The organism is Nocardia sp. NPDC055321 (genome assembly GCF_053645575.1).
This window is the reverse complement of the sequence record NZ_JBSHMS010000018.1, coordinates 68,809-184,151: the sequence shown is the minus strand read 5'-3', so window position 1 is coordinate 184,151 and position 115,343 is coordinate 68,809. Positions and strand designations below refer to the sequence as shown.

The window sequence follows — 115,343 nt, the reverse complement described above, 5'->3', positions numbered from 1 at the left end:
AACACCACCATCGGCGTCGTCGCCACCGACGCCGCGCTCGATCCGGCCGGCTGCCGCCGCCTGGCCGCAACCGCGCACGACGGGCTCGCCCGCGCCATCCGCCCCGCGCACTCGCCCCTGGACGGCGACACCCTGTTCGCCCTCGCCACCGGTACCGCGTCCCCGTCCGCCCCGGCCTTCCCGCTGCCGCCCGCGTTCCCGGCCGACCTGCTCATGCTCGACGAATTGTGCACGGCCGCAGCGGTATGCGTGGAACGCGCGATCGTGGACGCCATCCTCTCGGCCACGACCGTCGCCGGAATCCCGTCCTACGCGGACCTGTTCGGCGGCTGACCCGGTCCCGGCCGGCCGCCGCCCGATACGCCGGCCCCGCGCGCGGGGGTGTCATCGGGCACGCCGGGAATAGGTTGCCTAGGCTGACAGGTTGACCGCCTTCGAGCGGTGAGCCCATCGCACAGGCACGAACCGGCGGGAGGATTCGACGGTGCTGGTGATCAGAGCCGACCTCGTGGACGCGATGGTCGCGCACGCGCGCGCCGACCACCCCGACGAGGCGTGCGGCGTGATCGCCGGGCCGGAGGGCTCGGACCGCGCCGAACGCTTCATCCCCATGGTCAACGCCGAGCGCTCGCCGACCTTCTACCGCTTCGACTCCGGTGAACAGCTGCGCGTGTGGCGCGCGATGGACGACGCCGACGAGGAGCCCGTGGTCGTCTACCACTCGCACACCGCGACCGAGGCGTACCCGAGCCGGACCGACATCTCCTACGCGTCCGAGCCCAACGCGCACTACGTGCTGATCTCCACCCGCGATCCCGAGGTGCACGAACTGCGCAGCTACCGCATCGTGGACGGGGTGGTCACCGAGGAACCGGTGCACCTGATCCTGCCCCCGGACTGAGCCGCGGGCCCGGAAGAACCCCACCCCACCACACTCTCCCGCGACGAAGGAGCCCAACCCATGTCGGTCACCGTGTCCATCCCGACCATCATGCGCACCCTCACCGGGGGCGAGAAGCGAGTCCAGGCGCAGGGCGCGACCCTGGCCGCGCTCATCGACGATCTCGAGGCCAACCACACCGGTCTCAAGGAGCGCCTGCTCAAGGACGGCAAGCTCAACCGCTACGTGAACATCTACGTCGACGACGAGGACGTGCGCTTCGCGGGCGGGCTGGACGCCGAGATCACCGACGGCGGCACCGTCACCATCCTGCCCGCCGTCGCCGGGGGCGCGCCGGACACCGCGACCGGCGGCCGGTAGTCCGGTGGCCCGCTACGAGTCGCTCATCGCGACCCTCGGCAACACGCCCCTGGTCGGGCTGCGGACCCTGTCCCCGCGCTGGGACGGCGACGACCATGTGCGCCTGTGGGCCAAACTCGAGGACCGCAATCCCACCGGATCCATCAAGGACCGGCCCGCCCTGCGCATGATCGAGCAGGCCGAACGCGACGGGCTGCTCACGCCCGGCTGCACCATTCTCGAGCCGACCAGCGGCAACACCGGGATCTCGCTGGCCATGGCGGCCAAGCTCAAGGGCTACCGGCTGGTGTGCGTCATGCCGGAGAACACCTCGGTCGAGCGCAGGCAGCTGCTCACCATGTACGGCGCGGAGATCATCGACTCACCGGCGGCGGGCGGCTCCAATCAGGCTGTGGCGCTGGCCAAACAGATCGCCGCCGAGCATCCGGACTGGGTCATGCTCTACCAGTACGGCAATCCGGCCAACGCGCTCGCGCACTACGAGACCACCGGCCCGGAGATCCTGGCCGATCTGCCCGAGATCACGCACTTCGTCGCGGGCCTCGGCACCACCGGCACGCTCATGGGCACCGGCCGCTTCCTGCGCGAGCACGTGCCCGGGATCGACATCGTCGCCGCCGAACCGCGCTACGGCGAACTGGTCTACGGGCTGCGCAACATCGACGAGGGCTTCATCCCCGAGCTCTACGACGAATCCGTGCTGACCTCCCGTTTCTCGGTCGGCCCGTACGACGCCGTGCGCCGCACCCGCGAACTGGTCCTGCAGGAGGGCATTTTCGCGGGCATCTCCACCGGCGCGATCCTGCACGCCGCGCTCGGGGTGGCGAACAAGGCCGTCAAGGCGGGTGCACGCGCCGACATCGCGTTCGTGGTGGCCGACGCCGGCTGGAAGTACCTGTCGACCGGCGCGTACGACGGCACACTCGACGAAGCCGAGGAGCGGCTGGACGGCCAGCTCTGGGCCTGACGCCCGCGCCCGGCGGGCCGTACCCGGGGCGTCACCCCTCGATAGCGCGTTGCCCGGCGTGCCCGGCGGTACGCTCGGGGCAGAGTGCGGCCTAGGAGGTCTGGCTATGAGTGGCGGCGTCGGAGCGTCTTTCGATCCGGATCGGATCGGGCGACTGCGGGGACAACTGACCGATCCGCGCTCGGCGACGGGCGGCGGCGGGGCACTGAAACTGTTGTGGCAGCGGGCCATTGCGATAATCCTGGCGTTCACCGCGCTGCTCTACGCCGTGGAAGGCGTCGATTCGGTAACCGGACATAAGCTGGATCTGGAAGCCGGGGTCGAGCCGCGGCGGGTCGGCGGCCTCGACGGGATCTTGTTCGGCCCTGTGCTGCATGCCAATTGGGAACACCTGATGGGTAACACGCTGCCCGTCCTGGTCCTCGGCCTGCTGACGTTGCTGACCGGGATCGCGCGCGGACTGGCCGCCACCGCGATCATCTGGGTGATCGGCGAAACCGGCACCTGGCTGACCGGCGCCACCGGGTCGGTGCATGTCGGGGCCTCGGTCCTGGTGTTCGGCTGGCTCACCTATCTGATCTCCCGGGGACTGTTCGCACGGAATGTGGCGCAGATCGCTATTGGCGTCCTCGTGGGGTTGCTGTATGGGTCGATTCTGTGGGGTGTGCTGCCGGGACAGGACGGAATCTCTTGGCAAGGACATCTTTTCGGGGCGGTGGGTGGTCTGGTTGCGGGGTGGGTACTCTCTGGGGATGAACGTCGTCATCGTCGAGGGGCTAACGCCGGCCGTCTCGCGTCGTAGGGGTGACGGTGGCACCGGTCGGCGATTTGGGGGATCCCTCCTTGAGTGAGACAGCAGCGTGGCAGCATGGGGGAATGCGCCTCACCGTGATCGGGTGCTCGGGCAGCGTGTCCGGCCCGGATTCCCCGGCTTCGGGATACCTGCTCACCGGCCCGGATATGACACCCACCGTCATCGATTTCGGCCCCGGCGTCCTGGGCGCGCTGCAGCGCTACCTCGACCCGGGCGAAGTGGATATCTTCCTCACCCACCTGCACGCCGACCACTGCCTGGATCTGCCGGGCCTGCTGGTCTGGCGCCGGTACCACCCGAATCCGCCCACGGGTAAGGCCATCGTCTACGGCCCCTCCGACACCTCCCTGCGGATCGGCAACGCCTCCGCCGAGATCGGCGGCCAGACCGACGACTGGTCCGACGTCATCGACATGCGCACCTGGGTCGCGAACGAACCGATCACCTTCGGCCCCGGGCATGTCATCGAGGCCCGCCGCATGTTCCATCCGCCGGAGTCCTACGGTCTGCGGATCAAGACCGCCGCGGGCAAGACCTTCGTCTACACCGGCGACACCGCCATCTGCGACGACGTCTTCGAACTCGCCCGCGGCGCCGACGTCCTGCTGGCCGAGGCCTCCTGGACCCACGACCCCGCGAATCGCCCCCCGGGCATTCACCTTTCGGGTCACGAGGCGGGGCTGGTCGCCGCCGAGGCCGGCGTCGGCGAACTCCTGCTCACCCACATCCCGCCGTGGACCTCCCGCGAGGACGTCATCGCCGAGGCCAAGGCGGTGTTCAAGGGTCCCGTGCACGCGGTGTCCCCGGGAGAGACCTTCGACATCTGATTTCGTGCGTGTCGGGGTAACTCCCGGGGTACGCCCACAACGGGCGACGCACTCGACCGCACTACGCGTGCGAAACTGCCAACGGCTCCCAGGCCGTGCGCTGAATATCCGGGGAGGCGGAACAGCTTGCGGTATCGGCCCGGCTAGGGTGAGGCTGTGTCGAAACGAGCCGATGGTAGGGCGGATGACGAACTCCGCGACGTGAAGATCACCCGGGGATTCACCACGCATCCGGCGGGTTCGGTGCTGGTGGAGTTCGGCGGGACCCGGGTCATGTGCACCGCGAGTGTCACCGAGGGCGTGCCCGGGTGGCGTCGCGATTCCGGAATGGGCTGGCTGACCGCGGAATACGCGATGTTGCCCGCTGCTACCCACACCCGTTCCGGGCGTGAGTCGGTGAAGGGCAGGGTGGGTGGCCGCACCCAGGAGATCTCCCGGCTCATCGGCCGGTCGCTGCGCGCGTGCATCGACCTGTCCACCATCGGTGAGAACACCATCGCCGTGGACTGCGACGTGCTGCAGGCCGACGGCGGCACCCGCACCGCCGCCATCACCGGCGCGTACGTGGCGCTCTCGGACGCCATCACCTACCTGGCCGCGGCCGGGCAGCTCACCGATCCGCAGCCGATCTCCTGCGCGATCGCCGCGGTGAGCGTCGGCGTGGTCGACGGCCGGGTGCGCCTGGACCTGCCGTACGAGGAGGATTCGCGCGCCGAGGTCGACATGAACGTGGTCGCCACCGACACCGGCACCCTGGTCGAGATCCAGGGCACCGGCGAGGGCGCCACCTTCCCGCGCTCCACCCTGGACCGGCTGCTGGATTCCGCGCTGGCCGGGTGTGAGCAGCTGTTCCAGGTGCAGAAGCAAGCCCTCGCGCTCCCGTATCCGGGGGTGCTGCCCGAGCCGTCCGAGACGGGGAAGAAGAAGTCCTGATGACGCGCCGCGTGCTGGTCGCCAGCCGTAATGCCAAGAAGCTCAACGAATTGCGCCGCATTCTCGACGACGCCGGGATCGCGGGCCTGGAGATCGTCGGTCTGAACGACGTCCCCGAATACGAGGAGGCGCCGGAAACCGGGGCGACCTTCGAGGAGAACTCCCTGGCCAAGGCCCGCGACGGGTTCGCGGCGACCGGATTGGCCTGTGTCGCGGACGATTCCGGTATCGCGGTGGACGCCCTGAACGGCATGCCCGGTGTGCTGTCGGCCCGCTGGTCCGGCACGCACGGCGACGACGCGGCCAACAACGCGCTGCTGCTCGCCCAGATCGGCGACGTCCCCGACGAGCGGCGGACCGCGCATTTCGTCTCCACCTGCGCCCTGGTCGCGGACGGCGTGGAAACGGTGGTGCGCGGCGAATGGCCCGGTGTCATCGCGCGAAAGCCGGTGGGCGACGGCGGGTTCGGCTACGACCCGCTCTTCGTGCCCGAGGGTGGCACGGTCTCCGCCGCCCAGCTCTCCCCGGCGGAGAAGGACGCGGTGTCCCATCGCGGGCGCGCGCTGAAGCAGTTGCTTCCCGCGCTGAAGGCTTTGGCCGGCAACTGAATTCGGCTCCCTGACATACAGACAGAGCGCTCCCGGCCGGATCGGCCGGGAGCGCTCTGTCGATGTACGGGGAAGCGGGCGGCCGCTCGCGCCGGACGGGCCGTCAGAGCCCGAAGGTCCGGCGGACTTCCAGGGTGCGCTTGTGCTCGAACCAGAACGACAGGAACGGGACGGTGCCGGCCAGGCAGGTCAGGGCCGTGGTGACCGGCTCCCAGCGCGCCTTGATGCCGAGGTCGACGGTGAAGACCAGGTAGATCATGTAGAACACGCCGTGCGCCTGGGCGATGTAGAAGAACCACTCCGGCGCGGTGTTCTTGTCCTCGAGCAGCAGGTACTTGTAGACCATCTCGCCGGACAGCACCAGCAGCCACAGACCGGTGATCCAGGCCAGGATCCGGTAGCGCAGCAGGGCGCCGCGGATCTTCTCGGTCGGGGCGGCGCCGGCCGGCCGGGCGGGGGTCGTAGCGTCCGTGTTCACGGCGGATTCGTCGCGGGTGGTCACCCGGCGCTCCTCTCGGTGTTGTTGCCCAGTCCCGCGTCCTGAATCCGCTGATCCATGTCGCCGGCGTGCAATTCGGCCAGGTACCTGTTGTATTCGGTGGTCTGCTCGTCGGCGTCGACGGCGGCCTTCGGCCGCTCGGGCAGCAGCCCGGCGGGGATCTCGCGCGGTGCGGCCGGCTTGACCCGCTGCGGGCGCGGTGCGCTGTCGGCGTCCGGCGCCGCGGCGGCGTCCGGCGCGGCCTCCCGGTCGACCTCGTCGCGCGCGGCCTTCTCCAGCCGGACGAAACGCACGTAGGCGAAGATGACGAACCCCGCGAACAGCGGCCACTGCAGCGCGTAGCCCAGATTCTGGCCGGTGCCGCTGCCGGATTCGTACCGCGTCCACTGCCAGTAGCCCAGCGCGAGGCAGGCCGCGAATGCCACGATCACGAAGACGACCAGGGCCGGGCGGCGGTGGGGAGCGGCGGACACCCCACCAAGGTACCTGGCTACTACGGCTCCCGTAGTAGGTGGGCTGTCCCGCTAGAACTTGTACGTGACGCCCGTGAGGCGTTCGGACTCCTCCCAGAGGCGGCGCCAGAGTTCGCGGTTCTGGGACAGCTTGCTGGAGGAGGCGGCCTCCACCGGGCCCTGGGCGCCGCGCAGGCGGTTGGGGCCCCAGTAGACCGTGGGATCGGCGTCGGGTTCCGTCGCCGCGAACAGCGAGGAGTGCGCGGCGCGGGCGGGGGAGTGGCCGATGATCCGCACGAACGGCTTGGAGATCTTGTCCAGCGGGGTTTCGGTGCGGGCGAACAGGTCGGTCGCCGAGACGCCGGGGTGAACGCCGTAGGAGCGCTTGGCGGATCCGGCCTCGCCCAGGCGGCGCTGGAGCTCGCGGGCGAACATGAGGTTCGACAGCTTGGACTGGGCGTAGGCCAGATTGCGCTGGTAGCGGCGGTTCTCGTAGTTGAGGTCGTCGATCCAGAGCTTGGGGGTCTGGCGGTGCGCGATGGAGGCCAGCGTGACCACCCGGTCGCGCATCCGGTCCAGCAGCAGCCCGGTCAGCGCGTAGTGGCCGAGATGATTGACGCCCCACTGGGTTTCGAAGCCGTCGGCGGTGCGCCGGAACGGGATGTTCATCAGACCGGCGTTGTTGATGAGCACGTCGAATTCGCCCGTGCCGGCGGCGAATTCGCGCACCGAGGCCAGGTCGGCGAGATCCAGCGCGGCGACCCGCACGTCACCCTCGATGCCGTCGGCCACCTCCTGGGCCTTGGCGGTATTGCGGCAGGCCATGATGACCGTCGCGCCCTTGCTCGCGAGGACCTTGGTGGTCTGCTCACCGATGCCGCCGTTGGCGCCGGTGATCACGAAGGTGCGTCCGGACTGATCCGAGATGTGGCTTGGCTTCCATGCCATGGCTGTTGACCTCACAGGTTCGGCGTTCGATGTGCACCGTCGCACTCGCTGCCCCGACCTTACTCCAGAGTAAGTTCGGGCGGTAGTCCGCCTACTCAGACAGCGGGCACATCAACCGAGCATGCCCTCGAGCGCCCGCGTGCGGGCCGGTTGGCGCAACTTCTGCATGGCCTTGGCCTCGATCTGGCGCACCCGCTCGCGGGACACGCCGAAGATCCGGCCGACCTCTTCCAGTGTCCGCGGCTCGGCGTCACCGTCGAGACCATAGCGCAGTGCGATCACCTGCGCCTCACGTTCGGGCAGCCCGGCCAGTACCCGGCGCAGTTGCCCGCCCAGCGCGCCGTCGGTGACCGCCACCGCGGGGTCCGGGCCCGGATCGGCGAGCAGTGAACCCAGGTCGGCGTTGTCGTCCTCGCCGATCGGGGTGTGCAGCGAAATCGGTTCGCGCGCATGGCCGAGCAGTTCGCGGACCTGGGTGACCGGCAGCTCCAGCTCGGCGGCCAGCTCCTCGGCGGTGACCGCGCGGCCCAGCCGCTGGGACAGTGCGCGCTCGGTGCGCAGGACCCGGTTCAGTACCTCGACCACGTGCGAGGGCAGGCGCACGGCCCGGCCGCGTTCGCCCAGCGCGCGGCCGATGGACTGTTTGATCCACCAGGTGGCGTAGGTCGAGAGCTTGAGCCCGCGCCGGTGCTCGAACTTGTCGATGGCGTGCATGAGCCCGAGCGTCCCCTCCTGCACCAGATCCAGCATGGACATGCCGGTGGCGGGCGGGTACCGCTTGGCGATCGAGACCACCAGGCGCAGGTTGGCGCGCACCATGTGGTCCTTCGCCTGCTGCCCGCCGGTGATCGCGCGCAACAGCTCCCGCCGCTCGGCCGCGCTGAATTCCATTCCCGCGCACTCGGCTTCGGCCAGGCGCTGCCGGGCGAGCACCCCGGCCTCGATGCGCTCGCCCAGGGCGTACTCGTCCGCGGCGGTGAGCAGCGGCGTGCCGCCGATCCGGCGCAGGTAGTCCCTGATCGAGTCCTCGCTGAGGGTCATGCGGCCGGTGTCCGGGCTGCCGGCGGTGGTGCGGGCGGCGGTGGTGACGGTCATGTGCGCTCCCTCGGTCTCGTCGCCGTCTCCGGCGACGAAGACAAAGATAGGTCGAACACAAAAATATGTCAACCATGAATTTATGACGAGATAAGTTATGCTCGATCCATGAGCCGACAGACCGCCGATCCCGCCGCTCGCCCGGACGGGTTGCGCGCCCGGAAGAAGCAGCAGACCAGGGAGAACATCTCCGCCACGGCCACCGCGCTCTTCCTCGAGCGCGGGTACGACGCCGTCACGATCGCGGACATCGCCGCCGCCGCCGACGTCGCCAAGATGACGGTCACCAACTACTTCCCCCGCAAGGAGGACCTGGTTCTGGATCTGGCCGAGGAGTACGTCGGCGGGCTCGCGGCCGTCGTTCGTGACCGGGAGCCGGGCGCGTCGGCGCTGCACGCGCTGCGGCGGGCGTACGAGACGGCGGCGCGCGACCGGAATCCCGTCGTCGGCTTCTCCGGGCCCGAATTCGCCCGTCTGCTGGTGAGCAGTCCCGCGTTGCTGGCCCGGTTACGGGAGTTCCACGAGGAGCGCGAGAATCGGCTCGCGGTCGTGCTGACCGACGAAACCGGCTCCGGCGCAGACGATTTCACCCCGCGCGCCGCGGCGGCGCTGCTCGGATCGGTGCATCGCGCGCTCTTCGAGGAGACCCTGCGCCGTTCGGTCGCGGGCGAATCGAACGATGTCATCGCCGCCGCGCTGCTGCGCTACATCGCGACCGCGTTCGACACCCTGGAACCGGCGCTGGGGCGGTACGCGGTGCGACTCGGCTGACCGGCTCGGGCGGATCCGTGTGCGGCGGCCGCGCGCGGGTTCGGGACCGCGCGCACGATGCAACCGATCGGTCTCGTTTGCCGTGTCGTTGCCCTATCGGGGCTGGTGAGCGCAACATACTGGGCCGATGACCGGTGCCAGCGCAGCCGCAACCCTCCCGTCACCACCTCAGCCGCTGAGCAAGGCCCGTATCGACATCATCTTCGGGACCGTGGTGCTGGGCATGCTCATGGCGGCGCTGGACTCCACCATCGTCGCCACCGCGTTGCCGACCATCGTCGCCGACCTCGGCGGGGCCGGGCACATGGCCTGGGTGGTGACCGCGTACCTGGTGGCCGAGGCTATCGCCACCGCGCTGGCCGGCAAGTTCGGCGACCTGTTCGGCCGCAAACTCGTCTTCCAGGCCAGCGGCGCCATCTTCATCATCGGCTCGATCATCGCGGGCATGTCCGGCGACATGACACTGCTCATCGTGGCCCGGGCCATCCAGGGTCTGGGCGCGGGCGGGCTCATGGTCACCTCGATGGCCCTGATCGCCGACGTGATCCCGCTGCGCGAGCGCGGCAAATACCAGGGCGGCCTCGGCGCGGTCTTCGGCATCACCACGGTCATCGGCCCGACGCTGGGCGGGCTGTTCACCGACCATCTGAGCTGGCGCTGGTGCTTCTACGTGAACGTGCCGCTGGCGATCATCATGATCCTGGTCGCGGCCCGCACGATCCCAGTGGTCAAGAACGCGGTCAAGCCGCTGGTCGACTACCTGGGCATCGCGCTCATCGCGGTCGCGGTCACCTGCCTCATCCTCGGATTGGAATGGGGCGGACAGGAATACGCGTGGGGCTCGCCGGTGATCCTGGGATTGTTCGCGGCCTCGGCCATCCTCACGGTGCTGTTCGTGCGGGTGGAACTGCGGGCCGCGGAACCCATGCTCCCCATGCATCTGTTCCGCAGCAACGTCTTCACCGTCTGCTCCATCCTGAGCTTCATCGTCGGCTTCGCCATGCTCGGCGCGATGACCTACCTGCCGGCGTTCCTGCAGTACGTCATGGGCGTCTCGGCCACCGTGTCGGGCGTGCGCACGCTGCCGCTGGTGGTCGGGTTGTTCTTCACCTCGATCCTGTCCGGCACGGTGGTCGGCAGGACCGGGCGCTACCGGTATTTCCCGATCGCCGGGACCGCCGTCATGGCCGTGGGCCTGTTCCTGATGTCGACCATGGACGCGAACACCTCGGTCTGGCTGCAGTCGCTGTACATGCTGATCCTCGGTCTGGGCATCGGCCTGGCCATGCAGGTGCTCACCATCGCGGTGCAGAACAGCGTGCCGTACGCCGATCTCGGCACCGCGACCTCGGGGGTGACCTTCTTCCGGACCATCGGCAGCGCCTTCGGCACCACCGTGTTCGGCACCCTGTACTCCAACCAGATCGGCCCGAATCTCGGTGCGGCGGTTGCCGAGTCGAAGGTGCCGCCGGAGGTCGCGCAGAATCCGGAGGCGCTGCGGCAGCTGCCGCGCGATCAGGCGCTGCCGATCATCGACGCCTACGCCACCTCCATCGACTACGTCTTCCGGTGGGTCGTGCCCGTCGCGGTGCTCGGCTTCCTGGTGGCCTGGCTGCTCAAGGAGGTGCCGCTGCGCGACAGCGCGCGCGGTGAGGCCGGGGACGTGGGCGAGGGCTTCGCGGTGCCCGACTCCGGCGACCGCGCGGTGCAGTTGGAGCGCGCGGTGGCGCAGGTGCTGCGCAAACTTCGCGACAACGCCGTCCCGGATCCGGGCATCCTGGCCGCCGCGGGCAGTTCGCTCAGCCGGGACGAGGCGTGGGCGCTGGGCCAGGTGCGGATCTATCAGAAGCTGCGCGGCGCGGCGACCGTCGGCGACATCGCCCGCACGCACTGGGTGCCCGCCGAACTCGTGGAGCCGGTGTACGCCAAGGCCGAACGCGAGGGTCTGCTGCGGCGGGACGGGAACGACCTCGAACTCACCGACCGCGGGCTGCGCGAGGTGGACCGGGTGCGCGCGGCCTGGAAGCGGTGGCTCGAAACCCAGTTGGAGGACTGGGATCTCACCGATCCGAAGGACCGCGCGCTGCTCGATCAGGCGCTGGAGAACATCGCCGGCAAGCTGCTCGACGAGGCGGACCGCCCGGACGCGCTGCCCGCCCGCCGCTGAGACAGCGGCTCGCGGAACGCCGGGCGGACAGCCCATCTCGGGCGTTCCGAGCGGCCGGGATGGTCCCCGGCCCGCTCGGAACGCATCGGATCGCCGGGGCGGCTAGACGCCGAGGCGCTCGGGCCGCACCGGGGCATCCCAGTCGATCCGGAAGCGCTGCTCGGCCCCGAACACCTTCTCCGGGTTCATCATCCGGAACATCACCGGCATCAGCGCGGACATCATCCGGCGCGCGACCGGACCGGCGGCCTTGGTGCTGTTGGTGCGCGCCACCCGGGCCGCGACCGCTTCCACCCGGGGCCGGCGCAGGGCCTCGTAGGCGGCGAAAGCCGCTGCCGGATCACCGATGTCGCGCAGGCAGCGCGCCAGCTCGATACCGCTCTCGATAGCCAGCGACGCACCCTGTCCGGAACTGTTGGACGGTGCGTGCACCGCGTCGCCGGTGAGGACCATCCGCCCGCGCCACCAGTTCGGCACCCGCGGCATGATGTACAGCCCGCCGACCACCTCGAGGTCCTCCGGCCGGGTCCGGCGTACCAGTTCCGCGCCCGGGTTGTCCTGGGCGTAGGTCTCGCGCAGGATCTCCAGCCACCGCTCGGCCGGGATCGCTCGCGCCTCGGTGAGCGAGAGCTTGCGCTCGTGCGGCAGGTTCGCGCCCCACATCACCCGCCCGTCCGGCATGGAGCCGTACAGGTAGTAGGCCCGCCGCCCGAAGGCGAAAGTCATACTCTCCGGCGGCAATTCGAGGTCGCAGGTGGTGTACGCGCCGAAGCCGAGCATGCGCAGGTAGGTCGGTCCGGGGGCCTGCGGGTCGACCAGCGTCCGCGTGGCCGAATGAATGCCGTCGGCGCCGATCAGCACGTCGGCGGTGGCGGTGGAGCCGTCGGCGAACCGCGCGGTGACGCCGTCGGCGCGCTCGTCCACCCCGATCAGCCGCCGCCCGTACTCGATCACGACGCCCTGGGCGACGGCGTGCTCGTGCAGGACCCGGTGCAGGTCCGGCCGGTCGACCAGGCGCAGCGGTTCCACCCCGTCGAGCCGGGGCAGGTCGACGTGTTTGGCGCCGATGGCGGCGGCCTGGGCGCTGAACGGCGCGGCCACGGCGCGAATCGCGTCGCCGACGCCGATGACGTCGAGGGCCGCCAGGCCGTTCGGCGCCAGCGCCAGGTTGGAGCCGATGCTGTGGGCGGGGCCGGGATAGGCCTCGTACACCCGGGTGTCGATGCCCGCGCGGTGCAGGGCGGCCGCGGTCACCGGACCGGAGATGCCGCCGCCGATGACCATGGCGGAGCGCACGCGGGCAGAGTTGATGAGGGACATGGGTTTTCTCCCTGGGTATCGAAGAAGATCGTTTACCCGAATCCCCGCGCGCGCGGCGAAGCCAGTTATCCTGTAGTTGCCAAACTCGGAGCCGAGTTCGCCTGCACGAACGAGGTTCGGGACTGTGCACATCCGGGTCTCGGCGGTCGTGTTGCAGCACGCTCGCCGGGGCCCGGTCTATCGAGAATTCGTATCCGGCGGCTGCGCCCCGGGCGTTCCTCCCTCCACCTCGATGACGACCTCGGCCGGGGTTGCCCCGGCTCGATGCCACTCGCGCCACGTCCCGATCTCCGGGAAGGTGCCATCGGCGAGGGCGTCGCGCGTCGTGCGCGCCCAGTGCGCCTCGGCCTCCAGCATGGCCAGTTCGTACTCGTCCTCGATGAGGAACAGGCGCGGCAAAGTGCCTTCCAGCGTGGACAATTGGGCGCGCTGCTCGGCGATCGTGCGCTCCAGCGCGGTGATTCGCGTTCCGAGCAACTCCACGACATCGTCCGGGGGCAGCGCCGCGAGCACCGACAGGCCCGCCATGAAGGGCCGCTGTTCGGGCATGGGGGTGGAGATGAGTTCCCGTGCCCAGTCGGCGAGTTCGGCGCGACCGGCGCCGGTGATGCGGTAGATGGTGCGCTCGGGGCGCGCGCCGTCGCGCTCGCTGCCCGCGATCTCCAGGAAGCCGTGCTTGGTGAGGTTGTCCACCACGGTGTAGAGCGAGCCCCATTTGACGCCCATGTCGCGGTCCTTGCCCCACGCCCGCAATCGGGCAGCGATCTCGTAGCGGTGCATGTCCCCGGTGGCGAGCACCGAGAGTACGGCCAGGGCCATGAGATTGCCGACCTTGCGTTTGCGGGCCATCCGCGCGCCTCCTTACTCGTCTACGAATATACGTCTACGAGTATTCGGGAGCAAGGGGTGGACCGACGGCCCGGCGGCATGTGCGCCGGGCTCGGGGGCGATGCTGCTCAATCCCGGGCGAACCGCGCCCGCAGCAGGTCGGCGGTGGGCCGGTCGGCGGGCAGGAACGCCTCCAGGTGCAACTCGGCCAGGGTGATGTCGGTCGCGGTGGCGAACGAGGTCAGGGTGGTGATCAGCCGCAGTTCGGCGTCGTCGTGCCGCAGCCGTAGCGGCACGGCGAATCCGAGATGGTTCGGGCCGGGATCGGCCGGCGGCAGATAGCCGGTCAGTTCGGCGATGAGCGCGTCCAGCTCCGGATCCGGACTGTGCGCGGCGCGATTGCGCAGGCTGTCGACGATGTGCCTGCCCCATTCGGGCAGATTCAGCACCCGGGGCGCGAGACCCGCCGGATGCAGGGCCAGGCGCAGGACGTTCACCGGCGCGGTCAGCAGGTCGGGCGCGCAGCCCGCGGTCAGCAGCTCGAACGCGGCATTGGCGGCCACCAGCACCCCGTACGGGCGGGTGACGACCGCCGGGTAGGGCAGGTGCCCGTGCAGGATGGTCTCGACGGCCTCCCGTATCGCGCCGAGTTCCGGTGCGTCCAAAGCGGATTCGGGGAAGGCCGGGGCATAGCCGGCGGCCAGCAACAGGGTGTTGCGCTCGCGCAGGGTCAGGCCGAGCGATTCCGCCAGGCGCACCACCATGGTCCGCCCCGGATGCGAGCGGCCCTGCTCCAGGAAGCTCAGGTACCGCTGACTGGTCTCGGCCCGGATCGCGAGGTCGAGCTGGCTGATCCGGCGCAGCGACCGCCACCGGCGTAGTTGCTGTGCGAAGGGGCTCGCCGCCACCGCCATGATCGTCATCCCTCCACTGTGTGCGCGGTCGCGCCGCGCCGCGATTCCCCGGAGGGAATGACGGCTGCTGCCCCCGGATCATTCCCTCCGGGGAATCGCGGCGGCGCCCGGGCGCCGCACACACTCGGTGCCATGAGCAACGAACTCGATCAACGCACTCCCGATGTCGGCACTTCCCTTGCGGCGGAGGTGCTTCCGGCAACCGACTCGAACGAGGCCCGGGCCTACCGGGCGGAACCGCTGCGCGGCCTGGACGGCCTCGTGCTCGGCACCCGGCCGGTGCCGCGTCCCGGCCCGGGGCAGGTCGTGGTCCGGGTCCGCGCCACCTCGCTCAATCGCCGCGATCTCATGCTGCTCGAGGGTTCCTATCCGGTTCCGCTGACCCCGGGCATCGTGCCGCTGGTCGACGGCGTCGGCGAGGTGGTCGCCGTGGGCGCGGGGGTGCGCCGGGCCGCGCTCGGGGATCGCGTCTCGGGTACCTACTTCGTCGCCTGGAACGACGGCCCGCAGACACTCGCCCTCGCCTATCAGCAGTACGGCGCCAACAACGCGGGCTGGCTGGCGGATTACATTGTGCTCGAAGAGGATTCGGTCGTGCACGTGCCCGCGCATCTGACCGATGTGGAGGCCGCCGCCATGACCTGTGCCGGTCTGGTCGCCTGGTCGGCGCTGACCAAGCCGGTGCCGGTGGGGCCGGGGGAGACGGTGCTGACCGTCGGCACCGGACCGGTGGGGCTGTTCGCCGTCCAGTTCGCGAAACTGCTGGGCGCGCGGGTCATTTCGATCACGTCCTCCGGTGCCAAGGCGGCTCGGCTGCGTGCGCTCGGTGCCGACGAGGTCGTCGATCGTTCCGTCACCCCGGCCTGGGAGCAGGTGGTCCTGGACCACACGGGTGGCGACGGGGTGGAGCACGTGGTGGACGCGGTCGGTCTGCTCACCCTGCCGAAATCCCTTGCGGCAGCGGCCTACAACGCGCAGGTGACCCTGATCGGCGCGTTTCCCGCGCCGCCGGGCACCGAACCGGCCGACCCGCTCGGCGGCAAGTTCCTGTCGGTGCGCCGCATCGCCGTGGGCAGCCGCGCCGACCACGAGGCCATGAACGCGGCCGTCGCCGCGCACCGCCTGCGCCCGGTCGTCGACCGCGTCTTCCCGTTCGACGAGGCGATCGACGCGTACCGCTACTTCGCCGGCCAGGACCCGTTCGGCAAGGTGGTCATCACCGTCGACTGACCGGGGCACGATCATCGGCGAACTTTCGGCAATGCTGCTCAATAGATATTGAGCTGGAATATTTCGTGCCCGTCGAGCGCATTCAGGTTTTCGGCAAACCTGTGTACGGTGCGGAGAAGTACGAGCTTTTCGGATCGGCGGCAGCGCTGCTCGAACGAAGGAGTTCCGCGGTGGCACCGAGCACCATGCAGGAGAAACCCCCTGCGAGACCGAACAACGACGGCACCCCCGGCGTCACCGAGCCGGGGGAGATGTCGGTGCGGGCGGTGATCGTCATGGGCGCGCTCGCCATCGGCATCGCCTGTCTGCTGGTCGGCGGCGGCCTGCGCGCCGGGCTCGGGGGTTCTCCCGGCGGGGCCGAATCGTCCACGACCACCCCCGGATCCAAGTCCTCGACCACCCAGCCGGTCGATTCCGTGCCACCGCCCGCTCCCGCGCCCGAGCCCCCGCCTCCGCCGCCGCCCGCGCCGGAGCCGCCCCCGCCGGTGGAAGCGCCGCCGCCCGCTCCCGAACCCGAACAGCAGTACATTCCGCCCGCCCCGGCCGAGGCCCCGCCGCCCGAGCCCGCGCCGCCGCCGGAACCCCCGCCCCCGCCGCCGCCCCCGGTGGTTCCGGACATCCTCGCCCCGATCCTGCCGTTCCTGCTGCCCCCGCCACCGCCCCCGCCGCCCGCCCCGTAGGAGGTAGACCGCCATGCTCGGTAGCGTTCACGAATCGACGCCGGCCGACGAGGGCGACATCGATCCCCGGGCACTGGGCACGGTGGCCCTGGCCTCCGGCCTGATGGTGCTGGCGATCGGCGCGGGCGTGCTGCTCACCCGCTCCGGCGACACCGGCGCGGCCGAGTCGACCCCGACGGTCGCCCCGCCCCGGAACACCGCCCCCGCGTTGGTGATTCGGGTGCCCCAGGCCCCCGTCGCCGGGGTGCCGACGATGGTCGGGGTCCCGCCCGTCGCCGGCATCCCGCCGGTGGATGGTGTGCCACCCGTTGCCGGCGTACCGCCGGTGGCCGGTGTACCGCCCATCGAAGCGGTGCCGCCGGTCGACGGCGTGCCGCCGATCCCCGCCCCGCCGCCCCTGGACGGCGTGCCGCTCCCACCCATGGGAGAGGCCGCCGAGGCCGGCGTGCTGCCACCCCTCGACGAGCCCACGCCCGTGGAACCCGCTACGCCGCACCCGGTGGATCCGCCGATCCTGTTGCCGCTGCCCTGATTTCGGCGCAGCCCGCCGGCTGCGTCTAGATCCCCGAGACGTCGGCGATCTGTCCGATGCCGTACGTCACGGCCATGGCCAGCGCGCCGCCGACCACCACGCGCAGCACCGCACGCCGCGGATCGCTGCGACCCAGGCGGGCGCTCACCGTCCCGGTGACGGCCAGGGCGACGAGAACCGCCACGAAGGTCACCGGGATCCGGTACGACACCGGCGGGAGCAGGATCGCGAGGAGGGGGAGCAGCGCGCCGAGGGTGAAGGCCACCGCGGAGGACAGCGCCGCGTGCCACGGGTTGGTGAGTTCGGTCGGATCCAAACCCAATTCGGCTTCGGCGTGCGCGCGGAAGGCGTCGTGCTCGGTGAGCTCGGCGGCCACCCGGCGCGCGGTCTCGGGGGACAGGCCCTTGCCCTGGTAGATCTGCGCCAGTTCGGCGAGTTCGTAGTCCGGTGATTCGGCGAGTTCGCGCCGCTCCTTCGAGAGCAGCGCGCGTTCACTGTCGCGCTGGGTGCTCACCGAGACGTACTCACCGGCCGCCATCGAGATCGCGCCCGCGCTGAGTCCGGCGATGCCCGCGGTGAGAATCGCGGAGGTTCCGGTGTTCGCCGCGGCGACGCCCACCACCAGCCCGGCGGTGGAGACGATGCCGTCGTTGGCCCCGAGCACCCCGGCCCGCAGCCAGTTCAGCCGGGTGGCCAGCCCCTCGGTCGAATGGGGCTCGTGCGGATGAACCTGCCCGTCCGAATCGGTCGTATCGGTCACGCGAAAAGCCTAGGCGTCCGGCCGGGCCGATCGACGCGACGGCACGCCGCCATGATGTTGCCCACAGTGACGCGCCCGGTGCCGGGCACCGGGCGCACCCGGCGTTCGCACAGGTGGGCCGGGGTGTCGCCGGGCCCCGGCGATCGGCGACGCGCCAGGGCTCCTCACCAGCACGATTGCCGGGCGATGTCCGAATTTGGATAGGATCCTCTCGACTTCCCGTCGACGTCCCGCCGACCATCGGAGCCGATTTGCTGCCAGTCCTGCTCGCACTCGCGTTCGCCGCCTTGGCTGCGCCGTGGTGCGTCCGGGTCTTCGGTCGCGACGCCTTCTTCGGTCTGGCCCTCGTCCCCGCCGCGGGTTTGGGCTGGGTCATCGCGAATTGGGGCTCCACGCAACAGGTTCGGATCGAGTGGGCGCCCGAGATCGGCATGAACATCGATCTCCGCTTCGATTCGCTCGCCGCGATCATGGCCAGTCTGGTGCTCGGCGTGGGCGCGCTGATCCTGGCCTACTGCGCCAGATACTTCGAGAACGACGAACCCCGTCTGGGGGTGTTCGCGGGTCTGCTCACCGCCTTCGCGTGCGTCATGTTCGGCCTGGTGACCAGCGACAACATGCTGCTGCTCTTCACCTTCTGGGAACTGACGACGGTGCTGTCGTTCCTGCTGGTCGGGCACTACGCCGACCGCCCGGACAGCCGGCGCGCCGCCATCCAGGCGCTGCTGGTGACGGGTGCGGGCGGGCTGGCGATGCTGGTCGGCATCGTCATCCTGGGCGAGGCCTACGGCAGCTACCTGCTCTCGGATCTGCTCGCCGCGCCCGAGATGCCCACCGGCACCGCGGTCGATGCCGCGGTCGTGCTGGTGCTGGTGGGCGCGCTGAGCAAGTCCGCGCTGATCCCGCTGCACTTCTGGCTGCCCGGCGCCATGGCCGCGCCGACCCCCGTGAGCGCCTACCTGCACGCCGCCGCCATGGTGAAGGCCGGTGTCTACCTGGTGGCCCGGCTGGCCCCGGTCTTCTCCGAGTCACCGCTGTGGCATCCGCTGGTGCTCGGGCTGGGCGTGACGACCATGGTGCTGGCCGGAATTCGAGCACTCCAGGTCACCGACCTGAAACTGGTGCTCGCCTTCGGCACGGTCAGCCAACTCGGATTCCTGGTGCTGCTGGTCGGCATCGGCACCCCCGGCGCGGCGCTGGCCGGTATGACGCTGGTGGTGGCGCATTCGCTGTTCAAGGCGTGCCTGTTCATGGTGGTCGGCATCATCGATCACAGCGCGGGCACCCGGGACCTGCGGCGACTGACCGGCATCGGCCGCCGCGAACCGGCGCTGCTCGGCGTGGCGGCCCTGGCCGCGCTGAGCATGGCCGGTATCCCGGTCCTGCTCGGATTCGTCGGCAAGGAAGCCGCGCTCGGCGCGATCCTGGACGCCGGGAATCTCACCGATGTCAGCCGAATCCTGTTGTGCGCCGGTGTGGTAGCGGGCTCGACCCTGACCGTCGCCTACAGCGCGCGCTTCGTCTGGGGCGCCTTCGCCGACAAGCCGAGCGCCGCGGACGTCGAGTTCGCCGACTGGCACCGCCCGGGCGCGCTCTTCCTCGCCCCGGCCGCCGTGACCGCGGTCGCAGGTCTGCTCGGCGGCCTCGTGGCGCCCTGGATCGACGGGCTCATCCGGCCCTACGCGGAGACCCTGTCCGGTCACGAGCCCGAGCACCTCGCCCTCTGGCACGGCTTCACCGTGCCGCTCGCGCTCACCGCGGGCATCATCGCCGCCGGTGTCGCGGTGTTCGTCTACTTCGGCCGCGGCGGTGAGTCCACCCGCTCGCTGCTCGGCAACGCCGACCGCGTCTACGACGCCACCCTGCGCGGCATGGACCGGCTCTCGCTGCGTATGACCGGATCGGTGCAGCGCGGTTCGCTGCCGCTGAGCCAGGCCACCATCCTCGGCACCATGGTGGTGCTGCCCGCGGTGATCCTGGCGACCGGCACGCGCACGGGAGTCGAACTGCGCCTGTGGGATTCGCCGCTGCAACCGGCCATCGGCGCGATCATGGCGGCCATGGCGATCAGCGCGACGATGCTGCGCAACAGGCTCGCCAGCGTGCTCGTCGTCGGCGTCACCGGCTACGGCTCGGGCGTGCTGTTCGCCCTGCACGGCGCACCCGACCTCGCGCTCACCCAGGGCCTGGTGGAAACCCTCACCCTGGTGGTCTTCGTCCTGGTGCTGCGGGCGTTCCCCGCCGAGATCGAGGACAGCCGCACCGCGAGTTTCAAGGTGCGCCGGGCGCTGCTCGCGGCGGGCGTGGGCGCCACCGTCGCGGTGCTGGCGGGTTTCGCCATCGCGGCGCGCACGGCCGAGCCGATCTGGCATCTGATCCCGGCCGCCGCCTACGAGGGCGGCGGCGGCAAGAACGCGGTCAACGTGCTGCTGGTCGACATTCGCGCGTGGGACACCCTCGGCGAGGTCTCGGTGCTGATCGTGGCCGCGACCGGCGTGGCCTCCCTGGTCTTCCGCAATCGCCGCTACGGCGCCGCCCCCCGCGCCGCGGACTCGCCCGACTACAACCCGGATCTGCCGAGCTGGCTGCCCGCCGGCCGGCTCGTGGCCCGCGAGAAGCGGTCCATGGTCCTGCAGCTCACCACCCGCCTGGTGTTCCCGACCATCATGGTGCTGTCGGTCTACTTCTTCTTCGCCGGGCACAACGCGCCCGGCGGCGGCTTCGCGGGCGGACTCATCGCCGGCTTGGCGCTGACCCTGCGGTATCTGGCCGGCGGCCGCTACGAGCTGGGAGAGGCCCTGCCGGTGGACGCCGGGCATCTGCTCGGCGCGGGCCTGACCCTCGCGGCGGGCACCGCCACCACCTCGCTGCTGCTGGGCGCGCCGCCGCTGTCCTCGGCGATCATCGAGTTCACCCTGCCGGTGTTCGGGCAGATCAAATTGGTGACCGCGCTGTTCTTCGATCTCGGCGTCTATCTGATCGTCGTCGGTCTGGTGCTCGATGTACTGCGCAGCCTGGGCGCGCGTCTGGACATCGAGCTCGGCGACACGACCGACGACGACACCGAGACGGCGCAGGAAGGTGCCCGAGCATGAGCGGTCGAATCCGATGAGCGCCAACCTGACCCTGCTGATCCTGATCGGCGTACTGACCGCCTGCGGGGTCTACCTCATCCTGGAACGCGCCATCTCCAAGATGCTGCTGGGCATGATCCTGGTCGGCAACGCGGTGAACCTGCTGCTGCTGGCGGTCGGCGGGCCGGACGGCGCTCCGCCCATCCGCGGCTACACCGATGCCACCGACACCGAGATGGCCGATCCGCTGGCCCAGGCCATGGTGCTCACCTCGATCGTCATCACCATGGGCCTGGCGGCGTTCGTGCTCGCGCTGTCCTATCGCGCGTACATGCTCACCACGACCGATGACGTCCAGGTCGACGAGGCCGACGCCGAGGTCGCCGCCCGGCGCGAGGGAGAGGACCCGGAAGATTGACCGTGTCACCGGACCTCATCCGCGTGCTGGCGCCGCTCCCGGTGCTGGTGCCGCTGCTCGCCGCGGCCGCCACCCTGGTCTTCGGCCGCATGCCCAATCTGCAACGCGCCGTGATGCTCTCGGCCCTGACCGCCCAGGTCGTCATCAGCGCGCTGCTGCTGATGCTCGCCGATCAGCACGGCACCGTCGCCCTGCAGGTCGGCGGCTGGGACTTCCCGATCGGCATCACGCTCGTGGTGGATCGACTATCGGCGGCCATGCTGCTGGTCTCGGCGATCGTGCTGCTGTCGGTCTCGCTGTACGGCTCCGGCCAGCGCCTGCGCGACAGCGGTGACGATCAGCCCACCTCGATCTACCGGCCCACGTATCTCATTCTGACGGCGGGCATCTCGGGCGCCTTCCTGGCCGGCGACCTGTTCAACCTGTACGTCGGCTTCGAGATTCTGCTGGCCGCCTCCTACGTGCTGCTCACCGTGGGCGCGACCACCGAGCGCATTCGCGCGGGCGTCACCTACGTGCTCGTGTCCATGCTGTCCTCGCTGATCTTCCTGATCGGCATCGCGCTCATCTACGCGACGGTCGGCACGCTGAACATGGCGCAGATCGCCGAGCGCACGGGCGTGGTGCCCGAGGGCATTCGCACCGCGGCCTTCGCGGTGCTGCTGGTGGCCTTCGGCGTCAAGGCCGCGATCTTCCCGCTGTCGAACTGGCTGCCGGACTCCTACCCGACCGCGCCCGCGCCGGTGACCGCCGTGTTCGCCGGGCTCCTCACGAAGGTCGGCGTCTACGCGATCATCCGCACCTACACGCTGTGGTTCCCCGACGGCGGGCTGAACGCGCTGCTCATGGTGAGCGGTCTGCTCACCATGCTCGTCGGCATCCTGGGCGCCATCGCGCAGAACGACATTCGCCGCGTGCTGTCCTTCACGCTGGTCAGCCATATCGGCTACATGGTCTTCGGTATCGGGCTGACCTCGCAGGCCGGTCTGGCCGGCGCGGTCTACTACGTCGCGCACCACATTCTGGTGCAGACGGCCCTGTTCCTGGTGGCCGGCCTGATCGAGCGGCAGGGCGGTTCCACCTCGCTGCGCCGGCTCGGCGGACTGGCCGCGGCGAGCCCGGTGCTGGCCGTGCTGTTCCTGATCCCGGCGCTCAATCTCGGTGGCATTCCGCCCTTCTCGGGCTTCATCGGCAAGGTCGCGCTGCTGCGCGCGGGTGTGCTGGACGGCAGCGTGCTGGCCTGGGTGCTGGTCGGCGGTTCGGTGGTCACCAGCCTGCTCACGCTCTACGTGGTCGCGCGCATGTGGTCGAAGGCGTTCTGGCGCCCGCGATCCCAGGCCCCGGAGGGTCATCTCGCGGCGGCCGGGACACCCACGCTCATCGAGGACAGCACCGACGTCAGCTGGGACGACCGCGTGGACCCCGGCCGGATTCCGGCGCTGATGGTGTTGTCGACCGGTGCGCTGGTCGCGGTGAGCCTGAGCCTGACGATCTTCGCCGGCCCGATCCTCGGCATCGCCGATCGCGCCGCCTCCGATCTGCACGATCCCGCGGTCTACATCACGGCGGTGCTGGGAGGTGACGCCGATGCGGATCGATAGTTCGAGCGTCATCCGGATCGGCCTGATCGGCTGGCTCGCGGTGGTCTACACGGCGCTGTGGGGCGATCTGACCGTCGCCAATCTCCTTGCGGGACTGGTGATCGGCTTCGTGATCGTCTACGGGCTGCCGCTGCCGCGACTGCCGGTCTCGGGACGGCTGCGCCTGCTGCCGCTGATCGAATTGATCGCCGTCAGTACGTATTACGCGCTGCTGTCCAGCGTGCAGGTGGCCTGGTACGCGATCCGGCCTTCGCCGCCACCGGTTTCCGGCGTGCTGCGGATCGGCCTGACCACCGACTCGGACCTGGTGCTGGTGCTGTGGGCCGATGTCATGAACCTGATTCCCGGCACGATGGTGCTGGAACTGGATCGTAAGGCGTGCGTCGCCGAGGTCCATGTCCTGGACGTCAGTCCGGCGACGGTGCGCAGCTTCTACACCCAGGCGCTGCGGGTCGAACAGATGCTCATCGCCTCGTTCGAGCGCCCGATTCCCCGACCGGTGAGGAAGTGATCCGATGGCACCCGTAGTCGCTGTCATTGCCGCGGTGTTACTCGTCGCCGCGGCCGTCATCACCAGCTACCGCATTCTGGCGGGTCCCTCGACCCTGGACCGGGTGCTGGGCATCGACTCGCTCATGGCCATCGCGTCCTGCGGGCTGGCGACCTACGCGGCGTTCAGCCGCAACACCACCGTGGTGCCCGCGATCGTCGCCCTGTCCCTGGTCGGCTTCCTCGGTTCGGCGGCGGTCACGCGTTTCCGGGTGCGTGACGACCGATGACGACCCTGCTGACCTGGCTCTCGGCGATCCTGATCCTGTCGGGTTCGGTGCTCGCGCTGACCGCGGCGATCGGCATCGTCCGCTTTCCCGACTCCCTCATGCGCATGCACGCGGCCAGTAAGCCGCAGGTCGTGGGTCTGGTGCTGGTGCTGTCCGGCACCGCGATCGAGATTCGCGACAATCGCGACATGTGGATGATCATCCTGGTCATCCCCTTCACCATGCTCACCGCGCCGGTGATCGGCCATCTGCTCGGCCGAACGGCGTACCGCGAGAACACGAATCGCGGCGAGTTGCGGCCGGTCGACAGGTCCGGCGAGTAGGTCTCACGCGTTCGGGCGGTCGACGCGTTCCCTCTGTGAACCGCGCGGGTTCGGTGTGAACCGCGCGCTGCCCGCGCCCGATCGGGCGGCCCGATTCTGGATAGCTGCCAGTTCACTACTTTCGCGGTTTGGTATGGCCGGACGCCCCGAAGCGGGTGCGCGGGGAGTTCGCCCCGCGGGCGTTCCGCACCCCGTTCATAGCCATTCCGGTCTGATAACACGTTGCAGAATCCCAGGTCACATCACGGAAATGTCCACTGAGCGGGAATGTAGCCAGGGGTACTGGTCGGTAACTTAGAGGTCTGCATCACACCTCGAGCCGATTTGTTGTAACCGGGCGTAACCATTAGCTTTGATGGCAGGCAGTGTTGCCGATCACGGAGAAGAAGATTTGAACCTCGTCACCCGGCGTCGGCTCCGACGTCTCGCCGCAGCAGTCCCGCACCGTTCCGCGGGGTCTTCGAGAACTTCGGTCCGAGGATGACCCGGACCCTGCCGGGCGAGCGCGTACGCAAGACCTCCGCCGCTCGCATCGTGCGCGACAACTTCTCCGGAACCGCGGTCGCGTCGCTGCGCACCTTCGGCCGGGCCGCGGGCATCGCCCAGGAAGCGGTGACCGGCACCTTCAGCGATATCGCGCGCGGGAAGTTCCAGTGGAAGGAAGCCATCCTGCAGGCGTGGCGGCTGGTCACGGTCACCGCGATTCCGGCCATCCTGATGGCGATCCCGTTCGGCGTGATCGTCTCGGTACAGGTGGGCAACCTCATCCACACCCTGGGCGCGGACTCGCTGCTCGGCGCGACCGGCGGCCTCGGGGTCATCAAGCAGGGCGCGCCCCTGGCCACCGGCTTCCTGCTGGGCGGCGCGGGCGCGGCGGCCCTGGCCGCGGATCTCGGGGCGCGGACCATCCGCGAGGAGATCGACGCGCTGAACACCATGGGCATCAGCCCGATTCATCGCCTGGTCATCCCGCGCATGGTGGCCATGCTGGTGGTCGCGCCGCTGCTGAACGTGCTCATCATCTTCGTCGGCGTGCTGGCCGGGTACGTGGTCGCCATCGGCGGGCAGAACGTGACCCCGGGTAGCTACTGGGCCACCTTCGGCTCCTTCACCACCACCGCCGACGTATGGATCTCGCTGTTCAAGGCCGTCATCTTCGGCTTCATCGTGGTGATCATCGCCTGCCAGCGCGGGCTCGAGGCCAAGGGCGGCCCGCGCGGGGTCGCCGACGCGGTGAACGCCGCCGTCGTGCTCTCGGTGGTCTCCATCGTGACCGTGAACCTGGTCGCCACGCAGATCACCGCCATGTTCCTGCCCACGAGGCTGGCCTGATGTCCGCGACCTACGTCCCGAAGGGACTGCACTGGGCCGCGCGCTTCTACCACCGCCGGGGACTGCTGCTGCGCCGCGTCGAGGGCCTGGGCTTCGTGCTCGCCTTCGTCTGGCAGGTGCTTTCGTCGATTCCGTTGACGCTGAAGCGGTATCGCGACGAGACCATGCGGGCCATCACCAACATGACCTGGGGCCGCGGCTCGATCATCGTCGGCGGCGGGACCGTGCCGATGATGATCGTGCTCGGCATGGTCATGGGCGCCTCGGTGGCCGTGGAATCCTTCGCGACCCTGGACATGCTCGGCATGGGCCCGGTGACCGGCCTGGTCTCGGCCTACGCCACCACGCGCGAACTCGCGCCCATCGCCGCCGCCATCGGGTTCGCCGCGCAGGCGGGCTGCCGCATGACCGCCGAGATCGGCTCGATGCGCATCTCCGAGGAGATCGACGCGATCGAATCGCTGGGCCTGCGCTCGGTGCCGTTCGTGGTGACCACCCGCGTGCTGGCGGGCGCGGTCGCCATCGTGCCGACCTTCCTCATCGCGCTCATCCTGTCGTACCTGTCCTGCCGCGGGCTCATCACGCTCGTGCACGGGTCGTCGGCGGGCGTGTACGACCATTACTTCTTCCAGTTCGTCTCCGGCTTCGATGTGATCGCGGCGGTGGTGAAGGTGGCCATCTTCGCCGTCGTCGTGATCCTGATCCACTGCTACTACGGGTTCTTCGCCACCGGCGGTCCCGAGGGTGTGGGCATCGCCTCGGGTAAAGCGGTGCGCGCGAGTTCGGTGGCGATCATCGCCCTGGACATGGTGCTCTCGCTCGCGCTGTGGGGATTCAACTCGGCCATCACGTTCACGGGGTAGGGGATGCCGAACTACGGAATGCCCGGCGTCGCCGTGGATCGCAAGCGATCCATGGCCGTCGGAGCCATCGCGGTGGCGCTGGTGCTCGCGGTCGCCGCGAGCTGGGCGCTGTACCGCGCACAGAAAGCCGAAGTGGGCCTTGCGGTCACGTTGCGCACCGAGCAGATCGGCGACGGCGTGCTCGTGGGCACCGAGGTGCGCTCGAACGGCGTGCTCGTCGGCGAGGTCACCGACATCACCCCGGACCGGCACGGCACCCAGCGCATCGAACTGCGCCTGGACGACGCCAAGCTGTTCGGGCTCGACGACAGCCTGCGGGTGGACTACGCGCCCGCGAACCTGTTCGGCATCAGCGAGATCGACCTGCGGCGCGGTCCCGGCGGCGCTCCGCTGCGCGCGGGTGCGCTCATCGATCTGACCGGCGCCAAGGCGAGCGACGTCTACGACGCCACCATGGGCTCGATCCTGCGCAGTGCCTCGCGGGTCGGCGATTCGGTGCTGACCCCGCAGATGGCCTCGGTCATCGCGCAGGCCGCGGCCGACACCGAGGCGCTCATGCCGCTGGCGCAGGCGCTCATCACCGCGACCCGCACGGTCGCGGACAACCAGACGATGCCGCTGTCACGGCTGGTGGGTGAGCTGGGCCCGGCCTTCGACGGCGGCGGCCGGTTCGCCGGCGCGACCGTCCAGGCGGTGGACATGATCCTGAGCATGCAGCGCCTGGAGAGCAATCGGGCGGAGTACGACGCGGGCCTGGCGATCGTCACCCAGCAGCTGCTGCCCACGCTGGCGGGCACGCTCGGCACCGCGGGCACCGAATTGTCCGGTCTCACCGACATGCTCGCGCCGGTGCTGACCATGCTGGCCCAGATGCTGCCGCGCCCACAGCAATCCGCGGCCGAGCTGCGCACGCTGCTGCAGCGGTTGCACGCGGCGATGCCCGACGACGGGCAGGGGCCGGTGCTGAATCTCGAGGTCGATCTGCACGGCGTGCCCGCCGTCGCGGTGCCGCTGCTGGGAGGTGTGCGATGACGGTCAAGGGTGCGGCCTGGCGGCTGGGCCTGTTCGCCGCGGTGATCGGGGTGGTGCTCAGCCTGGTGCTCACGGCCATCTCCCGGCCGGTCTCGGGGGAGACCGAGAACCACGAGGCCCTGTTCACCGACGCCAACGGCCTCAAGGTCGGCGACGACGTGCGCATGTACGGCGTGCAGGTCGGCAAGATCAAGGAGATCGAACTCGCGGGCGCGCAGGCGCTGGTGCGGCTCTCGGTCAAGACCGACGCCCCGATCTACGACAACAGCAAGCTGGCCATTCGCTACCAGAACCTCACGGGGCAGCGGTACATCGATCTGCAGCAGCAGCCGGCGCCCGGGACCCGCCTGGCCGCGGACTCCCGGATCGGCACCGATCGCACCGTGCCGTCCTTCGACGTGACCAGCCTGTTCAACGGCCTGAAGCCGGTGCTGGCCACCATTTCCCCGGAGTCCATCAATCAGTTCAGCGCCAGCATGGTCGCGCTGATCGAGGGCGACGGCAGCGGCATCGGCCCGGCCATGGACGCCATCGGCAAGCTCGCCGCCCACGTGGAGAACCGGCAGCAGGTCATCGGGACGCTGATCCGCAACATGTCCGATCTGGACGATCGGCTCAGCGGCCGCATCCACTACCTGGTGCCGCTGCTGGCGCGGCTCAGCGACATCTTCGAAGCGCTGCAGGCCAACATCGGCGGGCTCGCGCAGTTCGCCATGACCGCGCCGTCGGTCCTGGGCCCCATCGACAGTCTGCTGCGCACGCTCGGCATCAGCAGCGGAAACGACGTGGACGCGCTGATCCGGCAGATCTTCCCCGACGCCCGCGAGGCGGTCGAGGTGTTCGGCAGGCTGCCCGCGGTGCTGACGGCGGCCGACGCCGCGGCCCCCGCGAACGCCACCGGCTGGAAGCCGGTGTGCGCCAAGGGCAATGCCGAACTGCCGGAGCTGGTGCAGGTGCTGATCTCGGGACAGCGGGTGGCGATATGCAACGGATGAGTCTCGAGCGCCTGCGCGCGGCGCTGCGGCGCGGGGACATGGTCATCGACGACGGCACCCGCAAGCGGCGCGAACTGCGCCGCGGCGTGATCGGCGCGGTCCTGCTGGTCGCGGCGCTGGTCGCGGTCGGTGTGCTGTTCGTGGTGCCGTTCGGCAAACAGACCTACACCGCGGAGCTGTCCGAGGCCCAGTCGGTGAAGGTCGGGGACGACGTGCGCATCGCGGGCATCTCGGTCGGCGAGGTGAAGACGCTGGAGCTGCAGCCCGATCGCGTCGTCATGACCTTCACCGTGGATTCCGATGTGTTCCTGGGTGATCAGACCTCACTGGACATCCGCATGCTCACCATCGTCGGCGGTCACTACGTGGCCGTGTTCCCGGCGGGGGACCGGGCGCTGGGGTCGTCGGCGATTCCCGCGGACCGAGTTCGCCTGCCCTACAGCCTGGTTCAGACCTTCCAGGACGCCGCGGCCCCGCTCGCCGCACTGGACGGCAACAGCCTCAACCGCAATCTCGCCGCGCTCGGCGACTCCTTCGAGGCCGCGCCGGAGAGTCTGCGCACCACGCTGTCGACCGTCGGCACCTACGTGGACATGCTCGAGCGCCAGCGCACCCAGGTGTCCAACGCGGTCGCGGTGGCCGACGAGTACGTGACCATGTACGACGGCGCGAAGACCGACCTCGGCAGGCTCATGGACAACGCGAACCTGCTCGTCACCGTGCTCGAGGCCAAGCACAGCGAGATGTCCGAGGCGCTGCGCCTGCTCGGCGGCGTGGTGGGCCGGCTGGCCGGCGCGCAGCCCGCCTGGGACGAGTCGCTGAAGACCAAACTGACCGACGCGATAACCCAACTCGAAGAGCTGGGAACGCGTTTCGAGCCGACCTTGGCCGCCGCGCAGAGCCTGCAGCACCGGTTCGCCGAACTGGTGATCCCCGAGGACGGCGTGCACGTCGACGGGTCCCAGCAGACGGTGACCGTGCCGCCGGTGTGCGTGCCGGTGCCCGGAAAGGACTGCTGATGTTCAAACGCATGCTCGGCTCGCAGGCGTTCATGTCGGTCGCGGGCGCGGTCCTGGTGGCGGTGCTGGCCACGGTCGGCTACTTCGTCTACTTCGACCCGATGAAGAAGACCCAATCCTATTGCGCCCTCATGCCGGACGCGGTCGGGCTCTACGTGGGCAACAAGGTGACCATGCGCGGCATCGCGGTGGGCACGGTGGATTCCATCGCCGCCGAGGGCGCCAAGGTCAAGGTCGCCTTCTCGGTGGACGCGAAGTACCCGGTGTACGCGGACGCCGCGGCCACCACGGTCGCCGACTCCATCGTCGCGGATCGCAATCTGGCGGTGCTGTTCAGCGGTAAGAATGCGGCGCAGTGGGATTCGAGCCGGTGCATCGACAAGACGCTGACTCCCAAGAGCATCACCGAGACGCTGTCCGCGATCGCGGATCTGTCGGCGCAGTTGCAGGCCGCGGAGTCCCCGAACGCCCTCGAGCACGGTCTGGCCGGGCTCGACACCGCGACCGCCGGGGCCGGGCCGCAGATCAACGAGATCGTCAAGAAGCTCGGGTCGGCCCTGGCCGCGCCCGACGCCGACATCGGGCATCTGGCGGGCATCTTCGACGCCTTCGCCTCGGTCGGTGCGAAGGTCGAGCAGCACTGGGGCGATCTGCGGTCCATGCTGCTGCGCCTGGCGCCCGCGCTGAACAACGCGAGCACCGAATTGCTCGGTCCCGGTGCGGAATTGATCGACAGCCTCGGTCAGGCGCTGCCGATGCTCAACGACCTGATCACCATCGCCGGTGATCCCATCATGCGCGCCCTGGACGACACCCTGCCGCTGGTGCGGTTGCTGCGCGCCAACGTCGGGTCGCTCTCGGAGATCATGCTCAAACTTCCCGTGCTGACCGATGCCGCGCGCTCGCTCATGGGCGACGGCGTCGCCTACGGCTCCCCGCGCGCGGCGCTCCCCGTGCCCGAGGCCGATCGGGTGTGCTCCGCGGTGAACGCCCTGACCCCGGGCGCGTGCACGAATTCCGCCGACGGCATGGTGAACGTGCCGCTGGTGCCGCTGGTGCTCGACATGGCAGGTGCGCGATGACGATTCGAACTTGGCGGCGCCGCGCCGGCGCCGCGATCCTGTCCGCCGGGCTGCTGGCCGGTGCCGGCGGCTGCGCCTTCGACCCGTCGTCGGTGCCGGTACCCGGCACCACGGTCTCGGGCCCCACCTACCGGGTGCACATCGAGTTCGCCAACGTGCTCAATCTGCCCGCCCGCGCCAAGGTCATCGCCAACGGCGCGCAGGTCGGGTCGGTCGCCGGTGTGCGCGTGGTGGATTCGGTGCGCGCGGGTGGCGGTCGCGGCGGCTACGTGGTGGTGGACGCCGACATCTCGACCGATGTGCGGCTGCCCGCGACCACCGTCGCCGAACTGCGGCAGAACACCGTGCTCGGCGACATCCACCTGGCCCTGACCACGCCGACCGACGGCTTCGGGCAGCTGCTCGCCGACGGCGGCACCATCGCCCAGGAGCGCACCCGCCCGCCGGTACAGCTGGAGGACACCATGGCCGCGCTGGCCGCCTTCACCCAGGGCGGTGCGGTGAATCAGTTGCAGGACATCATCAATCGCTTCAACACGGTGCTGCCCGCGGATCCGAACGAGACCAAGCGCATCGCGCAGAACGCGGCCGCCAACGCCGAGGATCTGGCGGCGAACCTGGACGCGATCGACTCGCTGCTCGCGGGCCTGGCCACCAACGCCCAGGTGCTGCACGACGGGGTCGGCTTCCTCGATCACGAGTTGAGTCAGCAGTCGGTGGACGCCATGACCGGCGCCACCGAGTCCATTCGCGGTGTGGCGCAGATCTTCACCGCGCTGGGGCAGATCGGCGGCGCGCTGCCGTGGCTGACGCCGGTGGTCACCGCCGCCGACGGCGCCGCGCAAGCCTTCGTGCCGCTGGCGATTTCGGGCAGCCCACTCGACACCTCGGTGCCCTCCAATCTCTCGCTGCTGGTCGCGCTGCTGCGGGACAAGCTGATTCCCTTCGTGGAACGCGGCCCGAAGGTGAATGTGACCGGCGTGCGGGTGGATTCGGTATCCAAGGACGACCAGGTCGGCGCTATCGTCTCGACCCTGCGCATGATCGGAGCGGTGCGATGAAGTGGGGATCGCTGGCCTCGCTCGGCGGAATCGCCGCGGTCACCGTGGTCGGCGCGAGCTATCTGACCTTCGGTGTGGTGCGGGCGGATCCGTTCGCCGAGTTCACCCACGCCTCCATGGTGCTGGCGAATTCCGGTGGGCTCAGCGTCGGTTCGCCGATTCTGCTGACCGGTATGCGGGTCGGGCAGATCACCTCGGTGGAGGGCACGGCCGCGGGGGTCGAGGTCGGCTTCCGGGTCGACGCCGATCGTCGCGTTCCGACCGACAGCGTCATCAGCATCGAACAGCTCTCGGCGCTGGGCGAACCGTACGTGGAGATCCGGCCGAAGACCGGGAACGGGCCGTACCTGCGCGACGGCCAGCGCCTGGACACCGCCACCATCAAGTCCCCGCTCTCGATTCCCGAGGTCTCGCGCCTGGTCAACCAGGTCATGAACCAGCTCGACCCGAAGGTCGCGGCCTCGCTGGCGAGCACCCTGGGCGCGGCGTTCGAGGGCACCGAGAGCGTGATGCCCCAGCTCACGCGCGCCGGTGACCTGCTGGCTTCGGCGATCATGAGCCGGGAGCCGAAGATCGCTCAGCTACTGAACAGCTTCCAGGCCGCGGCCTCGAACATGGACGGTATCGGCGCGGCCACGGCGGCAGCCGCTCCCGCGTTGGTGCAGTTCACTCGGTCGCTGGAAGAGCTGGTCAACGCGGTCGGTAGACTGGTCGACCAGACCCCCGGACCGCAGTCCTACGTGGATAGCAATGGTCTGGCGCCCTTCCTGGCGAAGCTCACCGAATGGTTGCGGCAGGCCGGTCCCGAACTGAACAGCCTCGCACCGCAGCTGCAGCCGCTCGCGGACGCCGCGCGCACCACCGGCCCGCAGCTCGATATCAGCGCCCTGATCTCGCAGGCCCTCGCCGCCACCGGCGAGAGCTCGGTGCGGGTGCGGGTCAACGTCAAGTAGCAGTACCCGAAGAAGGAGAACGCGGATGTCCCAGGACACCGACCCGAAGGGCACCGGCCCCGGCGATTCCGAGTCGGTGGCCTCCGCGGGCGCCACCGCGTCGCCTGTCGATCTCGGCAAGGCGGCCGCCGCCCCGGCGTCCCCCGCCGCACCGGCGGCCGGTGCGCCGAAAACCTTGCAGCTCAAGGTTTCCACCCTCGGCCTGGCCGCGGCGGCGGTGCTGCTGATCGGCGCGCTGGTCGCCACCAGCGCGCTGTGGCTGTCCGCGCGGCACGACCTGAACTCGAACGAGGCCGCGGCGGCCGACACCCGGCACGCCGAACAGGTCGCGACCGACTACGCGGTGGGCGCCTCGAATATCGACTTCACCGACCTCACCACCTGGAACGGGCGGCTCAAGGCCAACACGACCGCCCCGCTGGCCGCCAAGTTCGACGCCACCGCGCCGAAGCTGCAGGAGATCCTGGTCCCGCTGAAGTGGACCTCGAGCGCCACCCCGGTCGCGGCCAAGGTCTCGGCCCACGACAACGGGATCTACCAGGTGAACGTCTTCCTCAACGTCACCTCGACCAACGCGCAGAACCCGGACGGTGTGCAGACCACGGTCACCTACAACGTCACCGTCGATCCGTCCCAGGACTGGAAGATCACGAACGTGGGCGGAAATCTGGTGCCGAGCCAGTAGCGAACGGGCGGAGTAACGCCGCACACGTCCGCTCCCGTTCCCGAGACCCGGGTACGGGGCGGCCGGTATCATCGCGCGCGCTTGCCGATCACCTGGAGGAACCGTGCCCGCGAATCCCACTGCCGCCGAACTGCTGGCGACCGTCGAAGCCTCACCGCAGGCGGTGGGGGTGCACGACCGGGCCGCCTGGGTCGGCCTGTTCGCCGACAACGGCAGCGTCGAGGATCCGGTGGGTTCGCGCCCGCACATCGGCCGCGCGGCCATCGAGCGCTTCTACGACACCTTCATCGCGCCCAACGGCATCGCCTTCGACGTCACCAACGATGTCGTCTGCGGCATGACCGTCTTCCGGGATCTGACCATCGCCACCACGATGTCGACCGGGGTCACCCTGCACGTGCCCATGCACCTGCGCTACGACCTGGCCGAGGTGGACGGTGCGCTGAAGATCCGTGCGCTGCGCGCGCATTGGGAGCTGCCCGGCATGATCGCCCAGCTGATGGGCTCGGGCGCGCAGGGTCTGCTGGCCGGCGCCAAGCTCGGGCCGCAGTTGGTGAGCAACCAGGGTGTCGGCGGCGCACTGGCTTTCATGAAGGGGATGAGCAGCGTCGGCAAGGCCGGCAAGCACGCCGCGGCCCGGCTGCTGGACGCCATCGGCCGGGGCGAGGTCGCGGGCGCGCACGCGGCGCTGGCGCCGGTGCCGCAGCTGTCGTGGGCGAGCGACGAACGAATGTCGCTGGAGGACTTCACCCTTCGTGCCAAGGGCCTGCGCTGGAGCAAGCCGCTGGCGGCCGGTCGCAATGTCACGGCCACCGTGGAGACCCGGGAAGGCCGGGGTATCGCGCAGCTCGATTTCACCGAGCGCGGCGCGCGGATCACCGGCGTCCGGGTGTTCGTGCCGAGCCGGCAGTTGTGAGTCAGGCGGGCTGGTCCCGGGCGGCGCTCTCGCGCCGGATCGCCGATGGCGTCGCGCCCCACCAGCGCCGGCAGCAGCGCGTGAAGGTCGACTGTTCGGAGAGCCCGACCAGCGAGGCCACCTGGCTCATGGGAATGTCGGTGGTGGTCAGATAGCGTCGCGCCTCCGCGCGCCGCACCTCGTCGAGCAGGGTCGCGAACGAGGTGCCCTCGGCCGCGAGCCGGCGCTGTAGCGTGCGCGGGTGCAGCGTGAGCAGCCTTGCGACAGCGTCGATTTCGGGCGCGGCGGTGCCGAGCAGTTTCTGCAGCGTGGTCCGCACCCGCGGCGTGAGCGCCGCGGCGGCGCCGCCGGACTGGCGGGACAGGAAGGCCATGGCGAGCTGGTGCAGATTCTCGTCGCCGCCCGAGAGAGCCCGGGTGGCCAGTGACGCGGGCACCCGCAGCAGCGCCACCGGCCGCTCGATCCGCACCGGGGCGCCGAAGAATTCCTCGTACACCGCGATCGGGGCGGCGGGCCGGTACGGCAGTTCGACCGAGCGCAGGCCGTAGCGCGGTTCGGCGAGCCGCGCGATCGTGTGGTGCACGAAGGCCAATCCGACATCGGTGCCCTGGACGGGGATGGGCAGACCGGGCTCGGTGACGGTGTAGCGCAGCGCGATCACCCCGCGATCGCCGTACGGATCCGGTTCCATGGTGAGACTGAGCGAGCGCGCGTGCACGAACAGGTAGCGCGAGGTGCACTCCAGGACGTCGGCCAGGGTGGGCGAGTTGCGGATGGCCAGCGCCAGCGGGCCGAGCATGTCCAGGTCCTGGCGCAGGGAGATGCGCAGGCCCAGATCGGGGCAGTGCAGCCGATGGGCGGCCAGCTCCATGACCGCGCCGACCGCCTGGTCCGGCACCAGCAGATCGTCGGTGTCCAGGGCCTCGATGGGCAGCCCGCACAGGGTGGCGAGCTCCTCGGGATCGCCGCCGAGCTCGGCGACCGTGGCGCGGAATCCGCGCAATCCGGCGGATCGAATGACCGACATGTCGTCCAGAATCAAATACTTGTCGTGCAGAGTCAAGAATGGGCCGAGCGGCCGTCACAGACTGGAAGGCATGAGCGCCGCGACTGCCCCCGCCGAACACCTCGATGTCGTGATAGTCGGAGCCGGGCTGTCCGGCATCGGCGCGGCCTATCGACTGCAGACCGAGCATCCCGGACGCAGCTACGCCATCCTGGAGAGCCGCGCCAACCTGGGCGGCACCTGGGATCTGTTCCGCTACCCGGGCGTGCGCTCGGACTCGGACATGTTCACCCTGGGCTACCCGTTCAAGCCCTGGGTCGAGGCCAAGTCCATCGCGGACGGGCCGTCGATTCTGAGCTACATCGCCGAGACCGCGGCCGAGAACGGCATCGACCGCCATATCCGCTTCGGCACCAAGGTCATCGGCGCGCACTGGGACAGCACCGCCGCGCACTGGGAACTGACCCTGGAGGAGCGCACCGGCGCCGGGGTCGAGCAGCGCACCCTCACCTGCGGATTCCTCTACTCCTGCGCGGGCTACTACGACTACGACCGCGGCCACTCACCCGACTTCCCCGGCCTGGACGAGTTCGCGGGCACCGTGGTGCACCCCCAGTTCTGGCCGCAGGACCTGGATTACACCGGGAAGAAGGTCGTGGTCATCGGCAGCGGCGCGACCGCGGTCACGCTGGTGCCCGCCATGGCCGAACAGGCCGAGCACGTCACGATGCTCCAGCGCAGCCCCACCTGGATCTCCGCGGTTCCGGGCCGGGACAAGGTCGCGGACAGCATCCGGGAGAAATTGCCGCCGAAGCTGGCGCACCGGGTCATCCGTACCAAGAACATCCTGTTCAACATCGGCTTCTACCAGTACTGCCGCCGGCGTCCCGAGGCCGCGCGCAAGCTGCTGACCGGACTCACCACCCGCATCCTGAAGGACCGGGACCTGGTCGCCGAGCACTTCACCCCCGAGTACGACCCGTGGGATCAGCGGTTGTGCGCGGTGCCGGACGCCGACTTCTTCAAGGCCATGCGCAAGGGCCGCGCCGATGTGATCACCGATCACATCGAAAGCTTTGTGCCCGAAGGCATTCGGCTGAAGTCGGGCCGGGTGCTCGAGGCCGACGTCGTGGTCACCGCCACCGGTCTGCAGCTGCTCGCCTTCGGCGGGATCGAACTGCACGTGGACGGTGCTCCGGTCCAGCTGTCCGACGAATTCGTCTGGCAGGGCACGATGCTCACCGGCGTGCCCAATTTCGCGGTGTGCATCGGCTACACCAACGCGTCCTGGACGCTGCGCGCCGACCTGTCCTCGCGGTTGGTGTGCCGCGTGCTGGACTTCATGGATCGGCAGGGCTACCGCGCGGTCGTACCGCAGCCCGACCGGACGTTGCGCGAACGGCCGCTGCTGGATCTGGCCTCGGGGTACATCCAGCGTTCCATCGGGCAGTTCCCGCGCCAGGGCGATCGGCATCCGTGGCAGGTGCGCCAGAACTACCTGATCGACGCGGCCACCACCATGCGCACCGATCTGCGCAAGACGCTGCGGCCGGTGACCGCCGGCAAGGCCCTGCAGCGGGTCTGAGACGCCCCTGGCTAGCATCGGGCGTATGAGTTCCACCTGGAAATTAACGGCCCTGGTGGCGGCCGCGATGCTGGGCACGATGGCCGTGGCGGGTTCCGTTCACGCCGCCCCGCCGGCGGCCGCGGCCGATCCGTGGACGGTGCCCGCGGCCCCGGCCGAGACCGCGTCGATCATCGTGGCGTACAGCTTCGGCAATCGGATACCCGCCGGGGCCGATCCGGCGCGGACCGTGGGTGAACCGGGACCGGTCAACACCGAACTCGCGGCGGCGGTGGTCGCCGCGCGGGGCGGACGCGGCGTTCCGATCTACGCGCAGACCGAGATCGCCGAGGTGCTGCGCACGGCCTACGGCCTGACCGACGTCGTCGTCATCGACCCGGATCGGGCGGCCGACGGCACCCTCGTCTATCTCTCGACCGACGGGGTGGCGGCGAAGATCGCCGAGCTGAGGGGCGGTGCGGTGGCCGGTGAGCGGGCGGCGGTGGTCGCCTTCGCGGACCACCTGTGGCGCGCCACCCGCACCACGGCCGCACACGGTTTCGACGCCTTCGCACCGGCCGGCGTCGCCATGCCGAATCGGTACGATCCGCAATCCGGACAGCTCTGGACGACGAGTCCGCTGCTGTACCTGCCCACCGACTTCGCGGGCAGACTGGCGCTGCTGCGGTAGTTCGCCCGGCGGGCAGGCCGATCGGGGGAGTGCGAGGTGCGCCGGCCCGGATGCGGTCCGGCGGATGGTGGCCGAGGATGATCCGGAGAGCGCGGCGGCCGGGCGACGATCGGGGGGTGGCCATGGGTTCGGACGGTGGATTCCTGTCACGCGCACCGGGGTTGGAGCCGCCGTTGCGGCTCCGCGGTTGTCCGGCCGAAAACTGGACGGGCGATTTACCCACGTGCGCAACACATTGGCAAACAATGGTTCGCGACCATTCGGTGTCGCACACGCGCCCGGTCTCGTGTCGCAATGGCGTCATCCGAAAAACGGTCGCCGGGCGCGCCGGAACCGTTGCGCTACAACGGGTAATAACGGCTTCGCAGCCTGCGAAATCGGTCACTTCCGGCGAAGCGCTCGCCGGGGCAAGGCAATTCGCCCGTGCGGCGCTGCGCGTGGCGCTGGAGGTGCTGGACGGTCGCCGGCCGCCGGCGCAGTTGCGGCCGCTGGCCGAGGGGCCGGTGATCGCCGCGTTGAGCACGCTGGTGAGTACGGGATCGGCGCCCGGGCGTGAACTCGGCGGCGCGACCCTCACCAGGGTGGATGTGATCATGACCGAGTCGCGGCGGGGGGAAGTGTGTGCCGCATACGATCGAGGAATCCGACATTTCGCCCTTGCCGCGCGCATTGTTCGCGGTCGATCGGGGTGGCGGTTGACCGCATTCCGGGTGTGCTGAAGACCGTCTGGTCTGCGCGGTAATAGCAGAATAGTCTGATCTCGGGTATTTCCAAACGTGCCTGGTTTGAAACCTTCCAGTCATGGCATTAGCATTTCGGCGAATAGCGGCACCTCTACGTGGAAGGGCAGTCCATGGCGAAGAAAGTCACCGTAACTCTGGTTGACGACTACGACGGCGAATCGAAGGCCGACGAAACCGTCTTTTTCTCGATCGACGGGATGGATTACGAGATCGACCTGTCGATCAAGAACGCCGGCAAGTTGCGGGAGTCGCTGGAAGCGTGGACCGAGAAGGCCCGCAAGGTGGGGCGCTCCAAGCAGCGCAAGGTCGCCGTGGCGGGTGGGCGTGCCCGTCCGGCGGTGGATCGCGAGGAGAGCACCGCGATCCGCGAGTGGGCACGGGCCCAGGGACATCAGGTGTCCTCCCGGGGACGCATCCCCGCGGAGATCGTCGAGGCGTACCAGCGCTCGAAGTAAAATAACGGGAAAATCCCGTAGTGAAATTCGGCCGGAGCCGGTGCCCGATGGGTACCGGCTCCGGCCTTATAAAGAGGTTCCACCAGCGCTTATTTACGCGGCGTGCAGCGGCGAATCTCCGGCGCGCGGCAGTTCGGCGCGGATTCGCTCCAGCAGTCCGCTCGCGCGTTCGCGATGGACGTCCCCCGCGCCCGAGTCACCGGCCGCGTCGGCGAGCGCGGCCAGTACCGCGTCCATCGGCCCGAAGGAAGCCATACCGGTTTCGACTCCGATGACCGTGCCGGTATGCGGCAATAGGAATTCGTAGAGCGCCGCAATCGCGTCGGTATTGCCCAGCGCGATCGCGGTATGGGCCCGCAGCGCCGACATCAGCACCGGATACGGTCCGTCGCGCCGCGGGTCGGTGTCGTCGAAAACCGCCCGCGCCGCGTCCAGCCGATCCGCGTGCGCCAGCGCCAGCGCGTACGGCTGCGCCATCACGCTCGGCAGTGCGGCATAGCTCTCGCCGATCCGGTCCACCAGCCCCGAGAGATTCCCGCGCGCCCAGCCGATCGCCGTGGCGCAGAACAACTCCGACTCGGTGGCGTTGGTGCTGCCGGAACGCCGTAGCCGCCTGCCGAATTGCTCGTACAGTCGCTCGGCCTGGGCGACTTCCCCGCGCAGCAGCTCCATGGTGGCGGCGAAACAGCCGACCATGTCCAGCAGCGGCTGCAACTGTCCCTCGTCCGCGCATTCGAGGGTGTGCGCGGCTCGGCGCCCGGCTTCCCGAAGATCGGTGCGCGCCACCGCGACCCGGTAACCCTGGTAATGCGCGAGCGCGCGGTACTCCGCCAGGCCCGCGGCCTCGGCGACCCGCTCCATCTCGGCGGTCAACTCGACGAACTCGGCGTCGTAGTCGAACTCGAGGTAGGTCAGCGCGTTGATCGCCGCGCACACCAGTTCCGCGTCCCCGATCTCGCGCGCCATCGCCAGCGCCTCCCGCGCCAGGGCCTGGCCCGCGTCGTACTCCTCGAGTCCCGCCTCGAACGACGCCGCGATGCGAAGCCGCACCGCGACTTCGGTTTTCGCGATCGACGCGGCGGGGTTCGCGGCCGGGTTCGCCGCTGTCGGGTCCGGTTCGGTGCTCGCCCGCGGGCCGCTGTCGCGGTGCTCGGGAGCCGCGGTCGCGACCGAACCGGCGGACCGCGCCGCGGCCGAGTTGTCCTGAGCCGCGCCGAGTTCCGTGCCGAGGGCGTCGGAACCGCGACCGGTCGTGCCGGTGCGGGCGGGCGGCGGCGCGGACCGCGGCGGGACGGTGTCCAGCGCGGCCAGGGCCCGCGAAAGGGCCTGGCGGACCTGGTGATCCGGGTCACGCCATTCCCGGATGGCCCAGATGACCGGCACCCGCCAGCTGGTCAGCGCGGCGTACAGCAGGTCGTCCTCGCCGAGTCCGTCGGCCATCGTCAGCGCGCGCAGGCGTTCGGCGCGGGCCTCGCCGTGCCGGTTGTCGTAGGCCAGGGCGGTGACCAGCGTGCAGCGCAGCTCGAGCAGGGCCGTGCGATCACCTCGCGCGGCGTGTTCGGAGGTGTGCCCGGCGAGTTCGTGCAGTTGCACGGCCGAGCGCAGGAGCCGGACCGTCTCGCTGCGCATGCGGTGCTTCATCCGGTGCCGGGCCGCCGCCCGGACGTATTCGATGGCGTGCCAGGCGGTTTCGGGGGTCGCGCCGAGGAAGGCGTGCCGGGCGAGCACCTCGGGATCGGGGACCGTCCGGGCGTACTGGCGCGGGGTCTCCAGGAGTTCGAGCGCGGCCCAGTGCATGCGGCCGCGGCGCAGCACCGGGATGCCGAGGTACACCGCGTCGCGAATCAGGGTGTGCTCGAAGTCGATGCGCCCCGAGCCCCGGGTGCCGACCAGTCCGGCCGCCTCGGCGGCGGTCACCAGATCGATCAGCTCGTCCTGCGTGGTGCCGGAGACGGCGGCGAGTGCGCTCAGCTCGATTCCGGTGCCCCAGACCGCGACGTGCCGCAGCACCTCGGTGACGCCCGCGGGCAGGCGCGCGACGCGATCGTCGATGAGCTCGCGGATCGATTCCGGCACCTGTTCCAGATCACCGTGCGCGGCCAGCAGTTTCGCCAGTTCGCGGACGAACAGCGGATTCCCGCCGGTGCGCCGGTGCAGGCGATGCGACAGGTCCTCGTCCACGGGCCGCAGTCCCGCCGCCCGGGCCACCTGCCGGGTGCCCTCGGGGTCCAGCCCGGTGAGCCGGAGCCGCAGCGCGGTCTGCGGGGCCAGCGCGGCGGCGGTGGTGTGCACCCCCGGAACGGCTTCGGATCTGCGGGTGGTCAGCAGGATCAGCACCGGCTCGTCGCGCAGCCAGCTCGCGAGCTGGCGCAGCACCTGCAGGGTGGCGGTGTCGGCGCGATGCACGTCCTCCAGCAGCAGCGCCACCGGGCCCGCCGCCGCACCCGCGCGGCGGCAGCGCTCGGCCAGTGTCCGGGACATACCGAAGGCGTCTGCGGGCGCGGGCGCCGTCCCCGGGGTCGCCGCGCCGTCGAAACCCGCTGTGGCGTCCAGAATCTCGGACCAGGCCCACGCGGGCGGCGCGCCGTCGATTTCGGGGCAGCCGCCGGTCGCCACCTGCCAGCCGGTCGTGGCCAGCGCGCCCAGCGCGGCCTCGGCCAGGGTGGATTTGCCGATGCCCGCCTCGCCGTCGATCCACGCCAGGCGCAGCCCGCCCGAACGGACGGCCTCGGCAAGGGTGAGCAACTCCCCGAGTTCGGCGGTGTACCCGGTGCCGGTCGGCGCGCCGGGGATCTCGATGCCGCTCGCCGATTGTCCTGTGCCGCTGTCGATGCGGGTTCCCAGGCTCGCCGCTGGGCCGGCTCCGGCCGCCGTCCGCTCCGTCCCGGGCGATCGGCGCGGATCCGGGTCCGGCCGCAGTTCGGTGGCGTGGGTGAGGATGGCGCCCTCCAGCTGCCGCAGCGCGGGGGCGGGATCCACGCCGAATTCGCGGCCGAGGAATTCACGGGAGCGGCGAATCGTGGTGAGCGCCTCCAATTGCTGTCCGGTGCGGTATTGCGCGGTGGCCAGCAACCGGACGAGTTCCTCGCGGCCGGGATGTTCGTCGAAGAGTGCGCGGAGTTCGAGAACGACTTCGCCGAAACGTTCGAGTTCGAGTTTGGTCTGGGCGTTCATCTCGATCGCGGTGAGATGCAGATCGGTGAGCCGATCGGTTTCGGCGGCGGCCCATTCGGTATCGGCGAAAGCCTCCAGCGCGGGCCCGTGCCAGTGGCCGAGAACCGTGTCCAGCATCCCGATCCGGCGGGCGGCGTCCGGCCGGGCGGCGGGATTGCTGATGAGTTCCTGATATGCGCGCAACTGCTGTTCGAAATACCAGGCATCCACGGCGTTTTCGGCTATCCGCAGGGAATATCCGGACGATTCGGACACGATGTAGCGGGCGGGCGCGCGCCGGGCCCGCTGCGGTTCCAGTAGTCGCCGCAGGGTGTGGATGTGCACCTGCAGCACCGCGGCGGCCCGGGGCGGCGGTTGTCCCGACCACAGGTCATCGATCAGTCTGTCGGTGGTGACGGCCTGGCCTCGGGCGACGACGAGGCGGCCGAGGACCGCCCGCTGCATCGGCGTTCCCAGCGGTGCGTCGTGACCGTCGAGCGACAGGTGCAGCGGGCCGAGCACTCTGATCTCCGGCCCTGCCATTCCGAACGCCCTTCCTCATCCCCAGCCAACTGGACGTTCGCCGCAAGAAGAGCACTATCCCGCAAAAAGTCGAAGATGCCAAAAGTTTGCGGAAAAGTTGTCCAATAGTTACGACCGGAGAGTGGTGACCCTTGATTCCTGTGCTAGCCGGATGCAATTCGAATGCGTATGAATTCATATGACGGAAACCCCGCCGGAAGTGCACCGGAAGAGCGGCGGCGGATACTTTCGGGTGGAACCAATCGAGGAAGGTGTTGTGGCGTGATACAGCAATGTGATTTCCCCGCAGGCGGATTCGGTATCGGTGGAATCGAGCCGGCGGCTTCGGGGGCGTATGTGGACCGTGACGGTGATATTTGGGAGAAGTCCGGGGACGGCTGGCATCTGCTGTTGCAGCAGGGTGTCGCGGTCGATCCCGACTCCGCGTGGGATTGGACCGAGGGCTGCGTGCGTGATTACGCGCCATTCGCTCCGGTGGTCGCCGAAATTCGCTGACCCGAGCGGGCGGTGTCATCGGGCACGAACTCGTCACGGCCCTTGCCGTGCCGCCGGGGGTCGCTAGGGTGGAGTCGAGTTCGCCAATTGTTTGCTGTTGCGCGGATCGGCTCACTGATTCGGTGCGGCGGCCCGATGCGACGAGGTGACGATGACCCAGAGCTGGCCCGGTTCCCGGGGATCATTCGACTCTTTCGACGACATATTCGAGCGCTTCTTCGGCAACGGCATGGCGTCGCAGCCGCCGGTGCAACGTATCGATCTGACCCGTTTGCTGAGTGAAAGCGCGAAGGCCGTGGTCGACGGCGCCAGGGCGGCCGCGCACGAGTGGGGCAGCGCGGAGATCACCCCCGAACACCTGCTCTACGCCGCCGCCGACATCGAGCCCGGCACGAGCATCATCACCGAGATCGGCCGCGACCCCGGGCAATTGCGCGCCCAGATGCGGGCGGCCGCGGGCAGCGGGGTCGGCGCGCACGGCGCCGGGCACGCCCTGGCGCTGAGCCCCGCGGCCAAGGCCGCCCTGCGCAACGCCCAGCGCAGCGCCGCCGAGGCCGGCAGCAGCTACATCGGGCCCGAGCACATCCTGCTCGGTATCGCCGCCAGTCCCGAGAGCCCGGCCGCCCAGGCCCTGTCCGGCGCCAAGCTGCCCGCCGCGGGCGCGCCCCGCGAACCCAGTGACACCCCGACCCTGGACGAGTACGGCCGCGATCTGACGGCCGAGGCGCGCGCGGGCAAGGTGGACCCGGTGGTGGGCCGCGCCGAGGAGATCGAGCAGACCGTGGAGATCCTCTCGCGGCGGCGCAAGAACAACCCGGTGCTCATCGGCGATCCGGGCGTGGGCAAGACCGCCATCGTGGAGGGCCTGGCCCAGCGCATCGTCAACGGCGACGTGCCCGACACCCTCGCCGGGCGGCGGGTCGTGGCGCTGGACGTGGCGTCGCTGGTGGCGGGCAGCAAGTATCGCGGCGAGTTCGAGGAGCGGCTCACCAAGGTCCTGGACGAGGTGCGCGCGCACTCGGACGAACTGGTGGTCTTCATCGACGAGCTGCACACCATCGTCGGCGCGGGCAGCGGCGGCGAGGGGTCGATGGACGCGGGCAATCTGCTCAAACCCGCGCTCGCCCGCGGCGAATTGCACGCCATCGGCGCGACCACCATCGACGAATATCGCCGATACATCGAGAAGGACGCCGCGCTGGAACGCCGCTTCCAGCCGGTCATGGTGTCCGAGCCCTCGGTGGCCGACACCATCGAGATCCTGCGCGGTCTGGTCGACGTGTACGAGGAGCACCACCAGGTGCGCTACGACGACGAGGCGCTGATCGCGGCGGCCGAACTCTCCGACCGCTATCTCACCGATCGCTTCATGCCGGACAAGGCCATCGACCTCATCGATCAGGCGGGCGCGCGGGTGCGCCTGCGCACGAAAACCCGTGCCCCCGAAGCCCGGGAGCAGCAGGAGGAACTCGAGCGGCTGCGGCGGGAGAAGGACGCCGCGGTCAACGCCGAGGACTACGAGAAGGCCAACCGGCTCAAGGCCGATATCGCCGCGGCCGAGCACGCGGAGACCCCCGCCGATACCGCCGAGCCGCCGGCGGTGACGATCACCGATATCGCCGAGGTGATTTCGCGCCGCACCGGCATCCCGGTCGCCGATCTCACCGCCGAGGAACGGCAGAAACTGCTGAAACTCGAAGAGGTGCTGCACAAACGGGTCATCGGCCAGGACGAGGCCATCGTCGCGGTCGCCGAGGCGGTGCGCCGGGCGCGGGCCGGGTTGAAGGATCCGCAGCGGCCCATCGGCTCGTTCCTGTTCCTGGGCCCGACCGGCGTCGGCAAGACCGAACTGGCGAAAGCGCTGGCGGAGGCCGTCTTCGGGGACGAGGACCGGCTCATCCGCTTCGACATGAGCGAATTCCAGGAGAAGCACACGGTATCCCGGCTGGTCGGCGCGCCGCCCGGCTACGTCGGCTACGACGATGCCGCGCAACTCACCGACAAGGTTCGGCGCCAGCCGTATTCGGTGATCCTGTTCGACGAGGTCGAGAAGGCGCACCCGGACGTGTTCAACGTGCTGCTGCAGTTGCTCGACGACGGCCGGGTCACCGACTCCAAGGGCCGTACCGTCGATTTCAAGAACACGATCGTCATCCTAACCAGCAACATCGGCTCGGACATCATCCTGTCCGCGAAAGACGGTGACCTGGAGGCGATCACCCCGCAGCTGGAGGAGCGCCTGCGCAAGCACTTCCGGCCCGAGTTCCTCAACCGGCTCGACGAGCAGATCGTCTTCCATCGCCTGGATCGAGCGCAGCTCCGGAACATCGTGGATCTGGTGCTCGACGGCACCCGCCGGCGCCTGCGCGCCCAGGACATCGAGCTCGATGTCACCGACGCGGCCATGGACCTGCTCGCGGACACCGGCTATCAACCCGAGTTCGGCGCGCGGCCGCTGCGCCGAACGGTCCAGCGGCAGTTGGACAACAGCCTGTCGAAGCAGATTCTGGACGGCGCGCTGGCCCCCGGCGACACCGTGCGCGTGGACGCCGGCGACGCCGGGCTCGTGGTCGAGGCGGTGCATCGGGACGGGAACCGGACGAGTCAGAGTTCGATCGCGACCGCGGACACGGCCGGGGCGGGCACAGCCGGGGCCGGAAAGGCAGGGGCCGGTAAGGCCGGGGCCGCGCGGAACGGCCGCGGTGGAGGCGGCGAGGACTAGCCGGGCTCGCGTACCGGCCCGGCGCCGCGTCGATTCCGTCGGCGCGGCGCCGTTCGCCGTCCGGGACGTCTCTCGCTTTGCGAACGAATCTGAGTTAACTTGCAGGAATGGAGCTCGATCGCGAATCGGCAGCGTTGCCGTTGGGGGACCTCTTCGCCGAGGGGCCGTTCCCCCCGCACCATGCGGGGTGTTTCGGCTGCGGGCCGTCGAACCTGTCCTCGCCGCGCATGGTGTTCGAGCGGCGCGGAAACACCGTGCGTGCGGCCTTCACCCTCGACGAACGGCATCAGGGCGCGCCCGGTGTGGCGCACGGCGGCATGATCGCCGCGGCACTGGACGAGGCGTCGGGGGCGTTGCTGCTGCCGCTGCGGCAGCCGGCGGTCACCGCGAAGCTGGATGTCGACTTTCGGGCGCCCGCGCGGCTGGGCAGGGAATTCGTCGTTACTTCCTGGTTGACCGCGGCCCAGCGGCGCAAGCTCTTCATCGAATCCGAGCTGACCGATGGCGACCTCGTGATCGCCACCGGCCGGGCCATTTTCGTGAAGGTCGAGCAGGAGCACTTCGTGAATCTCGGCGCGAATCCGGGGGAGCTGTTCAGCTCCCAGCGGTAGCGCCGGAAGTGCCCGGCGGGGCGGTGATTCAGCCCAGGCGGCGGATGTCACCGCGCACGCGGTAGAAGCCGCCGCGCGCCGATTCGCTGATCGAGTCGACGACGTAGCGCGCGCCCGCCTCGCGAATGTCGCGGGGGAACTGCACGTTCCAGCCCCGCTCGTAGCCGGCGGAGACCACGTGCACGCGCAATCCGCCGCCGGTGTTCACGCATTCCACCACGACGCCGTCACCGGCCTCGGCGATGACTTCCACGGTGGCGCTGGGGGTCACGGCCGAGAACTCCGGGGCCTTCACCGACACCGTCTCCGGCAGCACGCCCTGCTCGGCGTCGCGAATGGCGGTCTCGCTCACGTCCAGGCACGCCAGCGAGCCGTTGGTGGTCACCAGGTACAGCTTCTCGTCGTGGTACTGCATGGAGTACGCCGAGCCGCAGCCGGTGCCCAGCTTCCACAGTCGCTGCCCGCTCGCGTCGAAGCAGTAGACCGAGGAGTAGTTGTCGCCGGCGAAGACGTAGCGCCCGTCCGGGGAAGTGGCACAGGAGAACACGGCCTTGTCGCACTGGTAGGTGCGCTCGGACTGCCCGTTCTTGGCCACCATGCGCACCTGGTTGTGGCTGGTGCCCGCGTAGACCGCGTCGGCCTCCTGCCAGCCGAACAGCACCGAGCCGCCGGTCTTGACGTCCCATTCGTTCTTACCGGTGGCCAGGTCGTACTTGGTGACGCCGTTCGAATGGCCGTGGTACACACCGGCATCGTCGATGCGCACCATCCAGCCGGAGTTGCCGGTGCTCTTGCGGGTCCAGAGCGACTCTTCCTCGTGGTCGATGACGGTGAGCCCGCCCTGGCGATCGGAGACGCCCAGGGTGCCGTCGTGAATGTCGAGCCAGTAGATGTCGACGTCGGTGGCGATGTCGTAGGCCGCGCGCGGCACCTTGCCGGACAGATCGTAGACGCGGCCGTCGTCGCAGCCCGCGTAGATCCAGAAGTCGTCGGCGACAATGCATTTCACGGCGTTCGGGAGCTGGAAGCGGCCGGTCACCTCGCCGCCGGGGGTCAGGGTGAACACGTCGCCGTTCTCGTTGCCCACCCAGCAGCGGTGCTCGTCCACGAAGATGCCGAAGGCGGCCGCCCCGGAATCGAAGGACCACAGCACGGGGGCCGATTTGGCGGTGGAGCGCCGGGAGACGATGGCCCGGCGGGTGACCGGGCGCTTGCCGCGCGCGCCCATCACGGCGGGGGCGTAGCCCTTGCGGACCTTCTCGCCGATCTTCTTGGCAGCCGCGGCGTTCGCCTTCTCCGCGGTGGCGAACGAGCTCACCTTGGCGGTGCCGCTCTCACCGATGCGCCCGTATCGAATGGTGACCTGGGTATCGGCCACCACCACCTCGTAGAACTTGTGTGCCGAACCGCTGTCTTCCGACAGTTCCAGGTAGTGGGTGGTGGCCGTAGTGCTCATCCGCGTCTCGCTCCGTGCTTTTCGCTGCTCGTCGATGTGGTACGAGGCGAAAACTAGCAAGTCTCACCGACATTCGGGGAACGAGCCGGAAAGCCCTGCTCAGAGGTACAGCTGCGCGACCAGTCCGGCGAGCGCGCCGCCGAGCAGCGGGCCGAGCACCGGGACCCAGGAGTAGGCCCAGTCGGGGTTCTTGTGGTGCGAATCGGCCTGCGCGGGCAGCTGTTCCGGCATGCGCTCGGCGACGCCCCGGCCCGCGTCGGCCGGGACCCGCTGCGGTGCGTGGCGCACCGCGCGACCGGTCGGCAGCAGCGCGTAGGCGATGCGGGGGCCGAGGTCGCGGGCGGGGTTGATCGCGTACCCGGTCGGCCCGCCCAGCGACGCGCCGATGCCCACCACCAGCAGGGCCGCGGCCAGCGGTCCGAGCCCGCTCGGCGTGTGCCCGAAGGCCAGGATGACGAAGACCAGCGCGAAGGTGGCGATGACCTCGGTCAGGAAATTCCACCGGTAGGAGCGGATGGCCGGGCCGGTGGCGAAGACCGCCAGTTTCTTGGCGTCGTCGGGTTCGGCGTCGAAATGCTGTTTGTAGGCGGCGAAGGCGGCGCACGCTCCGGCGAACGCGCCGGCCAATTGGCCGGACAGGTAGGCGACGGTGTTGCCGAAGGTCACCGGCACGCCGGGTGCGTAGTCGGCCGATCCGGCGAAGAGGTTGCCGATGGTGACGGCGGGATTGAGATGCCCGCCGGTCTTGTAGGCCACGTACACGCCCGCGAACACCCCGAGACCCCAGCCGAAGGTGATGAGCAGCCAGCCGCCTTCGTACCCCTTGGATTTGGCCAGCAACGCGTTGGCGACCACGCCCGCTCCGAGCAGAATCAGGATGCCGGTGCCCAGTGCCTCGCTGATGAAAATCGAGCTGAAGTCCATGCTGGAACCTCCGGTCGGGGTGTCGTCCGCGGGAACGGCCATACCGGATCAGACTCTACGGTTTTCATTTCCGCAAATCCCTGGGAACACGCGTGCGGCAGGGTCAGCCGCCGAGTGCGGCGACGCCGGCCCGCGCGAACTTCTCGTCCAGATCCCCGCTCGGCGCACCCGCCACGCCGATGCCCGCGACCGGCGCGCCCTTCGCGGCCACCGGGGCGCCGCCGCCCAGGAACAGCGTGCCGGGGATGTCGGCCAGCTGCGGTGCGGACGACAACCGGCCGGCCAGCTCGGAGGTCGGCGCGTTCCAGGACACCGCGGTGAACGCCTTCTCCCGGGCGGCGTCGTAGGACTGCGGGCCGGCGCCGTCGCCGCGCAACTGCACCAGGGTGTTGCCGTTGCGGTCGACCACGGCCACGCTGACCCGCTGGTTGTCCCGCTGCGCCGCGTCCAGCGCGGCCTGCGCCGCCTTCGTGGCGGCCGCGATGGTCAGGTGCGTGCTCTGCTGCAGATTGCCGTCGGAGGCGTCCGCGACGACCGGCGCTTTCGTCGCGGGATCGGTGCCCTCGGCGTTCGAGGCGACCACGCCCACGACGCCCGCGGTGGCGGCGACGGCCGCGACGCCGCCGACCAGGAGCCGGGTCCGGAGGCTGATGCTCTTGGTGTTCATGGTGTTTCCCTCGCGTTGTCGGGTGCCGCGGCCGGTGCCGCCGGTTCCCCACCCATACTTCGGCTCCGAGCGCGCCCCGCCATCGACGCGGCGGCTACATCCGCGACCCCGCCCGGCCGACACCCGGGTCAGCCGATCGGTTGATCCCGAAACCGCCCGAACCCGGCACAATGAGCTGTTCGACCGGCTTGGATACCTGGTCACCGGCTCATGGGCCACGGAGTCACCGGTTCGCGGGCCGTTGCGCCACGGGTTCGGAATCGCGAGCCCGGACCGCGAATGATCGAAAGCTCGGGCCAACCGGGTCGCAAGACCGATTCATGCCGGGTCGAGGACCGGGCCGCTCGCAGGAGGTGATCACCACGCACAACCGAACACAGGCCGCTCCTGACCCGCGCAGGCTCGGCCTCACCATGGACATCGCCTTCTACGTCCTGCTGGCCGCCTCCCTGGCCCGCTTCCTGATTCGCCATCAGGACACCCCGCGAACCCCGTGGGTGGTCGCCCTCTCGCTGGTCCTGGCCGTTCTCTACGCCCTCGGTTCGCATCGCACCGCCACCTATGACCCGGCGAAATCCGCCCGGCCCGGGCAGGGTGACACTCCTCGGCCGGACTCCGTGGGGCGTGGCGTCGAACCGGCATCGGCGGAAGTCGTCGAATCCCCGGCGGACGCGACGCACGGTGGTGGGGCTGTGCGCACGGCATCTCATCGGCCGCGACCATCGGGCGAACGAGCGGATTCCGTCGATGCCGCTGCGGCCGAGCCGCTTTCGCGGGTCGGCCCGGTCGACGGGCGTGCGGCGCTGTGGCTGGGATTGGTCATCGCGGTGTGGGCGGTGCTCGTACTGCTCGGCCCGAGTTTCGCGTGGTGCGCGGTCCCGCTGCTGTATCTGGCGCTGCGGATCCTGCCGTTGCGGATCGCGGTGGCGGCGGTGGTCGCGCTGACCGTGCTGATCGTCGTGACCCAGGTGCGCCTGGCCGGGTGGCTGGACCCGAACGTGCTGCTCGCACCGCCGGCCGTCGCCGCGGTGGCGACGGCGACGTTCGTGTTCATGCGCCGCCAGACCGAGCGGCAGGCCGCGCTCATCGACGACCTGATGCGTACCCGGGCGGAGTTGGCGGGCAGCGAGCGGCGCGCGGGCATGCTCGCCGAGCGGCAGCGCGTGGCCATGGAGATACACGACACGCTGGCGCAGGGACTTTCGAGCCAGGGCATGCTGCTGCAGGCCGCGGACCGGGTGTGGGACGCCGAGCCGGAGCGGGCGCGGGCGCACGTGCGCGCCGCCGCCGGGGTGACCGAGCGGAACCTCGCCGAGGCCCGGCGCTTCGTCCACGATCTCGCCCCGGCCGAACTGGCCGAGAACGGTTCGCTGGCAGCGGCTTTGCGCACCCTGGCCGACCGCGCGGCCGAGGACGGCATCGCCGCGAGTTTCGCGAGCGACGGCGCGCCCGTGGAGCCGCCCGCGCGCGTCGCGGCCGCGCTGCTGCGCATCGCCCAGGGCGCGCTGGCCAATGCGCGTGAGCACGGTGCGGCGCGGACGGTGACGCTCACCCTGACCCACCTGGGCGACCAGATCGTGCTCGACGTCGCCGACGACGGGCGCGGCTTCGATCCGGGCGCCGTAGCCGCCACCGGTGAACGCGGGCACGGGATTCCGGCGATGCGGGCCCGGCTGCGGCAGTTCGGCGGCACGCTCACCATAGAATCCGCGCCGGGCGAGGGCACGGTGCTCTCGGCCGCCATACCCCTGGAGGCGTCGTGACCGCCGAATCCCCTGTGCGCCTGATCATCTGCGACGACCACGCGGTGGTGCGCGCGGGCCTGCTCGCGCTGCTGGGCAGCGCCCCGGGCATCGAGGTGATCGGCGAGGCGGGCAGCGGGCCCGAGGCGGTGGCCCTGGCCGAACGGCTGCGCCCCGACGTCGTGCTCATGGATCTGCAACTGGGCGGGGACATGGACGGCGCCGAAGCCACCCGCCGCATAACGGCTCTCCCGTCCCCGGCCCCGCGCGTGCTGGTGCTGACCACCTACGACACCGACGCCGACATCACCCGCGCGATCTCCGCGGGCGCGACGGGCTACCTGCTCAAGGCCGAGAGCGCCGACGAGCTGTTCGCCGCGATTCACGCTGCCGCACAAGGCCGTACGGCGCTGTCCCCACCGGTGGCCCAGCGCGTCATGTCCCAGCTGCGCCACCCCAAACCCAGCCTGACGGCCCGCGAACTGGACATCCTGGCCCAGCTGGCCCGGGGCTCGGGGAACCGCGAGATAGCCCGCGCCCTGCACATCAGCGAGGCGACGGTGAAAACCCATCTGGGCCGCATCTACGACAAACTCGGCGTCGACACCCGCGCCGCGGCGGTCGCCGTGGCGAACGAACAACGCCTACTGCCCTGAATCCGCCGTTGCTGCCGGTACCGGAGGCGCGAAGAAAGCCGTGCCGCACCGGTGTCCCGGTGCGGCAGGGCTTTTCGGGCGTTCGGTCAGGCCGTCGCGACCAGGCGGGCCGCGTTGGCCGCCTCGTCGTCGATCGCCTCGTTGGCGGCGAGCTCGGCGTGCACGCGGTCGTAGTAGCGGTTGATCTCGGTGTTGGCGCGCTCGCCGTCCCAATCCAGGTGCGGGGCGATCAGGGTGGCGATCTCCGGGGCCGCCTTCAGGCCGCGGTCGGGCACCTCGATCGAGATGCGGGTCCGGCGGGTGAGGATGTCGTCCAGGTGCAGGGCGCCCTCGTGGGTGACCGCGTAGACGGCCTCGGCCCCGATGTAGTCGTCGGCACCCGGAATCGGCTGCGCCAGTGCGGGATCGGCGGCGATCAGTTCGAAGATGCCCCCGCTCAGCGAGCCGTAGCGGCCGAGCAGGTGGTGCACGGTCTCGACCGGCAGCCCGGTACGGGCGGCCACGCCGGACGCGTCGTCCAGCATCTCGCGGTAGCCCACCGCGCCCAGGACGGGCACGTTCTCGGTGCTGGACGCCGGCACGTCGCCGCCCAGTCGCGCGGCGGCCGCGTCGACCACGTCCGAGGCCATCACCCGGTAGGTGGTGTACTTGCCGCCCGCGATGACGAACAGGCCCGGCGCGGGCTCGGCCACCGCGTGCTCGCGCGAGAGCTTGGAGGTCTCCTTCGACGCGCCGGTCATCAGCGGGCGCAGCCCCGCGTACGTACCGACGATGTCCGCGCGCGTGAGCGGTTCGCGCAGCAGCGAATTGATGTGATCCAGGATGTACTGCACATCGGCCGCGCTGGCGGTCGGATGGTTCTTGTCCAGCGACCATTCGGTGTCGGTGGTGCCGATGATCCAGTGCTCCGCCCACGGAATCACGAACAGCACGGACTTCTCGGTGCGCATGATCAGGCCGGTGTCCATGTTCAGCCGTTCGCGCGGCACCATGATGTGCACGCCCTTGGACATCCGCACGTGGAACGGGAATTCGACGCCGGTCATCTGGATCATGTCGTCGGTCCACACGCCGGTGGCGCTGATGACGGTCCGGGCCCGGATGGTGTGCGCCGCACCGGTTTCCAGATCGGTGACCCGCGCGCCGACGATGCGCTCGCCGTCGCGCAGCAGCCCGGTGACCCGGGTGCGGGTCAGCACTGTCGCCCCGTGCTCGGCGGCGGTGCGGGCCAGCGTCATGGTGTGCCTGGCGTCGTCGACCTGCGCGTCGTAGTAGCGGATCGCGCCGGTCATGGCGTCGTCCTTGAGCGCGGGCGCCAATTCCAGTGCGCCGGTGCGGGTCAGGTGCTTGTGCATGGGCACCGAGCGCGCGCCGCCGAGGGTGTCGTACAGCGCGACCCCGGCGCCGATGTAGGCGCGTTCCCAGACCCGGTGCTGCAGCGGGAACAGGAAGGACACCGGGCGCACCAGGTGCGGCGCGAGCTTGCTCAGCAACAGCCCGCGCTCCTTCAAAGCCTCACGGACCAGGGCGAAGTCGAGCTGCTCGAGGTAGCGCAGCCCGCCGTGGATGAGTTTGGAGGACCGGCTCGAGGTCCCCGCGGCGAAATCGCGGGCCTCGACCAGGGTGACGGACAGGCCGCGCGCGGCCGCGTCCAGGGCGGCGCCGGCTCCGGTTACCCCGCCACCGATGACCAGGACGTCGATCTCGGTGTCGCCGAGCGCATCGATGGCCCGGGCGCGGTAGGCGGGATCCAGTTGTGCGGACACGAAATTGCTCCTTGTTATCGGTTGAGCGGTGATCGAAGGTACGGGGGGATTCAGTCCTGGTCGTCGTCTATATCGACCCAGTCCAGGGTTCGTGAAACAGCTTTGAGCCACCGGGCGTAGCCGCGTTCGCGGCGCTCGGTCGACCAGGTGGGCTCCCAGCGCCGGTCCTCGTGCCAGTTGGCGACCAGTTCGTCGGTGTTGTTCCAGAACCCGACCGCCAGACCCGCCGCGTATGCCGCACCGAGCGCGGTGGTTTCGGGGACCCGCGGCCGGGAGACCGGCACGCCGAGGAAGTCGGCCTGGATCTGCATGGCCAGTTCGTTCGCGGTGACGCCGCCGTCCACCCGCAGGGTGGCGAGCCGCACACCGGAATCGCGCTGCATGGCCTCGACCACGTCGCGGGTCTGGTAGCAGATGGATTCCAGTGTGGCCCTTGCCAGATGGGCGTTGTTGCTGAAGCGCGACAGGCCGACGATGGCGCCGCGGGCATCGGGCCGCCAGTACGGGGCGAACAGTCCGGAGAACGCGGGCACGAAGTACACCCCGCCGGTGTTCTCGACCGATTCGGCGAGCGATTCCACATGCGCCGCACCGGAAATGATGCCCAGCTGATCGCGCAGCCACTGCACGGCCGAACCGGTGACCGCGATCGAGCCCTCGAGCGCGTACACCGGCTTGTCGTCGCCGAACTGGTAGGCGACGGTGGTGAGCAGGCCGTGCTGCGAGTGCACGATATCGGTACCGGTATTGAGCATCAGGAAATTCCCGGTGCCGTAGGTGTTCTTGGCCTCACCCGGCCGGAAGCACACCTGCCCGACGGTGGCGGCCTGCTGATCGCCGAGCACTCCGGCGATGAGCACCGAGCCCTTGAACGGCCCGTCCGGGTTGGTGCGACCGAACCCCTCGGGGTCGGCGGACGGCGCGATGCGCGGCAGCATGGCGCGCGGTACACCGAAGATCTCCAGCAATTCCTCGTCCCAGTCCAGGGTTTCGAGGTTCATGAGCATGGTGCGCGAGGCGTTGGTGACGTCGGTGACGTGTTCGCCGCCGCGCGCCCCGCCGGTGAGGTTCCAGATGAGCCACGAGTCCGGGGTGCCGAACAGGGCGTCACCGCGTTCGGCGGCCGCGCGCACGCCCTGGACGTTGTCCAGGATCCACTTCAGCTTGCCGCCCGAGAAGTACGGCGCCGGTGGCAGACCCGAGCGCTGCCGGATGGTGTCGCCGTGCCCGGCCCGGTTCACCTCGGCGATGATGCGGTCGGTGCGGGTGTCCTGCCAGACGATGGCGTTGTAGTACGGGCGGCCGGTGCGGCGGTCCCAGACCAGGGTGGTCTCGCGCTGATTGGTGACCCCGACCGCGGCCAGATCGTCGGCGGTCAGGTCGGCCGCGGCGAGCGCGGTCTTGATGACGGTGCGGCTGCGTTCCCAGATCTCGGCGGGATTGTGTTCCACCCAGCCGGCCTGCGGCAGTATCTGCTCGTGCTCGAGTTGATGCCGGGCAACCACGTTCCCGCCGTGGTCGAACACCATGAATCGCGTGGAGGTCGTGCCCTGATCGATGGCTCCGACGTACTGCGTCATCGCGGTCCCTTTCCGGAGACTCGTCGTTGAGTCCGTTTGCCCTGGTGAGCTGGTCGCCGCCGAGCTCTACGTCCACGCTACGAAGGGGTGGCCTGCACCGACAGAGTCTCCGTTCGACAATGCTGAACGGTTTGCTGGTAGGTTACGGGCATGCCGGGTCCGATTCAGTCGATCGAACGTGCGGCGGCCGTGTTGCGCCTGCTCGCGCGGGGATCCGGGCGGATGGGAGTCGGCGAGATAGCGGTGGCGCTCGGGCTGGCCAAGCCGACCGCGCACGGCATCCTGCGCACCCTGCAGGGGGTCGGATTCGTCGATCAGGATCCGGCCACCGGTAAGTATCGGCTCGGCGGCGGGCTCACCGAACTCGGCTCGCCGTACATCGACGTGAACGAACTGCGATCGCGGGCGATCAATCGCGCGGACACGCTCGCCGCGCGGACGGGGGAGTCGGTGCGGATCGCCGCGCCGGTGCACGGCGCGATCACGGTGGTGCACCACGTCTTCCGCCCGGACAACACCGCGCAGGCGCTCGAGGTGGGCCAGGTCCTGCCGCCGTACGCCACCGCGCTGGGCAAGGTGCTGCTGGCCTACGACGCCGAGCTCGCGGCGGCGGTGCGCGAGGGCGGGCTGCCCGCGCTGACCCACCGCACGATCACCGCGCCCGCGGAACTGGGCCGCGCGCTCACCGAGATCCGGCGCACCGGCTGGGCGGGCGATGTCGGCGAGTTCCGTTCGGGGGAGGCGGGTCTGGCCGCGCCGATCCGGGGCCGCGGCGGTCTCGTGGTCGGCGCGCTCGGCATCACCGGCGCGATCGACCGGCTGTGCGACGGCCAGCTGCGCCCGCGGCCCGCGCTGGTCGACCTCGTCCGAGATGCGGCGCACGCCGTTTCACGCGATCTTGGTGGTGCACAGTGATTTTCGCGACCGAGGTGATCGTCACGCCCGACAGGAGTGAACACCCATGACCCAGCGGTACGTGCTCGCCATCGATCAGGGCACCACGTCGACCCGATGCATCCTGTTCGACCAGCGGGCGCGCCTGGCCGGGGTGGCACAGCGCGAGCAGCGCCAGCACTACCCCAAACCCGGGTGGGTGGAACAGGACGCGCTCGAGATCTGGCGCAACGTCGAACGGGTGGTGCCCGCCGCGCTGCGGGATTCGGGCATCGCGGTGGATCAGGTGGCGGCGATCGGCATCGCCAATCAGCGTGAGACCACCGTGGTCTGGGATCGCCGCACCGGGACACCCATCGGCCGGGCCATCGTCTGGCAGGACGTGCGCACCGAGGAGCTGGTCCGGAATCTGCGGGAAACGCCGGGCGCGGAACGCATTCGGGAACTGTGCGGGCTGCCCCTGGCGACCTACTTCGCCGCCCCGCGACTGCGCTGGCTGCTGGACAACGTGCCCGGGTTGCGCGACCGCGCCGAACGCGGCGACGTGCTCTTCGGCACAATGGAGACCTGGCTGGTCTGGAACCTCACCGGCGGCGCGGATCACGGCGTGCACGTCACCGACGTCACCAACGCCGGGCGCACCCTGCTGATGAATCTCGAAACCCTGGACTGGGACGCGGAACTGCTCCGCTTCTTCGATATCCCGCGGGCGATGCTGCCCCGCATCGAACCCTCCACCGGCGAGTTCGGCGTGGCCCGGCGGGTGGCCCCCGGCGTGCGCATCGCGGCCGCGCTCGGCGATCAGCACGCGGCGCTGTTCGGGCAGACCTGTTTCGCGCCCGGTGAGACCGAATGCACCTACGGCACCGGCGGTTTCCTGCTCATGAACACCGGGCGCGAGCTGATCCGATCCCAGCACGGCCTGCTCACCACCATCGGCTACCAGGTGGGCCCGGAGCCGGTGTACGCCCTGGAGGGCCCGATCGCCGTCACCGGTTCCCTGGTGCAGTGGCTGCGGGACAACATCGGCCTGATCGCCAGCGCGCCCGAGATCGAAACCCTCGCGGGCACGGTCGAGGACAACGGCGGCTGCTACCTGGTGCCCGCGTTCTCGGGGCTGTACGCGCCGCACTGGCGCAGTGACGCCCGGGGCCTGCTCATCGGGCTCACCTCGTACGTCAACCGGGGTCATATCGCCCGCGCGGTGCTCGAGGCCACCGCCTGGCAGACCCGCGACGTGGTCGAGGCCATGAACGCCGACTCCGGGCTGCACGCCGCGGCGCTGCGGGTGGCGGGCGGTATGACCTCGGACAACCTGCTGATGCAGATCGTGGCCGACGCCCTGGACATACCGGTCATGCGGCCGATCGTGGCCGAGACCGTCTCGCTGGGCGCGGCCTACGCGGCGGGCCTGGCGGTCGGGTACTGGCCGGATCTGCAGGGCCTGCGCCACAACTGGCGGGTGGCGGCCCAGTGGGTGCCGCGCATGGATCCCCGCCTGCGGGCCGCCGAGTACGAGAACTGGCAGCGGGCGGTGCAGCTTACCTTCGGTTGGCTGCGCCTGGAGAAGCCCTTGACCTAACGTGAAAGGTATGCGGTTGTACGTGGGGTGCGCGATGTGGACTCATCCGGAATGGCAGGAGAAACCTCTTCCCCCGGCGGAGCGGCTGCGCACCTATTCCTCGTGGTGCAATGCGGTGGAAGGGAATACGACGTTCTACGCCACTCCACAGCGCCGGACCGTGGAATCCTGGGCGCGCCAGACGGATCCGGACTTCCGGTTCGTGATGAAGTTGCCGCGCACCGTCACTCATGATCGTCGCCTCGCCGGTATCGACGACGAGATGAACGCCTTCCTGGACGCGGTGGAGCCGCTGGGCCGCCGCCTGCACGCGCTGTGGGTGCAGCTGCCGGGCTCGTTCACCGATCTGCGGGCGCTGGCCACCCTGCTGGACGGGCTGCCCCCGCACTACCGGGTGGCGGTCGAGGTGCGCCATCCCGCCTTCTTCGACAACCACCGGGCGATAGCGCAGCTGGAGTCGGTGCTGGAATACGCGGGCGCGGAATGGATTCCGTTCGACACCACGACGCTGTTCGCGAGTCCCGCGCGCAGCGCGGCCGAACACGAGGCGCAGTCGAAGAAGCCGCGACTGCCGGCGCGGACCGGCGCCCTGACCAAGTTCCCGATCGTGCGCTACCACGGCCGGGACGACACGGCCGCGACGATCGCGGGCTGGCAGCCCTGGGTCGAGCAGACGGTGACCTGGCTGCGGGAGGGCCGCTCGCCGACGGTCTTCATCCACACCCCGGACAACGCCGGGTCCCGCGCCCTGTCCCGCCGGTTCCACGACGAGGTCCGGGCGCGGGTGCCCGAACTGGAGCCGTTGCCGACCCCCGTACCCACCGATCCCATGACGCTGTTCTGAGCGGGCGGCGCCGTCCCGCCTCCCGATCCGGCGCCGTCGGACGTCCGCCGCCGTCACCCGATCAGCAGCGAATCCCGTTCCCGCCGTTGTGCTTCGCGCGCGAGCGAACGGTCCCGCTGCTCCTCGAACCGCAGCACGTCCCGTTCGAGTCGCTCGATGAATTCCCCGAGCTCGTTGCGCAGTTCGTCGCCGCGCGCACCGAAATCGGTGCGGTCCCAGATGTTCCACTTCTTCAGCACCGGACAGATGACCTCTTCCAGATGCTGGCGCAGGTCGTAGATGCCGTGCTTGGCCATCAGCACGCCGTTGCGGCGGAAGTTCGGCATGCCCGCACCGGGCATCTGGAACTCGGTGATGACGTGCACGATGGCCTGCATCGCCTGGTCGGGCGAGACGTCGAGGGCGGCGCCGCACATATTGCGGTAGAAGATCATGTGCAGGTTCTCGTCGGCGGCGATGCGCTGCAGCATCTTGTCCGCTATGGGGTCATTGCAGACTTTGCCGGTATTGCGGTGAGAAACACGCGTGGCCAACTCTTGAAAAGTGACATACGCGACGGAGTACATGAATCCGGCGGCAACCTGAATGGCGTTGGTGCCCAGCCGTTTCTGAACCAGACCGGTCGGATTGTATCCACCGGTCATGTGCGTCATGCGCGCCTGTTCCAGGGCCTCGGGATCCACGCCGCGGGTGACCACCAGGTAGTCGCGCAGCACGATGCCGTGCCGGTTCTCCTCGGCCGTCCAGCGGCCCACCCACGTACCCCAGGGTCCGTCCTGGGAGAAGTTCTCGGCGATCTCCCGGTGGTAGCTGGGCAAATTGTCCTCGGTGAGAAGATTGGTGATCATCGCCGCCTTGGCGACTTCGCTGAGAACGGACTGCTCAGGGTCCCAATCGCTGCCTCCCATTGCTGAGAAGTTGCGACCCTGATCCCACGGCACATAGTCGTGCGGATGCCAGTCCTTGGCCATGGATAGATGCCTGTTCACATTTTGTTCGGCAATCGGTTCCAGCTCGATGAGCAACTCGAGCTGCGTCAGATTCCTGGCCACGGTCGTGTGCCTCCCTCGAAATGACTCGGCGCTAGGGAATGATGGTGTAGCTCAATACCTGTCAGCCGATGGATGACGGTGGAATACGCTTTGGATGCGGCGTTCGCCGCCGTGGCGAAGGAGCCGCGGGGAAGAGTCCCGGGGGTGTCCGCGTGTCGCGCGGGGAGACTGGTCGGCTTCGCCTCGGATAATCTAGCCCAGTTCGCCGGAGATTGGCTTCACCCCCCGCCGATGTGTTCACGGCCGGGTGCACTCGCTAGCTGCTTACCAGTTCTTGACAAGTCCAGCCGAGACCAGACAAGCCCACGCGGATCGAAACCTGGTTCGCCGGAGCATTGCTACGGAGAGTGAACGACTCATGCAGACACCCAAACGAACCAAATTCCCCAGCGTCGTGGTGACTTCGGTGGCCGCGACCACCTCCATCGCCGGCGACATCGACTCGACCTGGAAGGGCTTGCTCAACGGCGAGAGCGGGATCGACGTCCTCGAGGACAGTTTCCTCGACGACTTCGGCCTGCCGGTCCGCATCGGCGGTCACCTCAAGGTCACGCCGGACGCGGTGCTGAGCCGCGAGGAATGCAAGCGCAACTCCTACGTCGAGCAGATGGCCCTGGTGCTCGGGCGCGAGGTGTGGCGCAACGCGGGCAGTCCGCAGGTGGACGGCGACCGGCTCGGCGTCGCGATCGGAACCGGTCTCGGCGGCGCCGAAATGCTCATCACCGCACGGGACAAGCTCTCCAGCGGCGGCTACCGCAAGGTCTCCCCGCTGACCGTGCAGGGCATCATGCCGAACGGCCCGGCCGCCGTCGTGAGCGTCGAGCTCGGCGCGAGGGCCGGTGTGACAACGCCCGTTTCGGCATGTTCGTCCGGTTCCGAGGCGATCGCCAACGCCTGGCAGCGCATCGTCATGGGCGATGCCGACGTGATGATCACCGGCGGCGTGGAGGGCTCGATCCAGGCGCTGCCGATCGCGGGCTTCTCCATGATGCGCGCCATGAGCACGCGAAATCACGACCCCAAGGCCGCATCTCGGCCGTTCGACCGCGACCGGGACGGCTTCGTCTTCGGTGAGGCCGGCGCGCTCATGGTCCTCGAGACCGAGGAGCACGCGCGGGCGCGCGGGGCCCGGATCCACGCCCGGCTCATGGGCGCCGGCATCACCTCCGACGGCTTCCACCTCGTCGCACCCGATCCGGAGGGCACCGGGGCGGCGCGCGCGATGACCCGCGCGATGGAGCACGCGGGCATTTCCAAAGCCGATGTGTCGCATATCAATGCGCACGCCACCGCCACCCCCATCGGCGATACCGCCGAGGCGAACGCGATCTCGCAAGCGGTCGGCAACCATGCCGCGGTGTACGCGCCCAAGTCCGCGCTCGGTCATTCCATCGGCGCGGTGGGCGCGCTCGAATCGGTGCTGACGGTCCTCAGCGTGCGGGACGGAATCATCCCGCCCACGCTGAATTTGGACAATCTGGACCCGGAAATCGACCTCGACGTGGTCGCGGGCACGGCGCGCGCCGGCACCTACGACTACGCCCTCAACAACTCGTTCGGATTCGGCGGTCACAATGTGGCTCTCGCCTTCGGCCGCTACTGAATGCACTCCGCCCGGTACAGAGTGACGTGGATCATGGGCACCTGCTAGTCTTCCCCAGCCCCAGCTACTTCTCGGGCTTCGGAGTCGATTCTTGTTCGGTGTCACTGCACAGTCATAGCTGTGAGTTGAAAAAGGATAGGGAATGATCGGCGAGACCTTCGATGACTATCTGGACGAGCACGGCAATATCAAGATCCCCAGCAACCTGACCATGATCGACCTGGTCGACAAGCACGCCGCGCAGGGGGATGAGCTCGCCTATCGCTATGTCGACTACTCACGTGAACGTGACGGCGAGTACCTCGAATTGACCTGGAACCAGTTCGGCGTCCGGCTCCGGGCGGTGGCGGCGCGCCTGCAACAGGTGACCCAGCCGGGCGACCGCGTCGCCATTCTGGCGCCGCAGGGGCTCGAATACATCGTCGCCATGTACGCGGCGGTGTACGCGGGCTGTATCGCCGTGCCGTTGTTCGATCCGGATGAGCAGGGACACTCCGATCGGCTCCACGCCGTGCTCGCGGACTGCGAGCCCGCGGCCATTCTGACCGTCGGCGCCTCCGCGGCGGGCGTGCGCGACCTGTTCCGCGATCGGCCCGCGCCGCAGCGGCCGCGCATCATCGCGGTGGAAGCGATTCCGGACAGTGTGGGCTCGGCCTGGGTGCGGCCGGACATCGACATCGACAACGTGGCCTACCTGCAGTACACCTCCGGCTCCACCCGCTCGCCCGCGGGCGTGGAGATCACCCACCGGGCCGTGGGAACCAATCTGCTGCAGGTGATCACGACCGTCGGGATCACCGAGAAGGCGCGCGGGGTCACCTGGCTGCCGCTGTTCCACGACATGGGTCTGCTGACGGTCATCCTGCCGACCATCGGCGGCAAGTTCATCACCATCATGTCGCCCAGCGCCTTCGTCCGCCGCCCGTACCGCTGGATCAAGGAACTGGCCGCGCAGGAGGACGGTGCCGAGATCTTCGCCGCCGCACCGAATTTCGCCTTCGAGCACGCCGCCGCCCGCGGTCTGCCGAAACCGGGCGAGGAGCTCGACCTGTCCAATGTGATCGGCCTGATCAACGGCAGCGAGCCGGTGTCGGTCACCTCGATGAAGAAGTTCAACGACGCCTTCGAACCGTACGGCCTGCCCAAGACCGCGATGAAGCCGTGCTACGGCATGGCCGAGGCCACGCTGTTCGTCTCGGCCACCCGCCGCGAGGACGAGGCCCGCACGGTCTACGTCGATCGCGTCGAGCTCAACGCCGGGCGCATGACCGAGGTGTCGCCGGACGCGGAAAACGCTGTGGCACAGGTGTCCTGCGGGTATGTCGCGCTCTCGCAGTGGGCGGTCATCGTCGATCCGGACACCGCGTCGGAGAAGCCCGAGGGTCAGGTCGGCGAGATCTGGCTGCACGGCAAGAACATGGGCATCGGCTACTGGGGGCGTCCCGAGGAGACGGTCGCCACCTTCCAGAACCTGCTCAAGACCCGGCAGCCGCGGGGCAGTCACGCCGAGGGCACGGACACCGACGCCATGTGGATGCGCACCGGCGACTTCGGCGCGTATCTGGACGGCGAGCTCTACATCACCGGCCGCGTGAAGGATCTGGTGATCGTCGACGGCCGCAACCACTACCCGCAGGATCTGGAGTACTCGGCGCAGGAGTCCAGCACCGCGCTGCGGCCGGGCTTCGTCGCCGCGTTCTCGGTCTCGGCCAACCAGATTCCGGCCGAGTCCGCGACCGACGGCGCCGCGCCCGATCCCGGCAACTCCGCCGAGCAACTGGTGATAGTGGCCGAACGCGGTACGGGCGCGGCCAAACTCGATCCCGAGCCCATCGCCGAGACGGTCCGCGCGGCCATCGCCAAGCGGCACGGTGTCGCGGTGCGGGACCTGCTGCTCGTCCCCGCCGGGTCGATTCCGCGCACCTCCAGCGGCAAGATCGCCCGCCGGGCCTGCAAGGCCGCTTACGTCGAGGGCACCCTGCGCGGCGGCCATCGCCAGCAGGCGTTCCCGGACGAAGCCGAATAGTATTGCCCCGCATCGCCGATCGCACTTGCGCGCGGTCGGCGATGCGACCCGGACACGGGCGGCCGACCGGCCCGCTCGCACACGGGCCGCGCGTGGTCCGCCGGGTCCGGACCCGGTCCGGTCGGCGGGCAAGGTCCGATGACGGTCCGGCGCGCGAGCCGGCGATTCCCGTCCAGGTCCGTACACTGTGCCGCCGTGTGGACTTCCGCCCGAATCGGGCTCCTGCTGGTCACGACCGCCCTGACCGTCGCCGGTGTGGCGCACCCCGCGAACGCGCGGCCGAGTCCGGCCGTGGCCGCGGCCGTCTGCGGAACCCCGCTGTCCGACACCGAACTCGACCGCGTCGCCGCGCTCTCGGACACCGGCGACCTGACCGGTGACGCGCTGACCCGGCTCGAAACCGCCGTCGCGCGCCATCACGAGATCACCGAGATCCTGAACGCGCACGGGGATCGGCGCGGGCTCTTCGGCATCGGCCTGGACGGGGTGGAGCGGGCCGCGGTCATGCCGCTGCAGCGTGACCCGCTCGCGTTCCGGGACCGGGACTACGCGCACGCCATCAGCCTGGAACTGCTCAGCCGCTACCTGGACAACCTGCACGGCGAATTCACCGGCGGCCCGGTCGAATGGCATTGGGCGCGGTACTTCGCGCAGGCCGCGCGCTGCGAGATGTCCGGCGCCCAGGTGGCCATGTCCGGCTACAACGCGCATCTCGCGGTGGACCTGGCCTACTCGGTCGCCGCGGTGAACAGCGAGATCGACGACGCGCCGGACTATTTCACGATCGTCGCGAGCATCGCCGCCGCGGGCGATGTCATCGTGGATCGGACGAAGGCGGTCTACGGCGCCGACCTCGGCCCGCTGTGGCGCTTCTACTTCGTCGGCGAGGGCCTGGATCTGCTGTTCGGCCGGGGCGTGGCCACCGAGCAGCTGCTGATCGCCGCCGACCTGGGCGCGAACGTCGTCATTTTCGGAAACGGCCTGGCCCTGCGGGATCCGGTGCTGCGCGACCCCGTCGCCGCGGAGATCCGCGCGCTGTCCGACGCCGCGGACGCGGCCTTCGGAGTGCTCGCGCAGATCCACGCGCTCTGACCACGCCGGCGGGTGCGCGTCGGGGCTCGGACGCCGGCGGACGAGCGTCGAGGGGACGTACCGCTCAGGGCTCGGGATGCAACCGCGCGCCGTGCAGGCGCGGTCCGGGCGCGCCGTGCGTGTGCGGACCGCGCCCGGCGGACTTGGCCCAGTACATGCTGTAGTCCGCAGCCTGCAGCAGGTCGTCCGCGGTCGTGTGCGCGGCGTACTCCTCGGCGACGCCCACGCTGGCGGTGATGGTGAGCCGGTGCCCGTTCACCTCGAATGGGTGGGTGAAGGCCCGCCGCACCTCGTGCGAGACCGCGTCGACGTCACCGCTGGAATCCGGTACCAGGATCACGAATTCGTCCCCGCCCATCCGCGCGACCAGCCGCCCCGGTCCGGTGACGCAGGCGTCGAGTCGAGTGGCGGCCTGCACCAGCAGTTCGTCGCCCACCGCGTGGCCGAAGGTGTCGTTCACGGACTTGAAGTGATCGAGATCGACGTAGCAGAGCCCCACCCGGCGGTCGGGATCGGTGAACGCGGCGGTGAGCGCGTCGAAGAAACGGGAACGATTGGCCAGCCCGGTCAGCTGATCGTGGTGGGCGCGGTAGTGCAGGCGCTCGCGCAGCGCGCGGCGTTCGGAGATGTCCTCCACCAGGATGAGCGTGTACTGCGGCTCGCCGTGTTCGCTGCGAATGAGCGAGACGTTGATGTTCGTCCACACCGTGCGCCCGTCGCGATGCGGGTACGCCTTCTCCAGTTGCACGTTGTCGACCTCGCCGGAGAGCACCGCGGCGTACAGCGGCCACATGGCCGGATCGTCGTCCGGGTGGGTCAGATCGGTCACCTCGAGCGCGCACATCTCGGCGGGGGTGTAGCCGAGCATGGTGGCGAAGGCGGCGTTCACCTCGATGATGCGCCCCGTCATATCCGACAGGCCGGTGCCGATTCCGGCCTGGGCGAAGACCGCGCGGAAGCGAGCCTCGCTGGCCCGCAACTGTTCCTGCATCCGGATGCGCGCGGTGATCTCGGCGACCCGCACGCTCTCCTGTTCGGCGAGCAGCCAGGCCCGGAAGGCGCGCACGTACCCGGTGGTGAAGGCGCCCAGCACCGCCGCCGCGCGCTCGGGCGCGATACCCATGTCCTGCTCGAACCAGTCGGCGAGCACGGTAACGGTGCGCCCCAGGACCTCCGCGCCCACGAAGTGCGCCCGCGCGAGTTCGGCGCCGAGTTCGGCGACCTGCCGGGCGGAGGCGCCGTTGCGCGCGGCGGCGTCCACCCGCTCGGCCAGTCTGGTCAGCAACGCGCCGGCTTCGTCCCGGCTCATGGGCACGACATGGTCGCGGGCTCCGCTGTCGAGCGCGGCTACCCACTGTTCGACCAACTCGGCGTGCGGGCCACCCTGCTCCGGCCCACCCCCGGGATCCGACGCCATGAGGGACGATGGTAGCCCGACCGGTCGGTGCCTGCTAACCCCGCCCCTATCGGCCGACTTGGGATACCATTGCGGCGCTTCAGGATTGGTTTGCGCGATGCGTGCCGGGTGCGAAGAGGGGTAGCGAGACGATGACCAGACCGAGTTGGGCTCCCGAGGGCATCGATTTGGATCGCCCCAGCGCCTCACGGGTGTACGACTACTTCGTCGGCGGCATGCACAATTTCGAGATCGATCGCGAATTGGCCCGTCAGATAGAGCTGTTCACGCCCAACGTCGCGGAAACCATGCGCGCCAACCGAGATCTGTTGCGCCGCTGCGTCCGCTACCTGACCGACAAGGGCATCGATCAGTTCCTGGATCTGGGCTCGGGCATTCCCACCGTCGGCAACGTGCACGAGGTGGCCCAGGCCCGAAACCCGCAGGCCCGTGTGGTTTACGTGGACATCGATCCGGTCGCGGTCGCGCACAGCCAGGCCATCCTGTACGACAACAAGCTCGCCGGCGTGATCCACGGCGATGTCGCGCGGCCCGATGCCATCGTGAACGATCCGCTGGTCGCCGAGCTCATCGACTTCGATCGCCCGCTGGCCGTATTGCTCTTGGGCGTACTGCATTTCGTGCCCGACGAGAGCGATCCCGCCGCCGCCGTGGCCCGGCTGCAGGACCTGTGCGCGCCCGGCAGCTACCTCGCGATCACGCACGCCACCGCGGACGGTCAGCCCGCGGAAGTGCTGGAGGCACAGAAGCTTTCCGGTCGCACCTCCACCGAGATCAGCCTGCGCGCCCGCGACGAGATCGCCGCGTACTTCGGCGACTGGACCCTTGTCGATCCCGGTCTGGTCCACCTGCCGCTGTGGCGGCCGGAGGATCCGGCCGACGTCGGCGAGCGCCCGGAGAGCTCGGGCGCGTACGGCGCCCTGGCACACAAGAACTGACCGCGCGGGATCGGATTTCGGCGCGATGTCGTCAAGGGCACTTATGGTTTTCGCCCGCCCACGAATCGTGGACGGGCGAGAACGCGGCGGGGTGCTCAGGGGCTCACCTCCCGCGCCGGGCTCGGGCGCCGGAAGGTCACCGCGGCCGCCACGGCGGCGAGTGCGGCGATCGCGGCCGCGCCGGTGAAGGCGGCGGCGAACCCGTCGGTGAGCGCGGCCTTGTCGTCCAGGCGTTCCGCGCCCGCCGCCGCGGCGACGGCGGTCACGGCGGCCAGGCCCAGCGCCGAACCGATCTGATAGCCGGTGTTCACGATGCCCGAGGCCAGCCCGCCCTCCTGCGGCGGCGCGGCCGAGATGGCGGTCTGCAGGGACGGCACGAAGGCCAGCGACATGCCGAGCGCGGCGATCAGCGAGCCGGGCAGGACGTCGAGCCAGAACGAGCCGTCCGGGCGCACGAACGACAGCCATACCAGGCCCGCGGTCAGGATCAGCAGTCCGGACACGATCATGGTGCGAGCGCCGAAGCGGGCGAACAGCTTCGGTGACAGCGCGATCATGCCGATCATGATGAGCGCGGTCATGGGCAGCAGCGCGGCGCCCGACGGGAAGGCCGAGTAGCCCAGGACCTGCTGCAGGTAGAGGTTCAGGAAGAACCACATCGGCACCCAGGCCGCGCCCAGCAGCACCTGGGCGAGGTTGGCCGCGCCCAGGTTCGGGGAGCGGAAGATCGACAGCGGCATCAGCGGGTCGCGCCGGCGGCGCTGCAGCACCACGAACGCGATCAGCAGGGCCGCGGCCAGGGCCAGTACGCCCCAGGTGGACCCGGCGAGCCAACCCGCCTCGGGCGCACGGACTATGGCGAACACGGCCGCGCCGAGACCGAGGGTGGCGGTCGCCGCGCCGAGCAGATCGACCGTGCCGCGCGGGGCGAGCGCGCCGGCCGGCAGCAGGGCGGGCGCGGCGGCCAGCGCGAGCAGGGCGATCGGAATGTTGATGTAGAAAACCCAGGGCCACGAGGCGTATTCGGTGATGAGCCCGCCCAGGAACACCCCCGCGGTGCCGCCGGCCGGGGCGGCCGCGCCGTAGATCGCGAAGGCCCTGGTGAGTTCGCCGGGGTTGCCGCCGAACAGCATCATGAGCAGGGTCAGCGCCGAGGGCGCGATGAGCGCCGCGCCCACGCCCTGCACGCCGCGCCCGAGCAGCTCGACCGTGGCCGAGCCGGCCAGACCGGCGACGAGCGAGCCCGCGCCGAGCACCGCCCAGCCGGTCTGGAACATCCGCCGTGCGCCCAGGATGTCGGAGAGCTTGCCGCCCAGCAGCAGCAGGCCGCCGAACACCACGACGTAGGCGTTGAAGACCCAGGACAGGTTCTCCTGGGAGAAGCCGAGTTCGGTCTGCATCTTCGGCAGGGCCACGCCGATGATCGAGGTGTCCATGATGACCATGAACTGGGCCAGGGCGATCAGGGCCAGGGCTGTCCACCGTCGCGCGGACGGCGGGGCCTGGGTGGGGGTGGACATGGGTGCACTCCTTCCTGTGCGCGGTTCACCGTCGGTGTGCCGCAGGGAGATTCGACTGGTCCATGTATACCCATGGGGGGTATCGTCGGGAAGCGGGATGCCTGGTGATTCATTTCATACCCCTAGGGGGTATTGAAGTCGGTTCGGAACGGCTACCGCGCGCGCGAACGCGGGACCGCCGACAAACTGACCTGTGAATGTTTGTGATTTGTCCCAGCGAGTGGGAGTGGAGCCCGCATCGCCTGTCGGAACTGCGGTTTTTCGGTATCGTGGCGACATGCCGTGCTGTCCCGGACAGTTGTTAACGTTCGGATTCGATTGTGCGACAACTGCATAGAGAGCGTTTGTGCGAGAAGGGCAGGCAATGATGACTGCGAACACCAACCGCTTCGATGAGGCGGCGGTCGGTGCCGAGGATTCCGGCGCGGCATACGGCGGGCTCGGCCCGGGCAGGCTGCTGTCCGCGGAACCGATGACCGCCCGGCTGCTGCCCGGTCTGCGACTGCCCGCCCGCGCGTGGCGCATCGGCTACACCTCCACGACCGCCGACGGCGCGCCCACCGAGGTGACCGGAACCGTGCTGGTGCCGCGCGCGCCGTGGCGCGGTCCCGGCGAACGCCCGCTCATCGCCTACGCCGTCGGCACCCAGGGCCTGGCCGACACCGTCTCCGCGGCGTCCTGGCAGTTCCGGCTCGGACTCGAATACGAATCGCTCTTCATCACCGCCGCGCTGCGCCGGGGCTGGGCCCTGGCCGTCACCGACTATCCGGGGCTCGGCAATCCGGGAACGCACCCGTACGTCATGGGCCGCCACCTCGGTCCCGCGGTGCTCGACGCGGTGCGGGCCGCGCGGCGGCTGCCCGCCGCCGGACTGTCCCCGGACGGCCCGCTCGGGATCTACGGCTACTCCGAGGGCGGCTGTGCCGCGGGCTGGGCGCTGCAGCTGCAGCCCTCGTACGCGCCCGAACTCGAGGTGACCGCCGGCGCGGTCGGCTCGGCGCCGGCGGACCTGGAAGACATGATCAACTTCCTGGACGACACCCCGTACGCCTTCCTGCTGTTCTACGGCGTGCTCGGGCTCGACGCCGCGTACCCCGAACTCGATGTGCTGCAGCATCTCAAGCCGCAGGGCCGGCTGCTGGCGGCGATCCTGCGCCGCACCCACGCGGTCCCCGCCGCCGTCGCGGGCATCGGGCTCGGCGCGCTCATCCCGACCAAGGTGTCCACCTACTGCTATCGCCCGCCGTTCGAGGTGCCCGAGGTCCGGGCGCGCCTGCTGGAGAACAAGCTCGGCGCCATCGCACCCGCCGCGCCTGTCCTGGTCGCGGGCGGCACGTCCGAGCAGATCATCCCCTATCCGCAGGCGGTGGCGCTGGCCGACAGCTGGCGCGCGCTGGGGGTCGAGGTCACGATGCTGTCCATGTCCAAGCGCGAACACCTCACCGGGGCTTTCGCTTTCGCGGGACCCGCGATGCGTTTCCTCGCCGAGCGATTCGCCGACGCGCGATCGGTGGCGCTGCCGCGCGGGGCCTGAACGGCGGCCGCGGGAGCGCGGGCGCCCCGGCCGATCACATTCGGCGGTGGGCGCGGCGATAGGCGGCGGGCGTCGTGCTCGTCCAGCGCTTGAAGGCGTGGATGAACGGCGTCGCCTCGGCGTATCCGAGCCGGATGGCGATGTCGTCGACCGACAGCGGTGTGGCGGTGAGCATTTCCTCGGCCAGCGCCTGGCGGACCTCGTCGAGCAGGGCGCGATAGCTGGTGCCCGCGGCGACCAGGTGCCTGCGCAGGGTGCGCGGGCTGAGGTTGAGATCGCGGGCCACCGCCTCCAGGGTGGGCGCGGTGCTGAAGCCGGTCGCGCCCGCCCCGGGCAACAGCCGGTCGCGCACCTCGGCGGCGATGCCCGTGCGGGCGCTGCGGCGGTGCAGCAGATCGCGGCACTGGGCCACGCACAGCGCCCAGGTGGGCTGATTGGCCTGGGGGAGTGGCTGTTCGAGCAGATCCGGGTCGATGCCGAAAATCGTGTGCGGGCGGTCGAAGCGCGGTGGTACGCCGAACAGCGCGGCCAGCCGCCGATCCTGATCGGTTGCGGGGTAAGCGAATTCGGCGCAGGTGAAGTTCACCCGCGCACCGAGTAGATCGCTCATGACCCGGTGCATGGCGACCACGTCGCGCTCGACCAGGAACCGCTGCACGTCGGCCGGAATGGTGTCGTGGTGAATCCAGGTGATCACCTCGCGCGGCCGGGTCTCCACGATCGGCGTGCAGAAGGCGAACCCGAGCCGGTAGTACCGCAACGCCAGCGAAATCGCTTCGCGCAGTGTGGGACTGGTGACGCAGGCGTAGCCGAAGATGCCGAAGGTGCTGATGCGGTAGCGCAGGCCGACCTCGACCCCGAGCGCGGGTACCCCGGCCAGTGCCCGGGTCAGATTGCGCACCACCGCCAGTTCGGCCTCGGCGGGTATCTGCGCGTCGGCGTCGGTGAGTTCCCGGGCGCCGACGCCGGTCCCGCCCAGGATGGTCTCGGCCGCGACACCGTGCTCGGCCGCGAACTCGACCATGACCGCGACGCTGGCCGTCCCGCGGGGGAAGTTCCAGGTCCGGACTTCCGGCTCTTGCACGGTACTCATCCCCCGATTATGGCCGAAACTATGGATTCTTTGGCCACCGCTCTTTGCCGGACGCATTCGTGCCGGTCGTAGCGTTGAGCGCATGCGATTCGACTACGACGTCATCGTCATCGGCTCGGGATTCGGCGGCAGTGTGAGCGCCCTGCGGCTGACCGAGAAGGGCTACCGGGTCGGCGTGCTCGAGGCGGGCCGCCGCTTCGGCGACCACGAATTCGCGCAGACCTCCTGGCGGGCTCGCCGCTTCCTGTGGGCGCCCGCCCTGGGCTGCTACGGAATTCAGCGCCTGACCCTGTTGAAGGACACCTTCATCATGAGTGGCGCCGGGGTCGGGGGCGGCTCGCTGGTGTACGCCAACACGCTCTACGAACCGCCGGACAAGTTCTACGCCGACCCGCAGTGGGGGCACATCACGGACTGGAAGTCCGAGCTCGCCCCGCACTACGACCAGGCCAAACGCATGCTGGGGGTGACGACCAACCCGGCCACCACCGCCACCGACCGGGTGCTGCGCGACGTCGCCGCCGACATGGGTATCGCCGACACCTACCGCAGCACCCCGGTCGGGGTGTTCTTCGGAGGGCCCGGCCGCCGCCCCGGTGAGGACGTGCCCGATCCGTTCTTCGGCGGCGTCGGCCCGGATCGGCGCGCGTGCACCCACTGCGGTGAATGCATGACCGGCTGCCGGCACAACGCCAAGAACACCCTGGTGAAGAACTACCTGTACCTGGCCGAAAAGGCCGGGGCCGCGGTGCATCCGCTGACCACCGTCACCGATGTGCGGCCGCTGCCCGGGGGCGGCTTCACCGTCGCGACCGTGCGCACCGGCGGCAAGGTCCGCAGGCGGCGTCGCGAATTCACCGCCGAGCAGGTCATTTTCGCCGCCGCGTCGCTCGGCACCCAGCGGCTGCTGCACCGCCTGCGCGATCGCGGATCGCTGCCCGCGGTCTCGCCCCGGCTCGGCTACCTCTCCCGCACCAATTCCGAAGAGCTGCTGGCGATTCGCTCCCGCGTCAAGGGTTCGGACTTCACCAAGGGGGTGGCCATCACCTCCTCCATCCACCCCGACGCGGACACGCACGTGGAACCGGTCCGCTACGGCCGGGGCAGCAACGCGCTGGCCCTGATGACCACCGCCATGGTGAGCGGCGAACCGCCCCGGGTACGCGCCTGGTTCCGCGAATTGGCCCGCAACCGCCGCGATCTCGTCAAGATGCACAACCCCCGCCGCTGGTCCGAGGAGATGATCGGCCTGCTGGTCATGCAGTCGGCCGACAATTCCATCACCACCTACACCAAACGCGGTCTGCTCGGCCGGCGCATGACCACCCGGCAGGGCGAGGGAGTGCCCAACCCCACCTGGGTGCCTGCCGGGCACGAGGTCGCGCGCCGGGTCGCGGACAAGATCGACGGCATCCCGACCGGCTCGTTCACCAGCAGCATCTTCAACGTGCCGATGACCGGCCACTTCCTGGGCGGCTGCCCCATCGGGGACGCCCCGGACACCGGCGTGGTGGATCCCTATCACCGCCTGTACGGCCATCCGGGTCTGCACGTGATCGACGGTTCCACCATCTCGGCCAACCTGGGCGTGAACCCCTCGCTGACCATCACCGCCCAGGCCGAGCGCGCTATCTCGTTGTGGCCCAACCGAAACGATCCTGATCCCCGCCCCGATCCGGCCGAGCCATACCGCCGCCTGGCCCCGATCGCGCCCCGGTCCCCGGTGGTCCCGCCCACCGCCCCCGCCGCCCTGCGCCTGTCGATCACCCCGGTCACCCCGAGCGTCCCCGCCGGGACGGCGCCGGGTCCCGGATCCCAGGTCTAGGCCCGCTCGCCCCCCGGTGTGCCGGTGATTCGCCACCGAACTCCGCGCAAACCCTGGACGAACCGGTTCGCCGTGCCGAGGATGGGACGGATCGAGCGTCTATCCGGAGGAGTCGATGTGGCCGAGCAGCGCGTGGATTGGCTCGCGGGCGGGGTGCGCCGGTCGATTGCCGGCGAACGCATCGCGCGCATCGCGGGCGAGCTGTTCCTGGCGCGGGGGTTCGATCAGGTCGGCATGGACGACGTGGCCGAGGCGGCGGGCTGTTCACGGGCGACGCTGTACCGGCATTTCCACGGCAAGCCCGCGCTCATCGACGCGGTCATGGCGAACTCGGCCACCGCGGTGGTCGAGCGGGTCGCGGCCGCGGTCAAGCGCTACGAGGGCTCGCGCCGCATCGTCGAGGCGATTCTGGTCTCGGTCGCCGCGGTGCGCGCCGATCCGGCGCTCGCGCGCTGGTTCGCCGACCGCACCGGCGGCAGCGACGAGGTCTTCGCCACCTCGCCCGAACTGGGCCGGATGGCCACCATGCTCACCGGCATCGCACCCGATGACGAAGCCGCGCAATGGATCGTGCGCGTGGTGCTGTCGCTGCTGGTGTGGCCGCTGCCGGACGCGGCCAGTGAGCGCCGCATGGTCGAACGATTCGTGAGCTGACCTCCCTTGCCGAGTGTCTGAGACAGTTCTACACTGAGGTGACATCGAACACCCGGTACCAGGTACTCGGTGTTGCACCAAGGATGGTCGAGATGACAAGTGCGCCTCCCGCTGGCACCTATCCCAAGGCTCGCCGGATCAGATTCCGCTTCGAGCAACACGATTCGAACGACAGATACTTCGTCGACGGCGACATGGTCTTCAGCCATTTCGTCGCCGGACTCTCCGGCAGCTTCCCGCCCGGCGAGGAATCCTTCATCCGCTCGGTCCGGCGAGTCGCCGGCCGGGTCACCGACCCCCTGCTGAAGAAGCGCGTCACCGGCTTCATCGGGCAGGAGGCCATGCACGGCCAGGAACACCGCAGGCTCAACGACAAGCTCGTCGAGATGGGTTATCCCATAGCGTGGCTGGACACCGAGGTCGCGCGCGAACGCGCCCTGCGGATCGAGCGGCGGCTCGCCCCGCTGGTCCACCTGGCCGCCACCGCCGCGGCCGAGCACTACACGGCCGTGCTGGCCCAGCGCGTGCTGTCGAGCCGGGAGATCCAGGACATCCCGGCCTCACCGGAGTTCTGGAATCTGCTGAACTGGCACGCTTTCGAGGAACTCGAGCACAAATCGGTCGCCTTCGACGTGTTCCGCGCCGTCGGCGGCACCGAACAGACGCGCATCGCGGTGATGGCGGTGCTCTACGGCCTCACCATTCCGCTCACCTACGGCGCGCTCGCGGTCTCGCTGGCCCGCGACCCGGTGGCCCGGCGGCAACCGGCTCGCCTTGCGCGCGAAGCGTATTCGCTGTTCCGCGGCCCGATCTTCCGCGGTCTCATGGGTGAGCTGGCGCTGTACATGCGCCCCGGATTCCACCCCGACGACATCGATACCGACGCGCTGCTGCGGCACTGGCAGCAGGAGCTCTTCGGCGACGAGGGCGTACTGGTCGATCACCTGAAGTAGGACAATTACATCGAGAAAGGACCGGCCAATGACGATCGGTCAGGACGCCACGTCCCTCACCCCCTATCCCAAGGTCCGGCGCATGCGCTTCCGGTTCGGGCAGCCCGAACCCATGTCGCATCACTTCGTGCGGGACGACATTCCGCTCACCCATTTGATCGCCGTACTGTCCGGTGCGTTCCCGCCCGGCGAGGAATCCTTCATCCGCTCGGTGCGCAAATTCTCCGCCGAGATCACCGACCCCGTGCTGAAGAAGCGGGTGGCCGGGTTCATCGGGCAGGAGGCGGTGCACGGACAGCAGCACCGGGCCCTGAACGATCAGCTCATCGAGATGGGCTTTCCCATCGTGCGCCTGTTCACCTTCCCGCCCGGCGCCCTGCGCGAGCGCGCGGTGATCGCCGTCGAGAACCTGGTGCCGCGGCACGTGCACCTGGCCTTCACCGCGCTCGCCGAGCACTACACCTCGACGCTGGCGGTCCGGGTGCTGGGCGAGGAGGCCATCCAGGCCATCCCGGGCGACCCGGAGGTCTGGAACCTGTTGAACTGGCACGCCTTCGAGGAGCTCGAACACAAGTCCGTCGCCTTCGACGTCTATCGCGCGACCGGCGGCTCCGAGGCCGTGCGCATCGTGCTCATGGCGGGCACCTACGCCGTCACGATCCCGGTCGTCTCGGTGGGCGTGCTGGCCTCGATCCTCAGCGATCCGCGCAGCTGGCGGCCGATAAAGGTGGTGCGGCAGTCGATCCGGCTGTATCGCGGGCCGATCGTCAAGGGCCTCATGAAGGAGATCCGGCCGTACATGCGCCCGGGCTTCCATCCCGACGACATCGACAGCACCGAACTGCTCGAGCACTGGCGGCGCGCGCTGTTCGGGGCCGACGGCGAACTCCTCGATCGCATCGGCACGGGACGGTCATGAACCACACGAACGACGGCAGGGGTGCGCCGGTCGGGGACCGCCCCGATCACGAGGTCATCGTGATCGGGGCCGGTTTCGGCGGCATCGGCACCGGCATCGCACTGCAGCGCAAGGGCATTCACGACTTCGTCATCGTGGACAAGTGGGACCGCGTCGGCGGGACCTGGCACGCCAACACCTATCCCGGTGTGGCGGTGGACATTCCATCCTTCATCTACAGCTTCTCCTACGAGCAGCGCGGTGACTGGTCGCGGGTCTTCGCGCCCGGGACCGAACTCCGCGACTACGCCGAGAGCATGGTCGACAAGTACGGCCTGCGGGACAAGCTGCGACTGAGCACGACCATCGTGGCCGCGGACTTCGACGATCGAAACAGTTTGTGGCGCTTGAGCACCGACGGCGATCGTGTGCTCACCGCGCGCTACGTCGTGCTGGCCATCGGCGGGCTGGAACGGCCGAAGATGCCCGACATCGAGGGCCTCGACGATTTCGGCGGCGCCCTCGTGCACACCGCGCTGTGGGATCACGATGTGGCCCTGCGCGACAGGCGGGTGGCCGTCATCGGCACCGGCGCCACGGCCCTGCAACTGATTCCGGCCATCGTGGACGAGACCGCGCACCTCACGGTCTTCCAGCGGACCCCGATCTGGGTGTTCCCGAAGAACGACGCGGACATCGGCCCGCTCGGGCGGCGGGTACTGGGCAGCCCGGCCATTCGGTCGGTCCTGCGGGCGGCGGGCAATCTCGGCACCGAGGTGGCCATGAGCGGCATGGTGGCCGGCCCGGCCTGGCTCACGCGGGGGACCCGGCGGCTCGCCGAGATACCGGTCCGCCGCTGGATGCGGAGCCAGGTCCGCGATCCCGCTCTGCGGGAGAAGCTCACGCCCCGATACGGACTCGGCTGCAAACGCCCCTCGATGTCCAACGACTACCTGCGCACGTTCGATCGCGAGGACGTCAGCCTGGTCACCGAATCCATCGTCCGGGTCACCGAACGCGGGGTCGTCACCGCGGACGGCGTCGAGCACGAGATCGACGTGCTCGTGTGCGCCACCGGCTTCAAGCTCTGGGACCGGGGAGCGATCCCCCCGTTCCCGGTGCGCGGGCGGGGCGGCAAGGATCTCGAGACGTTCTGGGCCGAGCACCGCTATCAGTCGTACCAGGGCGTCTCGGTCCCGGGCTTTCCCAACGCCTTCACCATCACCGGGCCGTACGGCTTCGTCCTGGGCTCCTACATCTGGATGATCGAGGCGACCGCCGCGCATCTGAGCCGGGCCATCGCCGAATCCCGGCGGCGCGGGACGCGCGAGGTGGAGATCCGGCAGGAGGTGCACGACGAGTACTTCGCGACCTGCCTGCGCAGGCAGCGGAAGAACTTCCTGTTCACCGACGTGTGCGCGGGCTCCAACACCTACTACCTCGACAACAACGGCGACTCGCCGTTCCGCCCGTCCACGCACGGCGAAATGTACTGGCACAACCGGCATTTCGATCTCGACGTGTACCGCTACACCGCGGGCGCGCCGGTGCTCGCGGACCCCGTCGCACTGTCCGAGGAGCTCTCGTGAAACTCAACGACATCGACCCCCGCCTGGTCGTGGTGACCGGCGCGGGCAGCGGAATCGGCCGGGCGGTCGCGCTGCGCTACGCACGCGGCGGCGCACAGGTCGTGGTGTCCGACATCGACAAGGACGCGGCGCTCGCCACGGTCGCCCTCATCCAGGCGGAGGGCGGCCGGGCCGTGGCGATGCAGCTGGACGTGACCGATCCCGGCGCCTGGGCCGCCTTCGCCCGCGACGTGCACGCCGATCACGGCGTGCCCGACGTCCTGGTCAACAACGCCGGAATGCTGGTCAGCGGGGCGTTTCTCGATCTGGAGCCGGCGGACTGGGACCGCCAGCTCGGGGTCAATCTCCTGGGCGTGGTCCACGGCTGCCGGACCTTCGGGCGGCTCATGATCGAGGAGGGCGCCCGCGGGCACATCGTGAACATCGCCTCGGCGGCCGCGTTCACCCCCACCCCGGTGATGTCGGCGTACTCGGTCTCCAAGGCCGGGGTCAAGATGCTCACCGAATGCCTGCGCCTCGAGCTCGCGCCGAAGGGCGTCGGGGTGAGCGCCATCTGCCCCGGGGTGATCAACACCAATATCGGTGACCACGCGGTCACCGTCGGCGTCGATCCGGCGCTGGTCGAACGCGGGAAGGAAATCGCCAGGCAGGTACAGGATCTCGCCGCGCGCCTGCCCTTCTCGCCGCTGAGCCCGGACCTGGTGGCGCGCGCGGTGGTGCGGGCGGTGCGCTTCGATCTGGCGGTGGTGCCGGTGCGCACCGAAGCCTGGCTGGGCTATTTCCTGCCGCGGATCGCGCCCGGCGTGAATCGCCGTATCGCACAGCCGATATCGGTGGAGCGGCTGGAGGCGGCCGGGGCGTGGCTGCTGGAGCGGTTCGGCGCACCACCGGTGCCCAGGGCCGTGGGCGGACGCGGGGCGGCCGGATGAACCCACGTGCCCACCGGATCGCGGTGCACGAGGTCGTCAGCGAGACCGCCGAGGCGGTCTCGCTGATCTTCGAGATCCCCGCCGACCTCGGCCGCCGATTCGCCTACGCGCCAGGGCAATTCCTCACGGTCCAGGTGCCCAGCGCCCGCACCGGCTCGGTGGCGCGCTGCTATTCGCTCTCCAGCAGCCCGCACTGCGACGACCGCCTGGCGGTCACGGTCAAGCGCACGCCGCAGGGTTACGCCTCGAACTGGCTCTGCGACAACGTGGCGGCGGGATCGCTGCTCACCGTGCTCGAGCCGGCCGGGAACTTCTCCCCGCGCACCTGGAACCGCGATCTGCTGCTGTGCGCGGCGGGCAGCGGTATCACCCCGGTCATGTCCATTCTCAAATCCGCGCTGGCGCTGGGCCGGGGGCGGATCACGCTGCTGTACGCCAACCGGGATCGGTCCGCGATCATCTTCGCGCGCGAGCTGGCGCGGCTCGCGCAGCGGCATCCGCGCAGGCTGACGGTGCTGCACTGGCTGGAATCCGAACGCGGGGTGCCCACCGCGCCGGGGCTGGCGGCCTGGATGCGCCCGTATCGCACTTGGGACATATACCTGTGTGGCCCGGCCGGATTCACCCTGGTCGCCAGGCGTGGCCTGGCACAATTACGAGTATCCGAGCGCGTGATCCGCCAGGAGGAATACCGCTCGCTGACGGACAACCCGTTCGAGCCGCACACACCCGCGACCGTGTCGCCGACCGCGACCACCGCCGGTGCGCCCGCATCCCCGCCCGCCCCCGGCGTCACGAGCACGGCCGTCGTGCACGTCGAGATAGACGGCGCGACCCACACCCTGCCGTGGCCGCGGAGCAGAAAGCTCCTGGACGTGCTCCTCGACCACGGCATAGACGCACCGTACGTGTGCCGCGAATCCGCTTGCGGCACCTGCGTATGTCGCGTCGCCCGGGGCCGGACCCGCATGCTGCTGAACGAGTCCCTCATCGACGAGGAACTCGCGATGGGCCTGACCCTGGCCTGCCAGACCCTGCCCGAATCCGACGACGTGCACATCGCCTTCGATCAGTAACACCCCACACCGGCCCGACAATGAGGTTGCCAGCCATGAGTACTCTGCCCGAAGGTATCCGCGGTACCGTCGATCCCCGATTCGCCGGAGCCGCACGCGGTTTCGCGCGACTGTTCGAGCGCTACCTGCGCACCGGCGGCGCGCTGTCGGTGTATCTGCGCGGCGAACCCGTCGTCCGGATCTGGACCGGCACGGCCGACGACGCGGGTGCGGTCCCCTGGGAATTCGAGACGGCGGCGCTGTCCTTCTCCACCACCAAGGGCGTCACCGCGCTGGTCATTCATCGGCTCGTGGATCGCGGCCTGCTCGACTACGACACCCCGGTCGCCGAGTACTGGCCCGAATTCGCCGTCGGCGGAAAGCATTCCATCACCGTGCGGGATCTGCTCGCGCATCGGGCCGGGCTCTCGGATCTGCGCCCCGTCGTGCACGGCGCCGCCGACGTCCTGGACACCGAGCTGATGGAACAGCGCCTGGCCGAGGCGACGCCGGATTGGACCCGCGGCCTGCCGGTCTACCACGCGCTCACCTACGGCTGGCTGCTCGGCGGCCTGGCCCGCGCGGTCACCGGCGCGAGCATGGCCTCGCTGTTCCGCACCGAAATCGCCGAACCGCTGGGCCTTTCGGGCCTGCACCTGGGCGCGCCCGCGGACGGCACCCCCGTCGCGGAACTCGTCGGTCCCGGGGTGTCGGCCACCGGCACCGGACTCGGTCGCCCGATCACCGCCGCGGCGATCCGTCTTCCGGTGGTCGGCACGATCCTGAACACCATGCACTTCACCGGCGCCCAGGACGCGCTGCGCGGCCCCGTGCCCGCGCTGGCGCGCTCCGAGAACGGCGCCGCGACAGGCGTTTTCACCGCGGACTCGATCGCCCGGGTCTACGGGGTCATCGCCAACGGCGGCGAGTTCGGGGGCGTCCGGCTGTTGAGCCCCCGTACGGCCCGGGGTCTGGACCGCTACACCCGGACCAATCCCGATCCCGCGCGCCTGGCCTTCTGGCAACTCGGGTACCACCCGCTGCCGACCCTCGGCGCTCCCCGCGGCTTCGGTCACCTCGGCCTGGGCGGCTCCGGCGGCTGGGCCGATCCCGCCTCCGGCCTCTCGGTCGGCTTCGTCCACAACCGCCTGGACATGTTCCGGCTGCCGACCGATATGAGCCTGCTCTCGCTCCTGCTCCCCGCCATAGCCCGGGCGGCCGGCACCGCCGACCCTCGCTTCGCCGGCACCCGGGCGGCCTGACCCACTCCCCGCCGGGCCACCCGGGAACCGTCGTCAGGCGAGCGGTTCCTTCGCGAGGGCGACCACTGTCGTCCGGGCGGCAACCGCCGCCCGGAACTCGTCGGCGGTCTGCGGGACCAGCGTCGCCGCGATGATCGCCAGCACCGGGCCGACGATCATCACGGCGAAAGCCGATGTGTAGGAGAGGTGGTCGGTGACGATGCCGAACGCCAGCGGGCTGACCACGCCCGCCAGCTGACCGCCGAAAATGATCACGCCCGACGCCGCGCCCATGTACGCGCTCGGCAGCGCGCGCAACGGCACCGAGAACGCCGGCATGAACGCCAGCCCGGCGACCAGGCTCATGACGGTGCCCGCGACGACGAAGGCCGGGAACCATTCCAGGCGCGGCAGCACGAGCAGCATGACGGCGGTGAACACCATGGACGGCACCACGATCACCCGTGGCCGCCCGCCGAGCCGATCCGACATGCGCGCGCCGATCACCACGCCCGCCGCCGCGGCCAGGGTCGAGGGCACCGCCGCCACTGCGACGAGCGTCATGGAGATGCCGCGACCCTCGTGCAGGAAGGTCGGCGTCCAGGCCGTCACGCCCCACACCAGCACGTCATAGCCGAAGAAGATGGCTGCGAACCCCAGCAGCGCGGGGGAGAAGAGCACGGCCCGCCGATCCGCGGCCGGCGGCCGATCGGTCACCGGCAACTCCTGCTGCGGCAGCGGTTCGGGCATCCAGCGCCGCCACGCGACGATCACGCCCAGCCCGAGCACCGAGATGAGCGCGAACATGGCGCGCCAGCCCAGGGTGGGCAGCATGATCCCGGCGATCACCGCGGCCAGCAGGATGCCGACGGCGTTGGAGGAGTTGGTCCAGCCCGAGGCGGTGGTGCGCTGTTCGGGCAGGGTGCGCTCGGACAGCGCTTTGAGCGCGGCGGCCGGGAACACGCCCTGCACCAGCCCGAACAGGAAGCGCATGGCGAGCAGCGCGGAGAACGACCAGGCCAGGGCGGTCAGACCGGTGAAGATCGACCAGGCCAGCAGGCCGATGACGCCGATCTTGATCGAGCCGTAGCGGTCCGCGAGCAAGCCGCCGGGGACCTGTGCGATCGCGTAGGCCAGGAAGAAGACCGACACCAGCAGTCCCAGCTCGGTGTGGTCCAGGTCGAGCTCGTCGCCGATCGCGGGGAGCGCGAAATTGATGACCGTCCGGTCGATGTAATCGACCACCCAGGCCGCGAAGAGCAGCATGACGGTGACCCGGGTCGTGCGTGGCATCGGAGCCCCTTCATCGAATCGAGGCGTGGCGAAATGCCACGGTCAGCAGCACGAACGCACCCTCCTGGATAACCGTCTACGCCAATGCCTTCCGAACCCGCACATCGTAATGAGCGGTGCGGCCCCCGGCGCGCCCACAAATTCTTGGGCAGGCGGCCGTCCCGGCGCGGTATCCCGATGGGCGGAGCCGCCGGGAGGTACGCGCCGAGAAACGGACATATACCCTTCAGAGTGTGACCGTCGCCGGTTGCGAATCGGGCAACGCGGGGGCACATGAACGCGAATTCCGCCGGACTCCCGCGCCGATGTGGTGTGCTGTGCGCGGCCGATTCCGGGTCCGTGCCCGGCCGGTGTGCACGCGCCCAATACAAAGTCTCTCGTACTGTTCTCGCGCACATCGGCAGAAGACGGCGCAGGTTTTAATGTCCCTCGCGGGGCGATCGCCACGTCGATTGAACCCCCGCGCCGCCCGGCTCGTTGAACCACATGAGTTGATCGCGAACCGGTTGCGGCCCACCAGCTGATCCGGCGGTCGCCGCGTCCGGATCGGGGTCCCCGCCGGGCGATGCGCGGCGGGGACATCGGGTTCGACGGCAGCGCCGTCTCCTGTGCATGTAGCCCAAATCCCTTGTGCATCAACGTTTTCGAACAACCATGTGATCTGTGACACATTGTTCCGGAGGTTTGTCCGGAGATACATTGTGTCCGATGTATCGCCCACAATGTAATTCGAAGGGGGGTTCCGTGATCGATCGCAGGATGGCTTCCCCGACCGTGGCGGACGTGATCGTCGAACGGCTGGCCGCGCACACCGATCATCTGTTCGGGGTCGGCGGCGCCAACATCGAGGACGTCTACGACGCCGTGGCCCGGGCGGGCGTCGTCACCGGCATCGTCGCCAAACACGAGTTCGGGGCCGCGACCATGGCCGACGGGTACGCCCGGGCCACCAACCGGCTCGGTGTCGTGGCCGCCACCTCCGGCGGGGGAGCGATGAATCTGCTTGCCGCCCTGACGGAGTCGTACGATGCGCGGGTACCGGTGCTGGCGCTGGTCGGGCAGCCGCCGCTCGAGCAGCAGGGGCGCGGCGCGTTCCAGGACACCAGCGGCGGTCCCGGCCTGCTCGACGCCGAGCGGATCTTCGGCGCGGTGACCCGGGCATGTGTGAAAGTAACGCGGCCGCGGGACATTCACGCGGCGCTGGATCGGGCGATCGCCACCGCGCTCGCGGGCGGTCCGGTCGCGCTGCTGCTGCCCAAGGACATTCAGGCCGCGCCCGCGGTACCCCGTTCGGCCGGTGCGGAAATCGCCGGGAGCGCGGCCAACGATGACGACCCGGCCGCGAACGCCGAGGCGGTGCACGCCGCCGTCGAACTGCTGGCGGCGGCCGCCGGGCCCGCGGTGATCATCGCCGGACCCGAGGTCGCGCGCGCCGACGCCCGCGCCGAACTGGCCGCCCTCGCGGTGGCCCTGGACGCGTCGGTGCTGCTCACCCCCGACGCCAAAGACGCCTTCCCGAACGGTGATTCCCGCTTCGCGGGCATCACCGGTGTCATGGGGCATCCGGGCGCGCCCGCGCTGGTGGCCGGGGCCGCGCTGGTGGTGCTGGCCGGCGCGAGACTGCCCACGACCGCGCGCGCCGGGCTCGACGCGGCACTCGCGGCCTGCCCGCGACTCGTGCACGTCGGCGCCGAGGACCCGTTCCCCGAGGCGCACGCCCGGGTGCCCGGTGCGCTGCGAGCGCGGCTCCGGGAACTCGCCGCCCGCGTCTCGCGACCCGGAGTCGGTGCTGGGCAACAGAATTCGAACCCACGCACCGAACTGTCCATACCACCCTCGGACGGGCCCGGCGTGCGCTACCGCGACGCCGTGGCCGCCATCGGAGCCCGGCTCGAGCCCGGCGCCGACATCGTGGCCGACGCCGGGAACACCGGCGCGGCCGTGGTGCACCACCTGCCGGTACCCGACGGCGGCCGCTTCCTGATCGCGCTGGGCATGGGCGGCATGGGCTACTCCTTCGGCGCCGGAATCGGCTCCGCGCTCGGGCGCGGCCGGCGCACCGTCGTGATCGCCGGGGACGGTTCGTATTTCATGCACGGCCACGAACTGCACACCGCGATCGAGTACCGGGTCCCGGTCACGTTCATCGTCTTCAACAACAACGCGCACGCCATGTGCGCCACCCGCGAACAGCTCTACTACTCCGGCGACTACAGCTTCAACCACTTCCGGCCCGCCGAGATCGGCGCGGGCGTGGCGGCCATGTTCCCGGACCTGCCCGCCCGGACCGCGCACACCCTCGCCGACTTCGAGGACGCCCTCGACAAGGCGCGCGCCGAAACCGGTCCCGTATTCATCGAACTCCGTTGCGACCCGGCGGAAGTACCACCCTTCGCCCCCTTCCTGAAGGAGCCCACCGCATGACCGACATCGCCAACGCCGCGCCCGCGCCGGATCTCGACGTGCCCGGCGTCTACCGCATCGAGACCCTCAGCGTGAAGGAGGGCATGCCGATGGTGCTGGACATGACCAGGGCCGTGTACCCGCACGACGAGATCTACGGCGACTACTGCACCGTCAACGAGTACATCGCCGCGCCGCCCGACGAGGTCTTCGACTACCTCTCCGACACCCGCAGCCTGGGCGAATGGACCTACAGCATGCGGGGATTCGAGCGCACCGGCGAACCCGGCCTGTGGGTCTCCGACGATCGCATCGGCTCGCACACCCGCATCTACACCCGCACCGTGGCCGGTCGCGAGGCCCGCACCGTCGACTATCACTGCGCCTGGGACCAGGGCGACCACCTGTGGATGATCTACCTCATGCGGGTGGTCGACGCGCAGACGGTGCTCGGCAAGCCGGGTTCGGTGGTGCTGTGGACCAACTGCCGACATCCGTTCTACGACGAGAACGGCTATCCCGAGACCGCCCCCGAGGACCGCCCGGTCTGGGTCGGCGACTTCTGGCACCTCTTCGCCGCCGGGCATCTGCTCGAACTGCGCAATCTCAAGGCGATCTGCGAACACCGGCACGCCAATGGCCTGCCCATCAAGCCCGAATGGATGGACTGACGATGAGCACCGACACCATCAGCCTGATCGACATCGCCGGGTATCTCCCCGAGAACGTCGTCTCCGCCGACTATTTCGCGCAGTACGCGGACCCGGCGGACGTGACCGGCAACCTCATGTTCAAGGCGCCGAAGTTCCGGCGGCACGTCGCGGCGGGGGAGACCCCGGCCGACATGGCCGAGCGCGCGGTGGCCCCGATCCTGGCTCGCCGGGGCCGGGAAGTGCTGCGCGAGATCGACATTCTGATCGTGCACACCCAGCTGCCCGAGACCGGCATCGTCGGCAACGGCGGTGAGGTGGCCGCGCGCCTGGGCATCAACCCCGAATGGCTGATCGATCTGCACAACGGCGGCTGCGCGGCCTTCGTGCACGCGATGAAGCTGGCCCGCCAGCTGCTGGCGAGCACCGACGCGCGCTCCGCGCTCATCGTGACCGTGCAGAATTCGGCCGGGCAGATCTTCACCCAGGAGCAGGTGCGGGGCAAGCCGCAGGCCGCCATCCCCGGCGACGGCGCGGGCGCGGGACTGCTGGTGAAATCGGGTGACTCGCCGATCCTGGACATCGAGACCAGGCACCTGCCGGAGTTCGCGGGGCAGATGACCGTGCTCGCCGATCCGCCGCGCCGCTACTGGGAGGCGGGACCGGGCCAGATGCACGTCGGCTTCACCGAATCCAAGATCGCCAAGGTGCTCGGGCGGGGTAACCGGATCGTGCCGGAGGTGACCCAGGCGGTGTGTTCGCGGATCGGTGTCCCCAGCACCGACCTCGATCTGCTGGTCACCAACCAGCCCAACCGCGCCTTCCTGCGCAATTGGCGTGACGCGCTGCAACTTCCGGCCGAGCGCCATCCCGACACCTTCGACGAGTGCGGAAACCTGTTCGCCGCCGGCATTCCGGTGACCTTCGATCGGGCCGTGGACGAGGGCCGGGTCCCGGCGGGCGCGCTGGTGGTCTTCGCCGGATTCGCGCACGCGGGCGACTTCGCGGCCGCCGCCGCGGTGCGCTGGGGCGGGCGCTGAGGCCGGCCATGGCAGCCATCACCGGCCACCGGCTCCAGCTCAACGAGAATCCCTACGGCCCACCGGCTTCGGTGCGCGAGGCGCTCGGGCGAGCACTGGCCTCGGCCAATCGCTACCCGGAATTCCTGCCCCGGCGCCTGCCCCGGCTGATCGCCGAACACCTGGGCGTGGACGCCGATCGCATCGTGGTCGGCGCGGGCGCGACCGGCGTGATCATGCATATCGTGCAGGAATTCGGTTCCGCGGGAGCGGGAGTGGTCATGGCCACGCCCACCTTCGACGGCTACCCGATCCTCACGACCATGGCGGGCGGACGGCCGATCGCGGTGCCGCTCACCCCCGACGGCAGGCAGGATCTGACGGCCATCGCCGACGCGATCGACCCCGGCACGCGCCTGGTGGTGCTGTGCAGCCCGCACAACCCGACCGGAACCCTCATCACGCCCGGGGAATTCGAGTCCTTCCTCGATCGTGTCCCCGCGCCGGTCACCGTCGTGCTGGACGAGGCGTACGTCGACTTCGTCGGCCCCGGCGCGCGCATCGACGTGCTGACCCTGCTGGATCGGCACCCGAATCTGCTGGTGCTGCGCACCTTTTCGAAGGCGTACGGGCTCGCGGCGCTACGGGTCGGGTACGCCATCGGCGCACCGGAGCGCATCGCCCGCGTCGCCCGCTGGCAGGTGCCCTTCGGGATGAACGCGCTCGCCGAGGTCGCGGTGCGGGCCTGCTACGCGGCCGAACCGGAGATCGAGGCGCGGGTGGCCACCATCGGCGGGCACCGGCATCGGCTGACCGCCGGACTGCGCGACCTCGGCCTGTCCGTGCCGGACAGCTACGCCAACTTCTCCTATCTCACGCTGCCGGAACGGGACACCGATCGGGTGGGCGGCGCGCTGGCCGGCGCCGACATCCACGTCAAGCGCTACCCCACCGGCCTGCGCATCACCATCGGCGACCGCTCGGCGACCGACGCGGTGCTCTCCACGGTGCGCAGTACAGTGCAGTAATGCCAGAGAATCCGTCTCCCGCACCCGATGGGCACCGGGCCGGAGCGGACGAGGAGATCGACTACGCACTGCTGTCGCTGGGCGCACAGCTGTGCTTCGCGCTGTACTCCACGTCGCGGTCCATGACCGCCGCCTACCGCCCCTTCCTGGATCAGATGACCCTGACCTATCCGCAGTACCTGGTACTGCTGACCCTCTGGGAACGGCCGGGCATCACCATGAAGGAGCTGGGCGAGCACGTCCACCTCGACTACGGCACGGTCTCTCCGCTGGTCCAGCGACTGCAGTCGCGCGGGCTGGTGGAGAGCCGGCGCAGCGAGAGCGACGGCCGGGCGGTGCTGCTGCACGCGACACCGGCCAGCCGCGAACTCCAGCTCCCGGCCCAGCGCATGATCCACACGGTCCTGGATTCGGTGGGCATCGACCTCGAGGACATCGAGGCCCTGCGCGATCAGGTCAACGCCCTCGGCGTGCGCCTCGACGCGATGGTGAGCGCGGCGCGCGGTCGCTGAACCGGTGGTCGCCGCTGGTCCCGGGCACATTCACGCGCCCGTCTCGGTGTTCACGCGCACATTGTGATCCACGGCGCATTTGGCCAGCATTGTGAATCGGTCCGATCCCTGGACCGCAGCAGCAGTGTGCCCGCGTTCCGGACAGCTCCACGTACCTGCCCGTTCGGACGCGCCGAAGGAGGTAGTTGAACAGTGGTATCGCCCACGATCGCGCATCGCGAATTCACGGCCGAGGCGACGTACACCATCGCCGAGAACGCCGCCCTGATCGATATCGTCGATGATCTCGAGCGGACCTCGCCGCAGTTCGTGGCCTTCCACAAGCCGACCGCCGACGGCTACGCCGAGGTGACCGCCGCTGATTTCGCCGCCCAGGTGCGCGCGGTGGCCAAGGGCCTGATCGCCTCCGGCGTGCAGGCCGGCGACCGGGTCGCGCTCATGGCCGCCACCCGTTTCGAGTGGACGCTCATCGACTACGCGATCTGGGCCGCGGGCGGGTGCACCGTCGCGATCTACGACTCCTCGGCGACCGATCAGGCGCGCTGGATCCTCGAGGACTCCGGCACCAAGCTGCTGATCGTGGAGAACGACCGGCACGCGGAGACCGTCGCGCCGATCAGCACCCCCGACCTGACCGAGACCCTGCGCATCGACGGCGGCGCGGTCGCCGAGCTCGTCGAGCGCGGCCAGGTCGTGCCGGACGAGGTCCTCACCCAGCGCCGCGCCGCCGTGCGCGCCGAGTCGCCCGCGACCCTGATCTACACCTCCGGCACCACGGGCCGCCCCAAGGGCGTCATGCTCACGCATTCGAACCTGTTGGCCGAGGCCACCTCCGGCAAGCTGGCACTGAACCACCTGCTCGCCGAGGGCCGCACCACCCTGATGTTCCTGCCGCTGGCCCACGTGTTCGCGCGCGCCATCTCCGTCGGCGCGCTCTCGGCCAAGGTGACCGTCGCGCACACCTCGGACTGGACCACCCTGGTCGACCAGTTCGGTTCGTACAAGCCGAATTTCGTGCTGGCCGTGCCGCGCGTGTTCGAGAAGATCTACAACGGCGCCAAGCAGAAGGCGCACGACGGCGGCAAGGGCAAGATCTTCGATGCCGCGGCCGACACCGCCATCGAGTGGAGCAAGGCGCAGGAGAACGGCGGCGCGGGCCTGCTGCTGCGCGCCAAGCACGCGCTGTTCGACAAGCTCGTCTACGCCAAACTCCGTGCGGCCCTTGGCGGCCGGTGCGACGGCGCGGTCTCCGGCGGCGGCCCGCTGGGCGCGCGCCTCGGCCACTTCTTCCGCGGTATCGGCGTGCCGGTGTTCGAGGGCTACGGCCTGACCGAGACCAGCGCCGCGGTCACCGTGAACCAGGTCGGCAAGACCCGCGTGGGCACCGTCGGCCTGCCGATCGAGGGCAACGCGGTGCGGATCGCCGAGGACGGCGAGGTCCTGGTGCGCGGTTCGGTGGTCTTCGGCGGTTACTGGAAGAACGAGGCGGCCTCGGCCGAGGCGTTCGTGGACGGCTGGTTCCGCACCGGCGACCTGGGCACCCTCGATTCCGAGGGCTTCCTGAGCATCACCGGCCGCAAGAAGGAAATCCTGGTCACCGCCGCGGGCAAGAACGTCTCCCCGGCGCCCATGGAGGATTCGCTGCGCGCGCATCCGCTCATCGGCCAGTGCATGGTGGTCGGTGACAACAAGCCCTTCATCGGCGTGCTGATCACCCTGGACCGCGAGGTGCTCCCGGGCTGGCAGCAGCGCAACGACATTCCGGCCGACACCGCCATCGAGGCGCTGGCCGCGCACCCGGCGCTGCTCGCGGAAATCGAAGCGGCCGTTGCCGAGACGAACACGAAGGTCTCGAAGGCGGAGGCGATCAAGAAGATTCGCGTGCTGACGTCGGATTGGACCCAGGAGACGGGTGAGCTCACCCCGAAGCTGTCGCTCAAGCGCAATGTCGTGCTGGAGAAGTACAGCGCCGAGGTGGCGGCGATCTACTCCTGATCCGCGCGATCGGAAACCGCTGTTCGTTCACTGAAACGGCGGTGGCACAACAGAATACGTAGGAACCAGCGAAGACCCGGACGAAATTCGTTCCGGGTCTTCGTTTTTGCGTTTCCATAGCGCTGTGCATCGCCGTTCGCCGAGCGGTGCGCCCCGGCGCGCATCCCGCGCCGATACCGGTGGCCCGGGATTGTGCACCCGGCCGTGCCCTCGCGCGCGCCGAATCAGCCGAAAGTGAATGAAAGACCAATTTCATCGAAGAAGTGGCCGGGCACACAGTGAAAGCTGTGAGAACCGTCCGTTAACCAATTGTTAGCGTTTCGAACCGTTGCGTGATCGAGATGGAAATGGTCTTCTGGTCGAGCGCCCATCTGGGCGCCACTCTCGGCAGCGTCGCCGTCACAATTCTCCGACCCGCTGTCACGAAGTCGCTGATCAGCGCGCAGCTCAGCCGGTGAAGGTTCGAAAGGGACGGGTCATGAACGCACCTCGCATGACCTGTCTCGGCAAATAGCTTCCTGTTCGCCATTCGCTTTTGTCTGATGAGGACGTCGCTATGGAATACACCCACCTATCCGAATTCGCCCTGCGACCGGGCGAGTTGACCCTCTGGCATCCGGAATTGCTTCCGGGGCACGGCTGGGCTCCGGATCATCGGCCGCTCACCAGCGTCCACGCGCAGTACTGCCGCGAGACCGACGCCACCGATCCGCGCCCCGGCCGGGGCCGCTGGATCGGGACGATCTTCGAACTCGACGCGCCCTTCGACGCGGAGAACTGGCGCACCACCGTGCGGCTGTGGCACGCCCGGCACGAGGGCCTGCGCACCACCGTCGACTGCGGGGCGCACGAGCCTGCCCGGCTGGTGTGCGCACCGGAGTCCGTCGCCGTGGCCGCCACGGCCGTGCCCGAGATCACCGCACCCGCCGCCATCCACGCCTACCTCGCCGAGGCGCTGGAGCTGCGGCTGTCCCCGCTGGTGTGGCCGCACTGCCTGCTCGCGACCATCGAGCACGCCGACACCGGCGACTTCACCGTGCTGGTCGCCGCCGACCACTCGGTCATGGACGCGTACTCCCAGGCCATCGTCATTCTGGAGCTGCGCACGCTGTACCGCGAGGTGACGCACGGCGAGCAGATCCGGGAATCGATCACCTTCGGCAGCCCCGCCGACTTCGCCGCACTCGAGCGCAGCACCGCCGCCGCGCTCACCCCGCGGTGTGACGCGGTGCGGCTGTGGCAGCGATTCCTGGACGGCTCCGGCGGCATGCTGCCGCGTTTCGAGCCCGCCATCGCGCCCGGCAGCGGCCGGCCCTCGGAGCTGCCGCAGACGAGCGTGTCGCGAAAGTTGCTGCCGCTGAACGAGCTCGAACTCATCGAGGAGGCCGTCACCGCGCGCGGGCACCGGCTCTCGGTCGCGGTGTTCGCGGCGTTGGCCATCGCCTACCGCCGCGCCTACGGGTACCTCTCGCTGCGGGCCATCATGCCCATCGCCACCCGCCCGGATCTGCGCTGGCTCGAATCCATGGGCTGGTTCGTGAACGTCGTCCCCATCGACATCACCCTCGGCCCCGACCCGGACCCCGACGGCGCCCTGGAATCCACCCGTACCGCGCTGCGCAAATCCCGGGTCGCCAACGACGCCACCTGGACCCGGGCACTGGAACTCCTGGACTGCGCCGATCGCCCCCGCTTCGGCATCTCCTTCCTGGACATCCGGGTCCTGCCGGACTACCAGCTGGTCGAAGCCCTGCGCGGTCACACCCTGCGCTCGGAGTCCTACTCCGGCGACGAGGTCTTCTTCTGGGTGGTCCGCGCCGCCGACGGCCTGCGCTTCTCGACCCGCTTCCCCGCCGCCTTCCCTGCCGCCGAGATGGATCGCTTCCTGGCCGAGTTCACCCGCGCCATAGGCGAATTCGCGGGTCAACCGCCGGCCGATCGGGTGCGAGTGGTCGGGGCGCATCCCGTCGCCGCCGAACCGCCCGCGTCCGGCCTCGCCGCCGTGGTCGCGACTGCCGCCACCGCGCCCGACGCACTCCGCGAAGCCGCTTGCCCCGCAACGGATTCCCCGGCGGTCACGCCCGCGGTGCGGGAGTTCGCGGTGGCGGGAGCCGCGCTCGCGCCCGACGAGCACCGGCCGTTCGAGTCCGTTGCGGATCCGACCGCGCCCCGGCTCGTGTCGACCCCGGCGCAGGGCTGAGTCATGCGGGTGCTTCTCGCCTTCGCGGGCAGTCGGGGTGATGCGCAACCGGGCGTGCTGCTCGGGCGCGAGCTCGTGGCGCGGGGGCACACGGTGACCCTCGCGGTGTCGCCGAATCTGGTGGAATTCGCCGGGCGGCATGGGATTACCGCGGTCGGGTTCGGCCTGGACAGTGCCGAGCTGTTGCGCGTCCAGCATTCGGATCGCCGGTCGAGCGGCTGGAATCCGGTGGGCCGCTTCCGGGCTCTGATGGATCTGCAACGACGCGGATTCGCCGAAGCGGCCGGGGATCTGCTTCCGCTGGCGAGCAGGTCGGACCTGCTCGTCACCGGCATGGCCTGCGAGGAGATCGCCGCCGAAGTCGCACGGCGGCACGGTATTCCTTTGGCGGCCATGCACTTCTTCCCCATTCAGCCCAACCGCGCGGTCCCGGTGCTGCCCACCGCTCTGGGCGCATCCCTCCCCGGCGCGATCAACCGGGCGGGATGGCGCACCCTCACCGCGCTGCGCGCCCGTGCCCTCGCCCCGGAGGTTGCCGCTGTGCGGTCGCCGGGTGCGGTTCGACCGTTGGTCCGTAACAGCATTCAGGCCTATGACGCCGAACTCTTCCCGGGGCTCCGCATCGAACTCGACGGCGCGGCGTTCACCGGCTTTCCGGTGATTCCGGGCCGGCCACTCGGCTCGGGCGTTCCCGGGCCACCGGCGCTCGACGCCGTCGACGGCGGATCGGGGGTTGCCGCGTCGGCGCTCGACCCCACTCCCGGATCGGTGCACCCGGTGTCGGTGGGTAGCGGCGCGCGAGGACTGCACGATGGGACCTCGCCAGGCGAAATCCTGCTTGCTCGAAACAGGTTCGGGACGGCGCCCGCCAGGTCCGTGTCCGGGCTGGACGCTTGGCTGACCGCCGATACGCCGCCGGTGTACGTCGGATTCGGTTCCATGCCGGTGGGGGACCACCGTGACCTCGAACTGCTGGTGCGCACCGCGTGCAAGCGACAGGGCCGGCGATTGCTGTTGAGCGGCGCGGCGTTCCGGCCCGGCATCACCGCCGATGTCGCCGTGGTCGATCAGGTCGACCACAGCGCGGTGCTGCCGCGCTGCGCGGTGGCCGTGCATCACGGCGGCGCGGGCACCACCGCCGCCGCGCTGCGAGCCGGTGTGCCGCAGGTGATCTGCGCGGTGCAGGCCGATCAGCCGTTCTGGGGGCGGCAGCTCGAGACCCTCGGGCTCGGGGTCACCATGCCGTTCACCGCGCTCTCGGCCGACCGGCTGGAACGCCTGCTGGTGCGCGCGGCCGAGCCCGGCACGGTATCGCGCGCCGCCGCCTACGCGGCCCGCTTCCGCGACGACGGTGTCGCGCGGGCCGCCGATGTCATCGAATCCCTTGCGTCACCCTCGCTTCTGGCAGCGCGGCCGGACGCGGCGGGCGCGCCGATCAGGATCGGAGGTGCCTCATGAGCACCGAGTACGCCATCGAGACCCGGGCACTGGGCAAGACGTTCGGATCACTCACCGCCGTCGGGGGCGTGGATCTGAACGTCACCGCGGGCACCGTCTTCGGACTGCTCGGCCCGAACGGCGCGGGCAAGACCACCATCGTCCGCATGCTCGCCACCCTGCTGCGCCCCGACAGCGGCCACGCCCTGATCTTCGGCCACGACGTGGTGCGCCAGGCCACCGCGGTGCGGTCCATGATCGGGCTCACCGGTCAGTACGCAGCGGTCGACGAAAACCTCACGGCCCTGGAGAATCTGCGGCTCTTCGGTCAACTGCTCGGCCTGACCCGCCGCGCGGCCACCCTGCGCGCGCACGAACTGCTCGAGGAGTTCGAGCTCACCGCCGCCACCCAGCGCCGGGTGGGCACCTTCTCCGGCGGTATGCGCCGTCGCCTGGATCTGGCGGCCACACTGATCACGCTGCCGCCGCTGATCTTCCTGGACGAGCCGACCACCGGCCTGGACCCGCACACGCGCGAACGGATGTGGTCGGTCGTGCGCGGGCTGGTCGACCGCGGCGCGACCATCCTGCTCACGACCCAGTACCTGGAGGAGGCCGACGCGCTCGCCGACCGCATCGCCGTCATCGACAAGGGCGTCGTGGTCGCCGAGGGCTCGGCGGGCGAGCTGAAATCCGCGCTGGGGGAGGAGATGCTGCGCATCGACCTGGTGGACCCCGCCCAGCGTCCGCTCGCCGACGCCGCCGTGGAACGCATCATCGGGGTCACCCCGCTGCACGGGGACACCCCCGCCACCCTCTCGGTGCCCCTGCGCGACATCGACAGCGCCGCCGATGTCGTCACCGCCTGCCGCGCGAGCGGAATTCGCCTGCGTGGCTTCGCCGTCGACCGCCCGGACCTGAACTCGGTGTTCCTGGCGCTCACCCAGCACTCGACAGACAGCAGGGCCGCCTCATGACCGTCCTCACCACCGCACCCGCCCGCCCGGTCCGGCGCATCGAGCGCCGCCCGACGGTACTGCACCTGGGACCCCGTGCGGGACTGCGGCAATCGCTCATCATGGCCCAGCGCGGCATGCTGACCTTCCGGCACAGCCCGCAACTGCTCTACGACGCGGTATTGCTGCCGATCATCGGACCGCTGCTGTTCGGCAGCGTGTTCGGCACCGCCATCGCGGGCAGCATGCACGCCTACCTGCCCACCCTGATTCCGGGTGTGCTGGTGCAGATCGTGCTCACCTCCTCGGTGGCGACGGGTGTTCAACTCTCCGAGGACATTCGGTCCGGGGTCTTCGATCGCTTCGTCGCCATGCCGATCGCCCGCTCCGCACCGGTCACCGGCGCCCTGGTCTCGGGCGCGACGCGCTACGTCATCGCCGCGGCCATGGTGTTGCTCGTCGGCTTCGGAATGGGTTACCGGCCCGAACATCCCGGCGGATTGATACTCGGCGCACTCCTGGTGGTGCTGGCCACCACCGCCATGAGCTGGATCTTCGCGTTCATCGGCGTCACCGTGGCCCGGCCGGCGGCGGTGCAGGGCATGTCCATGCTGGTGCTGACCTTCCTGAGCTTCGCCTCCAACGCCCTGGTACCCGAGTCGGCCATGCCGACCTGGCTGCGCCACGTGTCGGACTACAACCCGGTCTCGCACCTGGTGGCCGCCGTGCGCACCCTCGCCGACACCGGCGCCGGCGGCAGCGATCTGCTCTGGTCGATCGGCGCCGCGCTGCTCATCGCAATCGTCTTCGCTCCCTTGACCGTTCGCACGCTGCGCAATCGCTGATCAGGAGGATTCCCATGGCGGCACCCACCGTACCCACCGCACCCGCGCCCGTGGCCGCACCGGTTCCGGTCGCCATGAACCGGCTCACCGCCGATGACGACCTGTTCCTCAAACTGCACGATCTGTACGGCAATGCCCTGGTGAACCAGGTGGCGTGGCGCTTCGACGAGCCCGTGGACCCCGCGGTCCTGGAGCGCCTGCACGCGCACCTGGCGCACGGCTTCCTGTCCCGCCGGGTCCGCACCACCACGATTCCGCTCGCCCGGGCCTGGTGGGTGCGCGCGGAGTACTCCCTGGCGCTGGGCCGGGACACCGAGCCCGTGCCCGAGAACGGCGTCCTGGACTGGTTTCTCGCCCAGACGCGGGTGGATTTCGATCCCGTCGCGGGCCGGGTGTGGCGGCTGTCCACCGCGCCCACCGCCGCCGGCGGCATGCTGCTGTCCCTGGTCACCTCCCATGTGGGCGCGGACGGCGGCGCGGTGCTCTACGCCCTCGGCGACGCGCTGTACCGGCTCGACCTCGGCGCCGCGCCGGCGGCGGACGGCGGTTCCGGCAGGCTGGTCGGGACGACGCCGCGAGACGGCCTGTACCGCAGGCACTTCGCCGACGCCGCGGCTCAACTGGCCGCGGCCGCACGGGGAGTACGCGCGGCGCTCGCCGCGCGCGCGGTCACCGAACCCGCCCGCAACCCGCGCCCGGCCGAACCGGCGCTGCCGCTCCCGGACGCCTACACCCCGGCCGACGTCGTCGTGGAAGTCCCACTCGCGGAATGGAACAGCGTCGCGGCCGCGCACGGCGGCACCGCGAACGGCCTCATGATCGGCGTCGGGGTCGGCGTGCTCGGCCGCTCCGGCCGCATCGCCGACGGCGCCACCGTGCGGGTGGACATCCCGCACTCGATGCGCGGGCAGGACGATCCGCGCGGGAACGCCACCACCGGCCTGCCCATCGCGGTCCCGTACCGCGTCGGCGAGCGCACCGATCTGTCCCGGGTGCGCGCCGCCATCAAACAGGCCGCGCGCGCCTACGCCGATCCCGCCACGACGCCTGCGCTGCAACACCTGCAACCGGTGCAGATGATGCTGCCGCGCTTCGTGCTCGGCTATTTCTCCCGGACCGCGAAGGCGCCGGAGTGCCTGTGCACCAATCTCGGCGAGACCGGGAGCGCGGTGGCGACCATCGGCGGCGTGCGCGCCCGCACGGTGCTCATGCGCCCGGTCGTCTGCGCGGGCGCGACCGAGCTGTTCCGCCGGGTCGAGGTCGGCCTGAACCTGTCCTGGTCCAGTGACGGCGACACCGTCACCCTCGCTGTGACCGGCGCGGATCCCGATCGCTTCCCGACCCGCGCGGTGCTGCGCGACTGTGTCGCAGCGGAATTCGCGGCGTGGGGGCTGGATCCCACATTCTGGCGGTAACGGTCGGTCGGCCGCTGTTGACGCCCCCGGGAGGTAGATGTAACCATAAGATACAGTAATTTCTGTCACTCCCAGGAGGCCTGACAATGGTGTCAGCACCCGCATCCGCCGAGTCCGTGCTCGCGCTCGCGCAGAGCTATGCCGAGAAGGTCCTGTTGCTCTCGCAGGGCTCGGTCGACAAGCACTTCGATCCCTACGCCGACATCGACTGGGACAACTCGGCTTTCGCCGTGATCCCGGGCGATCCTCGCTGGATTCTGCCCGCCTCCGGCGACATGTTCGCCCGCCATCCCTGGTACCAGGCGCAATCCGAGGCCCGCAAGATCGAGATCGGGCAGTGGCGGCAGGCCAACATCGCCAAGGTCGGCCTGCAGTTCGAGACCCTGCTCATCGGCGGCATGGTGCAGCAGACCTTCAAGCTGCCCAATGGTTCGCCCGAATTCCGGTACTGCACCCACGAGGTCATCGAGGAGTGCAACCACACCCTCATGTTCCAGGAGATGGTGAACCGTATCGGCCGTGACGTGCCCGGGATGGGCCCGATCCTGCGGCAGCTCACCTATGTCGTGCCGCCTCTGGCCGCGCTGTTCCCGAATCTGTTCTTCATCGCGGTGCTTTCGGGCGAGGAGCCGATCGACCACATCCAGAAGGCGATTCTGCGCGCGGGCGAGGACATTCACCCGATCATGCGCGGCGTCATGGCGATTCACGTCGCCGAGGAGGCCAGGCACATCTCCTTCGCTCACGAGTACCTGGAACACCATGTGCCCGAGGCGAATCAGCTCGCCCGGTTCGTGCTCTCGCTGGCCTTTCCGATCGTCATGTGGATCGGCGGGCGGGCGATCATCATTCCGCCGCGCGCGTTCTTCCGAGAGTTCGGCATCCCGGATCGGGTGCGTAGGGAGGTCTTCTTCGGGCTGCCCGACTCCAAGGAGACCTTCGCCGGGTACTTCGGTGACGTGCGGGCGCTGGCCCAGCGCATCGGGCTGATGAATCCGGTCGCCAAGACAGTGTGGAAGGTGCTCGGCATCGGTGGTTCGACCACGCGGTACCGCTCGGAGCCGGACCGTGCGGGGCACTCGCACGCGGCCTGACGCCGCGGGGTTCCCGAGTGGGGTGGCCCGCCGTCACCCGCCCCCGGGCGGGCGGTCCACGGCTATAGTAGACGTTACCCCGGATAACACGTAACATTCCGGGGGCACTCGGACGACGAAGCCCGGGTAGACGACCAGACGAAGCGAGTACCTCAATGACGCGGCATGTCGACGTACTGATCATCGGCGCGGGCCTGTCCGGTATCGGCATGGCCTGCCACCTGAGCAGGGAGAACACCGGGCGCAGCTACCTCATCCTGGAGCGGCGCACCGCCATCGGCGGCACCTGGGACCTGTTCCGGTACCCGGGCATCCGGTCGGACTCGGACATGTACACCTTCGGCTTCGGCTTCCGGCCCTGGATCGGCACCAAGGTGCTCGCCGACGGCCCGAACATCCGCCAGTACATCGAGGACACCGCCGCCGAGTACGGGGTCACGAAGAACATCCGCTTCGGCCGCAAGGTCACCACCGCGAGCTTCGACAGCGCCGAGGGGCTGTGGACGGTGACGGCCTTCGACGAGCAGACCGGCGAGACTGAGACCTACACCAGCAACTTCCTCGTCGGCTGCACCGGCTACTACGACTACGACAAGGGCTACCAGCCGCACTTCCCTGGCCAGGAGAACTTCACCGGGCAGATCGTGCACCCCCAGCACTGGCCCGAGGATCTGGACTACACCGGCAAGAAGGTCGTGGTCATCGGCAGCGGCGCGACGGCCATCACCCTGATTCCGTCCATGAGTAAGGACGCCGCGCACGTCACCATGCTGCAGCGTTCGCCCACCTACATCGCCGCGCTGCCCGCCGACGACCCGGTCGCGGTGGGCCTCAAGCTCGCCCGGGTGCCCGCCGCCGTGGCCTACAAGGCCGGCCGCGCGCGCAACATCGCGCTGCAGCGCGCCAGCTACCAGCTCTCGCGCACCAACCCCAAGCTCTCGCGCAAGCTCATGCTCGCGGCGGTGCGCGCGCAGGTCGGGCCGAACATCGACATGCGGCACTTCACCCCGTCGTACAACCCGTGGGATCAGCGCCTGTGCGTGGTGCCCAACGGCGACCTGTTCCGCATCCTGCGCAGCGGTAAGGCCTCCATCGCCACCGATCACATCGAGACCTTCACCGAGAAGGGCATCCGGCTGCGTTCGGGCGAGGAGCTCGAGGCCGACATCATCGTGAGCGCGACCGGCCTGACCGTGCAGATGCTCGGCGGCGCACAGCTCGCGGTCGACGGTGAGACGCTGGCGACGCGGGATCTGGTGGCGTACAAGGGCGCACTGCTCAGCAATGTCCCCAACGCCATGGTGATCCTGGGCTACACCAACGCCTCCTGGACCCTGAAGGCCGATCTGGCCGCCGAGTACTTCTGCCGCCTGCTCAATCACATGCGGGCCGAAGGCTATTCGCAGGTCGTGGCCGTGCCGGAGGAGGGCGACCGCTCCGAGGCCTCGCTCATGGGCGGTGCGCTCACCTCGGGCTACATCCAGCGCGGTGACGGCGTCATGCCGCGCCAGGGCACCCGCGGGCCGTGGCTGGTCATCAACAACTACTTCCGCGACCGCGCCATGCTCCGCAAGGGCGCCATCGAGGACGGCATTCTGCGGTTCCGCCGCGAGGCGAAGCTGAAGGCCGTCGCGACGGCCGAATCACGCTCCGCCTGAGAAGATTTCGACCGGTCGGCGCGGCGACCGCCGACCCCCCGACGCGGTAACCGCCCCCCGGTCCGCGTCGAACCGGTCGAATAACGGTGGGCCGGGAACAGACCAGTTCCCGGCCCACCGGCTCTTTTCCGGGCCCGCCCGGCCGGGGCACCATGGGGTGATGACCCTCGCTCGCACCCCCGATCTGCTGCCCGCCTCGGTTCGAAACGCGTTCGCGCCCAACGTGACCTATCTCAACGCGGCCAGTTACGGATTGCTCCCGACCACGGTCGCGGCCGAGGTGGCCGCCGCCGAACAGCGCCGGGTGCACGGCGAGTTCGACATCGTGGCGGTCGACGGCGTCGTCGCGAACTGCCGTACGGCCCTGGGCCGCCTGCTCGGTGTGGACGCTGCCCGGGTGGCCATCGGCGCGCACGTCTCACAGTTCGTGGGTCTGGTGGCCGAGAGCCTGCCGCCGGGCGCGAACGTACTGCTGCCGGAATCGGAATTCACCTCGGTCATCTGGCCGTTCCTGGCGCGCAGGGATATTCACGTGCGCACCGCCCCGTTCGCCGAACTCGCGGCCGCGGTGCGCCCGGACGACGATGTCGTCGCGGCCGCCGTGGTGCAGTCCGCGGACGGCGCGGTCATGGACGCCCGGACCGTGGTCGCCGCCGCGCACGCCGCCGGCGCCCGCGTGCTGCTGGACGTGAGTCAGGCGGCGGGCTGGCTGCCCGTGCACGACACCGGCGCGGATTGGCTTGTGGGCGTGGGCTACAAGTGGCTGCTCGGCCCGAAGGGCACGGCCTTCTTCGCGGGTACGGACGCAGCCCTGGACACCCTGCGCCCGGTCGCCGCGGGCTGGTACGCCGGGGGCGATCCCTGGGATTCGGTCTACGACGCGCCGCTGCGCCTGGCCGCCGATGCCCGCCGCTTCGACCTCTCCCCGGTGTGGCCCGCCTGGATCGGCCAGCTGCCCGCCCTGGAGCTGTTGCTCTCGACCGGTATCGCCGAGATCCGGGCGCACGATGTGGCGCTGGCGAACCGGCTGCGCACGGGACTCGGCCTGCCCGTGGGTGATTCGGCCGTCGTCTCGATACCCGCGGACGCGGCGACACTGGACCGCCTGCGCGCGGCGAAAGTGGTGGGCGCGGTCCGCGCCGGGCGCCTCCGCCTGGCCTGCCACCTGTACAACACCGAGGCGGATATCGATCGAGCGCTGGACGTACTCGCCGAATAGCGATGCGGCGCGGTAGATCTCGCACACACGTGCCGGAATTATGCCGCGACGCTCCGGGATCGGGTTCTGCGTCCCGTCGCCCGCGACCCTGGCCGGGTCGCGGCGTGCGCTGTCGGCCGGTGTGTGGCCTCGCGGCGGCATCGAATCCGCAGCGCCCCGAGTTTCCGGCCGGCGATCAGATCGGCTGGAAGCCCGCGCCGACGCCCTCGGTCGCGTCCACGGCGGCCCGGACCGAATCGAAGGAGACGGCGACCACCGGGGTGTGGAAGGGATTCAGGGCGCTCGTGCAGGTGAAGCGCATGGCGCGGGTGTCGTTGATGAGCGGGCCCGAGACCAGGCCGACCAGGCGATCGCCGAGCAGCAGCGGGCCGCCGGAGTCGCCGTAGCTGGAGCAGGCCTGCTCGATGAAGCCGCCCGGGCCGGCGGACCACACGACGCCGCACGCCTCGCCGATGGTGCGGCCGTTCTGGCAGACCACGTCCCAGGCGCTCGGGGGTGCGGCGGCCAGGCCGGCGATGGTGGTGTTGCCCACCGAGCGCAGCGGGGTGACCTTGGCCGGATCGAACTCGATCACCGCGTAATCCAGGGTCTCGTCGGAGCTGACCACGTGGCCGACGGCGCCGGCCTCGGGGAACTGCTCACCGGCGACCGGTGCGCCCGGTTCACCGCAGTGCCCGGCGGTGAAGCCGACGAGGCGGCCGGCGCTGTCCCGGCCGATGGTGGTCAGACTGCATTTGGCGTGCCCGCCGAGCACGATGCCGGAACCGCCGCCGAGTGCGGCTCGGGTCTCGTCGGGGGCCGCCGATGCCGGGGCTGTCGCGGGGAGGGTGGCGGCGGCGACCAGTACGGCGGGTGCGACCCACCGGCGAAATCCGAGCATTCGAAACCATCCGTCCATTGCGACGTGCTGGGCAATTCTCTGCCTGGTAGTAGCCCCCAGTTTGCCATTCGAAACGGCGGGGGCCGCACGGGAGTCGTGCCGTCGCGCAGGACGCGCCGGTCAGGACAGCCAAAGCCCCCGCTGGGCGGCGAAGGGATCGGACTGTACGCGCGGGGACTCGGACCAGATCATGGTCTCGCGCCGCTCGACGGTGTAGCGCGGCCAGTGCGCTCCCGGATCGGCCGCGGTGACGAACGACACCCAGGCGCGGTGCACGGCGTCGGCCAGGGCCTGCGGGGGGTTGTCGCCCGCGACGGCGGCGACGCCCGGCGCGCGCAGGCAGTCGAAGGCGAAGGGCAGGTCCAGGCAGTGGAAGGAACTGCCCCGGTAGTCGGGAGCCGTTGAAGCCCAGGTGAATTCGTACAGCCAGGTGGCCTGATTGCGATTCGCGCGGTCCTCGGCGACCCGGTAGGTGGGTGCGCGCAGCAGGGTGTCGCTCTGCGCCTGGCCGAGCAGTTCCGCAGCGGAATCGCCCGGGTAGGCGGCTCGGAACCCCGCGATCCGCTCGGGCGGCAGGCCCAGCACGGCGAAGGCCGCGGGCAACGTGTCCGCGGTGACCGGCTGATCGCGGGTCATGTCGTTGAACTCGTCGCGGGTGAAACCGAGCAGCAGCGGAACATTGGTCGCCGCACCGGATTTCACGAGCTCGGCGCTGTCCAGGGGGATGGTGACGCCGTCGGCGAAGGGTGCGAGAGCCAGCGCCGGCACCGTCTCGCTGCCCGGTCCGATCTCGCGCATCCTGTCCTCGCAGGACTGCATCTGATCGTCGGTGAGATTCCGCAGCGCGGCCGCGGTGGCGGGCAACCCGGTGCGGGCGGTGAACAGCGCGGCTACCGCGAGCCCGGCGGCGCGCGAATTGGGCTGCGAGAGCGCCCCCGAGGCGGAGATGCCGGCGTGGAACAGCCCGCGCGCGGCGGGCGCGGCCATGAGCGCCCACACCGCGCCGCCGCCGGCCGACTGCCCGGCCACGGTGACCCTGCCCGGATCACCGCCGAACGCCGCGATGTTGTCGCGCACCCAGCCCAGCGCCGCGATCCAGTCCAGTACCGCCCGATTGTCCGGCGCGCCCTCGACGTGCAGGAAGCCCTCGATGCCCAGCCGGTAGCCGATCGACACCACGACCACGCCGTCTCGGTTGAACGCCGCCCCGTCGTACCAGGGGCTGGCCGCCGACCCGGCCACGAACCCACCCCCGTGGATCCACACCAGCACCGGCAGCCCGGCGTCCGCGCCCGGCTTCGGCGTGAACACGTTCAGATTCAGCACCCCGTCGCCCGGGATGCTCGGCTCCGGAATGGCGGTGACCTCGGTCAGCGACTTGCGTTGCGCGGTGGGCCCGTACGCCGTGCAGTCCCGCGTCTCGCCCCACGGTGTCACCGCCGCCGGCGCCGCGAATCGCAGGTCGCCGACCGGTGGCTGCGCGTACGGAATCCCCAGGAAGGCCACACCCGTATCTCGCCGCTCGCCCCGCACGGGCCCCGACGTCGTGACCACCGTCGCCCCGCCGGCGGACTCCGCCTCCCGGGCGCAGGCGGTGGCCAGCGCCGCCACCCCCGCTCCGATGAACAGTGTCCGCCGCCCGATTCGCTGCACAGCCATGTCAACCTCTGGTCGCTATTTACGTCAATGCTTGAAATAAATCACGCCCAGCATAATCTCGACGTGTGAAAGACGCACCCACCCTCGGATCCGGCAGCACCCTCGTGTTCGTACGGCGCCGGTCTGTGGAGCCCGTCGGTGCCCCCGCGATCACCCGGTGGATTCGGGCGGTGCGGTGACAGGGGCATCGCGGGCGGCGGGCGCGCGTTCGGGGGGCGGGCCGGCGGACTCCGCGGCGGTGCGGCGGGCGAACCTCGGGCGGGTGCTGCGGCACATCGCCGAGCACGAGCCCTGCGCGCGGACCGAGATCGCGACGGCGACGGGTTTGGCACACGGATCGGTGACGGCGTTGGTGGCGGACCTGATCGAGCGGGGACTGGTGGGGGAGGACGACGCGCTGCGCCGTGGCGGGCGGGGGCGGCCGGGGCGGCCGCTGCGATTGATTCCGTTGCGGGCGTTGAGCGTTGCCGTCCAGATCACCGCGGAGCGACTGCGGGTGATGGTCGCGGACCTCGCGGGAAACGTTGTGTGGCGGGAGGATTCGGCGCATCGCTGCCCGCCCGGGGAACCGGAGATCATGGCCGACGCCGTGGCCGCGGCCGTGCGCCGGGCCGCGGGCGGCGCGACCGGGCCCGCCGGGGTGACCGGTGGGCCATCGGACACCGCGGGCTCGGCGGCCACACCGGACTCGGCGCGCCTCATGACCGGCGCGCCCCTACAGCTGGTTCGAGTCGTCATCGCCATGGCGGGTCCGGTGCTCGACGACGCGGCGCAGACCGTCGCTCTCGCACCGGATTTCGGGTGGTTCCGGCCGGTGCGGCTGCGAGAGCTGGTGGGGGAGCGGCTGATCGGCACGGGGTGTGCGGTCGACGTCATCAACGATGGGAACGCCGCCGCCTTCGCGGAGTTCTACGCGGGCTCGCGGGGGCGGAGCCTGGTGTTGATCGAAGCCGGCACCGGAATCGGCGGCGGGGTGGTGTTGGACGGGCGAATTCAGATCGGCAGTCACGGGGTGGCGGGGGAGCCGGGGCATATGCCGGTGGCGCTGGACGGTCCGGTCTGCGTGTGCGGAGCGCGCGGATGCCTGGTGCTGTACGCGGGCCCCGAGGCGGTGCTCGAGGCGGCGGGGCTGGGCGCGGCAGCGCGCGAGCTCGGGCCGGCCGCGGCCGATTCGCGGCTGATCGCCGAGCTGTCGGCCGGGGAACCGCGGGCGCTGGCGGCGATCGAGATCGCGGCGCGAGCGCTGAGCGTGGCCATCGTGGGAATTCACGCGCTGCTCGACGTGGAGGAGATCGTGCTCGGCGGCACCCTGGCCGGCTGGTTTCCCTGGCTGACCCCGATCATCGAGGAACGGCTGGCGGACCGCCGCGCGCTGACCCCGGCGCTGGACCTGACCGTGCTTCCCGCCCGGCTCGGCGCGGACGCCATGCTGCTCGGTGCGATCGAATTCGCCCGGCGCGCGGTGCTTTCCGACCCGGCGGCCATCCCTATTCCGCCCGCTATCGCGGGGCGCTGACCGGGTCGGCGCGCGACGCCGCCGCGGAGCCGGTCGATCCCCGGCCGGGGCCGCGCGAACAGGCCCGCCGAGATTCTCGGGAAAAGTGGCTGTAGATTCGCTGATCCGGCATCGGATAGTGGTTTCATGGGCGCATGGATCTGCGCCCCGACCTGCGTAGCACTGTCAACGACCTGATGCCCGACCTGAAAGAGCTGCTCGAACAGCTGGTAGCGATTCCCTCCATCGCCTTTCCGGACTATCCGAAGGCGAATGTGCAGGCGGCGCACGACCTCATTGCTGAAGAGTTGCGGAAATCTGGTGTCGAAGACATTCGAGTGCTGACACTGCCCGAGACCTCCCCCGTCATCTACGCCCGCGTCCCCGCACCACCCGGCGCGCCGACGGTCCTGCTCTACGCGCACTACGACGTGCAGCCCTCGGGCGACGAAAGCCTCTGGAATACACCGCCGTTCACCCCGACCGAGCGCGACGGCGCGATCTACGGCCGCGGCGCGGCCGATTGCAAGGCCAATGTCGTCGCCCACATCGGCGCCCTGCGCGCATTCGGCGGCAAACCCCCGGTGGGCATCACCCTGGTCATCGAGGGCCAGGAGGAATACGGTTCCGGCTTCGACGACTACCCCGTCGAGCAGCCCGAACTGTTCCAGGCCGACGCCCTGCTCATCTGCGACGCGGGCAATATTCGCGCCGGCACCCCGACCCTGGTCACCGCCCTGCGCGGGGTCGCGGACGTCTTCGTCGAAGTGCGCACCCTCGCGGCCCCGGTGCATTCGGGACAATTCGGCGGCGCCGCGCCCGATGCGCTGCTCGCGCTGACCCACGCCCTGGCCACCCTGCACGACGCCGACGGCAATGTGGCCGTTCCGGGGCTGCGCCGCGACACCTGGACCGGCGCGAATTACACCGACGAGGAATTCGCCGAGGTCACCGGCATGGAACCCGGTATGCCACTGCTCGGCACCGGCCCCATCGGCGAGCGCATCTGGTACGGCCCGGCCATCACCGTCATCGGCCTGGACGCGCCGCCGGTGAAAACCGCTGCCTCCGCGGTGATTCCGTACGCGCGGGCCTACCTCAACGTGCGGGTGCATCCCGAACAGGATCCCGCCGAGGGGCAGCGAGCGGTGATCGAGCACCTGTCGAAGGTCAAGCCCTTCGGCATCGAACTGCAGGTTACCGGCGGCGACGTCGGCGCCGGATTCGCCGCGGGCACAACGGGCCCCGCCTACGCCGCCATGCGCGAAGCGATGGGCAAGGCGTGGAATACCGACGTCGTGGACTCGGCCATGGGCGGTTCCATCCCGCTCACCAATTCCATGGCGGCCGCCAATCCGAACTCCGAAGTCATCATGATCGGCGCCGAGGACTCCCGCTGCAATATGCACGGCTTCAACGAGCGCGTCCTGCTCAGTGAGTTGAGCAACGTGGCGCTGGCCGAAGCCGAATTCTTCCAGCTCTTCGCGAACAGGATGCGCAAATGAGCGATACCGCGGTCGTGGACCCGAAACCGGCCTCGCACAAGAAGAAACGATCCTTCCCCTCGACCTACACCATTCTCGCCGGGGTGATGGTCGCGGTATGGCTGGCGGCCTTCGTCATTCCGCCGGGCGCGTACCAGGTGGACAAGGACGGCAAGACCATCGCTGGGTCCTATCACCGCATCGAGGCGACCAAGAGCTTCGGCGAGCGCGTCCGGGATCTGTTCCTGGCGCCGGTGAACGGGCTCTACGGCATTCAGAATCCCGACAACGGTCAGGTCGCGCCCGATGCCAGCGGCGCGCTGTACGGTGCGGCGGCGGTATTCCTGTTCGTGCTGGCGGTGGGCGCGTTCATCACCGTCGCCTTCGCCACCGGCGCGCTCGACAGCGGAATCGGCAGGCTCGCATACAAACTGCGCGATCGATCCTTCCTGCTGATTGTCGGCATCATGGTCATCTTCGCCATCGCGGGCACGGTGGAGGGCTTCGCGGAGGAGACCCTCGGTTTCTACGCGCTGCTGGTGCCCCTCACCCTGGCCCTGGGCTACGACCGCATGACCGCGGTCGGCGCGATCATCGCGGGCGCCGGTGTGGGCGTGCTGTGTTCGACGGTGAACCCCTTCGCCACCGGCACCGCGTCCTCGGCGGCCGATGTGCCCATCGGGGACGGCATCGTGCTGCGGCTGGCCATGCTGGTGGTGCTGACCATCGTGACGGTCGCCTATGTGCTCTGGTACGCCCGCCGGGTCAAGAACGATCCCGGTAAATCCTGGTCCGGCTGGCAGCCCGGCGATCGCGATATGAAAGCCGAAGAGCACGAACCGGATCCGATGACCGGGCGGCAGGTGCTGGTGCTGTGGCTGGTGGGTCTGACCTTCGCCTTCATGATCTTCTCGATCATCCCCTGGGCCACCGTCATCAAGGGCGACGGCGCGACATCGTTTCCCTGGGAACTGGATTGGTACTTCCCGGAGCTGACAGCGCTGTTCCTGGTGGGCGCGGTGGTGATCGGCCTGGTCGGCGGACTGGGCGAGGGCAAGATGTCCGAAGCCGTCGGCAAGGGCTTCGGCGACTTCGTCGGCGCGGGCATCGTCATCGTGCTGGCCCGCGGCGTCACGGTCATCATGAACAACACCGAGATCACCAGCACCGTGCTGCACGCGCTGGAGGGCTTGGTCACCGGCACGTCCTCGGCGGTTTTCGCGGTGGCGGTCTTCCTGGTGAATGTGCCGCTGGCGTTTCTGATTCCATCCACCTCGGGCCACGCGACACTGGCCATGCCGATCATGGCACCGCTGGCGGATTTCGCGAATGTGCCGCGCTCACTGGTGGTCACGGCCTGGCAATCGGCGTCGGGCTGGGCGAATCTGGTGACCCCGACGACGGCGGTGGTGACCGGCGGCATCGCACTGGCCAAGGTGCGCTACGACCGCTACGTGAAGTTCATCGCGCCGCTCATGGGCATATTGTTCGTGCTGATCTGCGTCTTCCTAGCCGTCGCGGCCTGGATCGGCTGAACTCAGGGCTCGCGAATCATGCTGCGCCAGGCCGATTCCAGATGCGCCACCATGTCGAAATCGCGATCGATGAGCCAGCGGGACTGCAGGCCGTCGGCCAGCGCGAAGAAGATGGCGGCCACCGCCGCGGGATCCAGATGCGCCGGGAGCAGGCCCGCCTCCTGCTGCCGGCGCAGGGTCGCGGTGAAGGCCGCGGTACCGCGGTCGTATCGGATCCGCATGTAATCGTGGGCCGGATGCCGGGGATCGGCGGCCGCGGCCTGCATGTGGGTGAAGAGTTCGATGAGTCCCGGCACCCGGGTGTTGCGGTGGATCACCTGGATCAGATCCTCGGGCGTGAGCGCGTCCAGGGTCTCGATATCGGCTTCATCGCGTTTGCGCAGGACCGCGACGAACAGATCCTCCTTGGATCCGAAGTAGTGCAGAAGTCCGCTCTGGCTCAGCCCCGCGGCCTCGGCCAATTCGGCCACGGAGGTGGCGAGAAAGCCTCGCTCGGCAATGGTGCGCAGGGCCGCGGCCAGGATCTGTTCCCGGCGCTCGATGCCTTTACCGTAGGGCCCGCGTTTTGCCACCAGGAGAGTGTAGAACCCCGCCTGCCAGGCTTGTGCAACCAAAACCGTGCGTTGTACGGTTTTCATGCGACCCCGCGATCGGGTCGTTCACAGCGAAGGAGAGACATCCGATGCGACTCCGGCTCCACACCCTCGTCCCGGCTGTTCTGGCCGCAGCGCTCGCATTCGGCGCGGTACCGGCCGGCGCCGCGCCGCCGCCGCCCGGGCAGCTCGCGCCCATGAGCGATGACTTCCTCTGGGGTGTGGCGGCCTCCGGTTTCCAATCCGAGGGCAGTGCGCCGGACAGCAACTGGACGCGCTATATCGCCGCGGGCAAGACCGAGGATCCGTACCGGGATTCGATCGACTTCTATCACCGCTATGCCTCCGATATTCAGCTGGCGAAGCAGTTGGGGGTCTCGGTTTACCGCATAGGAATCGAATGGGCGCGGGTGCAGCCGCAGCCGGGGGTGTGGGACGAAGCCGGACTTCGGTTCTACGACAGTGTGATCGGGGCGATCACGGCGGCCGGAATGCGACCCATGCTCACGCTGGATCATTGGGTGTACCCCGGCTGGGAGGCCGAGCGCGGCGGGTGGAACAACCCGGGAATGGTGGATGACTGGCTGGCCAATGCGCGCCGGGTGGTCGATTGCTACGCGGGCTTCGATCCACTGTGGGTCAGCTTCAACGAGCCGGCCATGTATCTGCTCAACGAGACCAGGCACGGCGGCCTGCCCGCCACCTCGGTGCCCGCGATGCAGGACCGAATCGCACAGTCGCACAACGCGATATACGACTACATTCACGCGGTACAGCCGGGTGCGATGGTGACCAGCAATGTGGCCTACATCCCCGCGGCCGAGGATGCGGTGAACGGGACTTTCATCGACAAGATCGCGGCCAAACTCGATTACGTCGGCATCGACTACTACTACGGCCTGTCTCCGAGTTCGGTCGGCATGTTCACCAATTTCACGCAGCTCTGGAAGAACCCCCTGCAGCCCGAGGGCATCTACTATGCGCTGCAGCACTATTCGCGCAAGTTCCCCGGCAAGCCGCTGTACATCGTGGAGAACGGCATGCCCACCGAGAACGGCCTGCCCCGCGCCGACGGCTATACCCGCGCGGACAATCTGCGCGACACGATCTACTGGGTGCAGCGCGCGAAGTCCGACGGCATGAACGTGATGGGCTACAACTACTGGAGCCTGACCGACAACTACGAATGGGGTTCCTACACCCCCCGTTTCGGCCTCTACACGGTGGACGTCCTGACCGATCCGACCCTGACCCGCCGCCCCACCGATGCGGTCCCCGCCTACACCGAGATCACCGCGAACTCCGGTGTTCCCGCCGACTACGTCCCCACCCGGGCTCCAGCGACCTGCTCTCTGGTGGATGGCCTCGCCAGCTGCCTGGATCCGGCGGGCACGCCGCGCTGAAGGTGTGGGGTCTCGGTACGCCGGGGTCGGGAGACTCGGCTGCGGTTGGGTGCCCTGCCGGGGGAAGTACGCCTGGATAACGGAGTACCAGCCGGGGCAGGTTGGGTGCCTCGGCGCCGGTTCCAGCCCTTCCGGGCTGATTGACGGGATCGAAGCCCTTGGATGCGTGGCCGAGTTCTCAACCCTGGACCGGGTGCGGCAATCACCGCCCTGGCCATTACCTCATTGTGCTGACGACGAGTCTTTGTCTGTGGTCTCGAGAAGGTGCCCACGGCCAGTCGACCCGGCTGGAAGGGTGAACGGGCTCCCGGCTGGGGAGCCGAAGGTTGGGTACGGCAGGCGAGGTGACCAGCACTGCCGCATCTGTTTTGCCTGCTCTCCCGAACCCCGCCGGAAGATGCGGGTTGGTGTGGGTGTGGGCTACGTCGGCCACGCGCGTGAACACCTTGCCAGGTGGTCGCAACGGTGGTTCTGGTGGGAGGGCCGGGCCCGTGGCAGGGTGCGCGGGAGTCGATTCGGTGTAGACCGATGAAGCCGCGAATGAAGGTGCATCGAGCAGTGGGCGGTATTCGAGACCGGGGCTCGGTCGGTGACAGAGCCGCCGTGCGGAGATGCCCGATGCTGGGGTGGCGGTGTGGCTCTCACTGGGCGACGGCATGGGCGGTGCCGGGCGCACGAAGGCCTCTTCGGCGTCGAAAGCCGAAGAGGCAGAGTCGAAGCGGCGGTGAGGCTCGAGACCGGGGGCCGGGTGGCTAACAGCGCCATCGTGCTGGGATCCCCGGAAACTGGGGATGATGGCGGAAGTTCACACGTGGCCTACGACTTCGGTCGATGTGTGGTGGTGGGATCCATCCGGTTTTGCCCAGATTCTCCGAATCCTCGCCCATCACAACCGTTCCCCACCCGTTCGGGCCGGTGTTGATCTGGGCGTGGCAGGCATCGCACGCCAGGGTCAGGTTCTCGATGTCCGTTTCGCCACCATCTGACCATTCTCGGATGTGGTGTACAGCCGAGCGGCTCGCTGGCGCGTCGCAACCGGGGCGGGTGCAGCCTCGTTCGGTGGCGGTGAGCGCCAACCGCTGAGCCGGGTTGGCCAAGCGCTGGCCGCGAGACAAATGCAGTGGGCGGTCGTTGCGATCGAGCACCACCAGATACGGGGTCGAATTCCTGGCCACCTGGAGAGCCTGGGTGATCGACATGGTCCCACCGGTGGCGGTGGTCGCTACGCCCGCGCGCTTCTCCAGGTCCTCGATGCTCATGGTGATGATGGTCGAGACCGGAAGTCCGCGATGCGATCCGAGCTTCGTGGGGCCCATGTCCGGGCGGAAGAACACCATCAGGGCGTCGTGGTTGCGCTGCTCGGCGTTGCGGTGATCGCGTTTGGCGGCGGCGCGCAGCTTCGCTCGAAGGGCGGCACGGGCACGTTCGGCCGGGGTCAACGTCGGGTCGTCCACATCGACATCACCGGTGTCGTCGCCGTCGTCGAGTTCGGTATCGAGACCCAGTTCAGCGGTGGTCCACGGGCTTTCGGGATCATCGGGGTTGCACATGCCGGGGCGTCCGAACTTCTCGAACATCGGGATCATGACCGCACCCAACTGCGGGGTCAGGAACCCGGAGATCGGGTACATGCCGTCGATGCCCTGATGCCCGATCTTGATGCTCCGGACTCGCTGGCGGTCCCGGTCCTCGGTCAATCGGCCGTCAGGGTCGACGTGGGCCAGGATATGCACGCCGAGCTTGGTCACGCCCTTCGGATCACCCTCGCGGGCGTAGGAGGTCAGATGCTCCTCGGCATGGTCCTTCACTTCCGGACCGGCGGCGTCGGGGATCCGCATCAGCGCATCGTGGATGGCCTTCACGTGGTCGGCGGAGATCTCCCCGGCCCGTTGCGCTTTAGCTACGAGAGGCAGGACCGGCGGCCGGGTGCTCGAACCTTCCGACACCGTCGACAGTAGATCAGCGTTGCGAACGCGGGTAGCGGCCTCGGCGTACGAGAGTCGCAGTGTTTGTTGCAGGAACAGGATCAGGCTCTTCACACCGGCCCGAGGGCCCAAGTTCCGTGCTCCGCACTCGAGCGCGAAGCGCTGCTTCACGGCTTCGAGTTTGCGGACACTGGTTTCGAGTTCCTGCATGACGTCGATGACCTCGCCATCGGACATCGGGAACATCGGCAATTCGAGCAGGTTCTCCACCGCGGCGCCGAGTGCTTTGGCACTCGTCGCGATGGTGGGTACCTTCCTCGAATTCATACCCCTATTCTACGCCTTGATAGCAAGCGTGAATAGCCGAATTCAATTGTGATACAACAATATTCACACTGGACCGACGCCCGAATTCCTCGAAGAATTCGAACCGCCGGCCCAGCCACGAACCACCCGCCGAATCACCGCAGAGCCGGGATCACTTCCTTCTCGAACAGCTCGATTCCGCTGGTGTCATAAGCGGATTCCGGGAAGTTCAGAATCGTGTACGAAAGCCCTAAATCCTTGACCTTCGTGAGGTTTTCGATAACCTGCTCCGGCGTCCCCACCGCAGCCGATCCCCGGAAGATATTGTCGATCTGGGACTTCGCGGCCGCCGCGCCCGTGAACGGCGTCAGGCGCGCTTCGAGCGCGGCCAGCCGCTCCTCCACTTCCGCCTCGGTGCGCCCGATGGCGGCGTTGAAATTCGAGCTGCGGGTGATGGCGTCGAAATCGGTGCCCACATCCGCGCAATGGTTGCGCAGCAGCTCGGACTTGTGCGCGAACTCGTCCAGGTTGCCCGCGAAGTTCGTGTACTGGGCATACTTGGCCGCGATCTTCAGCGTCACCTTCTCACCGCCACCGGCGATCCACAGCGGAATCCCGCCCTCCTGCAACGGCAGTGGGCGCACGATCGCGCCGTCCACCTGGTAGTGCTTGCCGTCCAGTGTCGCGCTGCCCGTCGTCCAGGCCTGCTTGAAGATCTGCACGCCTTCGTCGAGCCTGCCGAGACGCTCACCGGCGGAAGGGAATCCGTAGCCGTAGGCCCGCCATTCGTGCTCGTACCAGCCGCCGCCGATGCCCATCTCCACGCGTCCGCCGGAGATGAGATCCACGGTCGCCGCGACCTTCGCCAGGTAGGCGGGATTGCGGTAGCTGATGGCGGTGCACATCTGGCCGAGCCGGATCCGCTCGGTGGTGGCGGCGAACGCCGACATGAGGGTCCACGCCTCGTGGGTGGCCTCCTCGGTCGGTACCGGGACCGTGTGGAAGTGGTCGTACACCCACAGCGATTCCCAATCCGGATTGGCGTCGGCGCGCTGCGCGAGCCCGCGCATCACATCCCACTGCGCCGCCGGCTCGATGCCGACCAGATCGAGCCGCCAACCCTGCGGGATGAATAGGCCGAAGCGCACGAGTTCTCCTCCGTCTGCCGATCGGTTGCGCCCGCACGAGGGCGCGGGCCACCAACCACTGTTCTCGCCCGGCACGTGCCGGGCAACCATTGCGCGCCGTGCGCGTCTAATTCGATCCGTCCGATGCCCGAACTGGTTGTCCCAGACGGGATAGGATGCGCCGCAGGTGATCGTTTCGACCAGTGGGGAGGGACTCGGCGATGAGCTCCATTCAGATGCCCGCACCGGACGGACCCGTGTCGGCGGTGTTCGAGACGCCTTCGGGCGACGGCCCCTGGCCGGGGGTGGTGGTGCTGCACGACATCGCGGGACTCAGCGGCGATATCCGGCGCAAGACCCGGCTGCTCGCGGACAACGGCTATCTGGCCGTCGCGCCGGACCTGTTCTCCCGGGGCCGGGCCCGGTGTGTGCCCAGCGTGTTCCGGGACCTGCTCACCGGCAAGGAAGGCCGGGCCATCCGCGACATCCAGGCCGCCCGCGCGCTGCTGACCGCCGACGAGCGCTGCACCGGCAAGGTCGCGATCGTGGGTTTCTGCCTGGGCGGAGCGTTCGCGCTGCTGCTCGCCCCGCAGGGTTTCGACGCGGCCGCGCCGTTCTACCCCTCGGGTCGCGGCAACTACGAGGAGATGCTGCGCGGGGCCTGCCCGATCGTGGCCAGCTACGGCGCGAACGACCCGGCCAATCGCGGCCGCGGCGACAAGCTCGAGCGAGTCCTCACCGAGTACGGCATCGACCACGACGTGAAAACCTATGCGGGCGTCGGTCATTCGTTCGCGAACGACCTGCCCGCGCAGGGGCTGCTGCGGGTGGCCGGGCTCGGCTACGACGACGCCGCCACATCCGACGCCTGGCGGCGGATCTTCGCCTTCTTCGACACCCACCTGTCGCCGGGTTTCCAGCCGGGCGGGCCGAACGTGTAGCCGAGCCGGTCCCGCATGCGGGTGGCGGAGCGCAGATCCCGCCACAACGCGCCGAACTCGTAGTACTGCAGCGTCAGGAGATTGTCGCTGTCGATGTTCTTCGTCAGCCCGTAGGTGGGCCGGAACGTCTCGGCGCGGAAGGTGCCGAACATCCGGTCCCAGAGGATCAGGATGCCGCCGTAGTTGCGGTCCAGGTACTCGGCGTCACTGGCGTGGTGCACGCGGTGATGCGAGGGCGTGTTGAAGACGTACTCGAACCAGCGCGGCAGCTTGCCGATGGTCTCGGTGTGCACCCAGAACTGGTAGATGAGATTGAACGACCAGGCGGTGAACACCATCCACGGCGCGACGCCCAGCAGCGGCAGCGGAATCCAAACCAGCAGCTCGAACCAGGGATTCCACTTCTGCCGCAGCGCGGTCGCGTAGTTGAAGTAGCGGCTGTTGTGGTGCACCTGGTGCGCGGCCCAGATCAGCCGGACGCGGTGCGAGGTGCGGTGGTACACGTACCAGAGCAGATCCACGCCGAGCATGACCGCGACCCAGCTCAGCGGATTGCGCGGGTCCAGCTGCCAGGGCGCGTGGACGTAGAGCACCGCGTAGCCGATGAGTGCCACGAACTTGGCCGCGCCGCTGACGAAGACCGAGATCGCGCCCATGAGCAGGCTGTTGCGCGCGTCGGTGCGGTCGTAGCCGGTGCGGTCGTCGCCGTGCTCGCGCAGCGAGAGCACCTCCACCACGAGGGCGAGCACGAAGAACGGGATCGCGTAGGTGACGGGCTGATTGATCTGTTCCCACAGGTCCACGGTGCTCACTCCACTCCCGCGCCGATGAACACGCGGTCACTTCATCTGCACCGACTGTAAGGCTCGGATCGCGGAATTCGGAAGGGGTGATCCGCCTGAGCTGGGCTTCAGTCGTTTCTGCAGCGGGCGACCAGGGCCAGGCAGCCCGCGGCGGCGGCCGCCAGCGCCAGGAACATCACGGGGTAGCCGAACCCGGCGTGCTGGTGCAGCACCGCCATGACCGCGGGAACGCCGAAGCCGAGGTAGCTGACGGCGTAGTAGACCGCGGTCAGGCCCGCCAGGTCGTCGGGCCGGGCCATGCGCTCGATCTCCAGGAGACCGGCGACCAGGCCGATGCCGAAGCCCATGCCGAGGACGACGGCGGTGGCGACGGTGAGCCACAGGGTCAGCGCGCCGGAGGCGACGGTGGCCAGCAGCATGCCGGCGATGGTCAGGCTCAGCCCGAGCACCGGCAGGCGCAGGGTGCCGGGCCGGTCCAGGCGGCGGGCCACCGACTGGATGGCGAAGCCGCAGCCGAGGGTGATGACGGTGATGAGCGCCGAGAACGCGATGGGCGCGCCGTGCACCTTGGGCATCATGAGGGTGGGCATGATGGCGTAAGCCGTTGCGGCGGAGGTGAACAGCCACACCGACAGCGGCAGGGCGACCAGGCGGAAGCGGCGGTTCGCGGCGGCGGGGACCTTCAGATCGTCGCGCAGCCGGGCCGGATTCGGTTGCGGCACTATGGTTTCAGGTGCGCGCAGCACCCAGGCGGCCGCGCCCGCACAGAGCGCGACATTGAGCAGGTAGGGGAGCGTGCTCGGGAGCGGACCCCATTGCGCGAGCACGCCGGCGACGCCCGCGCCCACGCCGAATCCGCCGGTCAGGCTCATGGCCGAGCGGCGCGCGCCGGTGCCGGCGGCCGTGTGCGCGGCATAGGGCGGCTGGGAGAGTTCCTTGAGCCAGCTGCTGCCCACCGCCATCGCCAGCCCGAGCGCGACGCCGGACAGGACGCGCCCGGCGGAAAGCATTGGCACCGAGTCGGATCCGAACGCGAGCAGCAGCGATCCGGCGGCGGCGATCAGGGGTGCGGGGCGCATCAGCGGCCGGCGGCCGTATCGGTCGGAGAGCGGGCCGCCGATGAGCAGCGCCGGAATGATACCGAGCACGTATTCGAACAGCAGCAGGTCCACCGTGGCCAGCGGCAGCCCGTCGCGCTTGTACATGACCAGCAGCGGCGTGAATTCGTTTCCGCCCCAGGCGATGGCGAAGATGGCCGCCGCCACGCCGATCCAGGCCCGGTCGGTGCGGGCGCCGGTCGCGGGCGCGGCGGTGGTCAGCGCCGGGGCGGCGGACGGCGACGGCATGGGGTCCTCTCGGTTCGACGCCGGGCGGGTGCGTCGGGTGTGCGGCCGGGGCGGCGGCGGAACCGGTGTGCTCGCCCGCCTCGATGTGGTCCGCGATCCGGGTGTGGGCGCGCGACAGGGCCTCGCGCAATCCTAGGAGCGCGGCCGCGAATATTTGCTGGGATGTGGCCGGGTTCACCGTCGCCACCCGGACCCGACCGGCCGGACTTGCGCGAGGGGAGTCCCACCCACGATGATCTGTGCTGTTGGCATGTTGCCAGTAAGTTCAGACACGGAGGTCCGCATGGCGAACGACGCCACCCCGCCGCTGCACGAGGTAGTGAACAGCGCGCTCGAGTTCACCATCCCCATCGCGCACAAGATGGGGGTCACGGCCACCGAGGTGCGTCCGGGCTACGCCGCGACCAAGGTGCCCGCCGAGGGCAACGGCAACCACTTCGGCGTGATGTACGCCGGTGTCCTGTTCACCGTCGCCGAGGTCCTCGGCGGCGCCCTGGCCCTGGCCAGCTTCGACACCGCGAAGTACTACCCCCTGGTGAAAGACCTGCACATCTTCTTCCGCAAGCCCGCCGCGACCGACGTGGTCGCCGAGGCCACTCTCTCGGAGGCGGAGATCGCCCGCATCGCCGAGGAGGCCGACCTGAAGGGCAAGGCCGACTTCACCCTGACCGCCAAGGTGATCGACGCCAACGGCGTGGTGGTGGCCGAGACCGAGGGCCTCTACCAGCTCCGTGCCCACAACAAGTAGGCGACGAGCTTCGGGGCCCGCGGTCCCATGGCACCGGCCGAGGGCCCCGGGGGGGGGGGGACACCGCCGGCGGGGCCCGGGGGGGGGGGGGGGGGGTCGCCGGGGGGGGGCCGGGGCGCGGA

The 115,343-nt window shown here is 69.6% G+C and carries 102 protein-coding genes (1 of these 102 running past the window's edge); 75 read left to right on the top strand and 27 right to left on the bottom strand.

All coding sequences use genetic code 11. The features are described 5' to 3' along the window. The 8 genes from ACWIGI_RS28010 to rdgB all read left to right on the top strand — a co-directional run. Positions 1-333, top strand: the end of a protein-coding gene (locus tag ACWIGI_RS28010; RefSeq protein ID WP_454205475.1) for a P1 family peptidase. 732 nt of this gene lie to the left of the window's left edge; 333 of the gene's 1,065 nt are visible here — the last part of the coding sequence; the start codon falls outside the window, past its left edge; the stop codon is at positions 331-333. A 151-nt stretch (positions 334-484) separates the two neighbouring features. Next, positions 485-901, top strand: a complete 417-nt coding sequence (locus tag ACWIGI_RS28005; protein WP_454205474.1) for a Mov34/MPN/PAD-1 family protein — start codon at positions 485-487, stop codon at positions 899-901. 60 nt (positions 902-961) lie between these two features. After that, entirely contained in the window at positions 962-1,261 is a 300-nt protein-coding gene (locus tag ACWIGI_RS28000) for a MoaD/ThiS family protein (RefSeq protein WP_454205473.1), read from the top strand. A gap of 4 nt (positions 1,262-1,265) precedes the next feature. Then, positions 1,266-2,228, top strand: a complete 963-nt coding sequence (locus tag ACWIGI_RS27995; protein ID WP_454205472.1) for a PLP-dependent cysteine synthase family protein — start codon at positions 1,266-1,268, stop codon at positions 2,226-2,228. 100 nt (positions 2,229-2,328) lie between these two features. Continuing rightward, the gene (locus ACWIGI_RS27990; RefSeq protein ID WP_454205501.1) at positions 2,329-3,030 is read left to right on the top strand and encodes a rhomboid family intramembrane serine protease; all 702 of its coding nucleotides are present in this window, start codon (positions 2,329-2,331) and stop codon (positions 3,028-3,030) included. A gap of 74 nt (positions 3,031-3,104) precedes the next feature. Beyond that, positions 3,105-3,869, top strand: coding sequence for a cyclic nucleotide-degrading phosphodiesterase (locus ACWIGI_RS27985; protein WP_454205471.1), 765 nt, complete (start codon positions 3,105-3,107; stop codon positions 3,867-3,869). Positions 3,870-4,025: 156 nt separating this feature from the next. Continuing rightward, complete coding sequence (gene rph / locus ACWIGI_RS27980; RefSeq protein ID WP_454205470.1) at positions 4,026-4,802, top strand: ribonuclease PH; 777 nt, start codon at positions 4,026-4,028, stop codon at positions 4,800-4,802. Continuing rightward, positions 4,802-5,410: an RdgB/HAM1 family non-canonical purine NTP pyrophosphatase gene (gene rdgB, locus ACWIGI_RS27975; RefSeq protein ID WP_454205469.1), complete on the top strand. Its 609-nt coding sequence runs from the start codon at positions 4,802-4,804 to the stop codon at positions 5,408-5,410. Before rph ends, rdgB begins: the two co-directional genes overlap by 1 nt. A 103-nt stretch (positions 5,411-5,513) precedes the next feature. Here rdgB and ACWIGI_RS27970 read toward each other — a convergent pair whose 3' ends face one another. The 4 genes from ACWIGI_RS27970 to ACWIGI_RS27955 form a co-directional block, all read right to left on the bottom strand. Then, on the bottom strand, positions 5,514-5,888 hold the full coding sequence (locus tag ACWIGI_RS27970) for a DUF3817 domain-containing protein (RefSeq protein WP_454205500.1): 375 nt from the start codon (positions 5,886-5,888) through the stop codon (positions 5,514-5,516). Between the two features lie 20 nt (positions 5,889-5,908). Then, positions 5,909-6,382 carry a transcriptional regulator gene (locus ACWIGI_RS27965; RefSeq protein WP_454205468.1) on the bottom strand — a complete coding sequence of 158 codons (474 nt, stop codon included), beginning with the start codon at positions 6,380-6,382 and terminating at the stop codon, positions 5,909-5,911. Between the two features lie 51 nt (positions 6,383-6,433). After that, complete coding sequence (locus tag ACWIGI_RS27960; protein WP_454205467.1) at positions 6,434-7,309, bottom strand: oxidoreductase; 876 nt, start codon at positions 7,307-7,309, stop codon at positions 6,434-6,436. A gap of 111 nt (positions 7,310-7,420) precedes the next feature. Beyond that, the gene (locus tag ACWIGI_RS27955) at positions 7,421-8,404 is read right to left on the bottom strand and encodes a sigma-70 family RNA polymerase sigma factor (protein ID WP_454205466.1); all 984 of its coding nucleotides are present in this window, start codon (positions 8,402-8,404) and stop codon (positions 7,421-7,423) included. 108 nt (positions 8,405-8,512) lie between these two features. Here ACWIGI_RS27955 and ACWIGI_RS27950 point away from each other — a divergent pair, with 108 nt between their 5' ends. Next, positions 8,513-9,175 carry a TetR/AcrR family transcriptional regulator gene (locus ACWIGI_RS27950; RefSeq protein WP_454205465.1) on the top strand — a complete coding sequence of 221 codons (663 nt, stop codon included), beginning with the start codon at positions 8,513-8,515 and terminating at the stop codon, positions 9,173-9,175. Between the two features lie 127 nt (positions 9,176-9,302). Beyond that, positions 9,303-11,342, top strand: coding sequence for a DHA2 family efflux MFS transporter permease subunit (locus ACWIGI_RS27945; RefSeq protein ID WP_454205464.1), 2,040 nt, complete (start codon positions 9,303-9,305; stop codon positions 11,340-11,342). Between the two features lie 102 nt (positions 11,343-11,444). On the opposite strand, the gene ACWIGI_RS27940 is transcribed toward ACWIGI_RS27945, so the two are convergent. From ACWIGI_RS27940 to ACWIGI_RS27930, 3 genes are all read right to left on the bottom strand, one after another. Then, positions 11,445-12,662 (bottom strand): FAD-dependent oxidoreductase, encoded by a 1,218-nt coding sequence (locus tag ACWIGI_RS27940; RefSeq protein WP_454205463.1) that lies wholly within the window; start codon positions 12,660-12,662, stop codon positions 11,445-11,447. A 177-nt stretch (positions 12,663-12,839) separates the two neighbouring features. Beyond that, the gene (locus ACWIGI_RS27935; protein WP_454205462.1) at positions 12,840-13,511 is read right to left on the bottom strand and encodes a PadR family transcriptional regulator; all 672 of its coding nucleotides are present in this window, start codon (positions 13,509-13,511) and stop codon (positions 12,840-12,842) included. A 107-nt stretch (positions 13,512-13,618) separates the two neighbouring features. Further along, on the bottom strand, positions 13,619-14,413 hold the full coding sequence (locus tag ACWIGI_RS27930) for a helix-turn-helix domain-containing protein (RefSeq protein ID WP_454205461.1): 795 nt from the start codon (positions 14,411-14,413) through the stop codon (positions 13,619-13,621). A gap of 123 nt (positions 14,414-14,536) precedes the next feature. Between ACWIGI_RS27930 and ACWIGI_RS27925 the strand changes: the two genes are divergently transcribed. The 3 genes from ACWIGI_RS27925 (at position 14,537) to ACWIGI_RS27915 (ending at position 16,846) form a co-directional block, all read left to right on the top strand. Next, positions 14,537-15,634: a zinc-dependent alcohol dehydrogenase family protein gene (locus tag ACWIGI_RS27925; RefSeq protein WP_454205460.1), complete on the top strand. Its 1,098-nt coding sequence runs from the start codon at positions 14,537-14,539 to the stop codon at positions 15,632-15,634. A gap of 65 nt (positions 15,635-15,699) precedes the next feature. Continuing rightward, on the top strand, positions 15,700-16,314 hold the full coding sequence (locus ACWIGI_RS27920) for a hypothetical protein (RefSeq protein ID WP_454205459.1): 615 nt from the start codon (positions 15,700-15,702) through the stop codon (positions 16,312-16,314). 13 nt (positions 16,315-16,327) lie between these two features. After that, on the top strand, positions 16,328-16,846 hold the full coding sequence (locus ACWIGI_RS27915) for a hypothetical protein (protein ID WP_454205458.1): 519 nt from the start codon (positions 16,328-16,330) through the stop codon (positions 16,844-16,846). Between the two features lie 25 nt (positions 16,847-16,871). Here ACWIGI_RS27915 and ACWIGI_RS27910 read toward each other — a convergent pair whose 3' ends face one another. After that, the gene (locus ACWIGI_RS27910; RefSeq protein WP_454205457.1) at positions 16,872-17,606 is read right to left on the bottom strand and encodes a VIT1/CCC1 transporter family protein; all 735 of its coding nucleotides are present in this window, start codon (positions 17,604-17,606) and stop codon (positions 16,872-16,874) included. 251 nt (positions 17,607-17,857) lie between these two features. Between ACWIGI_RS27910 and ACWIGI_RS27905 the strand changes: the two genes are divergently transcribed. From ACWIGI_RS27905 to ACWIGI_RS27830, 16 genes are all read left to right on the top strand, one after another. After that, positions 17,858-20,701 (top strand): Na+/H+ antiporter subunit A, encoded by a 2,844-nt coding sequence (locus ACWIGI_RS27905; RefSeq protein WP_454205456.1) that lies wholly within the window; start codon positions 17,858-17,860, stop codon positions 20,699-20,701. Between the two features lie 13 nt (positions 20,702-20,714). Next, complete coding sequence (locus tag ACWIGI_RS27900; protein WP_454205455.1) at positions 20,715-21,098, top strand: Na(+)/H(+) antiporter subunit C; 384 nt, start codon at positions 20,715-20,717, stop codon at positions 21,096-21,098. Continuing rightward, complete coding sequence (locus ACWIGI_RS27895; protein WP_454205454.1) at positions 21,095-22,699, top strand: Na+/H+ antiporter subunit D; 1,605 nt, start codon at positions 21,095-21,097, stop codon at positions 22,697-22,699. Before ACWIGI_RS27900 ends, ACWIGI_RS27895 begins: the two co-directional genes overlap by 4 nt. Further along, positions 22,686-23,210 carry a Na+/H+ antiporter subunit E gene (locus ACWIGI_RS27890; protein ID WP_454205453.1) on the top strand — a complete coding sequence of 175 codons (525 nt, stop codon included), beginning with the start codon at positions 22,686-22,688 and terminating at the stop codon, positions 23,208-23,210. The genes ACWIGI_RS27895 and ACWIGI_RS27890 overlap by 14 nt, the downstream gene beginning before the upstream one ends. A gap of 4 nt (positions 23,211-23,214) precedes the next feature. Then, positions 23,215-23,478: a monovalent cation/H+ antiporter complex subunit F gene (locus ACWIGI_RS27885; RefSeq protein ID WP_454205452.1), complete on the top strand. Its 264-nt coding sequence runs from the start codon at positions 23,215-23,217 to the stop codon at positions 23,476-23,478. Next, the gene (gene mnhG, locus ACWIGI_RS27880; RefSeq protein ID WP_454205451.1) at positions 23,475-23,801 is read left to right on the top strand and encodes a monovalent cation/H(+) antiporter subunit G; all 327 of its coding nucleotides are present in this window, start codon (positions 23,475-23,477) and stop codon (positions 23,799-23,801) included. The genes ACWIGI_RS27885 and mnhG overlap by 4 nt, the downstream gene beginning before the upstream one ends. Before the next feature lie 480 nt (positions 23,802-24,281). Next, positions 24,282-25,133, top strand: coding sequence for an ABC transporter permease (locus ACWIGI_RS27875; protein WP_454205450.1), 852 nt, complete (start codon positions 24,282-24,284; stop codon positions 25,131-25,133). Further along, a complete protein-coding gene (locus ACWIGI_RS27870; RefSeq protein ID WP_454205449.1) occupies positions 25,133-25,996 on the top strand; it encodes an ABC transporter permease in 864 nt (287 codons plus the stop codon). The genes ACWIGI_RS27875 and ACWIGI_RS27870 overlap by 1 nt, the downstream gene beginning before the upstream one ends. Before the next feature lie 3 nt (positions 25,997-25,999). Then, on the top strand, positions 26,000-27,028 hold the full coding sequence (locus ACWIGI_RS27865) for an MlaD family protein (protein ID WP_454205448.1): 1,029 nt from the start codon (positions 26,000-26,002) through the stop codon (positions 27,026-27,028). Further along, positions 27,025-28,023, top strand: coding sequence for an MlaD family protein (locus ACWIGI_RS27860; RefSeq protein ID WP_454205447.1), 999 nt, complete (start codon positions 27,025-27,027; stop codon positions 28,021-28,023). Before ACWIGI_RS27865 ends, ACWIGI_RS27860 begins: the two co-directional genes overlap by 4 nt. Further along, positions 28,020-29,042: an MlaD family protein gene (locus ACWIGI_RS27855; RefSeq protein ID WP_454205446.1), complete on the top strand. Its 1,023-nt coding sequence runs from the start codon at positions 28,020-28,022 to the stop codon at positions 29,040-29,042. Before ACWIGI_RS27860 ends, ACWIGI_RS27855 begins: the two co-directional genes overlap by 4 nt. Further along, complete coding sequence (locus tag ACWIGI_RS27850) at positions 29,042-30,124, top strand: MlaD family protein (protein ID WP_454205445.1); 1,083 nt, start codon at positions 29,042-29,044, stop codon at positions 30,122-30,124. The genes ACWIGI_RS27855 and ACWIGI_RS27850 overlap by 1 nt, the downstream gene beginning before the upstream one ends. Continuing rightward, complete coding sequence (locus ACWIGI_RS27845; protein WP_454205444.1) at positions 30,121-31,185, top strand: MlaD family protein; 1,065 nt, start codon at positions 30,121-30,123, stop codon at positions 31,183-31,185. The genes ACWIGI_RS27850 and ACWIGI_RS27845 overlap by 4 nt, the downstream gene beginning before the upstream one ends. After that, positions 31,182-32,138, top strand: coding sequence for an MlaD family protein (locus ACWIGI_RS27840; protein ID WP_454205443.1), 957 nt, complete (start codon positions 31,182-31,184; stop codon positions 32,136-32,138). The genes ACWIGI_RS27845 and ACWIGI_RS27840 overlap by 4 nt, the downstream gene beginning before the upstream one ends. 25 nt (positions 32,139-32,163) lie before the next feature. Continuing rightward, positions 32,164-32,823 (top strand): hypothetical protein, encoded by a 660-nt coding sequence (locus tag ACWIGI_RS27835; protein WP_454205442.1) that lies wholly within the window; start codon positions 32,164-32,166, stop codon positions 32,821-32,823. Between the two features lie 103 nt (positions 32,824-32,926). Next, positions 32,927-33,739 (top strand): nuclear transport factor 2 family protein, encoded by an 813-nt coding sequence (locus tag ACWIGI_RS27830; protein WP_454205441.1) that lies wholly within the window; start codon positions 32,927-32,929, stop codon positions 33,737-33,739. Between the two features lies 1 nt (position 33,740). Here the strand turns inward: ACWIGI_RS27830 and ACWIGI_RS27825 are convergent, their stop codons facing one another. Then, positions 33,741-34,766 (bottom strand): AraC family transcriptional regulator, encoded by a 1,026-nt coding sequence (locus ACWIGI_RS27825; protein ID WP_454205440.1) that lies wholly within the window; start codon positions 34,764-34,766, stop codon positions 33,741-33,743. Positions 34,767-34,836: 70 nt separating this feature from the next. On the opposite strand from ACWIGI_RS27825, the gene ACWIGI_RS27820 reads away from it, so the two are divergent. From ACWIGI_RS27820 to ACWIGI_RS27805, 4 genes are all read left to right on the top strand, one after another. Continuing rightward, the gene (locus ACWIGI_RS27820; protein ID WP_454205439.1) at positions 34,837-36,330 is read left to right on the top strand and encodes a flavin-containing monooxygenase; all 1,494 of its coding nucleotides are present in this window, start codon (positions 34,837-34,839) and stop codon (positions 36,328-36,330) included. Between the two features lie 25 nt (positions 36,331-36,355). Next, entirely contained in the window at positions 36,356-37,000 is a 645-nt protein-coding gene (locus tag ACWIGI_RS27815; RefSeq protein WP_454205438.1) for a hypothetical protein, read from the top strand. Positions 37,001-37,245: 245 nt separating this feature from the next. Continuing rightward, complete coding sequence (locus tag ACWIGI_RS27810) at positions 37,246-37,719, top strand: Rv3235 family protein (RefSeq protein WP_454205437.1); 474 nt, start codon at positions 37,246-37,248, stop codon at positions 37,717-37,719. Positions 37,720-37,853: 134 nt separating this feature from the next. Beyond that, on the top strand, positions 37,854-38,198 hold the full coding sequence (locus tag ACWIGI_RS27805) for a histone-like nucleoid-structuring protein Lsr2 (protein WP_454205436.1): 345 nt from the start codon (positions 37,854-37,856) through the stop codon (positions 38,196-38,198). Positions 38,199-38,291: 93 nt separating this feature from the next. Here the strand turns inward: ACWIGI_RS27805 and ACWIGI_RS27800 are convergent, their stop codons facing one another. After that, positions 38,292-41,894, bottom strand: coding sequence for a BTAD domain-containing putative transcriptional regulator (locus ACWIGI_RS27800; RefSeq protein WP_454205435.1), 3,603 nt, complete (start codon positions 41,892-41,894; stop codon positions 38,292-38,294). Positions 41,895-42,230: 336 nt separating this feature from the next. Between ACWIGI_RS27800 and ACWIGI_RS27795 the strand changes: the two genes are divergently transcribed. From ACWIGI_RS27795 to ACWIGI_RS27785, 3 genes are all read left to right on the top strand, one after another. Further along, positions 42,231-42,389, top strand: a complete 159-nt coding sequence (locus ACWIGI_RS27795; protein WP_454205434.1) for a hypothetical protein — start codon at positions 42,231-42,233, stop codon at positions 42,387-42,389. A gap of 151 nt (positions 42,390-42,540) precedes the next feature. Then, positions 42,541-45,111 carry an ATP-dependent Clp protease ATP-binding subunit gene (locus ACWIGI_RS27790; protein WP_454205433.1) on the top strand — a complete coding sequence of 857 codons (2,571 nt, stop codon included), beginning with the start codon at positions 42,541-42,543 and terminating at the stop codon, positions 45,109-45,111. Between the two features lie 107 nt (positions 45,112-45,218). Further along, entirely contained in the window at positions 45,219-45,722 is a 504-nt protein-coding gene (locus ACWIGI_RS27785) for a PaaI family thioesterase (RefSeq protein ID WP_454205432.1), read from the top strand. Positions 45,723-45,750: 28 nt separating this feature from the next. Here the strand turns inward: ACWIGI_RS27785 and ACWIGI_RS27780 are convergent, their stop codons facing one another. From ACWIGI_RS27780 to ACWIGI_RS27770, 3 genes are all read right to left on the bottom strand, one after another. Further along, positions 45,751-47,178, bottom strand: a complete 1,428-nt coding sequence (locus ACWIGI_RS27780) for a WGR domain-containing protein (RefSeq protein WP_454205431.1) — start codon at positions 47,176-47,178, stop codon at positions 45,751-45,753. Positions 47,179-47,277: 99 nt separating this feature from the next. Further along, the gene (locus tag ACWIGI_RS27775) at positions 47,278-48,144 is read right to left on the bottom strand and encodes an MIP/aquaporin family protein (RefSeq protein WP_454205430.1); all 867 of its coding nucleotides are present in this window, start codon (positions 48,142-48,144) and stop codon (positions 47,278-47,280) included. A gap of 61 nt (positions 48,145-48,205) precedes the next feature. Beyond that, complete coding sequence (locus ACWIGI_RS27770; RefSeq protein WP_454205429.1) at positions 48,206-48,769, bottom strand: GlcG/HbpS family heme-binding protein; 564 nt, start codon at positions 48,767-48,769, stop codon at positions 48,206-48,208. Positions 48,770-49,089: 320 nt separating this feature from the next. On the opposite strand from ACWIGI_RS27770, the gene ACWIGI_RS27765 reads away from it, so the two are divergent. Then, positions 49,090-50,532 carry a sensor histidine kinase gene (locus ACWIGI_RS27765; protein WP_454205427.1) on the top strand — a complete coding sequence of 481 codons (1,443 nt, stop codon included), beginning with the start codon at positions 49,090-49,092 and terminating at the stop codon, positions 50,530-50,532. Further along, on the top strand, positions 50,529-51,167 hold the full coding sequence (locus ACWIGI_RS27760; RefSeq protein ID WP_454205426.1) for a response regulator: 639 nt from the start codon (positions 50,529-50,531) through the stop codon (positions 51,165-51,167). The genes ACWIGI_RS27765 and ACWIGI_RS27760 overlap by 4 nt, the downstream gene beginning before the upstream one ends. 86 nt (positions 51,168-51,253) lie before the next feature. Here the strand turns inward: ACWIGI_RS27760 and glpD are convergent, their stop codons facing one another. Together glpD and glpK (ACWIGI_RS27750) are read right to left on the bottom strand one after the other, a co-directional pair. Then, complete coding sequence (glpD, locus tag ACWIGI_RS27755; RefSeq protein ID WP_454205425.1) at positions 51,254-52,933, bottom strand: glycerol-3-phosphate dehydrogenase; 1,680 nt, start codon at positions 52,931-52,933, stop codon at positions 51,254-51,256. Positions 52,934-52,983: 50 nt separating this feature from the next. Continuing rightward, entirely contained in the window at positions 52,984-54,513 is a 1,530-nt protein-coding gene (gene glpK / locus ACWIGI_RS27750; protein WP_454205424.1) for a glycerol kinase GlpK, read from the bottom strand. 150 nt (positions 54,514-54,663) lie between these two features. On the opposite strand from glpK (ACWIGI_RS27750), the gene ACWIGI_RS27745 reads away from it, so the two are divergent. From ACWIGI_RS27745 to ACWIGI_RS27735, 3 genes are read left to right on the top strand one after another with little or no spacing between them, the layout of a single operon-like run. Then, entirely contained in the window at positions 54,664-55,428 is a 765-nt protein-coding gene (locus ACWIGI_RS27745; RefSeq protein WP_454205423.1) for an IclR family transcriptional regulator, read from the top strand. 46 nt (positions 55,429-55,474) lie between these two features. Next, positions 55,475-56,989: a glycerol kinase GlpK gene (glpK, locus tag ACWIGI_RS27740; protein WP_454205422.1), complete on the top strand. Its 1,515-nt coding sequence runs from the start codon at positions 55,475-55,477 to the stop codon at positions 56,987-56,989. 10 nt (positions 56,990-56,999) lie between these two features. Continuing rightward, the gene (locus ACWIGI_RS27735) at positions 57,000-57,833 is read left to right on the top strand and encodes a DUF72 domain-containing protein (protein WP_454205421.1); all 834 of its coding nucleotides are present in this window, start codon (positions 57,000-57,002) and stop codon (positions 57,831-57,833) included. Between the two features lie 53 nt (positions 57,834-57,886). On the opposite strand, the gene ACWIGI_RS27730 is transcribed toward ACWIGI_RS27735, so the two are convergent. Further along, positions 57,887-58,885: an acyl-ACP desaturase gene (locus tag ACWIGI_RS27730; RefSeq protein WP_454205420.1), complete on the bottom strand. Its 999-nt coding sequence runs from the start codon at positions 58,883-58,885 to the stop codon at positions 57,887-57,889. Between the two features lie 358 nt (positions 58,886-59,243). Between ACWIGI_RS27730 and ACWIGI_RS27725 the strand changes: the two genes are divergently transcribed. The 3 genes from ACWIGI_RS27725 (at position 59,244) to ACWIGI_RS27715 (ending at position 63,606) form a co-directional block, all read left to right on the top strand. Next, positions 59,244-60,488: a KasA/KasB family beta-ketoacyl-ACP synthase gene (locus ACWIGI_RS27725; RefSeq protein WP_454205419.1), complete on the top strand. Its 1,245-nt coding sequence runs from the start codon at positions 59,244-59,246 to the stop codon at positions 60,486-60,488. A gap of 142 nt (positions 60,489-60,630) precedes the next feature. Next, positions 60,631-62,514 carry a long-chain-fatty-acid--AMP ligase FadD32 gene (gene fadD32, locus ACWIGI_RS27720; protein WP_454205418.1) on the top strand — a complete coding sequence of 628 codons (1,884 nt, stop codon included), beginning with the start codon at positions 60,631-60,633 and terminating at the stop codon, positions 62,512-62,514. A gap of 195 nt (positions 62,515-62,709) precedes the next feature. Continuing rightward, positions 62,710-63,606: a DUF5995 family protein gene (locus tag ACWIGI_RS27715; protein ID WP_454205417.1), complete on the top strand. Its 897-nt coding sequence runs from the start codon at positions 62,710-62,712 to the stop codon at positions 63,604-63,606. Positions 63,607-63,670: 64 nt separating this feature from the next. Here the strand turns inward: ACWIGI_RS27715 and ACWIGI_RS27710 are convergent, their stop codons facing one another. Then, positions 63,671-65,023, bottom strand: coding sequence for a diguanylate cyclase domain-containing protein (locus ACWIGI_RS27710; protein ID WP_454205416.1), 1,353 nt, complete (start codon positions 65,021-65,023; stop codon positions 63,671-63,673). Between the two features lie 131 nt (positions 65,024-65,154). Between ACWIGI_RS27710 and ACWIGI_RS27705 the strand changes: the two genes are divergently transcribed. Next, positions 65,155-65,961, top strand: a complete 807-nt coding sequence (locus tag ACWIGI_RS27705) for an SAM-dependent methyltransferase (RefSeq protein WP_454205415.1) — start codon at positions 65,155-65,157, stop codon at positions 65,959-65,961. 95 nt (positions 65,962-66,056) lie between these two features. Here the strand turns inward: ACWIGI_RS27705 and ACWIGI_RS27700 are convergent, their stop codons facing one another. Further along, entirely contained in the window at positions 66,057-67,481 is a 1,425-nt protein-coding gene (locus ACWIGI_RS27700) for an MFS transporter (RefSeq protein ID WP_454205414.1), read from the bottom strand. 364 nt (positions 67,482-67,845) lie between these two features. Between ACWIGI_RS27700 and ACWIGI_RS27695 the strand changes: the two genes are divergently transcribed. Next, complete coding sequence (locus ACWIGI_RS27695) at positions 67,846-69,015, top strand: lipase family protein (RefSeq protein ID WP_454205413.1); 1,170 nt, start codon at positions 67,846-67,848, stop codon at positions 69,013-69,015. Positions 69,016-69,049: 34 nt separating this feature from the next. On the opposite strand, the gene ACWIGI_RS27690 is transcribed toward ACWIGI_RS27695, so the two are convergent. After that, positions 69,050-70,108, bottom strand: a complete 1,059-nt coding sequence (locus ACWIGI_RS27690) for an AraC family transcriptional regulator (RefSeq protein WP_454205412.1) — start codon at positions 70,106-70,108, stop codon at positions 69,050-69,052. Positions 70,109-70,190: 82 nt separating this feature from the next. On the opposite strand from ACWIGI_RS27690, the gene ACWIGI_RS27685 reads away from it, so the two are divergent. The 8 genes from ACWIGI_RS27685 (at position 70,191) to ACWIGI_RS27650 (ending at position 79,273) form a co-directional block, all read left to right on the top strand. Then, the gene (locus tag ACWIGI_RS27685; RefSeq protein WP_454205411.1) at positions 70,191-71,933 is read left to right on the top strand and encodes an FAD-dependent oxidoreductase; all 1,743 of its coding nucleotides are present in this window, start codon (positions 70,191-70,193) and stop codon (positions 71,931-71,933) included. Between the two features lie 117 nt (positions 71,934-72,050). Beyond that, positions 72,051-72,587, top strand: coding sequence for a TetR/AcrR family transcriptional regulator (locus ACWIGI_RS27680; protein ID WP_454205410.1), 537 nt, complete (start codon positions 72,051-72,053; stop codon positions 72,585-72,587). A gap of 92 nt (positions 72,588-72,679) precedes the next feature. Beyond that, on the top strand, positions 72,680-73,540 hold the full coding sequence (locus ACWIGI_RS27675) for a metal-dependent hydrolase (protein ID WP_454205409.1): 861 nt from the start codon (positions 72,680-72,682) through the stop codon (positions 73,538-73,540). 28 nt (positions 73,541-73,568) lie between these two features. Further along, positions 73,569-74,459, top strand: coding sequence for a metal-dependent hydrolase (locus ACWIGI_RS27670; protein ID WP_454205408.1), 891 nt, complete (start codon positions 73,569-73,571; stop codon positions 74,457-74,459). Beyond that, positions 74,456-76,027: a flavin-containing monooxygenase gene (locus ACWIGI_RS27665; RefSeq protein WP_454205407.1), complete on the top strand. Its 1,572-nt coding sequence runs from the start codon at positions 74,456-74,458 to the stop codon at positions 76,025-76,027. The genes ACWIGI_RS27670 and ACWIGI_RS27665 overlap by 4 nt, the downstream gene beginning before the upstream one ends. Next, the gene (locus ACWIGI_RS27660) at positions 76,024-76,956 is read left to right on the top strand and encodes an SDR family NAD(P)-dependent oxidoreductase (protein ID WP_454205406.1); all 933 of its coding nucleotides are present in this window, start codon (positions 76,024-76,026) and stop codon (positions 76,954-76,956) included. Before ACWIGI_RS27665 ends, ACWIGI_RS27660 begins: the two co-directional genes overlap by 4 nt. Further along, the gene (locus ACWIGI_RS27655; protein WP_454205405.1) at positions 76,953-78,032 is read left to right on the top strand and encodes a 2Fe-2S iron-sulfur cluster-binding protein; all 1,080 of its coding nucleotides are present in this window, start codon (positions 76,953-76,955) and stop codon (positions 78,030-78,032) included. The genes ACWIGI_RS27660 and ACWIGI_RS27655 overlap by 4 nt, the downstream gene beginning before the upstream one ends. 35 nt (positions 78,033-78,067) lie before the next feature. Further along, positions 78,068-79,273 (top strand): serine hydrolase domain-containing protein, encoded by a 1,206-nt coding sequence (locus ACWIGI_RS27650; RefSeq protein WP_454205404.1) that lies wholly within the window; start codon positions 78,068-78,070, stop codon positions 79,271-79,273. A 33-nt stretch (positions 79,274-79,306) separates the two neighbouring features. Here ACWIGI_RS27650 and ACWIGI_RS27645 read toward each other — a convergent pair whose 3' ends face one another. Continuing rightward, entirely contained in the window at positions 79,307-80,545 is a 1,239-nt protein-coding gene (locus ACWIGI_RS27645) for an MFS transporter (RefSeq protein WP_454205403.1), read from the bottom strand. 744 nt (positions 80,546-81,289) lie between these two features. Here ACWIGI_RS27645 and ACWIGI_RS27640 point away from each other — a divergent pair. The 15 genes from ACWIGI_RS27640 (at position 81,290) to ACWIGI_RS27570 (ending at position 98,976) form a co-directional block, all read left to right on the top strand. After that, positions 81,290-82,969: a thiamine pyrophosphate-binding protein gene (locus ACWIGI_RS27640; RefSeq protein ID WP_454205402.1), complete on the top strand. Its 1,680-nt coding sequence runs from the start codon at positions 81,290-81,292 to the stop codon at positions 82,967-82,969. After that, positions 82,966-83,619 (top strand): SRPBCC family protein, encoded by a 654-nt coding sequence (locus ACWIGI_RS27635; protein ID WP_454205401.1) that lies wholly within the window; start codon positions 82,966-82,968, stop codon positions 83,617-83,619. Before ACWIGI_RS27640 ends, ACWIGI_RS27635 begins: the two co-directional genes overlap by 4 nt. 2 nt (positions 83,620-83,621) lie before the next feature. Then, entirely contained in the window at positions 83,622-84,638 is a 1,017-nt protein-coding gene (locus ACWIGI_RS27630; protein ID WP_454205400.1) for a 3-oxoacyl-ACP synthase III family protein, read from the top strand. A gap of 8 nt (positions 84,639-84,646) precedes the next feature. Next, positions 84,647-85,645, top strand: coding sequence for a pyridoxal phosphate-dependent aminotransferase (locus tag ACWIGI_RS27625; protein WP_454205399.1), 999 nt, complete (start codon positions 84,647-84,649; stop codon positions 85,643-85,645). Then, positions 85,645-86,157 carry a MarR family winged helix-turn-helix transcriptional regulator gene (locus ACWIGI_RS27620; RefSeq protein ID WP_454205398.1) on the top strand — a complete coding sequence of 171 codons (513 nt, stop codon included), beginning with the start codon at positions 85,645-85,647 and terminating at the stop codon, positions 86,155-86,157. Before ACWIGI_RS27625 ends, ACWIGI_RS27620 begins: the two co-directional genes overlap by 1 nt. 192 nt (positions 86,158-86,349) lie before the next feature. Next, entirely contained in the window at positions 86,350-88,152 is a 1,803-nt protein-coding gene (locus ACWIGI_RS27615) for an AMP-dependent synthetase/ligase (protein WP_454205397.1), read from the top strand. A gap of 332 nt (positions 88,153-88,484) precedes the next feature. Next, positions 88,485-88,610: a hypothetical protein gene (locus ACWIGI_RS27610; RefSeq protein WP_454205396.1), complete on the top strand. Its 126-nt coding sequence runs from the start codon at positions 88,485-88,487 to the stop codon at positions 88,608-88,610. A gap of 98 nt (positions 88,611-88,708) precedes the next feature. Further along, a complete protein-coding gene (locus ACWIGI_RS27605) occupies positions 88,709-90,352 on the top strand; it encodes a condensation domain-containing protein (RefSeq protein WP_454205395.1) in 1,644 nt (547 codons plus the stop codon). A 3-nt stretch (positions 90,353-90,355) separates the two neighbouring features. Continuing rightward, complete coding sequence (locus ACWIGI_RS27600; RefSeq protein ID WP_454205394.1) at positions 90,356-91,810, top strand: glycosyltransferase; 1,455 nt, start codon at positions 90,356-90,358, stop codon at positions 91,808-91,810. Then, complete coding sequence (locus ACWIGI_RS27595) at positions 91,807-92,766, top strand: ATP-binding cassette domain-containing protein (protein WP_454205393.1); 960 nt, start codon at positions 91,807-91,809, stop codon at positions 92,764-92,766. The genes ACWIGI_RS27600 and ACWIGI_RS27595 overlap by 4 nt, the downstream gene beginning before the upstream one ends. Next, positions 92,763-93,590 (top strand): ABC transporter permease, encoded by an 828-nt coding sequence (locus ACWIGI_RS27590; protein ID WP_454205392.1) that lies wholly within the window; start codon positions 92,763-92,765, stop codon positions 93,588-93,590. The genes ACWIGI_RS27595 and ACWIGI_RS27590 overlap by 4 nt, the downstream gene beginning before the upstream one ends. 14 nt (positions 93,591-93,604) lie before the next feature. Further along, positions 93,605-95,005, top strand: coding sequence for a hypothetical protein (locus ACWIGI_RS27585; RefSeq protein WP_454205391.1), 1,401 nt, complete (start codon positions 93,605-93,607; stop codon positions 95,003-95,005). A gap of 86 nt (positions 95,006-95,091) precedes the next feature. Then, positions 95,092-96,099, top strand: coding sequence for an AurF N-oxygenase family protein (locus ACWIGI_RS27580; protein ID WP_454205390.1), 1,008 nt, complete (start codon positions 95,092-95,094; stop codon positions 96,097-96,099). Positions 96,100-96,254: 155 nt separating this feature from the next. Continuing rightward, on the top strand, positions 96,255-97,757 hold the full coding sequence (locus tag ACWIGI_RS27575) for a flavin-containing monooxygenase (RefSeq protein ID WP_454205389.1): 1,503 nt from the start codon (positions 96,255-96,257) through the stop codon (positions 97,755-97,757). 160 nt (positions 97,758-97,917) lie between these two features. Then, entirely contained in the window at positions 97,918-98,976 is a 1,059-nt protein-coding gene (locus ACWIGI_RS27570) for an aminotransferase class V-fold PLP-dependent enzyme (protein WP_454205388.1), read from the top strand. A gap of 175 nt (positions 98,977-99,151) precedes the next feature. On the opposite strand, the gene ACWIGI_RS27565 is transcribed toward ACWIGI_RS27570, so the two are convergent. Both ACWIGI_RS27565 and ACWIGI_RS27560 read right to left on the bottom strand, forming a co-directional pair. After that, the gene (locus ACWIGI_RS27565; RefSeq protein ID WP_454205387.1) at positions 99,152-99,856 is read right to left on the bottom strand and encodes a hypothetical protein; all 705 of its coding nucleotides are present in this window, start codon (positions 99,854-99,856) and stop codon (positions 99,152-99,154) included. 120 nt (positions 99,857-99,976) lie between these two features. After that, a complete protein-coding gene (locus ACWIGI_RS27560) occupies positions 99,977-101,515 on the bottom strand; it encodes a carboxylesterase/lipase family protein (protein WP_454205386.1) in 1,539 nt (512 codons plus the stop codon). A 175-nt stretch (positions 101,516-101,690) separates the two neighbouring features. On the opposite strand from ACWIGI_RS27560, the gene ACWIGI_RS27555 reads away from it, so the two are divergent. The 3 genes from ACWIGI_RS27555 (at position 101,691) to ACWIGI_RS27545 (ending at position 106,029) form a co-directional block, all read left to right on the top strand. Then, positions 101,691-103,031: an ROK family transcriptional regulator gene (locus tag ACWIGI_RS27555; RefSeq protein ID WP_454205385.1), complete on the top strand. Its 1,341-nt coding sequence runs from the start codon at positions 101,691-101,693 to the stop codon at positions 103,029-103,031. A gap of 134 nt (positions 103,032-103,165) precedes the next feature. Next, on the top strand, positions 103,166-104,515 hold the full coding sequence (locus ACWIGI_RS27550; RefSeq protein ID WP_454205384.1) for a M20/M25/M40 family metallo-hydrolase: 1,350 nt from the start codon (positions 103,166-103,168) through the stop codon (positions 104,513-104,515). Next, positions 104,512-106,029 (top strand): YfcC family protein, encoded by a 1,518-nt coding sequence (locus tag ACWIGI_RS27545; protein ID WP_454205383.1) that lies wholly within the window; start codon positions 104,512-104,514, stop codon positions 106,027-106,029. The genes ACWIGI_RS27550 and ACWIGI_RS27545 overlap by 4 nt, the downstream gene beginning before the upstream one ends. A gap of 2 nt (positions 106,030-106,031) precedes the next feature. Here ACWIGI_RS27545 and ACWIGI_RS27540 read toward each other — a convergent pair whose 3' ends face one another. Next, positions 106,032-106,601, bottom strand: coding sequence for a TetR/AcrR family transcriptional regulator (locus tag ACWIGI_RS27540; protein WP_454205382.1), 570 nt, complete (start codon positions 106,599-106,601; stop codon positions 106,032-106,034). Positions 106,602-106,711: 110 nt separating this feature from the next. Here ACWIGI_RS27540 and ACWIGI_RS27535 point away from each other — a divergent pair, with 110 nt between their 5' ends. Next, the gene (locus tag ACWIGI_RS27535) at positions 106,712-108,025 is read left to right on the top strand and encodes a family 1 glycosylhydrolase (protein ID WP_454205381.1); all 1,314 of its coding nucleotides are present in this window, start codon (positions 106,712-106,714) and stop codon (positions 108,023-108,025) included. A 752-nt stretch (positions 108,026-108,777) separates the two neighbouring features. Here ACWIGI_RS27535 and ACWIGI_RS27530 read toward each other — a convergent pair. Together ACWIGI_RS27530 and ACWIGI_RS27525 are read right to left on the bottom strand one after the other, a co-directional pair. Beyond that, positions 108,778-110,277 (bottom strand): DUF222 domain-containing protein, encoded by a 1,500-nt coding sequence (locus ACWIGI_RS27530; protein WP_454205380.1) that lies wholly within the window; start codon positions 110,275-110,277, stop codon positions 108,778-108,780. 134 nt (positions 110,278-110,411) lie between these two features. Continuing rightward, complete coding sequence (locus tag ACWIGI_RS27525; RefSeq protein WP_454205379.1) at positions 110,412-111,404, bottom strand: LLM class F420-dependent oxidoreductase; 993 nt, start codon at positions 111,402-111,404, stop codon at positions 110,412-110,414. 200 nt (positions 111,405-111,604) lie between these two features. On the opposite strand from ACWIGI_RS27525, the gene ACWIGI_RS27520 reads away from it, so the two are divergent. Then, a complete protein-coding gene (locus tag ACWIGI_RS27520) occupies positions 111,605-112,324 on the top strand; it encodes a dienelactone hydrolase family protein (RefSeq protein ID WP_454205378.1) in 720 nt (239 codons plus the stop codon). Here ACWIGI_RS27520 and ACWIGI_RS27515 read toward each other — a convergent pair. Next, on the bottom strand, positions 112,225-113,136 hold the full coding sequence (locus ACWIGI_RS27515) for a sterol desaturase family protein (protein ID WP_454205377.1): 912 nt from the start codon (positions 113,134-113,136) through the stop codon (positions 112,225-112,227). The two genes, ACWIGI_RS27520 and ACWIGI_RS27515, sit on opposite strands and share 100 nt — an antisense overlap. A 98-nt stretch (positions 113,137-113,234) precedes the next feature. After that, a complete protein-coding gene (locus tag ACWIGI_RS27510) occupies positions 113,235-114,473 on the bottom strand; it encodes an MFS transporter (RefSeq protein WP_454205376.1) in 1,239 nt (412 codons plus the stop codon). Between the two features lie 283 nt (positions 114,474-114,756). Between ACWIGI_RS27510 and ACWIGI_RS27505 the strand changes: the two genes are divergently transcribed. Next, positions 114,757-115,221, top strand: a complete 465-nt coding sequence (locus ACWIGI_RS27505) for a YiiD C-terminal domain-containing protein (protein WP_454205375.1) — start codon at positions 114,757-114,759, stop codon at positions 115,219-115,221. Positions 115,222-115,343 lie beyond the last annotated feature (122 nt).

Bases quoted from the DNA above. Each gene is read 5' to 3' on its own strand.
- ACWIGI_RS27685 (WP_454205411.1), top strand. From the start codon at position 70,191: ATGCGATTCGACTACGACGTCATCGTCATCGGCTCGGGATTCGGCGGC.
- ACWIGI_RS27705 (WP_454205415.1), top strand. From the start codon at position 65,155: ATGACCAGACCGAGTTGGGCTCCCGAGGGCATCGATTTGGATCGCCCC.
- ACWIGI_RS27855 (WP_454205446.1), top strand. From the start codon at position 28,020: ATGAGTCTCGAGCGCCTGCGCGCGGCGCTGCGGCGCGGGGACATGGTC.
- ACWIGI_RS27960 (WP_454205467.1), bottom strand. From the start codon at position 7,309: ATGGCATGGAAGCCAAGCCACATCTCGGATCAGTCCGGACGCACCTTC.
- ACWIGI_RS27945 (WP_454205464.1), top strand. From the start codon at position 9,303: ATGACCGGTGCCAGCGCAGCCGCAACCCTCCCGTCACCACCTCAGCCG.
- ACWIGI_RS27520 (WP_454205378.1), top strand. From the start codon at position 111,605: ATGAGCTCCATTCAGATGCCCGCACCGGACGGACCCGTGTCGGCGGTG.
- ACWIGI_RS27875 (WP_454205450.1), top strand. From the start codon at position 24,282: ATGACCCGGACCCTGCCGGGCGAGCGCGTACGCAAGACCTCCGCCGCT.
- ACWIGI_RS27825 (WP_454205440.1), bottom strand. From the start codon at position 34,766: ATGTCGGTCATTCGATCCGCCGGATTGCGCGGATTCCGCGCCACGGTC.
- ACWIGI_RS27865 (WP_454205448.1), top strand. From the start codon at position 26,000: ATGCCGAACTACGGAATGCCCGGCGTCGCCGTGGATCGCAAGCGATCC.
- ACWIGI_RS27950 (WP_454205465.1), top strand. From the start codon at position 8,513: ATGAGCCGACAGACCGCCGATCCCGCCGCTCGCCCGGACGGGTTGCGC.
- ACWIGI_RS27915 (WP_454205458.1), top strand. From the start codon at position 16,328: ATGCTCGGTAGCGTTCACGAATCGACGCCGGCCGACGAGGGCGACATC.
- ACWIGI_RS27585 (WP_454205391.1), top strand. From the start codon at position 93,605: ATGGCGGCACCCACCGTACCCACCGCACCCGCGCCCGTGGCCGCACCG.
- ACWIGI_RS27935 (WP_454205462.1), bottom strand. From the start codon at position 13,511: ATGGCCCGCAAACGCAAGGTCGGCAATCTCATGGCCCTGGCCGTACTC.
- ACWIGI_RS27985 (WP_454205471.1), top strand. From the start codon at position 3,105: ATGCGCCTCACCGTGATCGGGTGCTCGGGCAGCGTGTCCGGCCCGGAT.
- ACWIGI_RS27600 (WP_454205394.1), top strand. From the start codon at position 90,356: ATGCGGGTGCTTCTCGCCTTCGCGGGCAGTCGGGGTGATGCGCAACCG.
- ACWIGI_RS27725 (WP_454205419.1), top strand. From the start codon at position 59,244: ATGCAGACACCCAAACGAACCAAATTCCCCAGCGTCGTGGTGACTTCG.
- ACWIGI_RS27745 (WP_454205423.1), top strand. From the start codon at position 54,664: ATGCCGGGTCCGATTCAGTCGATCGAACGTGCGGCGGCCGTGTTGCGC.
- ACWIGI_RS27630 (WP_454205400.1), top strand. From the start codon at position 83,622: ATGAGCACCGACACCATCAGCCTGATCGACATCGCCGGGTATCTCCCC.
- ACWIGI_RS27575 (WP_454205389.1), top strand. From the start codon at position 96,255: ATGACGCGGCATGTCGACGTACTGATCATCGGCGCGGGCCTGTCCGGT.
- ACWIGI_RS27655 (WP_454205405.1), top strand. From the start codon at position 76,953: ATGAACCCACGTGCCCACCGGATCGCGGTGCACGAGGTCGTCAGCGAG.
- ACWIGI_RS27625 (WP_454205399.1), top strand. From the start codon at position 84,647: ATGGCAGCCATCACCGGCCACCGGCTCCAGCTCAACGAGAATCCCTAC.
- ACWIGI_RS27940 (WP_454205463.1), bottom strand. From the start codon at position 12,662: ATGTCCCTCATCAACTCTGCCCGCGTGCGCTCCGCCATGGTCATCGGC.
- ACWIGI_RS27635 (WP_454205401.1), top strand. From the start codon at position 82,966: ATGACCGACATCGCCAACGCCGCGCCCGCGCCGGATCTCGACGTGCCC.
- ACWIGI_RS27930 (WP_454205461.1), bottom strand. From the start codon at position 14,413: ATGACGATCATGGCGGTGGCGGCGAGCCCCTTCGCACAGCAACTACGC.
- ACWIGI_RS27595 (WP_454205393.1), top strand. From the start codon at position 91,807: ATGAGCACCGAGTACGCCATCGAGACCCGGGCACTGGGCAAGACGTTC.
- ACWIGI_RS27700 (WP_454205414.1), bottom strand. From the start codon at position 67,481: ATGTCCACCCCCACCCAGGCCCCGCCGTCCGCGCGACGGTGGACAGCC.
- ACWIGI_RS27620 (WP_454205398.1), top strand. From the start codon at position 85,645: ATGCCAGAGAATCCGTCTCCCGCACCCGATGGGCACCGGGCCGGAGCG.
- ACWIGI_RS27675 (WP_454205409.1), top strand. From the start codon at position 72,680: ATGACAAGTGCGCCTCCCGCTGGCACCTATCCCAAGGCTCGCCGGATC.
- ACWIGI_RS27580 (WP_454205390.1), top strand. From the start codon at position 95,092: ATGGTGTCAGCACCCGCATCCGCCGAGTCCGTGCTCGCGCTCGCGCAG.
- ACWIGI_RS27780 (WP_454205431.1), bottom strand. From the start codon at position 47,178: ATGAGCACTACGGCCACCACCCACTACCTGGAACTGTCGGAAGACAGC.
- ACWIGI_RS27710 (WP_454205416.1), bottom strand. From the start codon at position 65,023: ATGGCGTCGGATCCCGGGGGTGGGCCGGAGCAGGGTGGCCCGCACGCC.
- mnhG (WP_454205451.1), top strand. From the start codon at position 23,475: ATGACGACCCTGCTGACCTGGCTCTCGGCGATCCTGATCCTGTCGGGT.
- ACWIGI_RS27770 (WP_454205429.1), bottom strand. From the start codon at position 48,769: ATGAACACCAAGAGCATCAGCCTCCGGACCCGGCTCCTGGTCGGCGGC.
- ACWIGI_RS27690 (WP_454205412.1), bottom strand. From the start codon at position 70,108: ATGAGTACCGTGCAAGAGCCGGAAGTCCGGACCTGGAACTTCCCCCGC.
- glpK (WP_454205422.1), top strand. From the start codon at position 55,475: ATGACCCAGCGGTACGTGCTCGCCATCGATCAGGGCACCACGTCGACC.
- ACWIGI_RS27590 (WP_454205392.1), top strand. From the start codon at position 92,763: ATGACCGTCCTCACCACCGCACCCGCCCGCCCGGTCCGGCGCATCGAG.
- glpK (WP_454205424.1), bottom strand. From the start codon at position 54,513: ATGACGCAGTACGTCGGAGCCATCGATCAGGGCACGACCTCCACGCGA.
- rdgB (WP_454205469.1), top strand. From the start codon at position 4,802: ATGACGCGCCGCGTGCTGGTCGCCAGCCGTAATGCCAAGAAGCTCAAC.
- ACWIGI_RS27805 (WP_454205436.1), top strand. From the start codon at position 37,854: ATGGCGAAGAAAGTCACCGTAACTCTGGTTGACGACTACGACGGCGAA.
- ACWIGI_RS27510 (WP_454205376.1), bottom strand. From the start codon at position 114,473: ATGCCGTCGCCGTCCGCCGCCCCGGCGCTGACCACCGCCGCGCCCGCG.
- ACWIGI_RS27810 (WP_454205437.1), top strand. From the start codon at position 37,246: ATGGTTCGCGACCATTCGGTGTCGCACACGCGCCCGGTCTCGTGTCGC.
- ACWIGI_RS27870 (WP_454205449.1), top strand. From the start codon at position 25,133: ATGTCCGCGACCTACGTCCCGAAGGGACTGCACTGGGCCGCGCGCTTC.
- ACWIGI_RS27890 (WP_454205453.1), top strand. From the start codon at position 22,686: ATGCGGATCGATAGTTCGAGCGTCATCCGGATCGGCCTGATCGGCTGG.
- ACWIGI_RS27650 (WP_454205404.1), top strand. From the start codon at position 78,068: ATGAGTACTCTGCCCGAAGGTATCCGCGGTACCGTCGATCCCCGATTC.
- ACWIGI_RS27565 (WP_454205387.1), bottom strand. From the start codon at position 99,856: ATGCTCGGATTTCGCCGGTGGGTCGCACCCGCCGTACTGGTCGCCGCC.
- ACWIGI_RS27665 (WP_454205407.1), top strand. From the start codon at position 74,456: ATGAACCACACGAACGACGGCAGGGGTGCGCCGGTCGGGGACCGCCCC.
- ACWIGI_RS27785 (WP_454205432.1), top strand. From the start codon at position 45,219: ATGGAGCTCGATCGCGAATCGGCAGCGTTGCCGTTGGGGGACCTCTTC.
- ACWIGI_RS27765 (WP_454205427.1), top strand. From the start codon at position 49,090: ATGCCGGGTCGAGGACCGGGCCGCTCGCAGGAGGTGATCACCACGCAC.
- ACWIGI_RS27605 (WP_454205395.1), top strand. From the start codon at position 88,709: ATGGAATACACCCACCTATCCGAATTCGCCCTGCGACCGGGCGAGTTG.
- ACWIGI_RS27695 (WP_454205413.1), top strand. From the start codon at position 67,846: ATGATGACTGCGAACACCAACCGCTTCGATGAGGCGGCGGTCGGTGCC.
- ACWIGI_RS27850 (WP_454205445.1), top strand. From the start codon at position 29,042: ATGTTCAAACGCATGCTCGGCTCGCAGGCGTTCATGTCGGTCGCGGGC.
- ACWIGI_RS27550 (WP_454205384.1), top strand. From the start codon at position 103,166: ATGGATCTGCGCCCCGACCTGCGTAGCACTGTCAACGACCTGATGCCC.
- ACWIGI_RS27560 (WP_454205386.1), bottom strand. From the start codon at position 101,515: ATGGCTGTGCAGCGAATCGGGCGGCGGACACTGTTCATCGGAGCGGGG.
- ACWIGI_RS27735 (WP_454205421.1), top strand. From the start codon at position 57,000: ATGCGGTTGTACGTGGGGTGCGCGATGTGGACTCATCCGGAATGGCAG.
- ACWIGI_RS28000 (WP_454205473.1), top strand. From the start codon at position 962: ATGTCGGTCACCGTGTCCATCCCGACCATCATGCGCACCCTCACCGGG.
- ACWIGI_RS27670 (WP_454205408.1), top strand. From the start codon at position 73,569: ATGACGATCGGTCAGGACGCCACGTCCCTCACCCCCTATCCCAAGGTC.
- ACWIGI_RS27645 (WP_454205403.1), bottom strand. From the start codon at position 80,545: ATGCCACGCACGACCCGGGTCACCGTCATGCTGCTCTTCGCGGCCTGG.
- ACWIGI_RS27800 (WP_454205435.1), bottom strand. From the start codon at position 41,894: ATGGCAGGGCCGGAGATCAGAGTGCTCGGCCCGCTGCACCTGTCGCTC.
- ACWIGI_RS27925 (WP_454205460.1), top strand. From the start codon at position 14,537: ATGAGCAACGAACTCGATCAACGCACTCCCGATGTCGGCACTTCCCTT.
- ACWIGI_RS27835 (WP_454205442.1), top strand. From the start codon at position 32,164: ATGTCCCAGGACACCGACCCGAAGGGCACCGGCCCCGGCGATTCCGAG.
- ACWIGI_RS27530 (WP_454205380.1), bottom strand. From the start codon at position 110,277: ATGAATTCGAGGAAGGTACCCACCATCGCGACGAGTGCCAAAGCACTC.
- ACWIGI_RS27545 (WP_454205383.1), top strand. From the start codon at position 104,512: ATGAGCGATACCGCGGTCGTGGACCCGAAACCGGCCTCGCACAAGAAG.
- ACWIGI_RS27790 (WP_454205433.1), top strand. From the start codon at position 42,541: ATGACCCAGAGCTGGCCCGGTTCCCGGGGATCATTCGACTCTTTCGAC.
- ACWIGI_RS27860 (WP_454205447.1), top strand. From the start codon at position 27,025: ATGACGGTCAAGGGTGCGGCCTGGCGGCTGGGCCTGTTCGCCGCGGTG.
- ACWIGI_RS27815 (WP_454205438.1), top strand. From the start codon at position 36,356: ATGAGTTCCACCTGGAAATTAACGGCCCTGGTGGCGGCCGCGATGCTG.
- ACWIGI_RS27955 (WP_454205466.1), bottom strand. From the start codon at position 8,404: ATGACCGTCACCACCGCCGCCCGCACCACCGCCGGCAGCCCGGACACC.
- ACWIGI_RS27845 (WP_454205444.1), top strand. From the start codon at position 30,121: ATGACGATTCGAACTTGGCGGCGCCGCGCCGGCGCCGCGATCCTGTCC.
- ACWIGI_RS27505 (WP_454205375.1), top strand. From the start codon at position 114,757: ATGGCGAACGACGCCACCCCGCCGCTGCACGAGGTAGTGAACAGCGCG.
- ACWIGI_RS27840 (WP_454205443.1), top strand. From the start codon at position 31,182: ATGAAGTGGGGATCGCTGGCCTCGCTCGGCGGAATCGCCGCGGTCACC.
- ACWIGI_RS27885 (WP_454205452.1), top strand. From the start codon at position 23,215: ATGGCACCCGTAGTCGCTGTCATTGCCGCGGTGTTACTCGTCGCCGCG.
- ACWIGI_RS27900 (WP_454205455.1), top strand. From the start codon at position 20,715: ATGAGCGCCAACCTGACCCTGCTGATCCTGATCGGCGTACTGACCGCC.
- ACWIGI_RS27820 (WP_454205439.1), top strand. From the start codon at position 34,837: ATGAGCGCCGCGACTGCCCCCGCCGAACACCTCGATGTCGTGATAGTC.
- ACWIGI_RS27775 (WP_454205430.1), bottom strand. From the start codon at position 48,144: ATGGCCGTTCCCGCGGACGACACCCCGACCGGAGGTTCCAGCATGGAC.
- ACWIGI_RS27535 (WP_454205381.1), top strand. From the start codon at position 106,712: ATGCGACTCCGGCTCCACACCCTCGTCCCGGCTGTTCTGGCCGCAGCG.
- ACWIGI_RS27570 (WP_454205388.1), top strand. From the start codon at position 97,918: ATGACCCTCGCTCGCACCCCCGATCTGCTGCCCGCCTCGGTTCGAAAC.
- fadD32 (WP_454205418.1), top strand. From the start codon at position 60,631: ATGATCGGCGAGACCTTCGATGACTATCTGGACGAGCACGGCAATATC.